The organism is Acuticoccus yangtzensis (assembly GCF_001927245.1).
GTDB lineage: Bacteria > Pseudomonadota > Alphaproteobacteria > Rhizobiales > Amorphaceae > Acuticoccus > Acuticoccus yangtzensis.
Genome location: NZ_MJUX01000008.1, coordinates 1 through 112895 on the forward strand (window position 1 = coordinate 1; position 112895 = coordinate 112895).

The 112895-nt window shown below is 69.0% G+C and carries 106 protein-coding genes (1 of these 106 running past the window's edge); 47 read left to right on the plus strand and 59 right to left on the minus strand.

All coding sequences use genetic code 11. From position 1 onward, the window contains the following. Window positions 1–395: 395 nt before the first annotated feature. The 3 genes from BIX52_RS17295 to BIX52_RS17305 all read right to left on the minus strand — a co-directional run bounded on the left by BIX52_RS17295 (window position 396) and on the right by BIX52_RS17305 (window position 3927). Window positions 396–3008, minus strand: coding sequence for a calcium-binding protein (locus BIX52_RS17295; RefSeq protein WP_075222363.1), 2613 nt, complete (start codon window positions 3006–3008; stop codon window positions 396–398). Window positions 3009–3187: 179 nt separating this feature from the next. Continuing rightward, entirely contained in the window at window positions 3188–3640 is a 453-nt protein-coding gene (locus tag BIX52_RS17300) for a DUF3775 domain-containing protein (RefSeq protein ID WP_075222364.1), read from the minus strand. Beyond that, complete coding sequence (locus BIX52_RS17305) at window positions 3637–3927, minus strand: hypothetical protein (protein WP_075222365.1); 291 nt, start codon at window positions 3925–3927, stop codon at window positions 3637–3639. The genes BIX52_RS17300 and BIX52_RS17305 overlap by 4 nt, the downstream gene beginning before the upstream one ends. A gap of 186 nt (window positions 3928–4113) precedes the next feature. Between BIX52_RS17305 and BIX52_RS22960 the strand changes: the two genes are divergently transcribed. The 6 genes from BIX52_RS22960 (at window position 4114) to trmD (ending at window position 9204) form a co-directional block, all read left to right on the plus strand. After that, a complete protein-coding gene (locus tag BIX52_RS22960) occupies window positions 4114–4293 on the plus strand; it encodes a hypothetical protein (protein WP_083550978.1) in 180 nt (59 codons plus the stop codon). Window positions 4294–4745: 452 nt separating this feature from the next. Then, window positions 4746–6341: a signal recognition particle protein gene (ffh, locus tag BIX52_RS17310; RefSeq protein ID WP_075222366.1), complete on the plus strand. Its 1596-nt coding sequence runs from the start codon at window positions 4746–4748 to the stop codon at window positions 6339–6341. Beyond that, a complete protein-coding gene (locus BIX52_RS22530; RefSeq protein ID WP_083660439.1) occupies window positions 6338–7489 on the plus strand; it encodes a GNAT family N-acetyltransferase in 1152 nt (383 codons plus the stop codon). Before ffh ends, BIX52_RS22530 begins: the two co-directional genes overlap by 4 nt. A 32-nt stretch (window positions 7490–7521) precedes the next feature. After that, on the plus strand, window positions 7522–7887 hold the full coding sequence (rpsP, locus tag BIX52_RS17325; protein WP_170126433.1) for a 30S ribosomal protein S16: 366 nt from the start codon (window positions 7522–7524) through the stop codon (window positions 7885–7887). 16 nt (window positions 7888–7903) lie between these two features. Further along, window positions 7904–8521 carry a ribosome maturation factor RimM gene (gene rimM / locus BIX52_RS17330; protein ID WP_075222367.1) on the plus strand — a complete coding sequence of 206 codons (618 nt, stop codon included), beginning with the start codon at window positions 7904–7906 and terminating at the stop codon, window positions 8519–8521. Next, window positions 8518–9204, plus strand: coding sequence for a tRNA (guanosine(37)-N1)-methyltransferase TrmD (gene trmD, locus BIX52_RS17335; RefSeq protein WP_075222368.1), 687 nt, complete (start codon window positions 8518–8520; stop codon window positions 9202–9204). The genes rimM and trmD overlap by 4 nt, the downstream gene beginning before the upstream one ends. Window positions 9205–9225: 21 nt before the next feature. Here trmD and BIX52_RS17340 read toward each other — a convergent pair whose 3' ends face one another. Together BIX52_RS17340 and BIX52_RS17345 are read right to left on the minus strand one after the other, a co-directional pair. Next, window positions 9226–9654 carry an acyl-CoA thioesterase gene (locus BIX52_RS17340; protein WP_083550968.1) on the minus strand — a complete coding sequence of 143 codons (429 nt, stop codon included), beginning with the start codon at window positions 9652–9654 and terminating at the stop codon, window positions 9226–9228. Between the two features lie 65 nt (window positions 9655–9719). Continuing rightward, window positions 9720–10655 carry an acetamidase/formamidase family protein gene (locus tag BIX52_RS17345; protein ID WP_075222369.1) on the minus strand — a complete coding sequence of 312 codons (936 nt, stop codon included), beginning with the start codon at window positions 10653–10655 and terminating at the stop codon, window positions 9720–9722. 285 nt (window positions 10656–10940) lie between these two features. Between BIX52_RS17345 and BIX52_RS17350 the strand changes: the two genes are divergently transcribed. From BIX52_RS17350 to hisG, 4 genes are all read left to right on the plus strand, one after another. After that, the gene (locus BIX52_RS17350) at window positions 10941–12092 is read left to right on the plus strand and encodes an acyltransferase family protein (protein ID WP_075222370.1); all 1152 of its coding nucleotides are present in this window, start codon (window positions 10941–10943) and stop codon (window positions 12090–12092) included. A 156-nt stretch (window positions 12093–12248) separates the two neighbouring features. Then, window positions 12249–13823 carry a histidine--tRNA ligase gene (hisS, locus tag BIX52_RS17355; RefSeq protein WP_075222371.1) on the plus strand — a complete coding sequence of 525 codons (1575 nt, stop codon included), beginning with the start codon at window positions 12249–12251 and terminating at the stop codon, window positions 13821–13823. After that, window positions 13820–14899, plus strand: coding sequence for an ATP phosphoribosyltransferase regulatory subunit (locus BIX52_RS17360; RefSeq protein ID WP_075222372.1), 1080 nt, complete (start codon window positions 13820–13822; stop codon window positions 14897–14899). Before hisS ends, BIX52_RS17360 begins: the two co-directional genes overlap by 4 nt. After that, complete coding sequence (hisG, locus tag BIX52_RS17365) at window positions 14896–15864, plus strand: ATP phosphoribosyltransferase (RefSeq protein ID WP_075222373.1); 969 nt, start codon at window positions 14896–14898, stop codon at window positions 15862–15864. The genes BIX52_RS17360 and hisG overlap by 4 nt, the downstream gene beginning before the upstream one ends. A gap of 27 nt (window positions 15865–15891) precedes the next feature. On the opposite strand, the gene BIX52_RS17370 is transcribed toward hisG, so the two are convergent. Together BIX52_RS17370 and ggt are read right to left on the minus strand one after the other, a co-directional pair. Next, window positions 15892–16626 carry a protein tyrosine phosphatase family protein gene (locus tag BIX52_RS17370; RefSeq protein ID WP_205647847.1) on the minus strand — a complete coding sequence of 245 codons (735 nt, stop codon included), beginning with the start codon at window positions 16624–16626 and terminating at the stop codon, window positions 15892–15894. Window positions 16627–16817: 191 nt separating this feature from the next. Next, entirely contained in the window at window positions 16818–18590 is a 1773-nt protein-coding gene (gene ggt / locus BIX52_RS17375; RefSeq protein ID WP_075222374.1) for a gamma-glutamyltransferase, read from the minus strand. A 205-nt stretch (window positions 18591–18795) separates the two neighbouring features. Between ggt and BIX52_RS17380 the strand changes: the two genes are divergently transcribed. Beyond that, window positions 18796–19821: a PAS domain-containing protein gene (locus BIX52_RS17380; protein WP_075222375.1), complete on the plus strand. Its 1026-nt coding sequence runs from the start codon at window positions 18796–18798 to the stop codon at window positions 19819–19821. Between the two features lie 77 nt (window positions 19822–19898). Here the strand turns inward: BIX52_RS17380 and BIX52_RS17385 are convergent, their stop codons facing one another. Both BIX52_RS17385 and BIX52_RS17390 read right to left on the minus strand, forming a co-directional pair. Next, window positions 19899–20843 (minus strand): formate/nitrite transporter family protein, encoded by a 945-nt coding sequence (locus BIX52_RS17385; protein ID WP_075222376.1) that lies wholly within the window; start codon window positions 20841–20843, stop codon window positions 19899–19901. Window positions 20844–21030: 187 nt separating this feature from the next. Beyond that, window positions 21031–21804, minus strand: coding sequence for an alpha/beta fold hydrolase (locus BIX52_RS17390; protein ID WP_075222377.1), 774 nt, complete (start codon window positions 21802–21804; stop codon window positions 21031–21033). Between the two features lie 75 nt (window positions 21805–21879). Here BIX52_RS17390 and BIX52_RS17395 point away from each other — a divergent pair, with 75 nt between their 5' ends. Beyond that, on the plus strand, window positions 21880–22608 hold the full coding sequence (locus BIX52_RS17395; protein WP_075222378.1) for a L,D-transpeptidase: 729 nt from the start codon (window positions 21880–21882) through the stop codon (window positions 22606–22608). A gap of 253 nt (window positions 22609–22861) precedes the next feature. Here the strand turns inward: BIX52_RS17395 and BIX52_RS17400 are convergent, their stop codons facing one another. From BIX52_RS17400 to BIX52_RS17415, 4 genes are all read right to left on the minus strand, one after another. Further along, a complete protein-coding gene (locus tag BIX52_RS17400; protein WP_205647848.1) occupies window positions 22862–23746 on the minus strand; it encodes a universal stress protein in 885 nt (294 codons plus the stop codon). Between the two features lie 55 nt (window positions 23747–23801). Further along, entirely contained in the window at window positions 23802–25286 is a 1485-nt protein-coding gene (locus tag BIX52_RS17405; protein WP_075222380.1) for a SulP family inorganic anion transporter, read from the minus strand. A gap of 263 nt (window positions 25287–25549) precedes the next feature. Beyond that, on the minus strand, window positions 25550–26518 hold the full coding sequence (locus tag BIX52_RS17410) for a pirin family protein (protein ID WP_075222381.1): 969 nt from the start codon (window positions 26516–26518) through the stop codon (window positions 25550–25552). Window positions 26519–26633: 115 nt separating this feature from the next. Beyond that, a complete protein-coding gene (locus BIX52_RS17415; RefSeq protein ID WP_075222382.1) occupies window positions 26634–27836 on the minus strand; it encodes a sensor domain-containing diguanylate cyclase in 1203 nt (400 codons plus the stop codon). Window positions 27837–28141: 305 nt separating this feature from the next. Between BIX52_RS17415 and BIX52_RS17420 the strand changes: the two genes are divergently transcribed. From BIX52_RS17420 to BIX52_RS17430, 3 genes are all read left to right on the plus strand, one after another. Further along, window positions 28142–29311 (plus strand): phosphoserine transaminase, encoded by a 1170-nt coding sequence (locus BIX52_RS17420; RefSeq protein ID WP_075222383.1) that lies wholly within the window; start codon window positions 28142–28144, stop codon window positions 29309–29311. Between the two features lie 308 nt (window positions 29312–29619). Next, window positions 29620–31251: a phosphoglycerate dehydrogenase gene (serA, locus tag BIX52_RS17425; RefSeq protein ID WP_075222384.1), complete on the plus strand. Its 1632-nt coding sequence runs from the start codon at window positions 29620–29622 to the stop codon at window positions 31249–31251. Between the two features lie 107 nt (window positions 31252–31358). Further along, window positions 31359–31706 (plus strand): TM2 domain-containing protein, encoded by a 348-nt coding sequence (locus BIX52_RS17430; protein ID WP_205647849.1) that lies wholly within the window; start codon window positions 31359–31361, stop codon window positions 31704–31706. A gap of 160 nt (window positions 31707–31866) precedes the next feature. On the opposite strand, the gene BIX52_RS17435 is transcribed toward BIX52_RS17430, so the two are convergent. Then, window positions 31867–33390 carry a coiled-coil domain-containing protein gene (locus tag BIX52_RS17435; protein ID WP_139312801.1) on the minus strand — a complete coding sequence of 508 codons (1524 nt, stop codon included), beginning with the start codon at window positions 33388–33390 and terminating at the stop codon, window positions 31867–31869. Between the two features lie 92 nt (window positions 33391–33482). Continuing rightward, the gene (locus BIX52_RS17440) at window positions 33483–34421 is read right to left on the minus strand and encodes a DMT family transporter (RefSeq protein WP_083550939.1); all 939 of its coding nucleotides are present in this window, start codon (window positions 34419–34421) and stop codon (window positions 33483–33485) included. 196 nt (window positions 34422–34617) lie between these two features. Between BIX52_RS17440 and BIX52_RS17445 the strand changes: the two genes are divergently transcribed. From BIX52_RS17445 to BIX52_RS17485, 9 genes are all read left to right on the plus strand, one after another. Next, window positions 34618–35907, plus strand: coding sequence for an adenylosuccinate synthase (locus tag BIX52_RS17445; protein ID WP_075222387.1), 1290 nt, complete (start codon window positions 34618–34620; stop codon window positions 35905–35907). A gap of 27 nt (window positions 35908–35934) precedes the next feature. Then, a complete protein-coding gene (locus BIX52_RS23295) occupies window positions 35935–37833 on the plus strand; it encodes a hypothetical protein (RefSeq protein WP_075222388.1) in 1899 nt (632 codons plus the stop codon). Window positions 37834–38001: 168 nt separating this feature from the next. Beyond that, complete coding sequence (locus BIX52_RS17455) at window positions 38002–38856, plus strand: ABC transporter permease (RefSeq protein WP_083660441.1); 855 nt, start codon at window positions 38002–38004, stop codon at window positions 38854–38856. A 66-nt stretch (window positions 38857–38922) separates the two neighbouring features. Then, window positions 38923–39855 carry an ABC transporter substrate-binding protein gene (locus BIX52_RS17460; protein WP_075222389.1) on the plus strand — a complete coding sequence of 311 codons (933 nt, stop codon included), beginning with the start codon at window positions 38923–38925 and terminating at the stop codon, window positions 39853–39855. Between the two features lie 194 nt (window positions 39856–40049). Beyond that, complete coding sequence (locus BIX52_RS17465) at window positions 40050–41330, plus strand: imelysin family protein (protein WP_075222390.1); 1281 nt, start codon at window positions 40050–40052, stop codon at window positions 41328–41330. Window positions 41331–41421: 91 nt separating this feature from the next. Continuing rightward, window positions 41422–42942 (plus strand): di-heme oxidoreductase family protein, encoded by a 1521-nt coding sequence (locus BIX52_RS17470; RefSeq protein WP_075222391.1) that lies wholly within the window; start codon window positions 41422–41424, stop codon window positions 42940–42942. Then, entirely contained in the window at window positions 42939–44021 is a 1083-nt protein-coding gene (locus BIX52_RS17475) for an imelysin family protein (RefSeq protein ID WP_075222392.1), read from the plus strand. The genes BIX52_RS17470 and BIX52_RS17475 overlap by 4 nt, the downstream gene beginning before the upstream one ends. Before the next feature lies 1 nt (window position 44022). Continuing rightward, on the plus strand, window positions 44023–45126 hold the full coding sequence (locus tag BIX52_RS17480) for a DUF1513 domain-containing protein (protein WP_075222393.1): 1104 nt from the start codon (window positions 44023–44025) through the stop codon (window positions 45124–45126). Window positions 45127–45211: 85 nt separating this feature from the next. Beyond that, window positions 45212–45844: a peroxiredoxin gene (locus BIX52_RS17485; protein ID WP_075222394.1), complete on the plus strand. Its 633-nt coding sequence runs from the start codon at window positions 45212–45214 to the stop codon at window positions 45842–45844. A 16-nt stretch (window positions 45845–45860) separates the two neighbouring features. Here BIX52_RS17485 and BIX52_RS17490 read toward each other — a convergent pair whose 3' ends face one another. Continuing rightward, complete coding sequence (locus BIX52_RS17490) at window positions 45861–46673, minus strand: class I SAM-dependent methyltransferase (RefSeq protein WP_075222395.1); 813 nt, start codon at window positions 46671–46673, stop codon at window positions 45861–45863. Window positions 46674–46707: 34 nt separating this feature from the next. Between BIX52_RS17490 and BIX52_RS17495 the strand changes: the two genes are divergently transcribed. Beyond that, the gene (locus tag BIX52_RS17495) at window positions 46708–46998 is read left to right on the plus strand and encodes a hypothetical protein (protein ID WP_170126432.1); all 291 of its coding nucleotides are present in this window, start codon (window positions 46708–46710) and stop codon (window positions 46996–46998) included. Window positions 46999–47013: 15 nt separating this feature from the next. Here BIX52_RS17495 and rpoH read toward each other — a convergent pair whose 3' ends face one another. Then, the gene (rpoH, locus tag BIX52_RS17500; RefSeq protein ID WP_075222581.1) at window positions 47014–47916 is read right to left on the minus strand and encodes an RNA polymerase sigma factor RpoH; all 903 of its coding nucleotides are present in this window, start codon (window positions 47914–47916) and stop codon (window positions 47014–47016) included. Between the two features lie 472 nt (window positions 47917–48388). On the opposite strand from rpoH, the gene BIX52_RS17505 reads away from it, so the two are divergent. After that, entirely contained in the window at window positions 48389–49783 is a 1395-nt protein-coding gene (locus BIX52_RS17505; protein ID WP_075222397.1) for an FAD-binding oxidoreductase, read from the plus strand. Window positions 49784–49847: 64 nt separating this feature from the next. On the opposite strand, the gene BIX52_RS17510 is transcribed toward BIX52_RS17505, so the two are convergent. After that, window positions 49848–50222, minus strand: a complete 375-nt coding sequence (locus BIX52_RS17510) for a response regulator (RefSeq protein WP_075222398.1) — start codon at window positions 50220–50222, stop codon at window positions 49848–49850. A 429-nt stretch (window positions 50223–50651) separates the two neighbouring features. Here BIX52_RS17510 and BIX52_RS17515 point away from each other — a divergent pair, with 429 nt between their 5' ends. Continuing rightward, complete coding sequence (locus tag BIX52_RS17515; RefSeq protein ID WP_075222399.1) at window positions 50652–52553, plus strand: bifunctional sugar phosphate isomerase/epimerase/4-hydroxyphenylpyruvate dioxygenase family protein; 1902 nt, start codon at window positions 50652–50654, stop codon at window positions 52551–52553. A gap of 56 nt (window positions 52554–52609) precedes the next feature. Here BIX52_RS17515 and BIX52_RS17520 read toward each other — a convergent pair whose 3' ends face one another. After that, complete coding sequence (locus BIX52_RS17520) at window positions 52610–53500, minus strand: alpha/beta fold hydrolase (RefSeq protein WP_075222400.1); 891 nt, start codon at window positions 53498–53500, stop codon at window positions 52610–52612. Window positions 53501–53615: 115 nt separating this feature from the next. After that, window positions 53616–54983, minus strand: coding sequence for a glutamine synthetase family protein (locus tag BIX52_RS17525; RefSeq protein WP_075222401.1), 1368 nt, complete (start codon window positions 54981–54983; stop codon window positions 53616–53618). A gap of 258 nt (window positions 54984–55241) precedes the next feature. On the opposite strand from BIX52_RS17525, the gene BIX52_RS17530 reads away from it, so the two are divergent. The 3 genes from BIX52_RS17530 to BIX52_RS17540 all read left to right on the plus strand — a co-directional run bounded on the left by BIX52_RS17530 (window position 55242) and on the right by BIX52_RS17540 (window position 60452). Then, window positions 55242–56399 carry a calcium-binding protein gene (locus BIX52_RS17530; RefSeq protein WP_108676610.1) on the plus strand — a complete coding sequence of 386 codons (1158 nt, stop codon included), beginning with the start codon at window positions 55242–55244 and terminating at the stop codon, window positions 56397–56399. Between the two features lie 219 nt (window positions 56400–56618). Next, on the plus strand, window positions 56619–58946 hold the full coding sequence (locus BIX52_RS17535; RefSeq protein ID WP_205647850.1) for an ATP-dependent helicase: 2328 nt from the start codon (window positions 56619–56621) through the stop codon (window positions 58944–58946). A 162-nt stretch (window positions 58947–59108) separates the two neighbouring features. Continuing rightward, window positions 59109–60452 (plus strand): adenylate/guanylate cyclase domain-containing protein, encoded by a 1344-nt coding sequence (locus tag BIX52_RS17540; protein WP_075222403.1) that lies wholly within the window; start codon window positions 59109–59111, stop codon window positions 60450–60452. A gap of 494 nt (window positions 60453–60946) precedes the next feature. Here the strand turns inward: BIX52_RS17540 and BIX52_RS17545 are convergent, their stop codons facing one another. From BIX52_RS17545 to BIX52_RS17555, 3 genes are read right to left on the minus strand one after another with little or no spacing between them, the layout of a single operon-like run. Continuing rightward, the gene (locus BIX52_RS17545; RefSeq protein WP_157956272.1) at window positions 60947–63064 is read right to left on the minus strand and encodes a PP2C family protein-serine/threonine phosphatase; all 2118 of its coding nucleotides are present in this window, start codon (window positions 63062–63064) and stop codon (window positions 60947–60949) included. Beyond that, a complete protein-coding gene (locus tag BIX52_RS17550) occupies window positions 63064–64998 on the minus strand; it encodes a hypothetical protein (protein ID WP_139312802.1) in 1935 nt (644 codons plus the stop codon). The genes BIX52_RS17545 and BIX52_RS17550 overlap by 1 nt, the downstream gene beginning before the upstream one ends. Window positions 64999–65026: 28 nt before the next feature. Then, window positions 65027–65773, minus strand: a complete 747-nt coding sequence (locus BIX52_RS17555; protein WP_075222406.1) for a hypothetical protein — start codon at window positions 65771–65773, stop codon at window positions 65027–65029. Between the two features lie 158 nt (window positions 65774–65931). On the opposite strand from BIX52_RS17555, the gene BIX52_RS17560 reads away from it, so the two are divergent. Genes BIX52_RS17560 through BIX52_RS17575 form a run of 4 tightly spaced genes read left to right on the plus strand, consistent with a single transcriptional unit; the run spans window position 65932 to window position 70429 of the window. Continuing rightward, window positions 65932–66627 (plus strand): hypothetical protein, encoded by a 696-nt coding sequence (locus BIX52_RS17560; protein WP_075222407.1) that lies wholly within the window; start codon window positions 65932–65934, stop codon window positions 66625–66627. Between the two features lie 3 nt (window positions 66628–66630). Further along, window positions 66631–68622 carry an MFS transporter gene (locus tag BIX52_RS17565; RefSeq protein ID WP_075222408.1) on the plus strand — a complete coding sequence of 664 codons (1992 nt, stop codon included), beginning with the start codon at window positions 66631–66633 and terminating at the stop codon, window positions 68620–68622. A gap of 5 nt (window positions 68623–68627) precedes the next feature. Beyond that, window positions 68628–69647 carry an ABC transporter substrate-binding protein gene (locus tag BIX52_RS17570; RefSeq protein WP_075222409.1) on the plus strand — a complete coding sequence of 340 codons (1020 nt, stop codon included), beginning with the start codon at window positions 68628–68630 and terminating at the stop codon, window positions 69645–69647. Continuing rightward, entirely contained in the window at window positions 69644–70429 is a 786-nt protein-coding gene (locus BIX52_RS17575) for a GNAT family N-acetyltransferase (RefSeq protein ID WP_075222410.1), read from the plus strand. Before BIX52_RS17570 ends, BIX52_RS17575 begins: the two co-directional genes overlap by 4 nt. On the opposite strand, the gene BIX52_RS17580 is transcribed toward BIX52_RS17575, so the two are convergent. The 17 genes from BIX52_RS17580 to BIX52_RS17660 form a co-directional block, all read right to left on the minus strand. Further along, a complete protein-coding gene (locus tag BIX52_RS17580) occupies window positions 70413–70757 on the minus strand; it encodes an STAS domain-containing protein (protein ID WP_083660449.1) in 345 nt (114 codons plus the stop codon). The genes BIX52_RS17575 and BIX52_RS17580 overlap by 17 nt on opposite strands. A gap of 4 nt (window positions 70758–70761) precedes the next feature. Beyond that, window positions 70762–71178, minus strand: coding sequence for an ATP-binding protein (locus BIX52_RS17585; protein WP_075222411.1), 417 nt, complete (start codon window positions 71176–71178; stop codon window positions 70762–70764). 52 nt (window positions 71179–71230) lie between these two features. Then, complete coding sequence (gene yacG, locus BIX52_RS17590; protein ID WP_075222412.1) at window positions 71231–71428, minus strand: DNA gyrase inhibitor YacG; 198 nt, start codon at window positions 71426–71428, stop codon at window positions 71231–71233. After that, window positions 71425–72072 carry a Maf family nucleotide pyrophosphatase gene (locus BIX52_RS17595; RefSeq protein WP_075222413.1) on the minus strand — a complete coding sequence of 216 codons (648 nt, stop codon included), beginning with the start codon at window positions 72070–72072 and terminating at the stop codon, window positions 71425–71427. Before BIX52_RS17595 ends, yacG begins: the two co-directional genes overlap by 4 nt. Before the next feature lie 4 nt (window positions 72073–72076). Beyond that, window positions 72077–72295, minus strand: a complete 219-nt coding sequence (infA, locus tag BIX52_RS17600) for a translation initiation factor IF-1 (protein ID WP_075222414.1) — start codon at window positions 72293–72295, stop codon at window positions 72077–72079. Between the two features lie 112 nt (window positions 72296–72407). Beyond that, a complete protein-coding gene (locus tag BIX52_RS17605; protein WP_342743846.1) occupies window positions 72408–72830 on the minus strand; it encodes an arsenate reductase/protein-tyrosine-phosphatase family protein in 423 nt (140 codons plus the stop codon). A gap of 5 nt (window positions 72831–72835) precedes the next feature. Continuing rightward, window positions 72836–73318 carry a UPF0262 family protein gene (locus BIX52_RS17610; protein ID WP_075222416.1) on the minus strand — a complete coding sequence of 161 codons (483 nt, stop codon included), beginning with the start codon at window positions 73316–73318 and terminating at the stop codon, window positions 72836–72838. 10 nt (window positions 73319–73328) lie between these two features. Then, on the minus strand, window positions 73329–74621 hold the full coding sequence (gene hisD, locus BIX52_RS17615; protein WP_075222417.1) for a histidinol dehydrogenase: 1293 nt from the start codon (window positions 74619–74621) through the stop codon (window positions 73329–73331). Continuing rightward, window positions 74621–75082, minus strand: a complete 462-nt coding sequence (locus tag BIX52_RS17620; RefSeq protein ID WP_075222418.1) for a DUF2948 family protein — start codon at window positions 75080–75082, stop codon at window positions 74621–74623. The genes hisD and BIX52_RS17620 overlap by 1 nt, the downstream gene beginning before the upstream one ends. Window positions 75083–75201: 119 nt before the next feature. After that, window positions 75202–76491, minus strand: coding sequence for a UDP-N-acetylglucosamine 1-carboxyvinyltransferase (murA, locus tag BIX52_RS17625; RefSeq protein ID WP_075222419.1), 1290 nt, complete (start codon window positions 76489–76491; stop codon window positions 75202–75204). A 184-nt stretch (window positions 76492–76675) separates the two neighbouring features. Then, complete coding sequence (locus BIX52_RS17630; protein WP_170126434.1) at window positions 76676–78598, minus strand: putative bifunctional diguanylate cyclase/phosphodiesterase; 1923 nt, start codon at window positions 78596–78598, stop codon at window positions 76676–76678. 177 nt (window positions 78599–78775) lie between these two features. Continuing rightward, the gene (locus tag BIX52_RS17635) at window positions 78776–79378 is read right to left on the minus strand and encodes a GNAT family N-acetyltransferase (RefSeq protein WP_108676611.1); all 603 of its coding nucleotides are present in this window, start codon (window positions 79376–79378) and stop codon (window positions 78776–78778) included. Beyond that, the gene (locus BIX52_RS17640) at window positions 79375–79683 is read right to left on the minus strand and encodes an HPr family phosphocarrier protein (protein ID WP_075222421.1); all 309 of its coding nucleotides are present in this window, start codon (window positions 79681–79683) and stop codon (window positions 79375–79377) included. Before BIX52_RS17640 ends, BIX52_RS17635 begins: the two co-directional genes overlap by 4 nt. Beyond that, window positions 79680–80081 (minus strand): PTS sugar transporter subunit IIA, encoded by a 402-nt coding sequence (locus BIX52_RS17645; protein WP_075222422.1) that lies wholly within the window; start codon window positions 80079–80081, stop codon window positions 79680–79682. The genes BIX52_RS17640 and BIX52_RS17645 overlap by 4 nt, the downstream gene beginning before the upstream one ends. A gap of 39 nt (window positions 80082–80120) precedes the next feature. After that, entirely contained in the window at window positions 80121–80687 is a 567-nt protein-coding gene (locus BIX52_RS17650; RefSeq protein WP_083660451.1) for an HPr kinase/phosphorylase, read from the minus strand. Beyond that, entirely contained in the window at window positions 80684–82357 is a 1674-nt protein-coding gene (locus tag BIX52_RS17655) for a sensor histidine kinase (protein ID WP_075222586.1), read from the minus strand. Before BIX52_RS17655 ends, BIX52_RS17650 begins: the two co-directional genes overlap by 4 nt. Before the next feature lie 61 nt (window positions 82358–82418). Continuing rightward, window positions 82419–83114: a response regulator transcription factor gene (locus BIX52_RS17660; protein ID WP_075222423.1), complete on the minus strand. Its 696-nt coding sequence runs from the start codon at window positions 83112–83114 to the stop codon at window positions 82419–82421. Between the two features lie 141 nt (window positions 83115–83255). On the opposite strand from BIX52_RS17660, the gene BIX52_RS17665 reads away from it, so the two are divergent. After that, window positions 83256–84014, plus strand: a complete 759-nt coding sequence (locus BIX52_RS17665; RefSeq protein ID WP_075222424.1) for a HugZ family pyridoxamine 5'-phosphate oxidase — start codon at window positions 83256–83258, stop codon at window positions 84012–84014. A gap of 69 nt (window positions 84015–84083) precedes the next feature. Here the strand turns inward: BIX52_RS17665 and BIX52_RS17670 are convergent, their stop codons facing one another. Continuing rightward, window positions 84084–84674, minus strand: coding sequence for an exopolysaccharide biosynthesis protein (locus tag BIX52_RS17670; protein ID WP_075222425.1), 591 nt, complete (start codon window positions 84672–84674; stop codon window positions 84084–84086). A 102-nt stretch (window positions 84675–84776) separates the two neighbouring features. Here BIX52_RS17670 and BIX52_RS17675 point away from each other — a divergent pair, with 102 nt between their 5' ends. Genes BIX52_RS17675 through BIX52_RS17685 form a run of 3 tightly spaced genes read left to right on the plus strand, consistent with a single transcriptional unit; the run spans window position 84777 to window position 87399 of the window. Further along, the gene (locus BIX52_RS17675) at window positions 84777–85112 is read left to right on the plus strand and encodes an XdhC family protein (RefSeq protein WP_075222426.1); all 336 of its coding nucleotides are present in this window, start codon (window positions 84777–84779) and stop codon (window positions 85110–85112) included. After that, window positions 85109–85810: an XdhC family protein gene (locus BIX52_RS17680; protein WP_075222427.1), complete on the plus strand. Its 702-nt coding sequence runs from the start codon at window positions 85109–85111 to the stop codon at window positions 85808–85810. Before BIX52_RS17675 ends, BIX52_RS17680 begins: the two co-directional genes overlap by 4 nt. Continuing rightward, window positions 85807–87399, plus strand: a complete 1593-nt coding sequence (locus BIX52_RS17685) for an NTP transferase domain-containing protein (protein WP_075222428.1) — start codon at window positions 85807–85809, stop codon at window positions 87397–87399. The genes BIX52_RS17680 and BIX52_RS17685 overlap by 4 nt, the downstream gene beginning before the upstream one ends. Window positions 87400–87436: 37 nt before the next feature. Here BIX52_RS17685 and BIX52_RS17690 read toward each other — a convergent pair whose 3' ends face one another. Next, complete coding sequence (locus BIX52_RS17690; protein WP_083551094.1) at window positions 87437–88162, minus strand: phosphatase PAP2 family protein; 726 nt, start codon at window positions 88160–88162, stop codon at window positions 87437–87439. A gap of 184 nt (window positions 88163–88346) precedes the next feature. Here BIX52_RS17690 and gyrB point away from each other — a divergent pair, with 184 nt between their 5' ends. The 3 genes from gyrB (at window position 88347) to BIX52_RS17705 (ending at window position 92117) form a co-directional block, all read left to right on the plus strand. Next, window positions 88347–90776, plus strand: a complete 2430-nt coding sequence (gene gyrB, locus BIX52_RS17695) for a DNA topoisomerase (ATP-hydrolyzing) subunit B (protein WP_075222430.1) — start codon at window positions 88347–88349, stop codon at window positions 90774–90776. Window positions 90777–91099: 323 nt separating this feature from the next. Next, window positions 91100–91546 (plus strand): BA14K family protein, encoded by a 447-nt coding sequence (locus BIX52_RS17700; protein WP_157956273.1) that lies wholly within the window; start codon window positions 91100–91102, stop codon window positions 91544–91546. Window positions 91547–91667: 121 nt separating this feature from the next. After that, window positions 91668–92117 (plus strand): ArsR/SmtB family transcription factor, encoded by a 450-nt coding sequence (locus tag BIX52_RS17705; RefSeq protein ID WP_205647851.1) that lies wholly within the window; start codon window positions 91668–91670, stop codon window positions 92115–92117. 528 nt (window positions 92118–92645) lie between these two features. Here the strand turns inward: BIX52_RS17705 and fsa are convergent. After that, on the minus strand, window positions 92646–93302 hold the full coding sequence (gene fsa / locus BIX52_RS17710; protein ID WP_075222433.1) for a fructose-6-phosphate aldolase: 657 nt from the start codon (window positions 93300–93302) through the stop codon (window positions 92646–92648). A 53-nt stretch (window positions 93303–93355) separates the two neighbouring features. On the opposite strand from fsa, the gene BIX52_RS17715 reads away from it, so the two are divergent. Next, window positions 93356–95488, plus strand: a complete 2133-nt coding sequence (locus BIX52_RS17715) for a primosomal protein N' (protein WP_075222434.1) — start codon at window positions 93356–93358, stop codon at window positions 95486–95488. 6 nt (window positions 95489–95494) lie between these two features. Here the strand turns inward: BIX52_RS17715 and BIX52_RS17720 are convergent, their stop codons facing one another. Beyond that, a complete protein-coding gene (locus BIX52_RS17720; protein ID WP_075222435.1) occupies window positions 95495–96391 on the minus strand; it encodes an MBL fold metallo-hydrolase in 897 nt (298 codons plus the stop codon). A gap of 89 nt (window positions 96392–96480) precedes the next feature. After that, window positions 96481–97461, minus strand: coding sequence for an MBL fold metallo-hydrolase (locus tag BIX52_RS17725; RefSeq protein ID WP_075222436.1), 981 nt, complete (start codon window positions 97459–97461; stop codon window positions 96481–96483). 260 nt (window positions 97462–97721) lie between these two features. Here BIX52_RS17725 and BIX52_RS17730 point away from each other — a divergent pair, with 260 nt between their 5' ends. Further along, window positions 97722–97907, plus strand: coding sequence for a DUF1674 domain-containing protein (locus BIX52_RS17730; RefSeq protein ID WP_075222437.1), 186 nt, complete (start codon window positions 97722–97724; stop codon window positions 97905–97907). A 110-nt stretch (window positions 97908–98017) separates the two neighbouring features. On the opposite strand, the gene BIX52_RS17735 is transcribed toward BIX52_RS17730, so the two are convergent. The 6 genes from BIX52_RS17735 to BIX52_RS17760 all read right to left on the minus strand — a co-directional run bounded on the left by BIX52_RS17735 (window position 98018) and on the right by BIX52_RS17760 (window position 102147). After that, a complete protein-coding gene (locus tag BIX52_RS17735) occupies window positions 98018–98461 on the minus strand; it encodes a VOC family protein (protein WP_075222438.1) in 444 nt (147 codons plus the stop codon). An 86-nt stretch (window positions 98462–98547) separates the two neighbouring features. After that, the gene (locus BIX52_RS22970) at window positions 98548–99003 is read right to left on the minus strand and encodes a hypothetical protein (protein WP_139312803.1); all 456 of its coding nucleotides are present in this window, start codon (window positions 99001–99003) and stop codon (window positions 98548–98550) included. A 338-nt stretch (window positions 99004–99341) separates the two neighbouring features. Then, window positions 99342–100007 (minus strand): DUF1236 domain-containing protein, encoded by a 666-nt coding sequence (locus tag BIX52_RS17745; RefSeq protein ID WP_075222440.1) that lies wholly within the window; start codon window positions 100005–100007, stop codon window positions 99342–99344. Window positions 100008–100190: 183 nt separating this feature from the next. Then, complete coding sequence (locus BIX52_RS17750) at window positions 100191–100748, minus strand: HNH endonuclease (protein ID WP_075222441.1); 558 nt, start codon at window positions 100746–100748, stop codon at window positions 100191–100193. 98 nt (window positions 100749–100846) lie between these two features. Continuing rightward, window positions 100847–101488 carry an alpha/beta hydrolase gene (locus BIX52_RS17755; RefSeq protein WP_075222442.1) on the minus strand — a complete coding sequence of 214 codons (642 nt, stop codon included), beginning with the start codon at window positions 101486–101488 and terminating at the stop codon, window positions 100847–100849. Then, window positions 101485–102147 (minus strand): DNA-3-methyladenine glycosylase family protein, encoded by a 663-nt coding sequence (locus tag BIX52_RS17760; RefSeq protein WP_075222443.1) that lies wholly within the window; start codon window positions 102145–102147, stop codon window positions 101485–101487. Before BIX52_RS17760 ends, BIX52_RS17755 begins: the two co-directional genes overlap by 4 nt. 78 nt (window positions 102148–102225) lie before the next feature. Here BIX52_RS17760 and gluQRS point away from each other — a divergent pair, with 78 nt between their 5' ends. After that, window positions 102226–103125 (plus strand): tRNA glutamyl-Q(34) synthetase GluQRS, encoded by a 900-nt coding sequence (gene gluQRS, locus BIX52_RS17765; protein ID WP_075222444.1) that lies wholly within the window; start codon window positions 102226–102228, stop codon window positions 103123–103125. Between the two features lie 77 nt (window positions 103126–103202). On the opposite strand, the gene BIX52_RS17770 is transcribed toward gluQRS, so the two are convergent. The 7 genes from BIX52_RS17770 to pgsA all read right to left on the minus strand — a co-directional run bounded on the left by BIX52_RS17770 (window position 103203) and on the right by pgsA (window position 108462). Continuing rightward, the gene (locus BIX52_RS17770) at window positions 103203–104159 is read right to left on the minus strand and encodes an AEC family transporter (protein ID WP_075222445.1); all 957 of its coding nucleotides are present in this window, start codon (window positions 104157–104159) and stop codon (window positions 103203–103205) included. Window positions 104160–104384: 225 nt separating this feature from the next. Beyond that, on the minus strand, window positions 104385–105164 hold the full coding sequence (locus BIX52_RS17775) for a succinate dehydrogenase iron-sulfur subunit (protein WP_075222446.1): 780 nt from the start codon (window positions 105162–105164) through the stop codon (window positions 104385–104387). Between the two features lie 123 nt (window positions 105165–105287). Continuing rightward, a complete protein-coding gene (locus tag BIX52_RS17780; RefSeq protein WP_075222447.1) occupies window positions 105288–106028 on the minus strand; it encodes an FkbM family methyltransferase in 741 nt (246 codons plus the stop codon). Between the two features lie 55 nt (window positions 106029–106083). After that, complete coding sequence (locus BIX52_RS17785; protein WP_075222448.1) at window positions 106084–106986, minus strand: tyrosine recombinase XerC; 903 nt, start codon at window positions 106984–106986, stop codon at window positions 106084–106086. Between the two features lie 174 nt (window positions 106987–107160). Then, on the minus strand, window positions 107161–107661 hold the full coding sequence (locus tag BIX52_RS17790) for a molybdenum cofactor biosynthesis protein MoaE (RefSeq protein WP_245803226.1): 501 nt from the start codon (window positions 107659–107661) through the stop codon (window positions 107161–107163). Between the two features lie 2 nt (window positions 107662–107663). Further along, a complete protein-coding gene (gene moaD / locus BIX52_RS17795) occupies window positions 107664–107915 on the minus strand; it encodes a molybdopterin converting factor subunit 1 (protein WP_075222449.1) in 252 nt (83 codons plus the stop codon). Further along, window positions 107905–108462: a CDP-diacylglycerol--glycerol-3-phosphate 3-phosphatidyltransferase gene (gene pgsA / locus BIX52_RS17800; protein WP_075222450.1), complete on the minus strand. Its 558-nt coding sequence runs from the start codon at window positions 108460–108462 to the stop codon at window positions 107905–107907. Before pgsA ends, moaD begins: the two co-directional genes overlap by 11 nt. A gap of 345 nt (window positions 108463–108807) precedes the next feature. On the opposite strand from pgsA, the gene BIX52_RS17805 reads away from it, so the two are divergent. From BIX52_RS17805 to BIX52_RS17815, 3 genes are read left to right on the plus strand one after another with little or no spacing between them, the layout of a single operon-like run. Further along, window positions 108808–109302 carry a (2Fe-2S)-binding protein gene (locus BIX52_RS17805; RefSeq protein ID WP_075222451.1) on the plus strand — a complete coding sequence of 165 codons (495 nt, stop codon included), beginning with the start codon at window positions 108808–108810 and terminating at the stop codon, window positions 109300–109302. 14 nt (window positions 109303–109316) lie between these two features. Continuing rightward, a complete protein-coding gene (locus tag BIX52_RS17810) occupies window positions 109317–111677 on the plus strand; it encodes a xanthine dehydrogenase family protein molybdopterin-binding subunit (RefSeq protein ID WP_075222452.1) in 2361 nt (786 codons plus the stop codon). 12 nt (window positions 111678–111689) lie between these two features. Beyond that, window positions 111690–112487, plus strand: a complete 798-nt coding sequence (locus tag BIX52_RS17815) for an FAD binding domain-containing protein (protein ID WP_075222453.1) — start codon at window positions 111690–111692, stop codon at window positions 112485–112487. Window positions 112488–112752: 265 nt separating this feature from the next. Here BIX52_RS17815 and BIX52_RS17820 read toward each other — a convergent pair whose 3' ends face one another. Next, a protein-coding gene (locus BIX52_RS17820) for a GAF domain-containing protein (RefSeq protein ID WP_075222454.1) crosses the window boundary here: on the minus strand, window positions 112753–112895 show its final stretch. The gene runs 841 nt beyond the window's last position; the window shows 143 of its 984 coding nt (coding positions 842–984); its start codon lies beyond the right edge, outside the window — the gene reads right to left on this strand; it ends in the stop codon at window positions 112753–112755.

Sequence of the window (112895 nt, forward strand, 5' to 3'; positions counted from 1 at the left end):
TCCGGCCTCCCATCCGGTCTCATGGGGGCCTGCGTCCCTTCGATCCGTCCCCTCCCGCGGCCGGCGGTTGTCGCCGCCGGCCGCGGCCCCATCCTGACGGCGGGGCCCGTCAACAGCAAAACACAAGCGGCCCTTGCGCTCCGCCGCGGCCTGGGGGCAGGGCACAGTCAGCGGCGGCCGGGTTCAGGGGACAGACACGCCCTGTCCTTTGGTGAGCGCCCGAGCTTGCGGCGCCTCGTCCACGCGAAAACGGGCCGGATGGAGCACCACCCGGCCCGTCTCTCGCTTCGCCTCCGTCTCTCGCTTCACCTCCGTCCCCGGCGAGGCCCCCGGCAGGACGACCGCGGCACGGTGCCGGCGGACGGCCGATGAAGCGGATCAGGTGGTGAAGCGGATCAGGCGATGAAGAGCACGTCGTCCGCCCCGAAGTCGGTGGCGGTGGTGTTCAGCACCGTCAGGGTGTCGCCGCCGAAGAAGGTGAGCACCGTGTCGACGCCGACCTGGGTGAAGGCGGCATCCTGGAAGGCGGTGGCGTCGATCACGTCCTCGCCGAACTCGAAGTCGGTGATGATATCGTCGCCGCCGGTGAAGACGAAGACGTCCTCGCCCGCGCCGCCGGTCATGATGTCGTCGCCTTCGCGGCTGTCGAGGATGTCGTTGCCGTCGCCGCCGTCCAGCACGTCGTCGCCCTGGCTGCCGACGATGGCGTCGTCCCCGGCCCCGCCGAAGGCCTGGAACAGAGTGCTCCCGGCCTGAAGGCCGCCGGCGTCGATGGTATCGTCGCCCTCCAGTCCGTTGACGACGAAGGTCTCGGTGGCTGTGGCGTCGACGGTGAAGTTGCCGAAGTTGACGCGCTCCAGGTTCACCTCGCCGCCGGCCCCGGTGATGACGAATTGATCGCCCGCGGTCGTGGAGCCGTTGACGACGGCGGTGTCGTCGCCGGCGCCGCCGTCCATGACGTCGGACCCGTCACCGTTGTTCCAGACCATCGTGTCGTCGCCGTCACCGCCCTCCATGGTATCGTCGCCGCGGTCGCCGATCAGCGTGTCGTCGCCCGCCGAGCCGATGAGCAGGTCGTTGCCGTCGCCGCCGCGCTGCACCACTTCGGCGAGGCCGGCACCGAGGCCGCTCGCGTCGATGGTGTCGTCGCCGCCGCCACCGTTCAGCTCCAGCCGCTCGGCGTCGCGGATGTCGAGCGAGAAGTTGCCGAAATTGGTGCGCTCGAACTGGATGGTGCCGAGGACGTCGCGCACCTCGAACACGTCGCCGGCATCGTCGGAGCCGTTGACCTCGACCGTGTCGAAGCCGTCGCCGCCTTCCATGCGGTCGGACCCGTCACCGTTGTTCCAGATCATCCGGTCGTCGCCGTCGCCGCCCTGCATGGTGTCGTCGCCGCGGTCGCCGACCAGGGTGTCGTCACCGGCCGAGCCGATCAGGAGGTCGTCCCCGTCGCCGCCGGACAGGATGATGTCGACGGTGTTGCCGGTGACGGCGCTGGCGTCGATCGTATCGTCACCGCCGAGGCCGTTCAGCTCCAGCCGCTCGGTCTCGCGGATGTCGATGGAGAATTGGCCGAAGTTGGTGCGCTCGAACAGGATGCCGCCGCCGTTGGTCGAGACCTCGAACAGGTCGCCCGCGTCGTCCGACCCGTTCACCTCGGCGGTGTCCTCGCCGGCGCCGCCGTTCATGGTGTCGGATCCGTCGCCGTTGTTCCAGATCATGCGGTCGTCACCGTCGCCGCCGCGCATCATGTCGTTGCCGCGGTCGCCGACGAGGGTGTCGTCGCCCTGGCTGCCCATCAGCTTGTCGTTGCCGTCGCCGCCGTTGAGGGTGAGCTTCGTGAGCCCGGCCGTCAGACCCGAGGCGTTGATCTTGTCGTTGCCGCCGAGGCCGTTCACCACCAGCTCGTCGACGTAGAACATGTCGAGGTGGAACTGGCCGAGATTGGTGCGCGACAGGAGGACGTGGTCGCCATCGGCGGCGATGGTCACCATGTCGTTGCGGTCAGGATCGCCGTTGACGACGACCTGGTCGTAGCCGTGGCCGCCGTTGATCTTGTCCGAGCCGTCGCCGTTGTTCCAGATGATGAGGTCGTTGCCGTCGCCGGCGCGGATGTAGTCGTTGCCCTTGCCGCCTTCGATGCGGTCCGAGCCCTGGCTGCCGATCAGCTTGTCGTTGCCGTCGCCGCCGAACATCTGCAGGCGGATATCGCCCGCCTCCAGCGCCGAGGCGTCGATGATGTCGTTGCCGCCGAGACCGTCGACGATCAGCGTCTCGGTGTTGACGATGTCGATGGTGAAGGGCCCGGCATTGGTGCGCTCGAAGAAGACGCCGTTCGGGGCGGAGGAGACCTCGAACTTGTCGTTCTTGGCGTCGCCGCCTTCGACCACGGCGTTGTCGTCACCCTCGCCACCGTCCATGAGGTCGTTGCCGTCGCCGTCGTCCCATTCCATGACGTCGTTGCCGGCACCGCCTTCCATGGTGTCGTCGCCGAACTCGCCCGCCAGGGTGTCGTCGCCTTGCGAGCCGATGAGGCGATCGTCGCCGTCGCCGCCATCCATCGTCAGGGCGAAGCGCCCGGCGGCGACGTTGGAGGCGTCCAGCGTGTCGTTGCCGCCGAGGCCGTTGAAGGCGACCACTTCGACGTTGCGCATCGTCACGGTGTCGCGGCCGGCGTTGAGGAAGAGGCTGTTGCGGTTGGTGAAGAGTTCGGCGAATTGGTTGCCGGTGTCGGCGGTGTTCAGCTCCACCGTGTCGGTGCCGCCGCCGCCGTTGATGAGGTCGCTGCCGTCGCCGTCGTTCCAGATGGCGGTGTCGTTGCCGCCGCCGCCGTTGACGACGTCGTCGCCTCCCTCGCCGGCCATCGTGTCGTCGCCGTTGCCGCCCTGGATGGTGTCGTCGCCGTTGCGGGCGTTGACGATGTCGTCACCGCCGCGGGCCTTGATGATGTCGGCGGCGTTGGAGCCGGTGAGGTCGTCGTCCGCCTGGGTTCCGAAAATGCGTGCCATTGGTGTGTTCCCTGCTGTCCGGCGCCGCTCTGGCGCGTCGGTGGAGGGGAACTAAAGGTCGGCATGAGGGCACGCTGTGCTGGCCAGCACGGGCCCGGCCACATGCCGCCCGCCGCACGCATGGTTGAGGCACGGCCGGAGCCGTGCCTTCTGGCATTGCCGAGAGCGGAGCCGCTGTTTCAGGCCGGCTGCTTGGCGACCCATTCCTCGTAGGCGTCGAGCCCAGCGGCGAGGTGATCGGGGAAGATCTCGATCTCGAACAATGTGGTGCTGGCGGGGCCGCTGGCGGCGGCCTTCGCCTCGCGCACCGCCGTTTCCAGCTCGGCGGGCTCATAGTCGCCGCGGCCGATATAGGTGAGCGCCAGGATTTCGGCCTGCTCGTCGACGTTGAGGGTGTCGATCATCGCCGCCGCCTCTTCGCGGGTGGCGTCCGGCAGGCGCTCGTCGGACAGCGCATCGCCGTCCGGCTCGGTGAAGCTGGTGGCGGCGTCGATTTCGATCTCGCGCTCCGGCTCGTCAGCCTCGGCGTCGGGCACCTCGAAGAGGGCCGCGCGCGATTTCGCGACGATGAGGCGGATCATGTCGGCGTCGACGTTGAGTTCACGGGCGCCGCTCGTTTCGCGCAGGCTCATTTTTCCGCCTCCGGTTGGGCGGCGCCGGGATGCACCCCCCCGCCTTTGTTCAGCTCGGCCTCGGCGCGAGCATCCTTGTCTTGCATTCTGGCACTTTCCACCGGGTCGGCGTCCGGCTCCAGCTTCACATCGGGCACGGCCTGGCGCTGGTTCTGGACGCGCTCCTGGTCTTCGCCCTGCAGGCTGTTCTTGCCCATGACATCGGACGCGAAGTCGGTTTGGCCCAGCGTCGTGGCGTCTTCGCTGGCGGGCCGGTCTCCGGTGAGGGTCCTGTCGGCCTTGTCCATGGTTCAACTCCTTTGTCTTTCAGGGGGTGAACCGCGCCAAGCCTTGAAAGTTTCGCGTAGCAGAATTGCGGAGGCGGGGATTGTGACAATTGGAGCGATACGGTTCTGCCAGCGTTCATCTGGCGAGGCCCAAATGGAACGACCGAAACAGCGGGCCGCTTTGTGTCAGTAGGAGAGTTCGAGACGATGGCCAGCCTGACCCCCACCACCGCATCCGCGCCCCGTTCCGCGGCCCAGCCTTCTTCTGTGGCGCAGCCGCCGCGTTCGCCCTGGGCCTTCGGCGGGCCGTCGTCCCACCAGCACCCGCAGCCCTCGGTCTCCTCGTCGGCCACGCTCGGCGATCTCGACAAGCTCGCCCGCCTCTGAGGGTTTCCGCGGCACCGTCGGGCGCCCCGGTGCGGCGCCCGTCCGACGCCGCCCCGCCGGACTGAGCCCATTATTTCCCTCACGGAGGGGGGTCGATGGGGCTTCCTCGCCTCGCCGCACTCCGAGCGCCCTACCCCGCGAAGGTGACGTAGGCCCGGCAGCGGCTCCGGTCCTCGCTCCCACGCTCAACGGCGGGCCGCTTCATTCCCAATGACCGACGTTTGAGATGCGGACAGCGTCCGTCGCACCTCGGGAGGATGGCCGAGAGCGATCGGGCTTGACGGACGCGCTCCCACCCCGTAACTGAACCGGACGCGGTCTGTGGCCGCGCCACCGCCCGACAGCGCGTTGCGCCCTCGGGCGCGTTTTGCGTTGCTTGATGGGCTGGACGGGTGCAACCCTCCATCCTTCATCGCGGGATCATCCTGCGAACACGTCACCGGGAGCCGCCCATGTTCGACAGCCTTTCCGATCGCCTTTCCGGCATCTTCGACAAGCTGACCGGCCGTGGCGCGCTGTCCGAAGCCGACGTCGACGCGGCGATGCGCGAAATTCGCCGCGCTCTTCTGGAGGCCGACGTCGCGCTGCCCGTGGTGCGCCAGTTCGTCGACGAGGTGCGCCAGGAAGCCGTCGGCGCCACGGTGGTGAAATCCGTCACGCCAGGCCAGATGGTCGTCAAGATCGTCCACGACGCGCTGATCCGCATGCTGGGCGAAACCGCCGAGCCGATCTCGCTCGCCGCCGCGGCCCCCGTCCCGATCATGATGGTCGGCCTTCAGGGCTCGGGTAAGACCACCACGTCGGCCAAGATCGGCCTGCGGCTGCAGAAGCGCGAGAAGAAGCGCGTCTTGATGGCCTCGCTCGACACGCAGCGCCCCGCCGCGCAGGAGCAGCTCCGCGTCCTCGGCGAAGAAAACGGCATCGAGACGCTGAAGATCGTGCCGGGCCAGAACCCGCGCCAGATCGCCGAACGCGCCATGACTGCCGCCCGCCTCGGCGGTTACGACATCGTCATCCTCGACACCGCCGGCCGCCTCTCCATCGACGAAGCCTTGATGACCGAGATCGCGGACATCAAGCGCGCCACCAACCCGCACGAAATCCTGCTGGTCGCCGACTCGCTGACCGGCCAGGACGCGGTCGCCACCGCGAAAGCATTCGACGAGCGGATGGACGTCACCGGCATCGTGCTGACCCGCGTCGACGGTGACGGGCGCGGCGGCGCGGCGCTCTCGATGCGCGCCACCACCGGCAAGCCGATCAAGCTCATCGGCACCGGCGAAAAGGCCGACGCGCTGGACGAGTTCCACCCGCGCCGCATCGCCGACCGCATTCTCGGCATGGGCGACATCGTCTCCCTGGTCGAGAAGGCGGCCGAGCATGTCGACGCGGAAAAAGCCGCGGCCATGGCCAAGAAGATGGCCAAGGGCGGCTTCGACCTCAACGACCTGAAAGACCAGCTCGGCCAGATGGAGAAGATGGGCGGGCTCGGCGGGCTGATGGGCATGATGCCCGGCATCGGCAAGATGAAGAAGGAAATGGCCGCCGCCGGCCTCGACGACCGGATCATCAAGCGCCAGGTCGCCATCATCAACTCGATGACCAAGGACGAGCGCAAGAAGCCCGACCTCCTGAAGGCGAGCCGCAAGAAGCGCATCGCGTCCGGCTCCGGCACCGATGTCGCCGACGTCAACAAGCTTCTGAAGATGCACCGCCAGATGGCGGACATGATGAAGATGATGGGCAAGAAGAAGGGCGGCATGATGGGCGGCCTCGGCCAGATGCTCGGCATGGGCGGGGGCGGAATCCCCGACATGCCGGAAGGGCTGAAGGGCATGAACCCCGCCGACCTCGAAAAGCTCGCCAAGCAGATGCCGGGCGGAATGCCGGGCGGAATGCCGGGCGCCGGTGGTGGCCTGCCGGGCCTCGGCGGTCCGGGCGGTGGTCTGCCCGGCCTCGGCGGCCCCGGCATGCCCGGCCTTCCGGGGCTTCCCGGCCTCGGCGGCGGTCACGGCCAGGGCAAACGGCAAAAGGGCAAACGCAAGTGACGGCGCACGCCCCGTTCCTCTCGGCCATGCCGGCCGGGCGCGGCGCCGTGGAAGCCGCGCTCGACGGGATCCAGATGCCGCGCGAAATCCGCACGGAACGGCTGATCCTGAGCCCGTTCGAGATGCACCACCTGAACGGGTTCGCCGAGTTCTGGGCCGATCCGGACACCACCCGCTTCATCGGCGGCCCCACGGACCGCGCCGGCGCGCTGCTGCGTATGGCCCGCTTCTCCGGCCTGTGGCGCCTCTACGGCTTCGGCACCTACGCGCTCAGCGACGAGCACGGCCGCCTTCACGGCTATGCCGGCCTCTGGTTCCCGCACGATTGGGCCGAGCCGGAGATCGCCTACGGCCTGCTTCCGGCGGCCCGCGGCAAGGGGATCGCCCAGGAGGCGGTGCGCGCCATCCGCTCCATCGCCGAGGCGGTGGGCGTGCCCTCTCTCGTCTCCACCATCGCGCCCGACAACCACGGATCGCGCCGGGTGGCGGGCAGCGTCGGCGCGACGATCTCCCACCGCCACATGATCGACCTGCACGAGGTCGACATCTGGCGCTATCCGATGAACCCGGCCGAGCCGGAGCGTGAGCCGTTGATGCTCGACTCGCGGGTGATGCCGCTCACCATCACCACCGAGCGCCTGCGTCTGCGCCAATGGCATCCGGCGGACTTCCCGCGTTATGCGGGCATGCTCGCCACCACGCGCCTCGCCGGGGTGAAGCGCCCGGCCGCCGCACTGTTCGAGGCGAGCCGCAGCTTCATGGGCCTTGCCGGAACGTGGCACCTGCGCGGCTACGGCCTTTATGCCGTGGAGCATGACGGGCGCTTCATCGGCTCGGTCGGGCTCGGCCATCCGGGCGACTGGCCGGGGCCGGAGATCGCCTACAGCCTGACCACCGACGCGCGGGGCCAGGGCTTCGCCACGGAGGCCGTCGCCGCCGTCCGCGCCGTCGCCGCCGAACAGGGGCTGAACCGGCTGGTCAGCTTCATCGACCCGGCCAACGCCCGCTCGCGCGCTCTGGCGCGGCGCGTCGGCGCCACGGCCGACGGCACCATTTCGCTCGCCGGAACTCAGTTGGAGATCTGGCGGCACCAACCCGAGGGCGCCGCGGATCATGCGCGCATCCTCGAACTCGAACCCGCGCTTTGACGCAACGTTTGAATCAACCTCAGGAGACTTGAATGCCCACGAAGATCCGGCTCGCCCGCGGCGGCTCCAAGAAGCGTCCCTACTACCGCATCGTCATCGCCGACGTGCGCGCCCCGCGTGACGGCCGCTTCATCGAGAAGGTCGGCACCTACAACCCGATGCTCGCCAAGGACAACCCGGAGCGCGTGACGCTCGTCCAGGAGCGCATCGAGCACTGGCTGAAGCAGGGCGCCCAGCCGACCGACCGCGTGCTGCGCTTCCTCGACCAGGCCGGCATCGCCACCCGTCCGTCGCGCAACAACCCGAACAAGGGCGAGCCCGGCAAGAAGGCCAAGGAGCGCGCCGAGGAGCGTGCCGCCAAGGCCGCCGAGGCTGCCGAAGCCCCCGCCGAGGCCTGAGCCGCGGACGGTCGTCATGGGTGAACGCACGAACGAGGGTGCCGCAGAGGCGCCTATCCTCATGGCGACCATCGGCGCGCCGCACGGGATCCGCGGCGGGGTGAAGCTCAACGTCTTCGCCGAGGATCCGTTGGGGCTGCGCCGCTACAACCCGTTTCAGACGGAGGACGGGCGCACGCTCAAGCTCGCCTCCGTCAAGCGGATCGGCAAGGCGATCGTCGCCACCATCGACGGTGTGGCCGACCGCAATGCCGCAGAAACCCTGCGCGGCACCGACCTTTTCGTGCCCCGCGCCCGCCTCCCCCGGCCCGCCGAGGACGAGTTCTACTACGTCGACCTCATCGGCCTGGAGGCGCGCCTCGAGGATGGCACGCTGCTGGGCACCATCCGCGGCGTGTTCGATTTCGGCGCGGGCGACATGCTCGACGTCGCCGGCCCCAAGGCCGTGCTGATCCCCTTCACCGACGCCGTGGTCCCCACCGTCGACATCGCCGGCGGCGTCGTCACCGTTGTCGCGATCCCCGGCCTGCTGGACGACGAAGCTCCGCCGGAGGACGCCGACACCGGCGACGCGGGCGACACCAGCGGCGCGAGCGAGGACGAGGGCGGCGCGGACGAAGGCGAGCGCCCGTGAGCTTCGCCGCCACCATCCTCACGCTCTATCCCGAAATGTTTCCCGGTCCGCTGGGCCACGCCCTCGCCGGCCGCGCGCTCGGCGACAAGTGGACGCTGACCGCCCGCAACATCCGCGACGCGGCCACCGACCGTCACCGCACCGTGGACGACACGCCCGCAGGCGGCGGCCCCGGCATGGTCATGCGCGCCGACATCCTCGCCCGCGCGATCGACGAGAGCGGCGGCACCGGCCCCCTCCTCCTCATGAGCCCGCGCGGCGTCCCGTTCAGCCAGGCCATGGCGCGCGACATCGCCGCCGGGGACGGGGTCACCATCGTCTGCGGCCGCTTCGAGGGGGTGGACGAACGGGTGATCGAGCGGCGTGGCCTCACCGAAGTGTCGATCGGCGACTACATCCTGTCGGGCGGCGAGATCGGCGCGCTGGCGGTGCTGGACGCCGTCGTGCGCCTGCTGCCGGGCGTCATGGGCAACAGCGCCTCCGCCGACGAGGAGAGCTTTGCCGACGGCCTGCTCGAGCATCCCCAATATACCCGCCCGGCCGAATGGGAGGGGGCGGCGATCCCACCGGTCCTCACCTCCGGCGACCACGCCAAGGTGGCCGCCTGGCGCCGCGATGCGCGCCGCCGCCTCACCGCCCGGCGCCGGCCGGACCTCTTCGCGAAGTACCTGTCCGACGCCTGACGCGGCCCGTCCCGCCCGCGCCTAGAGCGCGTCCTCCAGATGCTCGGCCAGCCGCTCGCGCACGCTGTCCGGCATCGCCGCCGAGGAGCGCGTCTTGGGGTCGAAGAACACCTCCACCAGATCGTAGGTCGCGTGCAGCTCACCGGTGTCTGCGTGCATCATGCGCAGGTGGAAGGTGGTGCTCTTGGTGCCGAGCCGCGTCACGATCCCGTCGATGACGATGAGATCACCCGCCACCAGCTCCTTGATGAACGACGTCGTCGCCTGCGCGGTGACGGTGTGGATGCCGTGCTCGGGCGTCATCGTCGAGTAAGGCAGGCCGAGGCGGGTCCACATGTGATAGGCCGCATCGTCGAAGAAGGGGGCGTAGTGGCGCACGTTCATGTGGCCGAAGTGGTCGTGATGCCAGGGGTGCACCACGCCGCGAAAGAGTTCCAGGCGGTCGGCCATGCGGTCTCCGATAGCTTCTATTTTGCGTGAACCTAAAGCAGGTCTCGCGCCCGAGGAAACCCCGCTCAGGCCAGGACGACGCGCGGGAAGTAGAACGACACCACCCAGTTGGGCGCGTCGACGATCTCCGAAATCCTGAGGTCGCCGCAGGTGGAGGCGAGCATGTAGGCCTCCACGGGGGGAAGGCCGTGGCGGGCGGCGAGAAGCTCCACCATCTCGGCCACCGCCATGCGCGCCCCCTCCATCAGGTCCGGGCCGACGCCTGTCGTCACCTCGTAACCCGCGGCGTCCAGATGCCGGGTGACGGGCCCCGGCGTGGTGAAACGCGGCATCTTCAGGTTCGCGCCCTTCACGAGGTCCAACGTCAGCACCACGTCCATCGCGTTTTCGATGGCGGTGCCGCAGATCTCCCCGTCGCCCTGCGCGGCGTGGGTGTCGCCGACCGAGAAGAGCGCGCCCGCCACCTCCACCGGCAGGTAGAGCACGGAGCCTTCCGACAGGTCGCGGATGTCGAGGTTGCCGCCGACACGGCGCGGCGGAACGATCGAGTGCGGCCCCGGCTCCGCGGGGGCGAGGCCGATGGTACCGGTGAAGGGCTTCAAGGGCACCTTGGCCATGCCCCACAAAGCAGGCGTTCCGGGGGTATAGGACCACATCTTCAGCGCGGGGTCGGGGAACTGGTCGGCGAGGAGGCCGAACCCTGGAATGTTCGCCGTCCAGCCGAGGCCGGACGGTGTGAAGCCGCCGAACGTCACCTTCACCGCGTCCCCCGGCTCGGCCCCGTCGATGGCGATCGGCCCTGTCACCGGGTTCGTCTTGGAGAAGTCGAGCGTCGCCACGTCCTCCGCGGTCGACCCTGCGTGGAAGTGCCCGCCGGCGGCGTCGTTGCACTGGAAGAGGAGGGTCGTTCCGGGGGCGATGGTCTGAACAGGCCGGAAGGCGTTGTCCCAACCGTAATGCATCTGATGGTTATGGATCGTGTAATGGGGGGCGTCGCACATCGGTTCGCGCTCCGGGCTCGAGTTCGCACGCCCTGCGGCGCCGTGTGTCATGATGGGCCCCGTCGCCGCAGCGTCAACAGCGCGGCCGCCTGCGGGCGCGGCGTCCCGCGCGTCGAGACGTTAACCAACCCATCCATGGTTGATCTTGCGCGCGCGTCGCAACTCGTATTCACTCGCCCTTGAAAAGCCGCAATAGGAACGATTTCGCCCGCCGGGCCGCGGGTAGGCGGCGGCCGGGACGGGGTGCGTGCGTGCCCGCCGGGCATCCAACGGGGACGCCGCGCGATGGGATTGAGAGAGCTTCGGCGCATCGGCCACTGGACCGGATCCGGCGCCGCCCTGCGCGCCGGGAAGATCGAGCCGATCGAGGCGCTGCGCTTCGTCGCCGCGCTGCTCGTCGCCTGCTACCACCTGCAGATCTCGACCAGCGCGACGACCGGCACCAGCAGCATCTTCTCGGTGTTCGACCATGGCGGCGGCGGGGTGGACATCTTCTTCGTCATCTCCGGCCTCGTCATCGGCATCTCGGCCTCGCGCGCGCCGGTGTTCGACGTGCGGACCTTCGCCATCCGCCGCTTCTGGCGCATCGTGCCGTTCTACTGGGGCGTTCTGGCGGCGACGATCGGGATCGAGCTTCTGAGCGCGCGCGTGGGCGTCGGCAAGCCGATGCTGGAGGCGGGCAACCCCTACTACATCCTCGCCTCCGCCCTGCTGCTGCCGATCCCCTACCAGATCATGCACATCGCCTGGACGTTGACGTTGGAGCTCGTCTTCTACGCCGTCTTCGCCGTCGCCTTCGCCCGGTCCGGCCTCAAGGGGGCGATGCTCGCCGTCCTCGCCTGGTATCTCGTCTCGGTCGCCTACGTGTCGACGCCGCTGTCGCAGATCTCGGCGCTGTTCTATCTCGGCTACCCGGTGGTGGTGGAGTTCGGCTTCGGCCTCGCCCTCGCCTGGGTGTTCCTCAACCGCCGCCTGCCGTTCGGCCCGGTGGCGCTGGTGCTCGGCACGGCGGCGACCTTGGGCGCCATCTTCTCGCCAGAGCAGGCGGGGCTGTCCGCCCTTCTCCGCCTCGCCGACCTCGGACGCGAATTCCAGTTCGGCCTCCCCGCGGCACTGCTCGTCTACGGCGCGATGGCGACGCCGATGCGGGTTCCGGGGCCGGTCATGCTGCTCGGCAAGGCGTCCTACATGCTCTACCTCGTCCATAGCATGGTCTATGGCCTCGCTCTCGCGGCGGCCAAGATCCTGCTGGGCGTCGACATCGGCGCCACCGACGCCGGGCGCCTCGCCCTCCTCACCGCCGCCGTGGTGGGGTCGGTCGTCCTGTGCGTCGTCGTCGAGCAGCCGGTCCTGCGCTGGTCGCGCCGCTTCTCGGCGCATCCGCCCTCGCCGCAGGCTGCCGCCGCGCCGGTTCGCCCGGCCATCCCGGCCGAGTAGCGCCCGCCCCTTCGGCCTCCTCCGCCCCCGCCGTTCCGCCGCCCGCCGCGTCCCCCACCCGTCCCGCACCCGGCTGCCGCCGCACATCGACCACGGCGGCGTGTTGTCGCCGCGCGCCCCTCCTGCTAAGCGGACGGCCTCACACGGAGAGGGAAGATGGCGAAGGACAAGGCGAACCGCCCGAAGGCACGCCTGCCGCGCGGGTTCGCTGACCGGACGCCTGGCGAGATCCGCCGCGTGGCCCGCATGATGGAAACGATCCGCCAGGTGTACGAACGCTGGGGGTTCGAGCCGGTGGAGACACCGCTGATCGAGTTCGCGGACGCGCTGGGCAAGTTTTTGCCGGACGCGGATCGGCCGAACGAGGGCGTCTTCGCCTTCCAGGACGACGACGAGCAGTGGCTGTCGCTGCGTTACGACCTGACGGCACCGCTCGCCCGCATGGTGGCGGAAAACTTCCAGAACGTGCCGCGGCCCTACAAGAGTTACCGCGCCGGCTGGGTGTTCCGCAACGAGAAGCCCGGCCCCGGCCGCTTCCGCCAGTTCATGCAGTTCGATGCCGATATCGTCGGCGCCGCCTCCCCCTTGGCGGACGCCGAAATCTGCATGATGGCGGCCGACACCATGGAGGCGCTGGGCTTCGCGCGAGGCGAGTACGTAATTCGCGTGAATTCGCGAAAAATTCTCGATGCTGTTTTGGATAAGGTGCTCGGCATCGAGGGCCCATCCGAGAAGCACCTTGGGGTCCTTCGTGCAATCGACAAACTCGATCGCCTCGGCCGAGATGGCGTGTATGAGTTACTGACCGACGGTCGAAAAGATGAGAGCGGAGCGTTCACTGATGGCGTCGGTTTAACTGACCTTCAGGCACGGGCAGTTCAATCCCTTTTTGGCATCGAAGTTCGTGTCAGCGACAATTCTGAATCGTTCGAAGATGACCAACAAATAACCCTCGAAATGGAGGACGGATCCGCGCAAACCGGCAGCATATCCAATTCTGACATCCTCGCGCAGATGTTTAGAGTGGTCACGTTGACCGGAGCGGATCCCGATTGCCTCAGAGATTTGTTTAGTATCTCGGACCACTTGCAGGCGTCAGGCTATGGGACGAGTCGGGTTCGGATCGACCCCTCCGTCGTGCGCGGGCTGGAATACTACACCGGCGCCGTGTTCGAGGCGGAACTCCGCTTCGAGGTGCAGGACGAGAAGGGGCGCCCGGTGCGCTTCGGCTCGGTCGGCGGCGGCGGACGGTATGACGGTCTCGTCGGCCGCTTCATCAGCCAGGACGTTCCGGCGACGGGCTTCTCGGTCGGCGTCTCCCGCCTCGCCGCGGCGCTCGCCGCGCGCGAGACGGCCTCTGCGGACGACCGCGGCCCCGTCATCGTCACCGTGATGGACCGCGATGCGGTGCCCGCCTACCAGGCCCTGACGGCCCAGCTCAGGCGGGCGCTCGGCGACGTGCCGGTCGAAATGTACATCGGCGACAGCGGCTTCAAGGCGCAGATGAAGTACGCCGACCGCCGCAACGCGCCGTGCGTCATCATCCAGGGCGCGGACGAGCGGGCGGCCGGCATCGTGCAGATCAAGGACCTCGCGGCGGGCAAGGAAGCGGCCGAAGCCATCGAGGACCGGGCCGAATGGGTCGCGGCCCGCCCCGCCCAGGTCGAGGTGGCCTATGACGGGGCCGACGTCTCCGCCATCGCCGCCAAGGTGCGCGAGATCCTGTCGTGAGCGAAGCCGTCTGGTCCGTCCTCGAGGCGGCGAGCGAGATGGTCGTCTCCGTCCCGCTGCTGCAGCCCGCCGACATTTTCGTCGACCTCGCCGGTGAAGAGTTCCGCAAGCGCCTCTTCACCACAGACGACGGCGACAAGACGCTGTGTCTGCGGCCCGATTTTACCATCCCGGTCTGTTACGAGCATCTGGCCGCCCACCGCGACGCGCCGAAGACCTACGCCTATCAGGGCAAGATCTTCCGCAAGCGCCGCATGTCCGGCGACCCGGAATTCACGCAGATGGGCACCGAGTGGATCGGCCACGGCGACGAGATGGGCACGGATGCCCGCCTCTTCGCGCTGGCCATGGAGTGCGCCAAGGCGGCGGGCCTCGCCGACACCACCGTGCGTGTCGGCGATGCGCACGTGTTCGACGCGCTGACCAAGGCGCTCGGCCTCTCGCCCGGCTGGCGCGCGCGGCTGAACGCGGCCTTCGGTGACGAGCTGCGCATGACCGGCGCGCTGTCGCGGCTCGGCAGCCCGTCCGCCTCGGGCGGGCTCGCGTCGCGGCTGGCGCCTGCGCTGGCGCGGGTCAACGCCAAGGAGGCGCGGGCGATCGTCGACGCGGTCATCGGCCTTCCCGGCGCGCCGCCCCCCGGCGGGCGGACCGACGAGGACATCGCCCTGCGCCTCCTGGAGCAGGCCTCCACCGCCGACGCCTCCCACGCCGCCGACGTCATCGCCCGATTCCTGCCGCTGACGGCGCCCTTGTCCGGCGCCGCGGACCAGTTGCGCGCCTTCGCCGCCGCCGAGAAGCTCGACCTCGACTCCGTGATCGCCGACTTCCAGCGCCGCACCGATGCGCTCACCGCCATCGGCGTCGACACCGCGCGCCTCACCTTCGACGCCGCCTTCGGCCGCCGCATCGGCTACTATACCGGCTTCGTGTTCGAGATGATCGGCATCGACGGCGTCAACGAGGCCATCGCGGGCGGGCGCTACGACAAGCTCGTCGCCCTGCTCGACCCGTCCACATCGCTGCCCGGTATCGGCTTTTCCGTGTGGCTCGACCGTCTGCCGGAGGCTCGCGCGTGAGCGAACTGATCCTCGCCGTCCCCTCCAAGGGCCGCTTGCAGGAGCAGGCGCTGGAATTTCTCACCCGCTCCGGCCTGAAGGTCAGCCGCGCGCGCGGCGGGCGGGACTACCGCGGCACCGTGTCCGGCATGCCGGAGGTGGAGATCGCCTTCCTCTCGGCGTCAGAGATCGCGCGGGAGCTGGCCAGCGGCAACGCCCATCTCGGCATCACCGGGCTCGACCTCGTGCACGAGACGGTGGACGACCCGGCCGAGCGGGACGAGAAGCTGCACCGCGTGACCCCGCTCGGCTTCGGCCCGGCGGACGTGGTGGTGGCGGTGCCCGAACGCTGGATCGACGTCGACACCATGGCCGACCTCGCGGACGCTGCCGAGATGCACCGTGCCCGCCACGGCCGCACCCTGCGCGTCGCCACCAAGTTCGTGAACGTCACGCGGCGCTTCTTCGCCGGGGCGGGGCTGGCGGATTACCGGATCGTCGAGAGTCTCGGCGCCACGGAGGGCGCACCCGCGGCGGGACAGGCCGACCTCATCGTCGACATCACCACCACCGGGTCCACCCTCGCGGCCAACCAGCTCAAGATCCTGTCGGACGGGGTGATCCTGTCGAGCCAGGCCTTCTTCGTCGCCGCGCGCACCGCGAACTGGACCGACCTCACACGCAGCCTGGCCGCCACGGTGGTGGACCGCATCGCGGCCGAGATGCGCGCCCAGTCGGTGCTGGAACTGCGCGCCGTGGTGCCGGACCCGGCGCGGGCGCTGGCGGAGACGGCCGAGCGGTTCGGCGCCGTCGCCCCGTTCGGCTTCGAGCCTGTGCCGCTGACGCTCCACGTGCCGCGGCGCCGCGCGTCGGAATGCGCGGCCTTCCTGCGGCTCGTCGGCGCGTCGTCAGTGGTTCTGGTGCAGGTGGCCGACGTCTATGGCGACAACCCGATGACCGACGCCCTCCTCGCCGCCACCGCCTGACGCGGCGCGGGCGCGGCGGCGCGCGGCCTACTCGCGCGCCATGAGGTTCAGCACCGCGTCGGCGAGGCCGTTGGCCTTCACGCGTGCCGGCAGCGCCTTCGGGTCGTAGACGTTCTCCACCCAGTCGGCAAAGGAATGGCCCGCGGCCTCGCCCTCCTCCCAGGCGTCCATGAACACATCGAGGATGCCGGTTTTGGCCCGCGCGATGTGGCCGAACCGCAGGGAGAGTTGGCGCTTGGCCTCCGTGGCGCTCGCCCCCTCCACCAGGATCAGCCACAGCGCCGAGCCGAGGCCCGCCCGGTCCGCGCCGGACTTGCAGTGGAGGAGCACCGGCGTCTGCAGGCGCGGGAAGGTCTCCATCGCCTGCCGCAGCACCGCCTTGGGCGGCGCCGAGCGTGACTGCAGCACCACCCGCTCGAAGGCGATGCCGTGAGCGGCGCACGCCTCGCGCTCCAATGGGTCGCCGCCGAACCCGTCCGCCCGCAGCGAAACGATGGTCTTCACCCCGTCCCGCGCGATGGCGGCGATGTCACGCGGGCTCGGCTGCGACGAGCGCCACAGCTTGTCCGTCACCTGGTGGCGGTTGCGGTAGACGAGGCGCAGCACGCCGTGGTCGGCGAAGAGCAGGCTGTTCCACGCCTCGCGCCGGTCGCGCCGGGTGGCGAGGGGGCGGCGCCAGCGCTCGGCGCGCGCACGGCGGCGGGCCTTGCGGGCGGGTGTGCGTCCCTTCGCCCGGTCCAGTATCGCCGCCAGATCAATCACACCTCGGCCTTTCTCGCGCGCCCCGCAGCGGGACACTTGTGCCGCGCCCTCATCGAACGCGGCGGGCGAACACCGATGATCGGAGCCGCCCGGAAAATCAACCCGCGCGGACAGATGGGGGCCGGCAAACCGCTTTACCACCCGCACCCGTCGCGCCGCGCGCGCCCTCGGTCGCCGCCTCAGTCGCCCCTTCAGTCACCGAGCGCGGCGCCGCCGGGACGGCGCGGATCGGTCGCGCCATAGAGGGTGCCGTCATAGCCGACCTGGATCGACTGCGCCGCGCCCATCGCGTCCTGGATGCGCACATCGTGGCCCTTCTCTTCCAGCAGGCGGATCGTGTCGAAGCTGATCCCCTCCTCGATGCGGATATAGTCCGGCTGCCACTGGTGGTGGATGCGCGGCGCATTGGTCGCCCCGGCGATGTTGCGCTCGTGCACGGTGGCGTTGAGGATCACCTGCAGCACCGTGGTGATGATGCGGCTGCCGCCCGGCGATCCCGTCACCAGCGACACCTTGCCGTCCTTCAGGAGGATCGTCGGCGTCATCGACGACAGCGGGCGCTTCACCGGGCCGACCGCGTTCGCCTCGCCGCCGACGAGACCGTAGGCGTTGGCCGCGCCCGGCTTGGCGGAAAAATCGTCCAGCTCGTTGTTGAGCAGGAACCCGCCCGCCGTGCCGAAGCCGACGCCGAAGGAGAAGTTCAGCGTCGTCGTCATCGACACAGCGTTGCCCGCCCCGTCGAGCACCGAGAAATGCGTCGTCTCGTTGCTCTCATAAGGCAGCGTCCCGGGATCGGCGGCAATCTCGGACGAGGGCACCGCGCGGTCCATGTCGATCTTCGCCTCCAAGGTGGCGGCATAGTCCTTCGAGATCAGCGCCTTCACCGGCACGTCCACGAAGTCCGGGTCGCCGAGATAGACCGCGCGGTCGGCATAGGCATACTTCGCCGCCTCGGCCATCACGTGGATCATGTCGGCGCTGTTGAGGCCGTAGGTGCCGAAGGGCTGGTGCTCCAGCGTGTTCAACATCTGGATGAGATGCACACCGCCGGAGCTGGGCGGCGGCATGGAGACCACCTCCCACTCCTTGAAGGTGCCGCGCACCGGCTCCCTCACCTTCGCCTCGTAGGCGGCGAGGTCCTCCAGCGTCATTCGCCCGCCGCGCTCCGTCACCGCGTCGACGATTCCTTGCGCGACCGGTCCCTCATAGAAGGCGGACGGCCCCTCGTCGGCGATGGCCTGAAGCGTTTGCGCCAGCGCGGGCAGGACCAGCGTGTCGCCTCCCTTGGGCGCCGCGCCTCCCGGATAATAGGCCGCCATGTTGGGGTCGGTCTGCAGCCGCACCGTGGTATCGGGGTGGGCGAGCGCCATTGCAGTGTCCGGCGTCACCTCGAACCCGTCACGCGCCAGGGCGACGGCCGGGGCGACGAGGTCGGCGAAGGTGAGCGTGCCGGAGCCGTAGCGCTCATGCGCCAGAGCGAGGCCCGCGACCGAGCCGGGAACGCCGACCGCCAGGCCGGAGCGGCGGGAGAGGTCCGCGTCCGCCTCGCCGTCGGGGCCGAGGAACATGTCGCGGTCCGCCGCCGCCGGGGCGGTCTCGCGCGAGTCTATCGCCACCGTCTCGCCGGTGTCGGCGCTGTGGACGATCATGAAGCCGCCGCCGCCGAGGTTGCCGGCCCGCGGCAGCGTCACCGCGAGGGCGAAGGCCGTGGCGACGGCGGCGTCCACCGCGTTGCCGCCGCGGCGCAAAATGTCACGCCCGACCGCGGCCGCTTGGCCCTCCTGGGCAACGACCATGTGCTTCTCGGCCGCGACGGGAATGAACCGCTGCCCGTCCACCGCGATCTGCGCACCGGCCGGCGCGGCGCCGATGCCGAGGAAGAGAGCGAGACTTAAGGCAACGGCTCGAGCACCGGCGGCGCGTGCGGGACCGGCCGTCGCGCTGCAAAAGTGCGTCCATTTCATCGGCCCACCTTTCACTTGGTTGAATGCGCCCAATATCGAATTTTTGTATCAGTTCAGCGCCACAATCTCTCGACCTGCCGCATGGATTGACGATCCGATTCACGGTTCTTATGTCGCAACCATCGTCAGAGATGAACTATGATTGATCGTGCTGGCAGGCGCGCGGGTGCAAACCCATCGCATCCGCGGAAGAAAGGACTGAGCGATGTCGGACGGCTTCAAGATGCACCAACTTGCATTGGAGCGAGTCCCTTTTGCCATCGTGATCACGAACCCGCACATCGAGGACAACCCGATCGTGTTCGTGAATTCGGCGTTCACACGCCTGACCGGCTACTCGCCCGAGGTTTCGGTCGGCCGCAACTGCCGCTTCCTTCAGGGTAAGGACACCGATCCCGAATCCGTCGAGAAGATCCGCGCGGGGCTGAAAGAGAAGGGTGAGTTCGCGGTCGAGCTTCTCAACTACAAGGCCGATGGGACGCCCTTCCGCAACCGCCTCTTCGTGTCGCCGCTGCTCGATACCGAGGGCGAGCTGCAATATTTCATCGGCCTGCAACGCGCGTTGGGGGACGGGTCGAGCGACCAGGTCACCGGCGGCATCGACGAAGCGCTGCGAGAAATTCACCACCGGGTGAAGAACCACCTGTCCATGGTGGTGGGCATGATCCGGATGCAGGCGCGCTCGCAGAACCCGACGTCGCTCGACAATTATACCGCCCTCGCCCGGCGCATCGAGACGCTGCAATTCCTCTATCACGAGATGACCGGCAGCATGCAGACCGGGGCCGACGACGACATCGCGCTCAGCGCCTACGTGTCGCGCATCGCATCGGCCATCGCCTATCTGGACGGGCGCGAGAGCCTGCAGCTCAACCTCGACCTCGGCCCCATGCGCGCCCCTGTCGATACCGCCGCGCGCGTCGGTCTCCTCGTCTCCGAATTGCTCACGAACGCCTACCAGCACGCCTTCGACGGACTCGCGGAGGGCTTGATCGAGGTGCATCTCCACGGCAGCGACGGGATGATCGACCTCGTGGTCGAGGACAACGGGCTCGGCCTTCCGGCCGACAGTGCCTGGCCGGACCGCGGCAATCTCGGCGGTAAGATCGTACGGTCCCTTGTGACGGGGCTGAATGCGCGACTGTCGATCCGCGACACCGGGAGAGGGACGCGGATCGAAATCCGCATCCCCGCCGACGTCACGCTCCTGGACCAGGCCGAACCGGCGTAACGAACCGGCTCCTTTCGAAGCCGGCCCGTACCACCTTACCCGTCACGCGGCGATGGCGCCGTCCTCGGCCGCTGGGCTCAGGCGCGGAAGCCGCGCGGGCGCTGCTCTTCGATGATGCGCCCCTCGTTGGAGCGGCGGGCCTGCGAAATCTCCTCCATCACCTGCACGTAGGCGAGCGAGGCGAAGAGCAGCGTACCGCCCAAAACGTTGCCGATGAAGGCGGGAAGGATCAGACCGAAGATCACCCAGCCGATCCCCGCCTCGCCTTCCAAGAGCAGCAGGAACCCCTCGCCCGCCCCGGCGATGACGTGGGTGAAATCGCCGAGCGCGATGAGGTAGGTCACAGTGAGGACGAGGAAGAACTCGCCGCCGCGCGCCGTCGGAATGCACCACACCAAGGCGGCGATCAGGAAGCCCGCGATCACACCGTAGCGCAGCGTCTCGAACGGCGTGTGCTCCGTGACCTTGCGGGCCACCTCCATGATGGAGGCAAGTTGCGGGTCGGTGATGATATCGCCCCACGACAATAGGATCGCGGCCGCCATCACGCCGACCATGTTGGCCGTGAAGACGATCAGCCACAGCCGCCCGCACCGCATGAAGGCCCGCTTCGTCGGGTTGGCGAGCAACGGCAGGACGGGCGTGATCGTGTTCTCGGTGAAGAGCTGCAAGCGACCCATGATGACGATGAGGAAGCCGAAGGTGTAGCCGATGTCTCCGATCAGGACCGCCCCCTCGAACTCGGGCAGGTGCATCATGAAGAGCCCTTCGGCAATCACCGACATCATCAGGATGAGGCCCGCCGCGACACCGGAGCCGGCCAGCGAGATCGCCGGGCGGTTGAGTTCGTCGAGGCCGCGCGAGGAGATCGATGCGTAGACCACCTGCGCGCGCGGTCCGGCCCGTTTGATGGCCTCCCGTTCCTCACCGCGCGACAGGTTTTCGATGGCGGGTTCCTGGTCCTTGCCGCTGTCCGGTTCGCTGCGGGCGCGGCCGGCATCGGCCTTCTTGTGAATGTCCATTCATGGTTCCTTGGCGGCGCGAGTGCGTGGGATCACGCAGAGGGCGTCGTCGAAGGAAAATGGCTGGCGCGCCCCGCGGTTCCGGGAGCGGCATGCGGACCAGCGATGCGCCCATCCGGCCGGCCTGCACCCCCCGCACGCCTTGCCGGGGTGGGAAACCGCCGGATTTGACCGCGGGTCCGCCCCGTCAGGCGCGCTCGCCCAGCGCGTTGGCGATGATCCTCACGACGAGCTCCGGCGCCTCGATGTGCGGCATATGGCCCACTCCGGGGAGGATGTGCCGCGCCATCTCCGCGGGCGCCGCGATCGACTGGGCGACGGGCAGAACCTCGTCCTGCGTCCCCCAGATCAGCGTGATGGGAAAGCCCGCCGCCGCAAGGTCGGCCAACGGCAGAACCCCCTGGCCCTCGCCCTTGGAGATCGTCGTGACGATGCGCTTCAGCATGTCCCTCACGCCGGGCTGATTGCGCTGCTCGGCCGTCTGCCGCGGCAGGGCGGGCGGCATGCGCGAGGCCGGCCCGAAGAAGCTCTTCAGCACGTCCGACGCCTCCGCCTCGGTGGAGATCGCGGCGTAGCGGCGCAGCAGCGCGGCGTTCATCTGCGGCCCGAACCCGCCCGGCGCCAAGAGAACCAGACGCTCGACGAGGTCCGGGCGGCGCATGGCGGCAAGGCTCGCCACCGCCCCGCCCAGCGAGTGGCCGGTGATCACCGCGCGGCCGATGCCCATCGCGTCGAGGCTGGCGAGCATCGCCTTGGCGCAGACCACCGCATTCGGCGTCTCGTCCCACTCCACCGCCGCGCCGTGGCCGGGAAGGTCGAAGGCGATCACCTCGCGCCGCGCCGACAGCGCACGTGCAAGGCTCCCCATGCTGAGCCGGTCCGCCCCGAAGCCGTGGATGAGGACGAGCGGCGGCCCTCCCGCTCCGTAGCGGCGGTGGGGCAAGGGGTTGGGGTTAGGCATCGCTTGGCTCCGGTTGGTTAACGCGTCGCTAACCATTTTTGGACACGGTTTCACCACCCCAAAGGGAGGCGCACCATGAAAGACGTGACGGGCCGGATCGGCCTTGCGCTGGCCGTTCTGGCGGCGACGGCTGTCCCGGCATTTGGCAACATGGTCGAGATCGTCGACCCCAATACGGGCGAAATCATTCGCTATCGCCCCTCCTTCGCCAAGGAGGCGGCCCCGGAGCGGCCCACCTACCGCTACTTCGACCCCAGCACCGGCGGTTATGGGACCTACCAGGCCTCCCGCGAGGAGATGGCCGAGCGGCACCGCATGAAATATGCGCGCGCCCATGTGCGCTTCGTCTCCGGCGAGCCTGCGGGAACCATCGTGGTGGATACGCTGTCGCGCTACCTCTACCACCTCAACGCGGATGGGACGGCGACGCGCTACGGCATCGGCGTCGGCCGCGAAGGCTTCACGTGGACGGGCATCGAGACGGTGTCGCGCAAGCGTGAGTGGCCGGACTGGACGCCGCCCGCCGAGATGCTGGAGCGCCGGTCCGACATCCCGGAATACATGCCCGGCGGGCCGAACAATCCGCTGGGTGCGCGCGCACTTTACCTGGGGTCGACGCTCTACCGCATCCACGGGACCAACGAGGACGAGTCGATCGGCTACGCGGTGTCCTCCGGCTGTATCCGCATGCTGAACGAGGACGTGGTGGACCTATATAACCGCACCGAGATCGGCACGCGGGTGATCGTGTTGGGTCCGCAGGCGGACAGGTCCGGGCTGCTGGCGGCCATCAGCGGGTTCTGAGCGGGCGGCGGGTAGCAGGGGCCTCCGGCGGGCTCCACCTCACCAACGATCAGGGCCCGCCTGATCGCCGTAACCGCCATCGCCCCTGCACCGCATGGCAGACCCGGCGGCACCTCGCCAAGGACAAGCGGCTGAAGCCGGCCTTCGGCTCCTTGGCAAGGCACCACCGGGCCCGCCAAGGGATTGGTGCGACGCCGGCTCCAGCGATCAGGCTCCGACAGGCCGATACGCGGCGAATGCGTAACTGGACCGCTCAGCGATAGATCATGATCGGCACCAGACACGAGCGCACCAGCGCCGTGGTGGCCGAGCCGATGAGAAGATGGCGCACGCGCGAATGGCCGTGGCTGCCCATCACCAGAAGGTCGGCCGCCCCGTCGTCGACCGCCGCGGCGATCACCGCCTCCGGCTCGCCGGGTTCGATGTCCGCGGTGGCGCTGAGGCCGGAGGCCAGCAGCGTGTCACGCGCCCGCTCCAGCCTTTCGCGGGCGGCGGGCGTGCCGTCGCCCACCGTCAGAAGGCGGACGGCGAGACCCTTGTAGAGCGGGTCGGCGGCGACGGCCTTCACCGCACGGCCGCTCGACGCGCTGCCGTCGAACGCGAGCACCACCTTCTCCACCGGACGGAAAGCGCGCGAGGCGACGAGAACGGGCGTCTCCGCCGCGCGCAGCACGCGCTCGATGTTGGAGCCGAGGTGCATGGTGGCGAAATCCGCCGCCTCGCCGCGCTTGCCGATCACGAGGAGGTCGAAGTCGCCCTGCACGGTGCCGACCTCGCCCAGAAGATCGCCGATGCGCATGCGGGTGTTTGCACTCACCCCGGCGGCCGCCAGATGTTCCGCCGCCGCCTCCAGGATAGCGCGGCCGCGGCTCTGGGCGAGCTTGCCGCGCGCCTCGTCCATCGCCGCCAGTTCGGAAAGGAGGGTCGAGCGGGCGCCGAGCGACAGGCTGCCGGAAAGGTTCGCCGGGGTGCTTCCCGTCTCGCGCCGGCCGATGACGTGCATCAGCTCCAGCGCGGCGCCGGTGCGGCCGGCGGCCCAGGCGGCGTGATCGCACACGCTCGCGGTGTAGATCGAACCGTCGATCAGCGCCATGATGCGCATGGTCCCTCCCGCGGGGTTCTTCTTGTCATTGGGCATAATGGTCGGCCCTCCGGGGCGTCTGTGCAAGCGGCACGGTCGTCGGGTGCCCGGCTCAGTGGCCCAGCATCTCGTCCATCGCGCCCGGCTTGTCGTGGATGGCGAGCTTGTCGACGATGGTGGTCGAGGCTTCGTTGAGGCCGATGATCTCGACGTCCGTCCCCTCGCGGCGGAACTTCAGCACCACCATGTCGAGCGCCTGCACCGAGGAAATGTCCCAGATGTGCGCGCGGCTGACGTCGATCACCACACGCTCGCGCGCCTCGCGGAAATCGAACGCCTTCGAGAAACGCCCGGCCGAGGCGAAGAAGACCTGCCCCTCGATGACGTAGGTGCGCGTCTTGCCGTCGGGCGACAGGGTGGAGGTGACGCGGAAGATCTGCGCGATCTTGTAGGCGAAGAAGAGCGCCGAGAGCAGCACGCCGACGAGGACGCCGAGCGCCAGATTGTGGGTCAGCACCACCACGAAGACCGTCGACAGCATGACGATGGAGGACGAGCGCGGGTGCGTCTTCAGCGTCTTGATGGACGACCAGGAGAAGGTGCCGATCGACACCATGATCATGATGGCGACCAGCGCCGGCATCGGGATCTGGCTGACGAGGTCGCCCAGGGCGACGCACAGGATGATGAGGAAGATGCCCGCGCAGAAGGTCGACAGGCGCCCGCGCCCGCCGGACTTCACGTTGATCATCGACTGGCCGATCATCGCGCAGCCCGCCATGCCGCCGATGAAGCCGGTGCAGAAGTTGGCGATGCCCTGGCCGACGCATTCCTGGTTCTTGTCGGAATCGGTGTCGGTCAGCTCGTCGACGATGGTGGCCGTCATCAGGCTTTCCAGGAGGCCCACCGCGGCGATGGCGACCGAGTAGGGCAGGATGATGAACAGCGTTTCCAGGGTAAGCGGGATCTGCGGGATCAGGAAGACGGGCAGCGTCGCCGGAAGCTCGCCCATATCGCCGACGGTGCGCACGTCGAGCCCCAGCGCCATGGAGATGATGGTGAGGACGACGATGGCGACCAGCGGCGAGGGCACGGCGGTCGTCAGACGCGGGAAGAGATAGATGATGGCCAGCGCCGCGGCGACCATCGGATAGGTGAGCCACGGCACGCCGATGAGTTCGGGAAGCTGCGCCATGAAGATGAGGATGGCGAGCGCGTTGACGAAGCCCGTCAGCACGGAGCGCGAGACGAACTGCATGAGCTGGCCGAGCTTCAGCATCCCGGCGATCACCTGGATCACCCCGGCGAGGATGGTGGCGGCGAAGAGGTATTGCAGGCCGTGGTCGGCGACCAGCGTCACCATCAAGACGGCGGTGGCGGCCGTGGCGGCGGAGATCATGCCGGGGCGCCCGCCGGTGATCGCGGTGATGACGGCGATCGAGAAGGAGGCGTAGAGGCCGACCTTCGGGTCGACCCCGGCGATGATGGAGAAGGCGATCGCTTCGGGGATCAGGGCCAGGGCGACGACGAGGCCGGAGAGCAGATCACGGCGGATATTGCCGAACCATTCGGCGCGGTAGGTGGCGATGGAAGGCATCGTCTCTCGCTCAGCGGCGCACGCACCGTGGCGCGAGGGGCCCCCGATGGCGCTGCGGTTTCAAGTGACCTGCGGCGAGCGCGCGGGAGCGCACCGGGGCCGCGGGCGGATCCAGGGCCTTTCTGGCTAGCTCCACCTCTGGGTGAGGGCAACCGGAACGGGCGGGAAGCGGCTATGCAGCGTGGGGCGACACGTCGCGGGTGTGGCCTGCGGGGCGCGCTGGCGAGGCGCCGCGCCGTGCGCCCTCACCACGCCGAGCGGCCTCAATCGGTCTCGAAGGCGCGGCCGCCGACGGCGCGGCGGGGCCGCCCGCCCGATGTCGGCAACGGGATGAACTCGGCCTCGTCGCCGGGGACGGTGTCGAAGCGGCCGGCCGCCCACTCCGCCTTCGCCGCTTCGATGCGCTCGCGCCGGGAGGAGACGAAGTTCCACCAGATGTAGCGCGGCCCCTCCATCGGCGCGCCTCCGAACAGCATGAAGCGGCTGTCGGCCTGGGCGGTTACGGTGATCGCAGCGCCCGTGCGCAGGATGAGCAGCGTCCCCTGCTCGCACCGTGCACCGTCGACGGCGAGTGCGCCGGTGAGGAGATAGAGGGCGCGCTCCTCCTGCGTGGCCTCGACCTCGAACCGCGCTCCGGCGGCAAGGGCGATGTCGGCGTAAAGCGTCTCGGACGCGGTCTTCAGCGGCGAGGTGACGCCGTGGATCGATCCGGCGACGAGGCGCATGGTGAGGCCGCCGTCGCGCACCAGCGGCAGCTCGGCCTCGGCGTGATGGATGAAGGCCGGATCGCTCTCCTCCACCGCTTCGGGCAGCGCGACCCACGTTTGCAGGCCGAACAGCGTCTGGCCTTTCTTCTTGCGCTCGTCCCCGGTGCGCTCGGAATGGACGATACCTTTGCCTGCACGCATCCAATTCACGTCGCCGGGGCGGATCGTCATCTGCGTTCCGAGACTGTCGCGGTGGAGGATTTCGCCCTCCAACAGGTAGGTGACGGTGGCCAGATTGATGTGCGGGTGGGGCCGCACGTCGATCCCCTGGTCGGTGAGGAATTCTGCGGGTCCCATCTGGTCGAAGAAGATGAAGGGGCCGACCATCTGCCGCTCGACCGTCGGGAGGGCGCGGCGGACGGTCATCTCGCCGAGGTCGACGGCACGCGGGACGATGACGGTCTCGATCGCGGCGACGGACGCCGGGTCGCCGAGCACCGGATCGGGGCACGGGCTGAAGCTCATCGTGTTCACCTCCTCACCGGGCGCGATGGGTGCGCCCTCGCTCAGCGAGACTATGCACACCTCGCCCGGCGAAGGCGAGCGCCCGGACCGGGTCGCGATCGTCGATCTTTGGCCGTCAGGCGAAGAGATCCGTTCTTTTGTTGAGCAGCCGAAAATCGCGCAGGCGCGCCTTGATGGCGCTGCTGGTGTCGCGCGACGAGAGGCGCGAGAGGATTTCGCCCGCTTCCTGCGAGGCGTCGATCTCGCCCGGCCGAGAGCGGATCGGGCGCACGCGCGGCAAGGCGAGGGCCTCTTCGGGAGGCGCCGAGCCGCGCTCCGCCGGGGTTCGCCCTGCGATGATGACGCAGTCGCGTCCCGCTTGCTTGGCCTGGTAGAGGGCGACGTCGGCGCACTTCAGCGTCTCGGTGATGACGGCGCCGGGTGCGGCCGGATCGTCCCCCGCGGGCGGCAGTTGGGCGACACCGGCGCTGGCGGTGACACGCAGACCGGGCGCCTCGGCAAAGACGGCGGCGCCGAGGGCGTCACGGTAGCGGTCGATCGCGGTTGCGGCTTCGTCCACCGTGCGGCCGGGGAAGAGGAGGGCGAATTCCTCTCCGCCCAAGCGCCCGGCGTGGGCGGAGGGACCGAAGGTCTCGCCGAACAAGCGGGCCGCCGTCTTCAGCACGTCGTCTCCGGCGACGTGACCGAAGGTGTCGTTGACGGATTTGAAGTGATCGAGGTCGAGGATGGCGAGGCTGACCGGGGCGCCGCTGTCCGTTTTGGTCTGCAACGAGGCGGCGAGGTCGATGAACGCGGTGCGGCTGAGGAGGCGGGTCAGTCCGTCCAGCATGGCCGTCATCTTCAGCTCGAGCTCGTTCTCCACGCAGCGGGCGAGCTCGCCCAGCAAGCGCAGCTCGGCGGTCGAGAAGTCGCGCGGCCTCACGTCCATGCCGCACAGCGTGCCGACCTGGTAGCCCTCCATCGTGACGAGCGGCACACCGACATAGGCGCGGATATGAGGCTCGCCGAGCACGTAGACATTGTTGGTGAAGGGCGGCTCCAACCGCGCGTCGTTCACCACGGTCGGCTCGCGCCGCTGGATGGTGGTGGTGCAGAAGGAATCGGCACGCCGGGTCGAGGCGACGTCCATGCCTTCGGGCGCCTTGAACCACTGGGTGTCCGCGTCGATCAGGCTGACGGCGGCCATCGGCAGGTCGAGAGCGGTGCGCACGACTTGGGTAATGTGACGGAAGTTCGTCTCTTCCTTGCTGTTGACGACGGCGAGCCGGGACAGGCAGGCGAGGCGTCCGGCCTCATCATTCAGCTTGCTGTCACGCATGGGCAACTCCTTTGGCGGCCCGTCGCGCTGGGGGCCACCGCCTCTACTCGATCTTTATATATCAAAACTAAGGCCGCACGATGATCCTGAAGTTGTTTCAACCTGCCCAGCGGTGAGCGCATGGACGATGAGCGGTGGACGGTGCGCGCTGCCTTCCGCCCGACAGACCCGCGGATCCCGGCGACGGAGCACCGGCACACGCTTTGTCCCAAAGTGAGGCTTGCGCGAACTCCGAACCAGGCGTATGTGCGGCGGCGGGACACCCTTCCCCAACGAAGGGCGCCTATCTGAGAGGATAGCTACAAATGAGCACCGCTGCCATGCCCGCGCGCAAGCCGGGCAATCCCTGTTTCTCGTCCGGTCCCTGCGCCAAGCGCCCCGGTTGGACCGTCGACGCTCTGGCCGACGCCGCCCTCGGGCGCTCGCACCGCTCCAAGATCGGCAAAGCCAAGCTGGCCGACGTGATCGACCGCACCCGCGCCCTCCTCGGCGTGCCGGCGGACTACCGCATCGGCATCGTCCCCGCGTCCGACACAGGCGCCGTGGAGATGGCGATGTGGTCGCTGCTCGGCGCCCGCCCGGTCACCATGCTCGCCTGGGAATCCTTCGGCGAAGGCTGGGTGACGGACGTCAACAAGCAGCTCAAGCTGGGTGCCACCGTCATCACCGCCCCCTATGGCGAGCTGCCGGACCTGACGAAGGTCGACTTCGACACCGACGTCGTCTTCACCTGGAACGGCACCACCTCCGGCGTGCGCGTCCCGAACGGTGACGTGATCCCGGCGGACCGAGCCGGCCTCACCATCTGCGACGCCACCTCCGCCGCCTTCGCCCAGGCCCTCCCCTGGGACAAGCTCGACGTCGTCACCTTCTCCTGGCAGAAGGCGCTCGGCGGCGAGGCGGCACACGGCATCCTGATCCTGTCGCCCCGCGCGGTGGAGCGGCTGGAGAGCTACACCCCCGCCTGGCCGCTGCCGAAGCTCTTCCGCATGACCAAGGGCGGCAAGCTCAACGAAGGCATCTTCAAGGGCGAGACGATCAACACGCCCTCCATGCTCGCCGTGGAAGACGCGCTGGATGCGCTGAAGTGGGCCGGTTCGCTGCCGGAGACCCTGGCCGACCGCTCCGACCGCAACCTCGCCGCGCTGACGGCGTGGGTCGAGCGCACGCAGTGGGTGGACTTCCTCGCCGTCGACCCCGCCACCCGCTCCAACACCTCGGTGTGCCTGAAGATCGTCGACCCCGCGGTCGCCGGTGCGCCGGAGGCCGAGCAGGCCGCCTTCGCCAAGGCGCTTGCGGCCAAGCTGGAGAAAGAGGGCGTCGCGCTCGACATCGGCGCGTACCGCGATGCGCCTCCGGGTCTGCGCATCTGGGCCGGCGGCACGGTGGAGACGGCCGACCTCGAAGCGCTGACCGAATGGCTCGACTGGGCCTTCGCCGGCCTCGACAAGCCGGTCGCCGAGGCCGCCGAGTAAGAGCCGCCGAATAAGCCGTCTCGCCTCGGCCTGCCGGATCATGGCCGGGTCAAGGGCGGCGCGCAGCGCCGGGCGAAGCCTTCACCCTTGATGCGGACAGGATCCGGCCACGCTGAGCATGGGGATTGAGGACAGACGGAGCGCGCAGCGCGCAGACTGACCTCAACCCCTGCCAGGTGGCGAACCGGAGAGGAGCGCGAGGAGGGGAACCCCTCCTCGCCCGCGCACCGCGCGCCCAGACATCATTTTCGGCGCACCGCGCCGTCCGAACCTTCACACCGCAGCGCACCCGCGCGGGAGACATCGTCATGCAGCAGACCGTCGCCAACACCGACACCGCCACCCCGGCCAAGACGAAGCCGGTCGTCCTCATCTCCGACGCCTTGTCGGACGCCGCCGTGCAGATCTTCAGGGATCGCGGCGTGGACGTGATCTTCGAGCCCGACCTCGGCAAGGACAAAGAGGCGCTGCTGAAGCGCGTCGCCACGGTGGACGGCCTCGCCATCCGCTCGGCCACCAAGGTCACCGACAAGGTCCTCGAGGCCGCCAAGAACCTGAAGGTCATCGGCCGCGCGGGCATCGGCGTCGACAATGTCGACATCCCGGCCGCCAGCCGCGCCGGCGTCATCGTGATGAACACGCCCTTCGGCAACTCCATCACCACCGCCGAGCACGCGATCGCGATGATGTTCGCCGTCGCCCGCCAAATCCCCGCCGCCGACGCCTCCACCCAGGCCGGCAAGTGGGAGAAGAACCGCTTCATGGGCACCGAGCTGACGGGCAAGACGCTCGGCATCATCGGCTGCGGCAACATCGGCTCGATCGTGGCGGCCCGCGGCATCGGCCTTCGCATGCGGGTCATCGCCTTCGACCCGTTCCTGACCACCGAGCGGGCGGCCGAGATCGGCGTCGAGAAGGTGGAGCTCGACGAGCTTTTCGCGCGTGCCGACGTTCTGACGCTGCACACCCCGCTCACCGAGAAGACCAAGAACGTCGTGTCGCGCGAGCGCATCTTCGCCATGAAGAAGGGCGCGATCATCATCAACTGCGCCCGCGGCGGGCTGGTCGACGAGGCGGCGCTGCGCGAGGCGCTGGACGCCGGGCACCTCGCGGGAGCCGGTGTCGACGTCTTCTCCGAGGAGCCGGCGAAGGAGAACGTCCTCTTCGGCGCGCCCAACCTCGTGTGCACGCCGCATCTCGGCGCCGCGACGTCGGAGGCGCAGGAGAACGTGGCGCTCCAGGTGGCCGAGCAGATGGCCGACTACCTGTTGCGCGGCGCGGTCTCCAACGCGCTCAACATGCCGTCGATCACCGCCGAAGAGGCGCCGATCCTCACCCCCTTCGTGACGCTCGCCGAGCGGCTCGGCTCGTTCGCGGGCCAGCTCACCCAGTCGGGCATCAAGGGCGTGAAGATCGAGTATGAGGGCGAGGTCGCCGAGCTGAACCTGAAGGCGTTGACCGCCGCGGCGGTGACAGGGCTGATGCGCCCGTTGCTGCAGGACGTGAACATGGTGTCCGCGCCGACGATCGCGAAGGACCGCGGCATCACGGTGGAGGAGACCCGCCGGGCGCAGCAGGGCGCGTACGAGAACTATATCCGCCTCACCGTCACCACCGAGAACCAGACGCGTTCGGTGGCGGGCACGGTCTTCTCGGACGGCAAGCCGCGCATCATCCAGGTGAAGGGCATCAACCTCGACGCCGACTTCGCGCCGCACATGATCTACGTGACGAACGAGGACAAGCCGGGCTTCATCGGCTCCATCGGTATGGCGCTGGGCGAGGCTGGCGTGAACATCGCCAACTTCACGCTGGGCCGCAAGGAGCAGGGCGGCGAGGCGATCTGCCTGATCGAGGTGGACGGCGCGCCGTCGGCGGAGGTGCTCGCCAAGGTGCAGGCGTTGCCGCTGGTGACGCAGGCCAAGGGCCTCAACTTCTGACCATTACCGCTGCGGTGTGACGTGAAAGGGTCGGCATTGCCGGCCCTTTTTTCATCCGCGGACCGCTGCATTGCAGCGCGAGCGGCGCGCCCCATATCTCGCGCATCATGAACGATCACACCGCCATCACCCTGACGCCCGAGGACCGCGCCGCCATCGAGCGCTATTTGGACGAGAAGGGCCCCAGTCTGCCGGTCGCCTACCTGTTCTGGTTCTTCATCGGCATCCTGTCGGCGCACCGCTTCTATCTGAACCGCAAGGCGTCGGCGATCGTGCAGATCCTGCTGATCCTCGTCGTCGTCGGGATCGTGTGGTGGGTGATCGACGCCTTTTTGATCCCCGGCATGGTCGCCTCGGAGCGGGCGGCGCTGCGGCGCCATCTCACCGGCGCTGCGATCGAGGCGCGCGGGCGCGGCCGGGCCTTCGATCCCGCCCGCGCCGCCCGGAACCGCTGAGCCCCCGGAAACGCTAAGGCCCCGGACCCGGTCAGGCCATGGACTTGGCGAGGCCCTGGACTCGGTAAGCCCCTGATCCCGCTGACCCCGGAGCCGGCAGGCATGAAAAAGGCGGCGGGTCGCCCCGCCGCCTCGTTTCGTGCGCGGTGTCGCCGCCGCGTCAGCGACGGTCCAGCGTCTGCCCATTCAGTGCGGCGCACGACCCTTGATAGGTGGACAGCGTGAGCTTGCCCTCGGCCAGGTCGGCGCGGCAGGTCATGGGGAAGCTCGCCGCCGCCTCCCCTTCCACGCCGGACAGACGCAGGCGCGCCCCGTCATAGGAGAAGGCGCCCTCGACGGTGAGCCCGTTCGTCACCGCGAGCTCGAAGCGCTCGCCGTCGAAGGTCGCGGCCATCTGGTCGTTGGAGAAGGCGCCCGCCAGCTTGATGTCGTCGCCGCTCGCGTCGGCGGTCCCTGCCGCAGCCGTGTCGGTCTCCGCCTCGGTCTCGACCGCGGTCCGCTCCTGCGTGGCAGGCTCGGTGGTTTCGGGGGCGGTCTGCGCCGGCGCGGCTTCCGCCGGGGCGGGAGCGGCTTCGGTCGCGGCCTCTGCGGCCTCGCGGGCCGATTCCAGCTCGCTCGCCAGCGCGGCGATCTCTGCTTCCAGCTCGGCCTGGCGGCTGGCGGCGGCGTCGGCCGCCTCGCGCAGGCGCTGGTTCTCGGCGCCCAGCGCGTCGTTGTCGGCGGCCAGGCGGTCGTTCTCGCCCGCCAGGGTCTCCACCTCGGCGCTCAGCGCGTCACGGCGCTCGCTCAGGGTCGCGACTTCACCCTCCAGGCTCTGCTGGCGGGCCTGGGCGGCGGCCGCCTCTTCCTGCAGCGAGGCGTTCTGGGCGCGCAGATCCTCCACAGCGGCGTTGAGGCTGTCTCGCGTCTCGGTCAGCGCGGCGACGTCCTCGGTCAGGCGCGCCTGACGGCCTTCGGCGGCCTCCACTTCGGCCTGGGCCGCGCTCAGCGCCTCGCGGGTCGCCTCGACGTCGGCGCTCAGCGCCTCGTTCTGCTCGGTCAGTCCGGCGACGGCGGCTTCCAGGTCGCTGCGCGCCGCCGTCAGCTCTTCCACGTCGCCGCGGATCGTCTCCAGGCTGGCGCGCACGTCCTCGGCCTCCACCTGGCGGCTCGACAACAACTCCTCGGCCTCGGCCACACTGGCGGTCAGCGCGTCGTTGCGGGTGCGCAGCTCGCCGACATTGCCCTCCAGGTTGGTGCGGCTCTCCTCCAGCGCGGCCAGCTCCTCGCGGGTGGCCTCGGCGCGGGCGCGGGCGGCTTCGGCGGCCTCCGTGGCGGCGGCGAGCTCGTTGTTCACCGATTCGACGCGGGCCGCGGCCGCCTCCTGCTCCTCGGTCAGTTGGGCGATCTCGCCGGCGATGGCGTCACGCTCGGCCGCGGCTTCGGCGGCGGCCTGCTCGGCGGCCTGCTGTGCGGCCCGCGCCTCCTCGAGCCCGGCATTCACGTCTTCCAGCGACCCGCTGGCCGTGGACAGGGCGTTGAACTGGTCGCGCAGGGCCGCCTCGGCGCCGGCCACCTGGTCGAGCTGGGTGCGCAACTCGGCCTGCCGCCGCGTCTTTTGCAAGTAGAAGGTCGACGCCGCGGCCACGGCGATGATTGCGATCACCGATACGACGATGAACAGCGGTTGGCGCAAGACGTTCATGGTGCTCTCCGATGCGGGCGTGCGGCCCATTGAGGGGGAACCTAACGGATCGGCCCCCCGTGTCAGCCCGATTCTTCACAGCCGCGTGACATTTAACCAGCCCCCCTCGCCGCGGCGGGCCTGCGGCCGAGCTGCGCCGCCGCGATTCCGGCGATGATGATGGACCATCCGACGACGTGGTAGAGCTCGATCCTCTCGCCCAGCACGACGACGGCCATGAGCGAGGCGAACACCGGGATGAGATGAAAGAAGGGGCTCGCCCGGTTGGCGCCGATCTGCGCCACCGCCTTGTTGAAAAACAGGTACGCGATCACCGCGGCGAAGACCGACACATAAAGCGTCGCGCCCACCACGCCGGGCGTCACGCGGATCGTCGCCCCGAGGCCGAGCTCCAACGCCGTCGCCGGCATCAGCGGGACGAGGCCGATCGCCACGGTGCCGATGAGGAAGGACATCGGGTGCACCGCAGGGCGCTCGCGCAGGTAGATGGTGTAGAGCGCCCAGATGAGTTGCGACGCCATGATCCACAGGTCGCCCGCGTTGAAGTGAAAGCTGGCGAGCAGCGAGAGGTCGCCGCGCGTCATCACCACGAGCGCGCCGACGGACGCGAGGACGATGCCTCCCGCCTGCGGCAGGGTCAGTCGGTCGCGGTAGACGATATAGGCCGTGACGGCGATGGTGACGGGGAATGTCGAGGAGAGCAGCGTCGCGTTGATGACGGACGTGAAGGACAGTCCGACATAGACACAGATATTGTAGAAGCCGATCGACAGACAGCCGAGCACGATCATGATGCGCCAGCGCGCGCGCAGCTCCGGCCAGTCCTCGACGACGTGTCGCCAGCCTATGGCGAGGAGGACCGCGAAGGCGATCAGCCAGCGCAGGGCGGTGAAGGTGACTGGCGGAACGTCCCCCGCGACGTAGCGTCCCGCCACCCAGTTGCCGGACCAGAAGAGCATCGTGAGCGTCATCAGGACGTAGGGCTGGTTGGCGACGGGGCTCATCCACCCCTTGTTGACGTCCTGTTTCACTGTGCTGGCGGTCCTATACGATACGAACTTGTTTGGCCCACACGCGGGAAGTGGCGTGAAGCGTCTTGCCGACACGCTGCCTTCTGGGCCACAAGCCCTAGGCCGCGCGTTGTGTCGCCCCGTGTCTGTGGCACGGGGACAAGCGTATCGCCAGTGCGGCACCTCCAGCCATAGGCGAAGGGAATGAGGGAGATCGATGGGTAGCGTCGTGGTTGTCGGCTCCCAATGGGGCGACGAAGGCAAGGGCAAGATCGTTGATTGGCTGTCCGAGCGGGCCGAGGTGATCGTCCGCTATCAGGGCGGCCACAATGCCGGCCACACCCTCGTCATCGACGGGGTGAAATACAAACTGTCCCTGCTGCCGTCCGGCGTCGTGCGGCCGGGCAAGACGTCGATCATCGGCAACGGTGTGGTGCTCGACCCGCAGGCGCTCCTGTCCGAGATCGAGAAGATGCGCGGCCAGGGCGTCGAAGTGTCGCCGGACACGCTGAAGGTGGCGGAGAATGTGCCGCTGATCCTGTCCGTCCACCGCGACCTCGACGGCTTGCGCGAAAAGGCGGCCGGCGCGTCGGCGATCGGCACCACGGGTCGCGGCATCGGCCCGGCCTACGAGGACAAGGTGGGCCGCCGCGCGGTGCGCCTCGCCGACCTCAACGACACGGACACCATCGAAAGCCGCATCGACCGGCTGCTGGCGCACCACAATGCGCTGCGCACGGGCCTCGGGGCCGATCCGGTGTCGGCCGAGACCATCCGCGCCGAGCTCGAAGCCGCGCGCCCGGTCCTCGCCTACACCGCGCCGACCTGGCGGCTCCTGCGCGAGGCGCGCGGGGCGGGCAAGAACATCCTGTTCGAGGGCGCCCAGGGGGCGATGCTCGACATCGACCACGGCACCTACCCCTTCGTCACCTCGTCCAACACGGTGGCGGGTTCGGCGGCGGCGGGGTCCGGCGTCGGCCCGTCCTCGCTCGACATGACGCTGGGCATCACCAAGGCCTATACGACGCGCGTCGGCAACGGCCCCTTCCCGACCGAGCAGACCAACGAAATCGGCCAGTTGCTGGGCGAGCGCGGCGCCGAATTCGGCACCGTGACCGGGCGCAAGCGCCGCTGCGGCTGGTTCGACGCGGTGATGGTGCGCCAGGCGGTGGAGACCGGCGGCATCGACCGCCTCGCCCTCACCAAGCTCGACGTTCTGGACGGCCTGGACGAATTGAAGATCTGCGTCGCGTACGAGGTGGACGGGGAGCGGATGGACCGTCTCCCTGTGGAAACTGCGCGTCAATCTCGGGTTCAGCCTATATACGAGACGATAAAGGGCTGGTCGGGATCGACCTATGGCGCCCGGTCGTGGGGTGAACTTCCGGCCGAGGCGGTCAAGTATGTTCGTCATGTGGAAGAGTTGGTGGGGGCGCCTGTCGCCATGTTGTCGACGAGCCCGGAACGAGACGATACAATACTTGTTGAAGATCCCTTTCATATTTAATTCCATGCCGATGGGCAGGAAGGGCACGTGGTCTCGATGACCGACTTCTACTCTGTGCTGCAGCGAGCGGTTCAGTCGCTCCCGGATGGGAGCGGCCCGCAGCGGCGTCAGGTGTATGAGAAGGCGCGGAAGGCGCTCATCAAGCAGCTGCAAAGTTTCGATCCGCCGTTGTCCTCGGCGGATGTGACGGCGCAGCGGCTGGCGCTCGAAGACGCGATCCGCAAGATCGAGAACGAGATCGCGCGCCAGAACCGCACGCGCCGCGCCGTGCAGGGCGCTCTTCCGGCGGGGTCCTCCTCCGCCGCCGCGCGTCCGGGCGCCGAGCCGCGCGAGAGCGAGGCCGAGCGCGAGGCACGCCGCCGGGCCGAGGCCGAACGCGCTCGCCAGGAGCGCGAGCAGATGCTGCGCAGCGCCGTCTCCGAGGCGATGTTGTCGCCCGATGAGGACATGCATGCCCCGGCCGGGCGTCAGGCACCGGCCCAGCTTCCCGCCCCTGTCGATCTGACGCACGAGGCGATCGAGCCGGCGGAAGCCCACGTCGTCGGCGACGATTTCCTCGAGCAGGACTACGACGACACGGTGCCGATCGTGCCCGCGCGCCGCCGTGGCCGGGGTGCACCCCTGCCGCCTCCGGAAGACGAGCACATCGCCGAAGCCGAGTTCGAGGCGGTCGACGACGAGGGCGAGGTCTACGAAGCCGTCCACGAGGACGACGCGGCGGACGCCGACCCGGTCGACCCGAAGGAAGAGAAGCGCCGCCGCCGCGAGGAAGAGCGGCAACTGAAGGCCGAGCGCCGGGCCGAACGATCGTCGAGCCGCGGCAAGGCCAAACGCCAGAAAGAGAAGAAGCCGAAGAAGGGCCGCGCCGCCGCCCCGACCGCCGACGATGGCGCGCCGCGCCGCTCGCTCGCCGGGCGCATTCTCCTGCCGCTGGTCGTGTTCTGCCTTCTGATCGGCGCGTCTTACGCTGTCTTCACCCAGCACGAGCGCCTGCTGGCCGTCATCCAGAACCTCAATACCGACACGCCGGCCCCCGGTCAGGAGCGCGCCCCTGTGCGGGCCGCCGAGACCCCGGTGGTCAACAAGAGCCAGGCGCGCCTTTCCGGCGACGACGAGCCGCGCGCCGTGGTGGCGGAGTCCTTCACCGTCGACCAGCCCGGCGACGGCGAAGACGGCTCGGGCGACGACATTACCGACCCCGCCGCCGACGAAGGCGCCGCCCGCACGCCGGACGGTGCGCCGCAATTCGCGCCGGACTCCGCCCCCAACGCCGCCGCCGAGCAGGCCGAGGGCGTGGGTAACGGGCCGCCGGAGACCGACGTCGCAGCGGTGCAGGAGGCTGCGCCCGCCGTCGCCTCCACCGCCGCAGCGTCTGGCGACGCCGGTGAGCAGCAGGCCGTCCTCTACGAAGAAGCCGCCAGCGGGGGGCAGACGGGGTCCGCCGTCGCCGGAACGGTGAACTGGGAGATGGTGCGCCAGTCCTTCGGGGGCGGCGAAGAAGAGCCGGTGATCCGCGCGGCGGCCGTGATCGGCGAGCGCGGCGTCAGCCTCACGATGACGGTGCGCGAGAACAACGACGCGCAGCTTCCCGCCAGCCACCTGATCGAGCTGGAATTCGACGTGCCCGCCTCCTTCGAGGGCGGCGGTGTGCGCAACGTGCCCGGCATCATCATGAAGGCGCAGGAGCAGGCGCGGGGCGATGCGCTTCGCGGCCAGGCGGCGCGCGTGTCGTCGGGCCTCTTCTGGGTGGCGCTGAACAACGATTCCGCCGACCGGAGCTACAACCTGGACCTTCTCGCCAATCGCGATTGGATCGACATCCCGATCCTCTACGAGTCCGGCCGCCGCGCCATCCTGACCCTGCGCAAGGGTCAGCAGGGCCGCGACGCGGTGAGCGCCGCGCTCGAGGCCTGGTCGGACGGCTAGGCGAACACCCGGTGTGCCGCCGCGGCCGGCGGTTGCCGACCACCGCCGCCCGGCGCGCTTCGGCACAGCGGTCCCCTTCGGCGCAAAGGCCGCCTGCTGCGCCACACTCCTCCGTGGCGGCATCGCCCGCGATCCGGCGAAGGCTCCGTGTCTCTTCGGCGACCCCGAATGACCACGAATTGCTCTGAACCCGCCCGCAAGGCGCAGGATCGCCCGCTTCCCGCGGCATCGAGGACCGGCCGTGCCCCTCTAGGCGGGCCGCCGTCGTTTCTTGGCCGCGTTGCCCGTTGGGTCCTGCGCCCTGCCCTCACGGTCCTCGTCCTCGTCGGGCTGTGGTGGGGGCTCGTCCTCCTTCTCCAGCCGCCACGCTACGTCTTTCCCGCCCCGCCCGACGTGTGGGACGCCTACGTCACGCGCTGGGACATGCTCTTGAGGAACGCCGCCATCACCGCGGCGGAGATCGTCATCGGCCTTGCCGCCGGTCTGGGCGCCGGGGCGGCGACGGCGCTAGTGGTGGCCGCCACCCCCCTCACCCGCCGCCTCGTCCTGCCGGTTGTGGTGGCGACGCAGGCCCTTCCCGTCTTCGCCATCGCCCCGCTCCTCGTCGTCTGGCTCGGCTACGGCATGGCCTCCAAGGTGGCGATGGCCGGGCTCATCATCTACTTCCCCGTCGCCACCGCCTATGCCGAGGCGATGGGGCGGGTGGACCCGCGCCTCGTCGACCTGGCACGCATCGCAGGGGCCACGCGCTGGCAGGTGCTGTGGCTGATCCGCGCGCCGGGCGGACTGCCGGGCCTCGCCGCGGGCGCCAAGGTGGCGGCCACCGTCGCCCCCATCGGCGCCGTGGTGGGCGAGTGGGTCGGCGCCTCCGCCGGGCTCGGTTTCGTCATGGTCAACGCCAACGCCCGCTCGCAGACGGGCATGGTGTTCGCCGCCCTCGGCCTCCTCGCGGTGCTGGCCCTCGCCACCCGCGCCGCCGCCGACGCGCTGATCGACCGCTTTCTCTGGCGGCCCGATCATTGACCCTCACCCTGTAGCGGCACGGCGCCAACCCCTTATAAAGACGGCAACGACCCGAGGAGACTCCCCATGTTTCGATATGCGATCGCCGTCGCCCTGGCGCTCGGCGCCGGGCCAGCCGCCGCTCAGGACCACATCCGCGTCCTCGCAGACTGGTTCATCAACCCCGACCACGCCCCCATCATCCTGGCCGAGGCGCGCGGCGAGTTCGCCTCCCGCAACCTTGAGGTGGAGCTGATCGCCCCGGCCGATCCCGCCGCGCCGCCGCGCCTCGTCGCCGCCGGTGAGGGCGACATCGCGATCACCTATCAGCCGAGCCTCTATCAGCAGGCGGCCGAGGGGCTGCCGGTCACGCGCATCGGCACGCTGGTCGGCTCGCCGCTCAACTCGCTGGTGGCGCTGGAAGGTGGGCCGATCGCCAAGCTGGAAGACCTGAAGGGCAAGACGGTCGGCTACTCCGTCGGCGGGTTCGAGGACGCCCTCCTCGGCCGCATGCTCCACTCGGTCGGCCTCAGTCTCGACGATGTGAGCCTCGTCAACGTCAACTTCGCGCTCACCCCGGCGCTGTTGTCCGGCCGGGTGGACGCCGTCATCGGCGCCTTCCGCAACTTCGAGCTGACGCAGATCGCCATCGAGGGCAAGACCGGCACCGCCTTCTTTCCCGAAGAGCACGGCGTTCCGTCTTACGAAGAGCTGATCTTCATCGCCCACCGCGAGCGGGCGCAGGAGCCCGCCTTCGGCCGCTTCCTCGACGCGCTGGCGGCGGCGACCGAATGGGCCCAGGCGAACCCGGACGACGCCAAGGCGCTGTTCTTCGCGAACCAGCCGGACCTGGACGACCGCCTGAACAACGCCGCCTTCAGCGACACGCTGCCGAAGTTCCACGCCCATCCGAAGGTGCTGGACCGCGAAGGCTACGCCGCATTCGCCGCGTTCATGACGACGGCGGGGCTGGTGAAGGACCTGCCCGCGCTGGACAGCTACACGACCGAGCTGCCGTGACGGCGGGGGGCCGCGCCATGCGGCCCCATCGACTTACAATAATTCCAGAATAAAACGCTTATAATTCAAGCTGAACTGGGCAATTTGACACACCGATACCTGACCTGTACTTCGGTTCACCCATGCACCCGAAGATGATATTGCCGGTTCTGCGGGACATCGACCGCCCGAACCCGCACAGGAAAGGACACCGGATGACGAGATGGTTCGCCATTACCGGCGCCGCAACCGCCCTGGCCCTGACGGCCAGCGCCACGGCCCCCACCGCCAACGCCGCTGACGCCCCGGCCATCGAGGACGTGCTGGCCACCTATGCCGACATCGCCGAGGCCGGCTACGCGGACGCCCTCGCCACCGCCAAGGCGCTGGATGCCGCGATCGACACGCTGATCGCCTCGCCGACCGAGGCGAGCCTCCTCGCCGCGCGCGCCGCCTGGGTCGCCGCCCGCGTGCCTTATCAGCAGACCGAGGCCTTCCGCTTCGGCAACGCCATCGTCGACGATTGGGAAGGCCGCGTGAACGCCTGGCCGCTCGACGAAGGGCTGATCGACTACGTGTCGACGAGCTACGGCACAGAGTCCGACGCCAACCGGCTCTACACCTCCAACGTCATCGCCAATGCCGAGATCATGGTGAACGGCGAGACGGTGGACGCCTCCACCATCGACGCCGCGCTGCTGCAGGACACGCTGCAGGAGGCCGAGGGTGTCGAGGCGAATGTCGCCACCGGCTACCACGCCGTCGAATTCCTGCTGTGGGGTCAGGACCTCAACGGCACGGACGCGGGCGCAGGCACCCGCCCCGCGACCGATTTCGACACCGCGAACTGCACCGGCGACAATTGCGACCGCCGCGCCGAGTATCTGAAGGCCGCGTCCACCCTCCTCATCGCCGACCTCGAAGAGATGGTCGCCGCGTGGGGTGAGGGCGGCGAGGCGCGCACCGGCCTGTCGGGCGAAGCCGGCATCTCCACCATCCTCACCGGCATGGGCTCGCTCTCCTATGGCGAGCTGGCGGGTGAGCGCATGAAGCTCGGCCTTCTGCTGCACGACCCGGAGGAAGAGCACGACTGCTTCTCCGACAACACGCACAACTCCCACTATTTCGACCAGATCGGCATCCGCAACGTCTACACCGGCCACTATCGCCGGATCGACGGGTCCGTGGTCGACGGGCCGTCCGTGGCCGATCTCGTCGCCGCGGCCGACGAGGCGCTCGCCGCCGAGCTCGCCGACAAGCTGGACGCGACCGTGACCGCCATGGCGGTGATGAAGGCGCGCGCGGAGAGCATCGAGGCCTATGACCAGATGATCGGCGAAGGCAACGCGGAGGGCAACGCGGTGGTGCAGGCCGCGATCGACGGGCTCGTCGACCAGACCCGCTCGATCGAGCGTGCCGTGGCCGCGCTGAACCTCGGCGCGATCGAGATCGAAGGCTCCGACAGCCTCGACTCGCCGGACGCGGTGTTCCAGTAAGCCCCTGGTGGGTCGACGCTCCGGCCCACGCCGGAGCGTCACCCATGCCCGTTTCGCCGTCGCGTCCCACCTCCAACCCTGTACTTGCGTCATGTTGAACCGCCTTGCCGTCCCCTTCGCCGTCGCAGCGGGCCTCGGCTTTGTCGGGGGTGCCGCCGTCCTGGCCGGATCCGGCCGGGTCGACCTGACGCCGGATGACCGCGCCCGCGTGGCCGCCGTCACCGCCCCCGCCACGACCTTCACCGCCGCCGAGCGGTTCGAGACCATGTCCGGCGGTGCCGCCACCACGACCCGCACGCCCGACACCAACGCCTTCTCCCACGCCTCCGCCAACCTCGGCTTCGAGGGCGAAGAGACGTTCAAGCTCGGCAATGGCATCTTCAAGAAGGTGTGGGTGTCCTCCCCCTCCTCCACCCAGGCGTCGGACGGGCTGGGGCCGCTTTTCAACGCCAGATCCTGCCAGCGCTGCCACCTGAAGGACGGGCGCGGCCGACCGCCGCTCGCCACCGGCGACCTTCCCGGCGGGCTGCTGCTGCGCCTCTCCGTGCCGCCCTCCACCAACGAGGACCACGCCCGCCTCGCCGCCAAGGAAATCCTGCGCGTGCCCGAGCCGACCTATGGAGGGCAGCTCCAGACCTTCGCCGTCCCCGGCCTGCCGGGCGAAGGCGACATCACCGTGGACTGGGAGCGCCACGACGTGACGCTGCAGGGCGGCGAGACGGTTACGCTGTCGAAGCCCGTCTACGGCATCGCGAACCTCGGCTACGGTCCGCTCGATCCCGAAACGATGATCTCGCCGCGCCTCGCCAACCCGATGATCGGGCTCGGCCTGCTGGAGGCGATCCACCCCGCCGACATCCTCGCGCTGGCCGACCCTGACGATGCGGACGGGGACGGCATCTCCGGCCGCGCCTCGATGGTGCGCGACCCCGAGACGGGCGCGATGGTGCTGGGCCGCTTCGGCTGGAAGGCGACGGCCCCGTCGATCCGCGTGCAGAGCGCCGAGGCGTTCGGCGGTGACATCGGCATCTCCACGCCGCTGGTGACCGATGCGTTCGGCGAATGCTCCATCGCCCAGCAGGCGTGCCGCGACATGCCGAGCGGCGTGCAGCCCCACCTCGGCGACGTGGAAGCGCCCGATCCGGTGCTGGAGCTCGTGACGTTCTATGCCAAGAACCTCGCCGTGCCGGCGCGGCGGGGTGTCGATGATCCGGCGGTGCTGGAGGGCAAGGCGCTGTTCTACGGCGCCGGCTGCGCGTCCTGCCACACGCCGAAATTCGTCACCCGGCGCGATGCCGACAATCCCGAGCACCGCTTTCAGCTCATCTGGCCCTATACGGACATGCTGCTGCACGACATGGGCGAGGGACTGGCGGACGGCCGCCCTGTCGGCGATGCATCCGGCAGCGAGTGGCGCACGGCGCCTCTGTGGGGCATCGGCCTGACAGAGACGGTCAACGGCAACACCTTCTACCTTCACGACGGGCGCGCGCGAACGCTGCTGGAGGCGATCCTGTGGCATGGTGGCGAGGCCGAAGCCGCCCGCGATGCCGTCGCCGCCATGTCGCCGGACGAGCGCACCGCCCTCCTCACCTTCCTGGGGTCGCTATGAACCGCCTGACCGCCATCCTTGCCGCCCTCCCGGCCCTCGCCGTTGTCTCGCTCGCCGCGCCGGCGTCGGCACAGGTCGCCTTCCGCCCGGCTGTCGAGCGGGCGGTGGACGGCGTCATCGTTCCGGGCTACGCCGCGCTGGCCGAAGCCGCGGGCGCCGAAGCAACGGCGATGAACGCCCTCTGCCGCGCCCCCTCCCCGCCCGAGGCGCTGACCCGCGCCCGCGCGGGCTTCGCCGACCTCGTCACCGCCTTCGGGCGCGTGGAGGTCTATCGCTTCGGCCCGGCGCGCGAGAACAACCGCTTCGAGCGCCTGTTCTTCTGGCCCGACCGGCGCGGCCGCGGGCTTGCCCAGGTGCAGGGGATCCTCGCTGAGGAGGACGAGACCGCCACCAACCTCGACACGCTGAGGGACAAGAGCGTCGCGGTGCAGGGCCTCCTCGCGCTCGACTTCATCCTGTCCGGCGACGGCAACGAGACGCTGATGGACGCTGGAAGCTTCCGCTGCCGCTACGGCGCCGCCGTCGCCGCCGCCATCGCGCTCCACGCCGACGAGATCCTGGCCGGCTGGCAGGAACCGGACGGGTTCGCCGCGGTGATGAAGGCGGCGGACGGCAACCTCTATCGCAGCCACGGCGAAGTGGTGCAGGAGCTTGTGAAGGCCGCCGCCGAGCAGCTCCAGATCACCGGAGATTTCAAGCTCGGCAACGTGGTCGGCGAAACGCCGGCCGATGCGCGGCCGCGTCTCGCCCCCTTCTGGCGCTCGGGCCTGGCGCTTCAGGCGATGGAAGCCAACATCGACGGTGTCGCCGCATTGGGCGAGGCGCTTTCCGCAGCGCTTCCCGCCGACGAGGCCGAGATGGGCGGCGCCTTCGCGTTCGAGCTGCGCCAGGCCCGTGCCGCCCTCGCCTACGCCGCGGCGGACGGCCGGCCGCTTGCCGACCTCCTCGCCGACCCCGCCATGCACAAGCGCCTTGCCTATGCGGCAAGCCCCATCAGCGGTGCCTTCCGCGTGCTGGACGACCGCATGCCCGGCGCCATGGGATTGACGCTCGGCTTCAACTCCCTCGACGGAGACTGAAATGAAGACACGCCGCGATATCCTCGCCCTCATCGGCGCCGCAGGCCTGACCCCCGTCGCCGCCTTCGCCGCGCCGATGCTGGGCGATCCCGCTCTTGCCGATCCCGAGCGCGCCCCCGCCTTCGTCGCCGCCCGCCAGAACGCGGATGGGCGCCATGCCGCGGTTGTGCTGAACGCCGCCGGCGAGGACCTCTTCACCGAGGAGCTGGCCGGGCGCGGCCACGACGCCGCCATCGCCCCGGACGGACGGCTCGCGGTGATGTTCGCCCGCCGCCCCGGCACCTTCGCCGTTGTGCTGGACCTGCGTGCGGGCCGCCGCGCCGCGGCGTTCTCGGCGCCCGAGGGCCGGCACTTCTACGGCCACGGCTTCTTCACCCCGGACGGCCGCCTGCTCTACGCCACCGAGAACGACTATGACGGCGAGCGCGGCGTGATCGGCATCTACGACACCGCCACCTGGGGGCGCATCGGCGAAGTGGAGACCGGAGGGATCGGCCCGCACGAGGCGATTTTGATGGCGGACGGGCGCACCGTCGCCATCGCCAACGGCGGCATCCTCACCCATCCCGACTATCCACGCATGAAGCTCAACCTGGCCGACATGGCGCCCTCGCTGAGCTATCTCGACCTCGTCACCGGCGACATTCTGGAGACCGCCGCCCTCCCCGCCGCCTATCACCAGCTCTCCATCCGCCATCTGACGGCGGCGGGCGACGGCTCCATCTGGTTCGGCGGCCAATATGAGGGCGCGGCGAGCGACGTGGTGCCCTTGATCGGCCGCCACCAGCCGGGCCGCGCGATCGAGATCATCGCCGCGCCCGACCACTATGCCGGGATGAACAACTATATCGGCTCGGTCGCGACGAGTGCGGACGGTGCGCTGATCGCAGCCTCCAGCCCGCGCGGAGGGCAGGTCATGGTGTTCGACGCCGCCACCCGCGCCCTCGTCGCTACCCGCCGCGCGCCGGACGTGTGCGGCCTTGCCCCCGCCGGGCGCGATTTCGTGGCGTCGGACGGGGCGGGCCATGTGTGGGACGCGAACGGCCACCGCGCCACGTCACCGGGCGCATGGGACAATCACATCGCCGCGATCCGCAGCGTTTGAGACCGCGGTCCGCCGAAGGGGTTGAACAGAGGGGAAGCGGCTGCGATCTAAAGTGCAAACAAACCTCCCGTTAAGGAGAGAGATCATGGCACTGCAAATCGGCGACATCGCCCCCGACTTCGAGGCCGACACCACCGAGGGACGCCTCCGTTTCCACGATTATATCGACGGGTCGTGGGCGGTTCTGTTCTCGCACCCCAAGAACTATACGCCCGTTTGCACCACCGAACTCGGCGCCACCGCCAAGCTCGGCGACGAGTTCGCCAAGCGCGGTGTGAAGGTGATGGGCCTGTCGGTCGACGCCATCGACAATCACGACCGCTGGCTGAAGGACATCGAGGAGACGCAAGGGGCGGCGCTGAACTTCCCGCTCATCGCCGACTTCGACCGCAAGGTGGCGACCCTTTACGGCATGATCCACCCGAACGCGTCCGATTCCATGACGGTCCGTTCCGTCTTCGTCATCGGCCCGGACAAGAAGATCAAGCTGACGATGAACTATCCCGCCTCCACCGGGCGCAATTTCGACGAGATCCTGCGCGTCATCGACTCGCTTCAACTGACCGCCAAGCACCAGGTGGCGACGCCGGTGAACTGGAAGCGCGGCGAGGACGTGATCATCGTCCCCGCGGTGACCAACGAAGAGGCGAAGACGAAATTCCCGGACGGGTGGAAGGAAGTCCGCCCCTATCTGCGCATCGTGCCGCAGCCGAAATAAGGCTGCGGGCCGCGCCTCAGGTGAGGCGCATCACGATGAGACTTTCGCGGGCGCCATCCTTCAGGGGTTGGCGCCCGATCCATGTCTGGGCCAGCTCCTGCGCCATGTCGGCCACCACGTAGGCGGAGGCCCAGACGAGCTCGGCGCGCCCCTGCAGCAGCGGGGCGATGGCGTTCTGCTCATTATAGGCGGTAAAGGGCCAGGTTGGCGGATAGGGCGCCGGCAGGAAGATGTCGTGGAAGGCCACCAGCACTCCCGCGGGCAGCCCCGGCAGGACGTGGTTGAGGATGTGGTCGACGTCCGTGCCCGGCATCATCACGTGGCTGGAGTCCACGAACAGGAGATCGCCCGCCGAGAGCGCCGCGAAGGGGGCCGGGTCCGCCTGCTGCACCATCGTCTTCAGAAGCGTGATGGGCAGGCCCTCGAGGTCGGCGCGCGGCTCGGGGTCGATGGCGGTGATCGCCGTTGTCAGCCCCTCGTCACGCACCGCGCGGGCGAGGAAGCGGGTGGAGTGGCCGGAACCGACCTCGACGATGCGGGCCGGTCGGCGGGTTCGCACCAAGGTGTATAGCGCCGCCGCGTCGAGCCGCGGGCACCAGATCTGACCGAAGCGCGGCTCCGGCGGGGCCCCGGTGATGGCGGCGAGGGCGCCGGACTGCGCCTCGATCTCCGCGAGGAAATCGGTGAGCGCCGGGCGCGCCGCGGCGAAGACGGGGGCGAGCGCGGCGAAGGGGCGCGACGCGGCGGCGAGCGCCGTCGGAGCGCCGCGCATCGGGATGAAGTAGCCCTTGGGGGCGATCCCGAGCACCGTCTGCAGTCCGAACGACAAGGTGCGGCGCCAGGCGCGCGAGAACAGGGGCGCCGTGCCCGTCGACGGTGAAGGCTGGCCCGCTGACGGCGGGGTCGGCGACGAGCTGGACGGCGAAGACATGGGCGGCGAAGACATGGGCGGCGAAGACATGGGCGGGCTCCTCGCGGGGGATGTCGCCCATGTCGTCAGGGAGCGCAAGGCGTTGGCGGAGCGTGCTGCCCCGCCGAGCCGCGTCAGGGCACGCGCGGAGGACCGCGCCCGCGAAACTCTCGTCGCGGGTGACCGTCCGCGTGCGCCCAGCAGAGGCGAGCCCGATGAGGCCGGGATCGTGCTGGACCCCTGACCTCGCCCCGCGCCGTTACGCCGGAGCGGACAGCTCCGCCGGGGTGCGTTCCATGTCGCGGGCGGCCTTCACGACGGCCTTCTGCACCTTCTCGAAGGCGCGGACCTCGATCTGGCGGACACGCTCGCGCGAGACGCCGAACTCTTCGGACAGCGCCTCCAGCGTCATCGGCTCTTCGGCCAGGCGGCGCTGCTCGAAGATGCGTTTTTCGCGGTCGTTCAGCACACCCATCGCGTTCTTCAGGAGACCGCGGCGGTTGTCCATCTCCTCGTTCTCGGCCAGCACCTCTTCGGCGTTGACCGATTCGTCCACCAGCCAGTCCTGCCACTCGCCCGAGTCCGCCTCCTGGCGGATCGGCGCGTTCAGCGAGGAATCGCCGGACAGACGGCGGTTCATCGAGATGACGTCCGCCTCGGGCACGTTCAGCTTGGTGGCGATCTGCGTCACCTGATCGGGCCGAAGATCGCCGTCGTCGAGCGCCTGGATGGAGCTCTTCACCTTGCGCAGGTTGAAGAAGAGCCGCTTCTGGTTGGCGGTGGTGCCGAGCTTCACGAGGCTCCACGACCGAAGAATATATTCTTGAATGGCCGCTTTGATCCACCACATGGCGTAGGTCGCGAGGCGGAAGCCCTTCTCCGGGTCGAACCGCTTCACCGCCTGCATCAGGCCCACGTTACCTTCCGAGATCACCTCGGAGATCGGCAGGCCATAGCCGCGGTAGCCCATCGCAATCTTGGCGACCAGGCGCAGATGGCTGGTGACGAGCTTGTGGGCCGCATCCGAATCGTCATGCTCAAGGTAAGCCTTGGCGAGCATGTATTCCTGCTGCGGCTCCAGCATCGGGAATTTGCGGATTTCGTCCAGATAGCGTGACAGTCCGGCTTCGCCGGATGCGATCGCAGGTAACGATTGGGCCATCATGTCCCCCTTCCAAAAAAGCCACCCGCCCGTGCGGCGTGGCTCTCCGCGGTCCGAAGCACCGCGGGACCGCCTGATGTGGGTCGTCTCAGGTCGAATTCAAGGTCTCGCACCGCGCGGATGCGTGCAAGTGACCATCCGTTCACGTGGCCGAGCGTCGATGCATTCGTCGCGGTCGGCCAGCGCGTTCTTCTTGCCACCCGATCGGGCTCTAGCCGGCGAACCTTGGGCCGACCTGCCCGACGGGCCCGGCTCAGCCCCCGCGCGCAGCACTCTTACGTGCAGCATCATCCCCGAGCCGCCACACCTTTCTATCTGCCGCGCTTAATGTCGTCTGTCTGAAATGAACGACGGCTGACCGCCCCTTTGCCCTTCGCCCCGGGCGCGCGATGCGTCTATCATGCGCCCCGGCGATGCGGGCGTCCGGCCAGCCTGCTGCCATCGACAGAAGAGGCCGACGGACGGAGGACGTGTGGGCGAGGAGTTGATCGGCCGGCTGATCGAACGGCTCGGCGAAGGATCGGTGCGGACGGGAGCCGACATTCCGCCGAACAATTGCGTGGATGCCTCTCATCTGACGCCGGTGACACCGCGCGCGGTGGTCTTCCCGCGCACCACCGAAGAGGTGTCCGCGGTCCTCGCCTTGTGCCACGCGGCCGACCAGCCCGTCGTCACCCAAGGCGGCATGACGGGACTTGCCGCAGGCGCCCACCCCGGCGAGGGCGAGGTCGCCCTGTCGCTGGAGAAGATGCGCGGCGTGGAAGAAGTCGACCCCGTCGCAGGCACCCTCACCGCCCTCGCCGGTACGCCGCTCGCCGAAGTGCAGGCCGCGGCCGAGGAGGCAGGCTTCCTGTGCGGCATCGACCTCGGCGCCCGCGGGACGGCGACCATCGGCGGCAACGTCGCCACCAATGCCGGCGGCAACCAGGTGGTGCGCTACGGGATGACCCGCCGCAACGTGCTCGGCCTCGAGGCGGTGCAGGCGGACGGCACCATCCTCACGTCCCTCAACAAGATGATGAAGAACAACACCGGCTACGACTGGACGCAGCTCTTCATCGGCTCGGAAGGCACGCTCGGCGTCGTCACGCGCGTGGTCATTGGCCTTCATCCCAAGCCCGCCGCGGTGGAGACCGCACTCCTCGCCGCGCCCGATGCGAACGCCGCCCTTGCCGTCCTCGCCCGGCTTCAAGCCCGCTTCGGCGGCGAGCTTCTGACGTTCGAGGCGATGTGGTCGGAGTTCATCGCCGTCGCGGTCACGCGCATCAAGCTGCCCGAACCGTTCGCCGAGAGGCACGACGTCACCCTTCTGGTGGAGCTCGGCACCACCGACAAGGAGCGCATGACGGACGTTCTAGGCGAACTCATGGAAGAGGGCCTCGTCGCCGACGCCTTCCTCGCCCAGTCGGGCCAGGATGCGGCGCGCATGTGGGCCTACCGCGAGAGCGTCTACGAATACGGCCAGTTCCAGGGCAACCAGATCAACCTCGACATCAGCCTGCCGCGCGGCCAGATCGGCCAGGCGGTGGAGGATCTGCGCCAGCTCGGCGCCTCGGCCTGGCCGGCGGCGGTGCAGGTGATCTTCGGCCACGTCGCCGACAGCAACCTGCACGTGGTCATCGGCCCGCTGGACGGCGGTGCGGGTTACGTCACCCCCGCGGACAAGAAGACCGTGGACGCTGGAGTTTACGAGGTGGTGCGCCGGCACAAGGGGTCGGTGTCGGCCGAACACGGCATCGGCCGGCTGAAGCGGGCCTATCTCGGCTACAGCCGCAGCCCGGCGGAGCTTGCCCTGATGCGCACGTTGAAGACCGCGCTGGACCCGAAGGGCATTCTCAATCCCGGCCGAGTGCTGGAAGAGGCCTGACGTCCTATCCGGCGCGCCTCACAAAAGGGGCGCGCCGCCGGAGCTCCGCCTCGGTCGCGCCGTGTCAGGCGACGAGGCGCGGCCCGACGGAGCGGGCGATCGCATTCAAGAGGTCCTGCGGCTCCCACGGCTTGGAAATGCGCCCGGCAGCAGGGAAGCGGCGGATCAGCTCGCTCCCCTGATAATTATAGCCGGACACGAAGACGAAGGGTGTTCCAGAGGCTTCGAGCCACTCGGCCACAGGTTCGCTGGTCGACCCGTCTCCCAGGTCGACATCGAGGATCGCAAGCGCCACACCGGCTTCGGACAGCGCGGCCAGCGCTTCGGCGGCCGTCGCATAGGGACCGTTAATGCGGTACCCCGCCTCTTGCAGAAAATCGGCAAGATCGAAGCTGATCATGGGCTCGTCCTCGAGGATCATGATCTCGGTTTGCGTCATATGTGCCGGTTACTCCTTCACGATAGGTTGCAAGGGACCGCACAAATGCCCGCGGCACTCCAATTCGGGACACCGCCATCCAGCGGCTGGGGCAGGAGCGGAGCATTTCCGGCCACTACCCACAGATACGAGGGGTCGCACCTCCGCCCTATCCATCCGGCAGCTTGCATGCGTGAAGCATGCTGCAGTCCTCGGAACTTATTCCTCCACCCACTCCAACGCAAGCCGAATTGATGGGCAGTGATGCGCCATAGGTTGGATCGATGACCCGATCCGCCGGCATCGTCGCCGCCGCACGGCCCTCCCTCGCACCATCCTTCGCCCCGATCACGGCGGATTTGAGGCTGCCCCACAGCCTCTCACCACGAAGCCTTTGCACCGCCGGAAGCGATGATTATGGATGAAGGCAAAGACTTATGAGGGGCCGGCATGAAGACCTCGATCGCCACCGTCTCCATCGCGGGTGAGCTGCCTGAAAAGCTCGCCGCGATCGCCAGCGCAGGCTTTTCCGGCATCGAAATCTTCGAGCAGGATTTCATCGCGTTCGACGGCACGCCCCGCGACGTGGGCGCAATGGTGCGCGACCACGGCCTCGACATCACCCTGTTCCAGCCCTTCCGCGACTTCGAGGGCCTTCCCGAACCGCTGCGCACCCGCGCCTTCGACCGCGCCGAGCGCAAGTTCGACCTGATGTGCGAACTCGGCGTCGACCTCATCCTGATCTGCTCCAGCCTGCACCCGGAGGCGATCGGCGGGATCGACCGTGCCGCCGCCGACCTCGCCGAACTCGGCGAACGGGCGGCCAAGCGGGGCCTTCGCATCGGCTACGAGGCGCTCGCATGGGGCCGCCATGTCAGCGACCACCGCGACGCATGGGAGATCGTGCGCCGCGCCGACCACCCGGCCGTCGGCCTCATCCTCGACAGCTTCCACACCTTGGCGCGCAAGATCGACCCGAACACTATCCGCTCAATCCCCGGCGACCGCATCGCCTTCGTCCAGCTCGCCGACGCGCCGAAGATCGACATGGACCTCTTCTACTGGTCGCGCCATTTCCGCGTGATGCCGGGGGAAGGCGACCTCGCCGTCACCGATTTCATGCGCGCGGTGATGGCGACGGGCTATAGCGGGCCGCTCTCCCTCGAAATCTTCAACGACCAGTTCCGCGGCGGCAGCCCGCGCGCGATCGCCGTCGACGGGCACCGTTCCCTTCTCTACCTGATGGATCAGGTGCGCCGCGTCGAACCGGCCGTGGCCGAAGCCGTCCCGCCGATGCCGCCGCGGGTGCCGGTGGAGGGCGTGGAGTTCATCGAATTCGCCGCCGACGACAGCGAGGCCGCCGCCCTCGGCCAGATCCTCACGACGATGGGCTTCTCCAAAGTCGCGCGACACATCGCGCGCGATGTCACGCTCTGGCGCCAGGGCGGCATCAACATCGTCGTCAACACGGAGCTGGAGGGGTTCGCCCACGCCGCCTACCTGACCCACGGCGTCTCGGTGTGCGACATCGGCCTGCGCGTAAAGGACGCGGCCGCGACCGTGGAGCGGGCGCGCGCTCTCGGCGCCACGTCGTTCAGCCAGCCGCGCTTCGAGGGTGAGCTCGACATTCCCGCCATTCGCGGCGTCGGGGGCGGCGTGATGCATTTCATCGACAATGAGAGCGAGCTGGCGCGTGTCTGGGAGATCGAATTTCAGCCGCTGGAGCATGGCGCGGCGCTTGGCAATTCGGGTGCCGGGCTGACCCGCGTCGACCACATCGCCCAGACGATGAATTACGAGGAAATGCTCACCTGGACGCTGTTCTACACCGCCATCTTCGACGTGACGAAGGCGCCGATGGTGGACGTCGTCGATCCCGGCGGCCTCGTCCGCAGCCAGGCCATCGAAAGCGCTGACGCAGGGCTTCGACTCACCTTGAACGGGGCTGAAACGCACCGCACCCTTGCCGGGCGCTTCATCGCCGAAAGCTTCGGCTCGTCGGTGCAGCACCTGGCGTTTGCCTGCAGCGACATCTTCGCCACCGCCGAGGCGCTGCTGTCGGGCGGCTTTCAGGTGCTGCCGATCTCGCCGAATTATTATGACGACCTGGCCGCCCGTTTCGATCTGCCGGGCGACCTGCTCAGCCGCCTCAAGGCCGCGAACATCATGTTCGACGCGGACGGGCGCGGCCAGTTCTTCCAGTTCTACAGCCGCACCTATGGCGAGGGCATGTTCTTCGAGATCGTCCAGCGGCGGGGCGACTATCGCGGCTATGGCGCGCCCAACGCGCCGCACCGGATCGCCGCGCAGAAACGCATGCTGCGCAACACCTCACACACCCGCTGGACCTGACGAGCCGGCCGCCCGCGTCACCCCTCCCGCGCGGCCATCGCGCGATCTTGTCCGCACTATCCTGCGCGCGCGGCGGTCCGCGCGATGGCATCGGCGACCATCTCCTCCAGCGCCTCGAGGAGATCGTGACCCATGCCGTGGATCTCCAGAAGCTCGGCGCCGGGGATCGCCTCGGCCGTGGCACGCCCCCCTTCGGGCGGGATCAAAGGATCGTCCGCCCCGTGGATCGCCATCGCCGGAAGGGAGAGGCCAGCAAGGCGGGTGTCGCGCGGCCCGCTGCCGATGATTGCCGCATATTGCCGGGCGACACCGTCAGCCCGGAAGGCGCGGTCCAGGTCCGCCTCCATGCGCGCGCGCAGCACCGCATCGGGCGTCGGAAATCCGGGACTGCCGAGAATGCGCGCATGCGCCACCGCGACGTCCAGGAAGGCGGCCCGCTCCGTCAACGGGTCCGGGCGGCGCGCATTGAGGACAGCCTGCGCCGCCTCCGTTGGGCCGGGCAGCCCGTCCGCCCCCGTGGTCGACATGATGGAGACCAGCGACATCACCCGCTCCGGATGCCGCACCGCCAGAAGCTGGCCGATCATCCCGCCCATGGAGGCGCCCGCCACATGTGCCTCATCGATGCCGAGCGCGGCGAGCACGCCCGCCGCATCGTCGGCCATCTCCTCCAGCCGGTAGGGAACCTCGGGGATCCGGCCCTCCCGCCGCGCCTCCACCAGCGGGCCGATCGGCGGGGGCGGCACGTCCGGCCCCCACGAAAGGCCGGCGTCGCGGTTGTCCATCCGCACCACGCGCAAGCCGCGCGCGGCGACGAGATCCACGAACCGCGGCGACCAGCGCGTCAACTGCATGCCGAGGCCGGACAGGAGCAGCACGGGTGCACCATCGACCGGTCCGTCGACCTCCACGCAGAAGGCCCGCCCGTCCAGGTCAACTGTCGGCATAGGTTCAAAACTCCGCGTCGTCTGAAGGCAATGAAGGCCGGGTTACACGATCACCGCGCCCACCGTTAACCCCCAGTCCGGCATTTGACCGTCCGGCGCCGCCCGCGCCGGTCCCTCAAGCGTGCTCGAAACCGCGCATCAGGTCCCAGTCGGTCACCGTGCGGTCGCTGACCTCGATCTCCCATCGCGCGGCGCGCACATAATGGTCGATCACGTCGTCCCCCATCGCCGCGCGCAGCATGGCCGAGCCGTCCAGCGCGTCGGCAGCCTCGCGCAACGTGCGCGGCACCTCCTTGGCCGGCTCACCGCGATAGATGTCGCCATGCCGCGGCGCACCGGGGTCGATGCCCTTCTCGATGCCGTCCAGCCCGGCCGCGAGCTGCGCCGCCAGCGCCAGATGCGGGTTGAGGTCCGCCCCGCCGATGCGGCACTCCACCCGCACCCCCTTGGTGCCCGCCCCGCAGACGCGGAAGGCCGCGGTGCGGTTGTCGGTGGACCAGACGGCCTTGGTGGGCGCGAACAGACCCTCGGTGAACCGCTTGTAGCTGTTCACATAAGGCGCCATGAACGCGGTGATCTCCGACGAATGGGCGATGAGCCCGCCGAGATAGGCCCGCATGGTGGCCGACATGCCGAACGCGCCCGCCGGGTCGTAGAACGCCGGCCCGCCCTCCCCCAGCAGCGACTGGTGCACGTGTGACGAGGACCCCGCCTTGTCCGTCGCATATTTGGCGATGAAGGTGATCGCCCGTCCGTGGGCGTGGGCGATCTCCTTGCAGGCGTTCTTCACGATCGCATGGTTGTCCGCCGTCTCCAGCGCAGGGGCGTAGCGGATGTTGATCTCGCTCTGCCCCACCTCCGCCTCGCCCTTGGTGCATTCGATCGGGATGCCCGCGCCGTAGAGGCCGTTGCGGATCGCCCGCATCACGTCGTCCTCCTTCGTGGTCCCGAAGATCTGGTAGTCGATGTTGTACCGCGCGCGGGGGGTGAGAGTGGCGTAGCGCCCGTCACGCAAGGCGTCGTAACCGGCCTCGAAGAGAAAGAATTCGAGCTCGGTCGCCATCATCGGGTCGAAGCCCATGGCGCGGGCCCGCGCGATCTGCCGCTGCAGCATGGTCCGCGGCGCATGCGGCGCCGGCGCGCCCGTAGCGGGGTCGACGATGTCGCAGATGACGAGTGCCGTCGCCGGAAGCCATGGGACGCGGCGCAGCGTCGCAAGGTCGGGCCGGTGGGCGTAGTCGCCATAGCCCTTGTCCCAGGACGAGAAGGCGTAGCCCGGCACCGTGTACATCTCGAGGTCTGTCGCGAGGAGGTAATCGCACCCGTGCGTTTCGCCCTCGGCGACATGCTCGACGAAGTGGGCGGCGTGGAAGCGCTTGCCCATCAGCCGCCCCTGCATGTCGATCACGCCGGTCAGAACCGTGTCGATGGTGCCCGCGGCCACCTCGGCCTTCAGAGTGTCGAGCGTCAGATTGGCGGGCATTGTGTCGAGTCCAGGTCAGGCGGAAGCGCTAGCGCGGGAGGGGCCGGGCGGCCAGCGCTATCGTGCCGGGGCGGGCAGCGCATCTCAAGCGGACAATGATCGGCACGCCTCCGGCGTTAACCACGACCTCCGATTGCCGACCTTGAGTGCGGCTGCAATATAGCTTTAGGTTTTGCAACAGATAAGTTTTACAATTATTGTAGGAGCTACGCGCAAAGAAATTAATTATGTCACCCGCGCCCGTTCGTGAGGAAGCATATGAGAATTATCCGCAACAACAGGGTTTCAACCGTTAATTTTGGGATCGACGAGTTGTCGGTCATCACCAACCCCACCACCGTGAGTACGACAGACGACTCGCCGGCGGTCCGGGTGGTGGCAGGCAACCCGCTGGTGATGGTCAACGGCGAGGCGATTTCAGGCGACGGCAACGGCGTGGAATTGAACGGCGGTGATAGGCTGATCGTCACCGGAACCGTGCAGGGCGGGGAAGCCGGTGTCGCCGCGGGCCGCCACGCCAACACGGTCTTCAACACCCTCAACGGGACGATCATCGGCGACGAAGTCGGCGTCCGGTTCGACACCAGGCCCGGAGGCGACAACCTTCTTCTCAATGCCGGCAACATCGTCACCGGCACCGCAAACGGCGTCATCGACGGCGCCGAGGGCAGCAACCAGACCCTGAGGATCGTGAACTCGGGGACGATCGGCGGAACGACCGCGCTCAACGCAGGCGACGATGTCTATGTCGGCCTCGCCCGCGGGACGGCGACGGTGGAGGGCGGCGCCGGCGCCGACCTTCTCGTCGGATCGCTGGCGGGCGACAGTCTCGCCGGGGGTGACGGGGCGGACCGCCTGTTCGGCCGCTTCGGCGCCGACGCCATTGCCGACGGCGAGACGGGGGACCAGAGCAACGACCTCCTGAACGGCGGAAGCGGCAACGACACGCTGACCGCCGGAACCGGCATCGACACGTTGAACGGCGGGCTCGGCGACGACCTTCTGCTGGGCTCCTCACCCGAGGCGCCGGGCATCGCGCTGGCCGATGGCGGTGCGGGTGCCGACACCTTCCACTTCACCGCCGGGATCAGCGAGCTTTATGGCCGCAGCGGCGCGGACACGTTCACGCTCGGCAGCGGCATCCACCGGGTGGATACGGGCGGCGGGGCGGACACGGTGATCATCGAAGGGCCGGACGCGCTCACCGGCACCGCGGCCATCACTCTGACGGGCCTCAGCCGTTTCGACACGGTGGATATCAGCAATTACGCCGTGGCCAACCTCGCCGCGCTGCTGGCGCAGAACGGCACGCAGGCCGGGGGCGACTTCGTGCTCGACCTCACCGGCGACGGATCGGCGGTGCTGACCTTCGAGGACATGGACATCGGCGACGTGGCCGAAACATTGATCGCCTGACCCGCGGCAGGGTCGCCCCGCCCGCCCGGCGCGGTAGACCTGAGCTGCGGGCCACATCCGCCGGCCGGAGCGTTTCGCATGACGCTGTGGCCGGTGCGGGTGCGGCATGGGCCGCGCCGCCGTGGACAGCGGGGACGGGCGCGGCAAAATGCTGCCGGAGGGGTGCCCACCGTTTCCAGAATGTTCTATGTAGAGTTTCATGCGAATCGGATTGCTGTCATGGTGAACACCGTCCGCCAGAGTGCGCCCCCCGTGTCGATCTCGGAGCGTGCGGCGCGGGCGTCGCGCCCTCAACCCACCTACCTCGCCGCGCTCAATCCCGAGCAGCGCCGCGCGGTCGAGGCGATCGACGGTCCCGTTCTGGTGCTCGCCGGCGCCGGAACCGGGAAGACGCGCGTCCTCACCACGCGCATCGCCCACATTCTGGCGCTGGGCCGCGCGCGTCCGTCCGAAATCCTCGCAGTCACCTTCACCAACAAGGCCGCGCGGGAGATGAAGCAGCGCATCGCCGCGGTGATCGGCGGGCAGGCCGAGGGTATGCCCTGGCTCGGCACCTTCCACGCCATCGGCACCCGCATCCTGCGCCGCCATGCCGAACTCGTCGGCCTCAATCCGGACTTCACAATTCTCGACACGGACGATCAGATCCGCCTCGCCAAGCAGATCCTGTCGGCCGAGAACATCGACGAGAAGCGCTGGCCGCCGCGCCAGATGCTGAACATGATCGACGGGTGGAAGAACCGCGGCCTGACCCCGGCCGAGGTGCCGAAGGGCGAAGGCTCGTGGTTCGCGAACGGCAAGGGCGAAAAGCTCTACGGCCTCTATCAGGAGAGGCTGAAGTCGCTCAACGCGGCCGATTTCGGCGATCTGCTGCTCGAACCCATCCGCCTCTTCCGCGCCAATCCGGACGTTCTGGAAAGCTATCAGGCCCGCTGGCGCTTCATGCTGGTGGACGAGTATCAGGACACCAACGTCGCGCAATATCTGTGGCTGCGGCTTCTGGCGCAGAACAACAAGAACCTGTGCGTGGTGGGCGACGACGATCAGTCGATCTACGGCTGGCGCGGCGCCGAGGTGGACAACATCCTGCGCTTCGAGACCGATTTTCCCGGTGCCGTGGTGGTGCGGCTGGAACGCAATTACCGCTCCACCAGCCACATCCTGGCCGCCGCCTCGCACCTCATCGCCCACAACGAGGGACGGCTCGGCAAGACACTCTTCACCGATCTAGTCCACCCGGACGAGACGCCGATCACCGTCGCCTCCTCCTGGGATAGCGAGGAAGAGGCGCGCGCCATCAACGGCGAGATCGAGAGCCTCCACAAAAAGGGCGTGTCGCTGGACGAGATCGCGATCCTGTCGCGCACCACGGCGCAGATGCGCGCCTTCGAGGACCGGTTCGTGACCGCCGGAACGCCCTACCGCGTCATCGGCGGGCCGAAATTCTACGAGCGCAAGGAGATCCGCGACGCGCTGGCCTTCTTCCGCTGCGTCGTCCAGCCGTCCTTCGACCTCGCCTTCGAGCGGATCGTCAACGTTCCGGCCCGCGGCGTCGGCCAGCAGAGCGTGCAGCGGATCATGACCACGGCGCGCGACCGCGAGGTTCCGCTGATGGTCGCCGTCGCCGACATGCTGACGACGGACGAGCTGAAGGGCAAGGCGCGCACGGGCCTCATGCAACTGATGGCCTCGTTCGCGCGCTGGCGCTCCCAGCTCGGCACGCTGCCTCACACGGAGCTTTGCGAGATCATCCTCGAGGAATCCGGCTACACCGACATGCTGAAGGCCGACCGTTCGGCCGACGCGCCGGGGCGGCTCGAAAACCTCAAGGAGCTGATCCGCTCCATGGAGGATTTCGACGACCTCCCCGCCTTCCTCGAGCACGTCTCCCTGGTGACCGACGCGCAGGGCGAGACCGAGGGCGAGGCCGTCACCTTGATGACCCTTCACGCCGCGAAAGGCCTGGAATTCGACGTCGTCTTCCTGCCCGGCTGGGAGGAAGGGCTCTTCCCGTCGATGCGGGCGATGGACGAGAGCGGCCAGGCGGGCTTGGAGGAAGAGCGGCGCCTCGCCTATGTCGGCATTACGCGGGCGCGCAAGGAGTGCTTCATCTGGTTCGCGCTCAACCGGCGCATCCACGGCATGTGGCAGGCCGGCTCACCGTCCCGCTTCATCGACGAGCTTCCGGCGGACAACGTCGCGGTGCGCGAGGAGGCCGGGTATGGCGGCATCGGCGGCTACGGCGCCTCGCGGTTCGACAAGGTGGAGACCTTCAACTCCACCTACCACACGCCCGGCTGGGAACGGGCGCAGCGCCGCCGCGAGGACGTGCCCCGCCGCGAGCGCCGCCTGCCGCTGACGATCGAGGGCGAACTCGTCGCCAAGTCGGTGTCGGACGGTCCGGCCGCCTACGCGGTGGGCGACAGGGTCTTCCACCAGAAGTTCGGCAACGGCGACGTCGCCTATGTCGAGGGCAACAAGCTGACCGTGAATTTCGACAAGGCGGGGCAGAAGCGGGTGATCGATTCCTTCGTGAGCCGCGCTTGAGGCGGGCGGCATCGTATGAACGCCGGAGAGAAGTCTTCCCCGGAGGCTGTGCGGCGATCCAAAGTGGCGCTACGAACGACGCATGACACGCGACGTGACCATTCCCTTCCCTGACGGCGAGGATCGCCCGGCCCTCCGGCACGACGACGCGGGCGCAGCGCGATGACCGACAGCGTGACCGCGTCCGACGTCGCATCGCTGGCGAGCGGCCATGACGATCCGCTGATCTTCCAGCGCATCCTGTCCTCGATGCGCGACGGCGTCATCTCCATCGGGCTCGAGGGTGAGATCATCACCTTCAACGAGGCGGCCGGGCGCATTCTCGGCAAGGACCCGGCGGAGGTTCTGGGCCAGCCATTCGCCGAGGTTTTCCTGCTGGACGAAGCGTTCGACGCCTTCAACGAGGTCGTCTTCAAGGCGGTCTACGAGGCGGAGCTGACCCATTCGGTCGAGGTCATGCTGGAGCGGGACGGCGAGGTGCTGGACCTCATGGTGTCGTCCAGCCTTCTGACGCGCGAGGACGGGGGCGAGAAGCGGCGGCTCGGCGTCGTCGTGGTGGTGACCGACATCACCGAGGAGCGCAAGCGGCGCAAAATCAAGGCGCTGTTCGGCGCCTACGTGGACCCGCGCATCGTCGAGCGCATCCTGACGAGTTCGGAGGCCGAGCGGTCGCGGCGCGAGGACATGACGATCTCGTTCGTCGACATGCGCGACTTCACCGGCTGGTCGGAACGTCTGGCGCCGCGCCAGCTCGTCGACCTGCTCAACCGCTTCCTGGGCGCGGTGACGGAGCCGGTGGCGGCGTCCGGCGGGATCACCGACAAATATATCGGCGATTCGGCGATGGCGGTGTGGGGTGCGCCGTTCACCGACCCGGCAACGCAGGCGCGCGACGCGTGCAACGCTGCGCTCGGCCAGATCGCCGCGCTGGCCCCGCTGCGGGCGGCGCTGGCGACGGACGGCATCCCCGGCGCCGAGCGGCTGGACGCGGTGGTGGGGATCGCCACGGGCGACGTGTTGTCGGGCGACATCGGCCCGCTGGCGAGCCGCAACTACACCGTCATCGGCAATGCGGTGAACTTCGCGGCGCGTCTGCAGGAGGCGGCGAAGATGTACGGCCAGCCGATCCTCCTCACGGCGGAGACGGCGGCGCTGGCGGGCGAGGCGATGGTGACGCGCGAGATCGACCGCATCACGGTCCGCGGGAGCGACACGCCGGTGACGGTGCACGCCCTTCTCGGCCGCGCCGGCGAGGTGGATGCGCAGCGGATCGACTTCGCGGCGCGTTATCAGGACGCCATCGCCGCGCTCAGGCTGCGGGACTGGGACCGTGCCGAGGCGGGGCTCACCGCGCTCATCACCGAAGCGCCGGACGACATTCCGGTGCGGCTGATGCTGGCGCGTCTCACAGCGCTCGCAGCCGACCCTCCCGGCGAGGACTGGGACGGCGTGTGGCGCGGCGCCTCCCGCGCCTCCGCCGCCGGCCCCGCCAAGTCGATGCGCTGAGGGGGGCGCGGCGCCCATCACGACGGCCCCTTGCCCGCCCCGCCCGCTCCGCTTCACGCTCGACCCGTCAACCACTCACGCCACTTGCCGCCAGCCCGTGCACCCTTGCGAGACACCCACGCCTGATTGCGAGGCGCCCGCGCCCGGCTGCAAAGCGCCTACGCCCCGCAGCGACAGGCCATGCGCCCCATCCGCGACCCGCACACGCCGCGTTACCACCCGCATACGCCCCATTGCGCCCCTCCCACGCCCTGTTGCGAGGCGCTCACGCATCTCGGGCCCGCGCTGCCTGATCGCTGGAGCCGTCCGTCGCGCAAATTCTGGGGCCGGGCCGTGGTGCGCCGTCAAGGAGCCGGAGGCCCGCTTTAGCGGCTTGTCCTTGACGGGGCGCCGCGGCTCGGCCACGGGATGCAGCGTGACGGGCGGAACCGGCGATCAGGCCATCCCCCCTGATCGCTGGTGGGTCCCGAGCCCGCCGGAGGCTGCAGCGGTCCCTACCCGCGACCCGTGAACCGGAGCGTGACGCAGGTGAGGTCGTCGGCGCGTTCGGCCTCGCCCTCGAAGGCGATGACGGCGTCGCGCACCACGGCGTTGAGGTCCTGGTTGTGCCCGGCCCCGGCGGCGACGGCCTGGAGGCGCGCGTCGCCGAAGGCTTCCTCCGAGGCGTTGAAGGCCTCGGTCACGCCGTCGGTGAACATGAAGAGCCGCGTTCCGGGAGCGAGGCGGCAGGTCATCTCCTCGAACTCCAGCCCCTCGATGACGGCGAGGGCGGGGTCGCGCGCGGCGGGAAGCTCGGCCACGGTTCCGGGCTCGGGGCCGAGAAGCAGCGGCGGATTATGGCCCGCATTGGCGTAGCGCATCTCGGACGTTTCGAGGTCGATGATGCCGTGGAACAGCGTCACGAACATCATCTGGTCGTTCTCTGCGGCGAGGAAGTCGTTGACGTCGCGCAGGGTTTCGGCGGGCGCGGTCCCGGTGAGGGCCGTCGCCTTGATGAGCGTGCGGGTGATCGCCATGAAGAGCGCGGCGGCGACACCCTTGCCCGACACGTCGGCGACGACGACTCCGAGGTGGCGCTCGTCGACCATGAAGAAGTCGAAGAAGTCGCCGCCGACCTCCTTGGCGGGCTCCATGAAGCCTTCGACGGTGAAGGCGGGGTGCGGCGGCAGAGGCTTGGGCAGGAAGGAGAGCTGCAATTCGCGCGCGATCTCCAGCTCCTGCTCCAGACCGGCGAGGCGGGCACGGGTGATGATCGCGGCCTGAAGCTCGGCGATCAGCTCCGTCAGGCGCTGGTGCTGGGCGGAGATGCGGTGCGACATGCGCGACAGCACCTCGGTGAGCATCTGCAGCTCTTCGTTGGGGCGGGCGGCGGCCCCGGCGGCGGGGACGGGCTCCACCGCGGCGGGCGCGTCGGGGTCGGAGATGATGGCGCGCAGGTCCGCCTGGATCGCTTGTTGGCCTTCGGGGTCGAGCGTCCCGGCGAGGCGTTCGAGCTGGCGTTTGATGACGCGCTCCTGGCGGCGGCGCTGGCGGGCGATGCGCTCCTCCTGCTCCACCAGGCGCAGCGCGTTGCCGCGGAACACCAGAAGCGCCTCGCCGATGCGGCGGATCTCGCCCGACCCGCCGATGGTGGGGAGTTCGTTGAGGTCGCCTTTGGACAGCGCGCTGAGGGTGCCGATCGCAGTCTCGAGCGGGGCGAAGGCGCGGCGCAGGAAGACGTAGAGCGCGCCGATGAGCACGAGACCGGCGACGGCGATGGCGGCGATACCGGTCTGCTCCAGGCCGCGGCTCGCCGACAGGCTCAGCGTCGCGTCCCGCAGGGTGACGAGCTGCCCGGCGGGCGGGCCGCCGAGGTCGGGCACGGGGACGCCCGCGGCGAAATAGAGCCGGTCACCGAGGGCGATGATCTCGGCATCGGCGGTGCGGTGCGGCAGAGCGGGGTCGGCGGCGTCGTAGAGGGCGGGGTCGGTGCCGGTCACCATGCGGCCGCGCAGGGAGACGAGGTAGCTCGGCTCGCCGAGGCGGGTGCTGAGGTCTTCCAGCACGGTCAAAGCATCGACCATCAGCGCGACGATGACGGGCGGGCCGCTGCCGCGCGCGGCGACGCTGCTGCCGACGACGACGTAGCGCGTGGACGTCTCCTGCCGCAGTCCGCCGGGTGCGCCGGCTTCGGCGGGATCGGTCCCGGCGGTGCCAGAGGCCACCGCGTCGCCCAGTTCCTGCATCGCGGCGAGTTCGGTCGGGCCGAAGATGGGGCGCGTGCGGAAGGTCGGCACGTTGGAGGCGAGGATGTCGCCGTCGATGGAGAGGAGCTGCACCGTTTCGCCGCCGGTGAGGAGGTCGGCGGATTCGGCGACCACCTTCTCCATCGCGTCGGCGGCGGCGGAGGGGGCGCTGCTGACGCGCAAGGCGAAGAGGTCGGCCTGAGCGCTGAGATCCTCGGCACGGTCGGCGACGAGACTTTCCCAAAGCGATTGCTGCCCGGCGATGGCGATGTCGGCGAGCTGCGCCTCGGTCTGGCGGGTGCGCAGGGATCCGAGGGCGATGAGGGCGGCCACCATCAGCACCAGCGCCAAGGAGAGGAGAAGGGTGATGCGGTTGCGCAGGAGCATCAGCGGGCCCATCCCAGCGCGTGGGTGACGGCGGCCAGGACGGCGAGGCCCGCCAGCGCGGTTGCCGCGATGGCGGCGAGGGCGAGGCCCGCCCCCGGCTGAACCATGTCGGCCGCATGGAGGGCGCCCGCCGCCACCCCGCCGACGCCGATGGCGATGGCCGAAGACGGCACGAAGGCGCGTGCGCCGAGCGCGAAGGCGACGATCCCGAACCCCAGCCCGGCGAGCACGCTGACCGCCGGTTGCAGCACATCGACGCCGACTGCCGCGGCGGCGGGAACGAGCCCGGCCCCGGCGAGAACGGCGGCCGCGGCGACGAGGCCCCCGGCCGGCGCGGGCAGCCGCCAGCGCAGCAGCACCGGCACGAAGGAGGCCGCCCCGGCGAGGCCGAAGTTCAGCGCCATCTCGGCATAGCGTTCGCGCAGGACGGTGCCCGCCAGGGAGACATCGGCCCAGGCGAAGAGGGCGAGGCTGGCGGCAAGAAGGGCCAGAACGTCGGCAGGGGAGAGGCGCAGGGCGGGCGGCACCGGCCTGCGGCGCTGTGGCAAACGCGGCGCCCCCGCGGTGGACGCGACGGCGAGCAGCGCGGCCAGCACCCCCAGCGTGGCGAAGGCGGCCCGGCGCCCTTCCGCCTCGGCGAGCAGGCCGCCGATCATCGGCCCCGCGGCGGCGGCGCCGAGCAGCACGATGGCCCCGCGCCACGGCAGGCGCCGTCCGGCCCCCTCAGTCGCCAGCACCGACCACACCGCGAACCAGCCGCAGAAGGCTGCGAAGGTGACGGTGGCGGTGAACACCCGGTAGTCGCGGATGACGTAGACGGCGGCGTAGGCGGCCGCGGCCATCAGCATGGCGGCGAAGGTCGCGGGCTTGGACCAGCGCCCCGCCAGGAGCGCGGCGAGGATCACGCCGAGGATCGCGCCAATCGTCTCGGCGGTGACGGCGAAGGCAACGGCGACCTCGGCGAAGGGGTCGTTGCCGATCCGGTCGTAAGCGAAGTTGGCGATGAGCGGGCGGGTGGCGGCGATGACGGTGAGCGCGGCCGCCGGCCACCAGACGAGGCCGATATGGCGCAGCCGCCCGCGCCGGGTTTCGAGGCGCAGGCCCTCAAGCGCGCCCAGCGCATCGCCGACGCGCTGGCGCACGGCGGCCGACCCGTCCACCGCCTTGATCTCCTCCACCAGCGCCTGAATGCGCCGGTAGGTGAGCTGGATCGGCGTCACCGCACGGGCGAGCGCGTCGGCCACCGGCGGCAGAACACCGGCCGGCGTCAGGCCGCGGATGACGAAATGGCCGCGCGCTGCGGCATGGAGCATGGCGGCGGTGCGCACGGTGGGAAGGTCGACCCGCTCCAGCCGGACGATGCGCACCGCGAGCCCGACGAGGATGCCGGCGAGCAGGGCGACGGCCGCGGCGGAGGCGGCGATTGCCCGCATCACCCCCGCGTGGGTGGCGCTGGATGCCTGGGCGATGACGCTGCCGATCGCCGCGCCCTCCCCGTCTCCGGTCCCGCCCTCTCCTTCGCCGGTCCCGCCCGCAGGCGCCATGATCGGCGCGCGGGCGTGCGGCCGGTCGAGCAGCGCATCGCCGGAGCGGGACGAGAAGAGCAGCCGCTCCTGTCGGTCGAGGATGGCGATGCCGTCCACCTCGGGCGCGAAGCCGAGGATTTCGGACAGGTAGTCGTCCACCCCCCGCATCGCGCCGAGGGGAATGCCGAGGCCGACGGCGCGCGACAGGTCGGCGGCGACGGACTGGGCGACGGTGGCGGCGACGTCGGACGATTTGACGTCGAGGTCGGCGAGGACGGGCGGCATCGCGACGATGACGGCCACATAGGACGCGAGGCCGACGAAGAGCGCCGTCAGCAGCCCGGCGAGCGCCGCGATGCGGTCTGACGCCACGGATCCGCTGACATAGCGGCCGCGGCGGAGGGTCACGCGCGGGCCCGCCACCGGAGGGCGGGGATCAAAGCTCTGCATCGAGCCGCCTGAGGTCACGCTGCACGCGCTCCACCCGCGCTTCGGTGTCGCCCATGCCGGAGATGGCGGCGTTGGCGGCGATGCCGAGCGCACCGCGCGGCGGCTCGATCGGCGCACGGGCGCGCACGCTGGCACCCGTCGCGGCGATCCAGCGGTTGGTGCGGCTATAGATGACGAGGCCGAGACCGAGGCCCGCCGCCGCAACCGCCACCAGAACCAGCGCGGCACCGCTGATCAACGTTCCCATGCGCGACAAAGGCGGAGCCAGCCGCTCGGCGTCGACGATGATGGCGACCCATCCTTCGCGCTGGCCGAAGTCGTTGCTGAGCGGTTCGCCGAAGGTCACCGTCTCGCGCTCGCTGGCGCGCCACATGCCGCGGGAGGTCGCCGCCGCATCGGCCCAGGCGGGCGGCACGGGCTCGCCCACGGCGCCGCGGTCGGTGGAAAAGAGCGTCACGCCGGTGAGGCTGATGACGTCGGCGGCGAGAACGTCGGGCGCCGAGGCGACGGCGCTTTCCAGGATGGTATCGACCTGCTGCAGTTCGGCGAGTGGCAGGCCGAGTTGCAGGTTCAGCTCCACTGTGCGGGTGATGCCGGACAGCAGGAACTCGAGCTCCGCGGCGCTGAGGCCCGCGTCGGCCCGCTCGACCACGCGGGCGGAGACGAGCAAAAAGCCGAGTGCCGCCAGGACGGGCACGATCGCACACAAGAGAAGGCCGCCGGTCCGTCCCATGAGTCTAACAAATGTGGCAGAATGGCGTGAAGTTCGGCGGCGGGACCTTGGCGTGTGGCGCGTCAGTCTTCAAAGTTGCCTCGCCCATAAGCATTGACAGTGATCGGTCCTTCGACGATGCGACACCATGTTCCGCCATTTCGACTGCGAAGGACGTCATGCGAAAGCTCAGTCTGACGTTGCTGGCCGCGCTGATCCCTCTGGTTGCGGCGTCGCTCGCACTCGGAAGCTACCTGAACTATGCTGGGGTCCGCCACAATTACCTTGAACTCGTTGGCGCGCGCATGTCCACCGTCGCACGGCGCATGGCGAACGATGCGGAGGTTGCGATGTCGCTCGGCGTGCCGCTCGCCAGCCAGGACGTGATGAACACCGCGCTGGAACGCGAGGCCGAGGCGGACCCGATGATTCTCTCGGTCGACGTGGTGGCGGACGGGGGGCGCGTGCTCTTCTCCAGCGACCCCGCCCGGCGCGACACGGCCGAACCCGCCGCCGACCCTGCGGCCATCCGCCACGAGGTGCCGATCGCCAGCGCGTTCGGCACGCGCGAGGGGGCCGCGGTCGTGCGGACCTCAAACGCGGCGGTCGAGGGCGCGCTGGGCGACATGGGCCGCAGCATCCTGTGGCTGTCGCTCGCGGCGACGCTTCTCGGCATTCTCGTCGTCGCCGGTGCGGTGGCGATGAGCGTGCGCGCCTTGTGGCAACGGCTGACGGCGCGCGGCCCCACCGTGTCCGGCGCCATGGTGCCGGAGGAGACCCGCGCCGCCTTCGCTTCGATCGACGCCGAACACAGCGCCATCGCCCTGCGGCTCGGCCAGAAACGCGGCGCCGCAATCCCCGGCCGGGGGGCCTGAGCGATGCGGCGTTTCGACGGTGTTCTTCTCGTCTTCGTCACCGGGGTGCTCATCCTGGGGCTGGCGGCGATCTCGTGGCAGACCATCCGCAGTGCCGAGCGACTGCTGCTTCCCGCGCTCGACCAGAACGCGCGCACCCTCGCTCGCTCCGTCTCCGGCCTCGTCGGCCAGGCGGGCGATTACGGCATCCCGCTCGACCGCCTCGTGCGCGCCGAGGACGTGCTCGACGCGGGGCTCGCCGAGAACCCCGAATTCGCCTTCATCGAGATCGTCGACGGCGCGGGGCTGGTGGTCGCCAGCGCAACCAACCACGAGTTCGACCTCGACGGGATCGACCCGGAGCGGATCGAGACGGTGCGCGCGCCGATCCTCATCGGCGGCGCGGAGGTGGGCGCCGTCATCGTCGGCACGCCCGACCTCGTCGCCCGGTTGATGGTGCGCGAATTGTGGCTCGACGTGGCTGTTCTCCTCATCGTCGCCGTCCTGGTGGCGTTGGAGCTCGTCTCCTTCGCCTTCTCGCAGGCGTCGGCGTTGATGCTGCGGGGCCTCGCCCAACGGCTTTCGGCGCTGTGGCGGGGGGATTTCCGGCCGCATCTGCCGCTGAAGGGGTCCGGCACCATCGCCCAGGAGGTCGAGGCGGTGGACAGCGAGATCGACCGCGTGCGGGCCGAACACGAGACGCTGCGCCTCGCCGCCGAGGCGAAGGGCGACCACGAGGCGCTGGCCCAGCTCGCGCGGATCGACAAGACCCACAAGCTGAGCGGCCGGCGCTACGAAACGCCGGTCGGACTGGTGGCGGTGCGTGCCCCGGTCTTCCTCTTCTACTTCGCCGAGGAGCTGACGCGCCCCTTCCTGCCGAGCTACATCGAGCGCATGGCGGTGCCGGTCGCCGGCCTCTCGGTCGAGTTCCTGATCGCGCTGCCGATCACCATCTTCATGGCCATCATGGCGCTCGGCCAGCCGGTGCTGAACGTGTGGACGGAGCGGTTCGGGCGCTCGCGGTCGATCCGGCTCGGCGCGCTGGCGGCCGTGCTCGGCTTCCTCGCCACCGCCTTCGCGGGGACGATGGAGACGCTGATCGCGGCGCGTGCGCTCACCGCTGTCGGATTCGCGGTGGTGTTCGTGGCGGCGCAGGGCTTCATCGTCGACCGTACGGGCGCCGACAACAGGGCGCGCGGGATGAGCCTCTTCGTCTCCGCCATCATGGCGGCGATGCTGTGCGGCCCGCCCATCGGCGGCATCATCGCCGACCGGCTCGGCCCCAGCCCCACCTTCCTCGTCTCTGCGGCGATGGCGCTCATCGCCTACATCTGCGCCGTCGTCGCCCTTCCGGCGGACGCGGGACGGGGCACGGTGGCCGCCAAGCCCGCAGCGCGCCTCAGGGACTGCGCCATCGTCCTCACCAAGCCGGCCATCTTCCTCCTGATGGTCGCCTGCGCCTTCCCGGCCAAGATGATCCTCATCGGCATCGCCTTCTATTACATCCCGCTCGAGATGTCGGCGACGTTCGAGCCGTCCACCATCGGCCGCGTCTTGATGCTCTACGGCCTCGTCATGCTGCTCGTCGTCCCGGCCATCTCCGCCTTCTCGGACACGAAGGGCAAACGGGTGCCCTACGTCGTCCTCGGCGGGGTGATGTCGGGCCTTGCGGTGGCACACCTCTTCCTGTGGCCGGCGCCGTGGGGCGCGGCGTTGTTCGTAATCCAGACCGGCATCGCGCAGGGGCTGTCGACCACGCCGCAATCGGCGCTCGTCGGCGAGCTCGGCCGGCGATACTTCCCGCAGCTTTCCGAAGGCGGCGTCTACGGCGTTTTCCGGCTGGTGGAGCGGTCGGGCAACGCGGCCGGGCCGGCGATCTTCGCGGCCGTGTGGGCCGCCACATCGGCCGAGGTCGCGATCCTCTTCATGGGCTTCGTGCTCATCGCCGGGGCGCTCCTCTTCGGCATCGCCATGTTGGCGGCGCCGCCGCGCCCCGCCCTCCTGCCCAGCGAGTGAGTGCCATGACGCTGACACGACGCAACGCCCTCATCCTCGGCGCAGGCGCACTCGGCGCAAGCGCCCTTGCCGCCCCTTTCGTGGGCCGCGCCCGGGCGCAGGGCCGCTACCGCATCGCGCAGATCCTCTATCGCGGCGAGACGCAGGTGGAGGCCGGCTTTCGCGACTATCTGGAACAACGCGGCGTCGACGCCGAACTGATCGTCTTCAACGCGGAGCTCGACCCGTCGCGGGTGCCGGGCATCGTCGAAGAGGTGAAGGCGCTGGCGCCGGACCTCGTCTATTCCTGGGGAACGCCCAACACGATCGCCACCTTCGGGCGCGCGGCGGACGTCGACCCCGCCGTCAACATCACCGAGCTGCCGGGCGTCTTCACCATGGTGTCGGCCCCGGTGGAGTCGGGCCTCGTCCCCTCCCTCGCCTCGTCGGGCCGCAACATCACCGGCACCAGCCACGTGGTCCCGCCCGAGCCGCAGCTGAGGGCGATGCAGTCCTACAAGCCCTTCACCCGGCTCGGCGTGCTCTACACGCCGAACGAGCCGAACTCAGCCGCCATCGTCGGCCGGGTGAAGGAGGTGGGTGAGGAGATGGGCTTCACCGTCGCCGAGCGGCTCTTCCCCATCGGCGCGGACGGCAAGCCGGACGGCTCCGTCGCCGCCGAGCTGGTGGAGGAATTGGGCGCGGAGGGCTCGGAATGGCTCTATTACCTGCCCGACACGTTCCTCCTCCTCCAGATGGAGCGGGTCACGCCGACGGCGACGCGCCTCGGCATCCCCGGCTTCTCGGCGGTGGAGACGATGCAGACGGATGCGCTCATCAGCCTCGTCAGCCGGTACTACTCGGTGGGCCAGCTCACGGGCTACAAGGCGGAGCAGATCCTCGTCGAAGGCCGCGACCCGGCCTCGATCCCGATCGAAACGCTGCAACGCTTCGCCCTCATCATCAACATGAAGATGGCCAAAGCGATGGAACTCTACCCCCCGCTCGCCATGCTGAACTACGCCAACATCTTGAGGGACGAGTGAAGGTCCGGGTCGATCTGCCGCCGCCCATCGCCCCCGCCCTCAGGATGCTGACGGCGGCGGACGTGCCGGAGATCTACGACGTGCACTGCCGCGTGCTGGCGGCGCTGCCGGCGCTGAACCTCGTGCGGCGGGACACGCCGGACGTGTTCCACGCGATGCTGGAAACCGGAGGGGCGATCACCGGGCTGATGCACGAGGGCGAGATCATCGCCTACGGCATGGTGCGGCCGGAGATGGACGCGCATGGCGAGGACGACGGAGACCGTCCCGGCTTCGGCGACCACATCGCGCCGGACGAAAGCCTCTTCGTGCTCGACGGGTCGGCGGTGCGGCCGGACCACTGGTCGCGCGGCCTGCAGCGCACTTTGATCACGGCGCGGATCGCCCATGCCCGGCGGCGCGGCGCGGACCATACGGTGTGCACCGCGGCGCCGAACAACGTGCCGTCGATGCGCAACCTCACCAAGGAGGGGTTTCGCATCGTGCGCGCCACCAAGAAGGCGTACGGGATGCGCTATCTCTTGTGGCGCCCTGTCGCGGACCCGGCGCCGCCGCGACCTGAGGACGGGGAATGGCGCCCCGCGCGCGACACCGGCGGGGCCAATGCGCTGTTCGCGCGGGGGTCGTTCGCGTTCGATGCCATCCGCGGCGGGGATCAGGCCGAGGCCTTCCTGCGCTTCACCCCGCCGGCCGACGGCGCGGCCTGGGACATTGCCAAGCAGGACGACGCGGCGGAGCTATTAGGCGAAGCGGCCGAGCCGGAACTCAGCGCGCCGAGCTGACCGCCTCGTCGCGGCTGTCGCGGACCTCGAACAGGCGCAGGAATCCCGTCACCTCGAACACGTCGCGCACCGAGGGCTGCATGCCGCACAGCACGAACTCGCCCTTGGCGGCCTTGATCTGCTTGCCGGCCATCAGGATCACGCGCAGGCCCGCGCTCGAAATATAGTGGGTGTCGGTCAGGTCCATCACGACGCGGGTCGCACCGTCCTGGATCCGCCCGATGACGGTCGACTGCAGCGTCTTCGCCGTGTTGGAATCCACCCGCCCGGTGCACACGAAGACGGTGACGCCCTCCGCACTCTCGAGCTCGATCGTCAGATCGCTCACACGCTCAGCCTTCCTCTATCGTCAGTTCGAATGTGAGGACGTTCTCCGTCCCCTGGCGTTCATAAACGGGGTTCTGCGCCATCTGGCGTACGATGTGGAGGCCGAGCCCGCCGATCGGCCTGTCGTCGATGGAGGCGTCGAGGTCCGGCGCCTCGTGCAGCAGCGGGTTGAAGGCTGAGCCGTTGTCGCGCACGGCGGCGTGCACGGCCCCGCCGCGCAGTTCGGCGCGCACGGACACCTTCGCGCCGTCGGGTCCGGCGCCGTATTGGATGGCGTTGGTCACCAGCTCTTCCAGGAGAAGGTTGAGCGTCATCACCGTTTTCATGGGAAGGCCCTCAGCGTCGCCGAAGGCCTCCACCGCATCGAGCAGGCCGGTCAGGTCGTCGGCATCGGTGAGGGTGAAGGCGACGGCGGCGACCATGGCGGCTCAGCCTTGCCGCGCAGAGACGGGCGCACGGGGCCGGGCGGAGCGCTCAGTCGTCATTCGGCGTCTCGTCGCGCCCGCCGTCTTCCTCGACGACGGGAACGCGGTAGTGGCCGCCGAGCCAGCGATGAAGGTCGACGTCGGCGCAGCGTTTGGAGCAGAAGGGCCGCGCCTCGATGGTGGCGGGCTTGCCGCAGACGGGGCACGGCTTTGCCGGGCGTGGGCCGAACGGGTCGTGCGCGGTCATGACACGGCCTCGCCGGGTGCGGTCGCGGCGATCGTCTCGGCCTCGCGGCTGAAGCCGGTGCCGGTCAAAAGCTGCTGCGTTTCGTAGAGCGGGAGGCCGACGACGCCGCTATAGGAGCCGACCACGTGCGACACGAAGGCGGCCGCGCGGCCCTGGATGGCATAGCCGCCCGCCTTTCCGTCCCACTCGCCGCTGGTGAGATAGTCGGCGATCTCGCGGTCGGACAGGCGCTTCATGGCGACGCGGGTTTCCACCAGCCGCTCGCGCATCTTGCCGCGGGCGATGACCACGACGGCGGTATAGACCTTGTGATTGCGGCCCGACAGCGCCTTCAGGCACGCCTCGGCCACATCATAGGATTCGGCTTTGGGCAGGATGCGCCGCCCCACGGCGACGACCGTGTCGGCCGCCAGCACGTAGGTTTCACGCGGGTTCAGCGTGGCGCGCGCCCGATCGAACGCCACTTCCGCCTTCTCGCGGGCGAGGCGCAGGGCATAGGTGTTCGGCCGCTCCTTCTTCAGCGGCGTCTCGTCCACGTCCGCCGGCGAGATGTGGTCCGGCACGATGCCGATCTGCTCCAGAAGCGCCAGGCGGCGCGGAGAGCCGGAAGCCAGGACCAGAACAGACTTGCGCGTGCGCGCCATCAGATCACTTATAGCGATATGTGATGCGACCTTTGGTCAGGTCGTACGGCGTCATCTCGACCAGCACGCGGTCGCCCGCCAGGACACGAATGCGGTTCTTGCGCATCCGCCCCGCGGTGTGGGCAATGATCTCGTGGTCGTTCTCAAGTTTGACGCGAAACGTCGCGTTCGGCAGGAGCTCGGTCACTTGACCCGGAAACTCCAACACTTCCTCTTTCGCCATTGAGGCCCTTTAACGTTGTTCAACATTGGCCCGGTGCGCGGCACCAGGCTCCGGTGAGTGGTGATACAGCCATTTTTGGTCCCTGTCCCCTCCTATAGCCGCATCGGAGAGGTCAAGGGTTCGCAAACAGTTCGTTGACTTGCCGATTTAGTGCATCACGCACCGATCGGTAGCTGTCCATGATCTGCTCGCGCGATCCGGTCGCGCCGGAGGGATCGAGCGTCGGCCAGTAGACGACCTCGAAGCTCTGCGTGCGCGCCATCTCGAGGACGTGGTGATGCGCCTCGGGCGCCAGGGTGACCACGAGATCGAAGGAGGTGTCGTGCAACTCCTCCAGCGAACGCGGCTTGCGCTTGGAGATGTCGAGCCCGGACTCGGCCATGACGGCCACCGCGAAGGGGTCCGCCTGCCCGGTCTCCAGTCCCGCCGACCTGATATATGTGGTCGGCGCGGCGCGGCGTGCAAGCGCGGCCGCCATCGGTGAGCGGATCGCGTTGTGGCGGCACACGAACAGGACGGCGGTGGGCGACAGCACCCCGCTCACCCTTTGAAGTGCAGCGCGCAGATCAGCGTGAACAGCCGGCGTGCGGTGTCGTGGTCGACCTCGATCTTTCCCGCGAGCCGCTCGGCGAGGAGGCGGGAGCCTTCGTCGTGTACGCCGCGGCGGCCCATGTCGATTGCCTCGATCTGCGCCGGGGCGGCGGTGCGGATCGCCGAGAAGTAGCTCTCGCAGATCAGGAAATAGTCCTTCACCACCTTCCGCAGCGGGGTGAGCGAGAGGAGATGGGACATGAGATGGTCCCCCGCCTCGCTCTGGATGGTGAAGACGAGGCGGTTCTCCTGGATCGACAGAACGAGCCGATACGGCCCCTCTCCCACCCCGGCCGGGCGGAAGACGTTGTCCTCGAGCAGATCGTAGACCGCGACCGCGCGCTCGTGCTCCACGTCGGGCGAGCCGCGGTCGATCGACGCCTCGTCCAGCGTGATGGCGATGAGGCGGCCGGTATCGGCGGGATCGCTCATCGGCCGCGGGTCATGTGTTGCCGAGCCGGCGGGCGATCGACAGGCGGTGCGCGTCGAGCCCTTCGGAGGCGGCGAGCGTCATCGCCGGGCCGGCCAGCCGGTCCAGCGCCTCGCGGGTGAGGCCGAGAAGCGTCGTGCGCTTCAGGAAGTCGAACACCGAGAGGCCGGAGGAGAACCGCGCCGAGCGGCTCGTCGGCAGGACGTGGTTCGGCCCGGCCACATAGTCGCCGATCGCTTCGGGCGTCATGGTGCCGAGGAAGATGGCGCCGGCATGGGTCACCTTGTCCGCCAGCGCATCGGGGTCGGCGACGGCGAGTTCCAGGTGTTCGGGCGCCAGACGGTCGACCAGGCGCGCCGCCTCGTCGAGGTCCGCGACGAGGATGATGGCGCCGTGGTCGCGCCAGCTCGCCGTGGCGACGGCCTGGCGCGGCAGCTCTTTCAGCTGGGCCTCGACCGCCTCGGCGACCTCCGCCGCAAGCTCGCGGTCGGCGGTGATGAGGATCGACTGGGCCACCTCGTCGTGCTCCGCCTGGGCGAGCAGGTCGGCGGCGATCACGTCCGGCCGCGCGGTCGCGTCCGCGACGACGACGACCTCAGACGGCCCGGCCACCATGTCGATGCCGACGGCACCGAACACCTGCCGCTTGGCCGCGGCCACATAGGCGTTGCCGGGGCCGACGATCTTGTCGACCGGGGCGATGGTCTCGGTGCCGTAGGCGAGCGCGGCGACCGCCTGCGCCCCGCCGACGCGGTAGATCTCGGTCACGCCGGCGATGTCGGCGGCGGCGAGAACCACCGGCTCGAGGTGCCCGTCCGGCGCCGGAACGGTCATGACGAGGCGCGAGACGCCCGCGACCTTGGCCGGAACCGCGTTCATGAGGAGCGAGGACGGATAGGCCGCGCGCCCGCCCGGAACATAGAGCCCGGCCGAGGAGAGAGGCGACCAGCGCCAGCCGAGCGTCGCCCCTGCTTCGTCGGTGTAGCGCTCGTCGTCCGGCATCTGCCGGGCGTGGAAGGTGGCGATGCGGTCGGCGGCGAACTTCAGCGCGTCGATCACGTCCGGCGCGACCTTCGCCTTCGCGGCGGCGACCTCCTCGGCGGTGACGGCCATCGGCGTGCGGGTGACGTCCACCCGGTCGAACTTCGCGGTGTATTCGGCCACGGCGGCGTCGCCACGGGCGCGCACGTCGGCGATCACGGCGTCGACCACGGCGGTGACGTCGGCGGAGAATTCGCGCTGGTCGGCCATGAGGGCGGCGAAATCGTCCGCGAAGGTGGGGGCGGTGGTATCGAGCGTGCGCATCAGCGGCCGATCACGTGCTTGGGCCGCATGGAGGCGCCCCAGGCGCCGCCGAGGTCGGCGAGTTGGGCCTCGATGCACTCCACATCGAGACGGATGGTGACGTCGCCCGCGCAGGCGATGGTGATGGTGCCGGCCGCCTCCCCCTCGCCCGCGGGCTGGAAGACCACGGCCAGCAGCGACAGCACGCTTTCCTGATCCGTCGGCGCGACGCCGGAGACCTGGGCGCGGTTGACACGCGCGAAGGACAGCACCGCACGGCGCCGCTCGTCGCTGCCGCGGGTCTTGCGGTCGGCGGTCACCTCCCAGGCGAAGCGGTTCATGGGGATGGCGAAATGGCCGTCCGCCGACGACCACCGGATGTCCGCCACCTTCGCCACGGCGTCCTGCACGTGTGCCGACACGACAGCGAGGTCCTCATCGTCGAGCGCGAACATCTTCACGGGGCGCGGGAGCGTCGTCATCTATGGCAATGTCTTCAAATGGTGGACGTCACGCCACCCTATAGCGGCGTTCGCGCGGCGGCGCGACCCTTGGCATCGACGCCGCGGGCCTCTCCTGCGCCGCGCGCTCCTCCGGCGGCTCAGCTCGAGACGCGCTCGATCTGTGCGCCGCAGCGGGACAGCTTCTGCTCCAGCCGCTCGAACCCGCGGTCGAGGTGGTAGATGCGGCTCACCTCGGTCTCGCCCTCGGCCGCGAGCCCGGCGATCACCAGCGACACCGACGCGCGTAGGTCCGTCGCCATCACCGGCGCGCCCTTCAGCTTCGGCACGCCCTTGATGGTCGCGGTCTGGCCGTTCAGCGAGATGTCGGCGCCGAGGCGGGCCAGCTCCTGCACGTGCATGAAGCGGTTCTCGAAGATCGTCTCTGTGACGTGGCTCGTCCCCTTGCCCGCACACATGACGGCCATGAACTGGGCCTGCAGGTCGGTCGGGAAACCGGGATAGGGCTCGGTCTCGGCGTCCACCGCGACGATGCCGTGGCCGTTGCGGCGCACGCGCAGGCCGCGGTTGGTCACGTCGATCTCGGCACCTGCGGCGCGCATCAGCTCGATCGGCCGTTCAAGATGGTCGGCGGTGGCGCCCTCGAGCGTCACGTCGCCGCCCGCCATGGCGGTCGCCAGCGCGTAGGTGCCGGTCTCGATGCGGTCCGGCAGCACCTTGTGGCGGGCACCATAAAGGCGCGGCACACCCTCGATGTGGATGGTCCCGTTGCCCTCGCCCTCGATCTTCGCGCCCATCTGCTTCAGGCACTCGGCGAGGTCGACGATCTCCGGCTCGCGCGCGGCGTTCTCGATCACCGTTTCGCCGCGTGCCAGCGTCGCGGCCATCAGCAGCGTGTGGGTGGCGCCGACGGACGGCTTCGGCAGACGCACGCGGCCGCCGACGAGCCCCGCCTTGGCGCGGGCGACGACGTAGCCGCGGTCGATGTCGATCTCCGCGCCGAGCTGACGCAGACCGTCGATGAAGAAGTCGACCGGGCGGGTGCCGATGGCGCAGCCCCCCGGCAGCGACACGCGCGCCTCACCCATGCGGGCGAGCAGCGGGCCGATGACCCAGAACGAGGCACGCATGGTCGACACCAGCTCGTAAGGCGCGGTGGTATCGACGATGGCGCGGGCGGTGAGGTCGACGGTCTGGCCGGTGAGCTGATCCTCGCCGACGCGCTTGCCCTGGAAGGCGGTGTCCACGCCGTGGTTGGCGAGGATGTGGAACAGCTTCTGCACGTCCGCCAGGCGCGGGACGTTCTGCAGGGTCAGCGTCTCGTCGGTCAGGAGCGAGGCGATCATGAGGGGAAGGGCGGCGTTTTTCGCGCCGGAAATGGGGATAGACCCCTCCAGCGGTGCGCCCCCGGTGATGCGGATGCGGTCCATACGTCACTCCCTTACGCCACGCCGAATCGAAACAATGCACCGGATTAAACCGGTCGACGATTAACCTTGGCTAAGGGAGGGCAAAGAGCCGATCAACCGGCATTCCGGAGCCGCACGCGAGGCGCATCGTGATCGCACAATCTCTGCGACATTTGCGCCACAGCGCCCGTTCCGGTTGCCGGCATCAGTTCAACAGCGCCGGACGCATCATCGGCACGTCCTCGTGCTCCTCCCGCTCGGCGGAGGGCGCGCTTTGGATATAAGAGCCGACATTGTCGAGCGGCATGGGCCGGCCGCACAGGAAGCCCTGCAGCTCGTCATAACCGGCTTGGCAGGCGAAGGTGCGCTGCATCTCCGTCTCGATCCCCTCGGCGGTGACGCGCAGGTTCATCGCCCCGCTCATGGCACTGATGGTGCGCAGGACCTCGCCCACCTGCTCGCTCTCCTCCAGCGACATGAAGCAGGAGCGGTCCACCTTCAGCTTGTCGAACGGGAACTTCCAGAGGTAGCTGAGGCTGGAATAGCCGGTGCCGAAATCGTCCATCACGATGCGCACGCCGAGGTCTTTCAGCCGGTGAAGCTGCTCGGCCACGGGGCCCGGCTCGGCGATGAAGAGGCTCTCGGTGATCTCCAGCTCCAGCCGCTCCGCCGCGAGGCCGGAGAGAGCGAGTGCGCTTTCCACAACGGTGACGAGATCCTCGCGGAACTGCTGCGGCGACAGATTGACGGCGACGGACAGGCTCTGCGGCCAGGCGGCGGCGGTGCGGCAGGCCTCGTTCAGCACCCATTGGCCGAGGCGCGGGGTGAGGCCCATCTCCTCGGCGATGGGGATGAACTTGCCGGGCGAGATGTAGCCGCTGTCCCCGTCTTTCAGCCGCAGCAGCGCCTCGAAGCCCAGCAGCGCACCGGAATCGGCGGCATGAAGGGGCTGATAGTGCAGCTCGAACTCCTCGTTCTCCAGCGCGCGGCGCAGCATCACGCGCAAGGTGTTGCGGGTCTTCAGCTCGCCGTCCATGCCGACCTCGAAGACCACGCTCTGATTCCGGCCGGCGCTCTTGGCGCGGTAGACGGCGGCATCGGCGCAATTTTGGAGTTCGGACGGCATCGTCGCGTGTTCGGGTGCGAGAGCAACGCCGATGCTGAGCGTCACCGAAACCGGAACCTCGCCGAGATCGCGCACCGCGCGGGCGGCCTCCAGCATGCGCTCGGACAGGAAGGCCGCGTCCTCGCGCGTTTCGACGTTGCGTTGGATCACCGCGAACTCGTCGCCGCCGAGCCGGGCGACCAGGTCGTCATCCCCCGCACAGTCGGCGATGCGGGCGGCGATGACCCGCAGAAGCTGATCGCCCGCGTCGTGGCCGAGACTGTCGTTGACCGACTTGAAGCCGTCGAGGTCGATCATGTGAAGGGCGATGCCGCTGGTGCCCTGCGGCGCGGCCAGATCGCGGTCGAGCGCGGCCAGAAAGCGGTTGCGGTTGGCGATGCCGGTCAGCGCGTCGTTGTGGGCGAGGTGATGGATGCGGTCCGAGTCGCGGCGCTGACGGGTGATGAGGAAGGCGTTGACCCCCGTCGCGGTGAGCCCGACGATGCCGAGGAAGGCGAGGAGCGCCACCGCGGTGCGCATGGTGGACAGGAAATCCGCCCGCGCGGCGGTGATGTCGAGCTCCATCCGCAGCGCCCCCACCAGCGTGCCGCCGCGCATGACGGGGGCGAACAGGTCGGCGAGGTAGCGCCCGCCATCGTCCGCCGCGTGGTGGGAATGAAGGCGCCATTCACCCGCCGACAAAGGTTCCAGATAGGTGCGGTCGAACGGCGCCGCCGGTGCCGCCCCGGCGATGGCGTGGACGAAGCGGCCGTCCGGCGTGAAGAGGTCGATGCGGGTAATGCCGTTTCGGGTGAAGCTCTGCGACAGCGACGCGAGTATCTCCCGCTCGACGGGCCGCCCGGCCAGCAGCGCGTCGATGATGGGTGCTTCGGCGAGAGCCGGCGCCCAGCGCTCGCTGGAATTCAGAACGATCCGGTCCAGCCCGTCGCCGAGGAAGACGAGCGCGCGATAGGCGCCGAACCCGAAGGCGCAGGCGATGAGAACGGCCGCAACGCTGTTCAAGATGAAGATCTTGCGGAAGCCCCGCTCGGCTCGGGAAGACCCGGACAGTGGCATCGACGCCTCGCACCCTTTGTGACGGATGCAGGAAAAGCCAAGTCGCTGGGGTGACGCTTGCCGGACCGTCGCAGGTGGTCCCGCTACGGCCGAAGGCGGGCGGACGCACCGAGGCGGGACGGCTCAGCGGGCGGCCGCAGGTGTGAGGCAGGCGGCGACGCTGTCCGCGCCGATCGCCTGCAGCGTCCGCGGCGGTTCCGGCGCGTCGCCGAGCGGATTGAAGGCGAAGGCGAAGTTGCCGACGTCCCACCAGCGGCCGAACTTGTGGCCTGCGCGCGGGTCAGTCCCGCTGAGGCGGAACCCCACCGCCTCGTGCAGCGCGACGCTGGCCGCGTTGGGCAGCGTGATGCCGGCGAAGGCGCTCTGGTAGCCTTGGCGCGTGAGGATCGCGAAGAGGGCGCGGTAGAGTGCCGCACCCGTCCCGCGGCGTCGCCCCGCCTCGCCGACATAGACGCTGACGGCCACCGACCAGCGATAGGCCGCACGCGGACGATAGGCCGACGCGTAGGCGTAGCCTGCAACGCCCGCCTCCCCCACCGCGACGAGATAGGGGAAAGGCCCCAGCGTTGCTTCGATACGGCGCCCGATTTCGGCAGCGTCCGGCGCGACCTCCTCGAACGAGATCGCGGTCGTCTCGACGATGGGGGCGTAGATCGCGGCGATTGCGGCCGCATCGTCCGGCGCGGCGAGGCGGATGGTGCAAGCCGGCGCGGCCGCGGTGCTCAATCGCGCTCCCCGAAGCCGTCCGTGATCAGCGCGGTGAGGGCGTCGGCCGCCGCGTCCGCCTCCGGCCCGGTGACGATCAGCGAGATGGCGCTGCCGCACGGGGCGCCCAGCATGAGGAGGCCCATGATGGACCGCCCGTCGACGCTTTGGCCGTCGCGCGACACCGCCACGTCGGCGCGGAAGAATTCCAGCTCGCGCACGAACTTGGCGGCGGCGCGCGCATGGAGGCCGCGCCGATTGACGAGCGTCAATGTCAGGCGGCGCGGCTCGGCGGCCCCGCCACCCGCCGCGTCATCCCCGCTCATTGGCCCGAGAGGACGTGGGAGGCGACGCTGATATATTTGATGCCCGCGTCCCGCGCGGCGTCCACCGCCTCTTTCAGCGGCATCGTCGCGCGGGCGGAGGACAGTTTGACCAGCATCGGCAGGTTCACGCCGGCGATCACTTCGATCGAGCCCTGCGGCATCACCGAGATGGCGAGGTTGGAGGGGGTGCCGCCGAACATGTCGGTCAGGATGACGACGCCTTGGCCGCGATCGACGCGGGCCACCGCCTCGACGATGTCGGCACGGCGCTGCTCGATGTCGTCGTCGGGCTCGATCGAGATCGGCTCCACAGCGTCCTGGACGCCAACGACATGCTCCAAAGCCGAACGCAGCTCTTGAGCCAGCCGGCCATGCGTGACGAGCACCAATCCGATCAAAACGCTCCCTCCCCCGGCACACGGCCCGCCAGGTCCGCTTTATGAAGGCGGACGTTGTGGCGCTCGTGTGGGGTCCGTCAAGCCATCGGCGGCGAGTTGGGATGCCACCGCGAGCACCGACAGGGGCGTCGTGCGCTGCGAAAGGCACAGTGCGGGCAGGGTGATGCCCTCCAAGGTGCGCCGTTCCGCACCGATTTCTGGCATGCGCGGCGGATCGACCGCGAGGTCGACGAGGAGGCTGAGGCGCACCGCCGCAAGGTGGCGCACCGGGACGATGCCGACCTCGCGCACCTCGACGAGGCCGGCGATCCTGCGGGGCGTGCGGGCGATGAGGCGGCCGTTCAGCGCGGCGAGGCGGACGCGGTCGTCGGCGACGAGGCGGGCGAAGAGGCCGCGCCCGGTGAAGTGGGCGACGAGGGCGCGCGCGAGGGCACTCTTTCCGGCGCCGGACGCCCCGGTGATGAGGACGCCGTCGCCGCCGAGGGCGACCGCCGAGGCGTGGACGGTCGGTCCCTCCCAGACCGGCTCGTGCCCCGCTTGGGCGTGCGGGTGCGCCGCCGCTGCAGCCGGGTGCGCCGCCGGCCGCGGCGAGGACGTTGCGCTCACGGGGCGATGGGCAGGCGCACCGTGAAGCGGGCCCCTTCGGTCACCCGGCGCGGGTCCAGCGTCGTCTGGTAGCGGTTCTCGGCGAAGATCTCGCCGCCGTGCGCCTCGACGATCTGGCGGCAGATGGCGAGGCCGAGGCCGGAATTGTTGCCGAACCCCTTGTCGGCGGGACGATCCGTATAGAACCGCTCGAAGATCCGCTCGATGGCCGATTCGTCGATCCCCGGCCCCTCGTCCTCCACGGTGATCTCGGCAAAGTCGGAGAAGTTGCGCGCGTTGACCATCACGACCCCGCCCTCGGGCGAGAAGGAGCGCGCATTCTCCACGAGGTTGGTGAAGACCTGGCCGAGGCGGCTGTCGTTGCCCTGAATGGAGACCGTCGCATCCCGGCTCGCCCAGTTGAGCTTCACCGTGATGTCCTGCGGCGCGGCGATCTCGTTCTGCGTGTCGACGATGGTGCGCAGCAGCGTGTGAAGGTCCACCATCTCGAAGCGGTAACGGTTCAGTTCGGCGTCGAGCTTGGAGGCGGCGGAGATGTCGGTGATGAGCCGGTCGAGCCGGTTCACGTCGTGGGCGATGACGGCGAGCAGGCGGTCGCGCGCCGACTCGGTGCGGGCCTGTGGCAGGACTTCGATGGCGCTGCGCAGCGAGGTGAGCGGGTTCTTCAGCTCGTGCGCGACCTCCGCGGCGAAGGCGTCGATGGCGTCGATCCGGTTATAGAGGGCGAGCGTCATCTCGTGCAGGACGCGGGACAGGTCGCCGATCTCGCCCGGCTGGTTGAGGGCGGGAATGGGTGTGTTGACGCTGCCGCGCTTGATGTACTCGGCGGCTCTGGCGAGGCGGGTGAGCGGCCGGGCGATGGTGGCCGCCAGGATCAGGGACAGGACGATGGCGATGATGCCGGCGATGAGGAAGCCGAGCACGATGGCCGCCTCCTGCTCCATGACCGGCCCGGCGATCTGCCCGCGGGCGCTGACGAGCCGCAGTGCGCCGATGACCTGGCCCGTATCGGCGAGCACCGGAACGGCGATGGCGACCACGTCGTCACCATCGGCCCGCACGCCGTAGCGCACCGTCTTCACCCCGCCGAGGGCGGCCAGCACTTCGCGCAGCGTGCCCTGGCTGCCGAGGCTGGCGGGGCGCTGGGTTCGGCCGCCGCCGACCACGTCGCGCCAGCGCGCGGCGAATCCGGCGGCCGGCTCGAGCACACGCACAAGGTCGTTGCGGCTCTCGCGCCCGGTGCGGTCGGCGTCGGCGCTGTCGGCGATCAGCATGCCGTTGAGGCCGAAGAGCTGGGCTCTCGTCGGTGCGCCCTGGAGCGCGCGGGCGATCAGGATATCGACGTTGGGGCCGGTTTCGGGCGCGCCGGCTTCGGGCGAGACCCCGGTAAGGATCGGCGCGACGATCGCCGGCTCGCTGTCCAAGGTGCTGATGACGCTGTCGGCCTGGACGATGAGGCCGTCGAGCACGGATCCGGCGATCCGCGTCGACATATCGGCCTGATGAAGGGTCGCATAGAGGAGCAGGGCGAGGCCGGCGATCTTGAGCACCGCCACCTTGAGAGCGAGGCGGGTGACGCCGATGGTCTTCCACGAGAAGCTGCGCGCGCGTGGAGGCAGGGAGATCCCCTCTGCCCCGGACACGCCCGGAAACCTCTCGCTGATGTTCATGTCACCCTCGGCGATGGCCTCGGCTTGATAATGGAACCCCATTCGCAGAAGGGAAGACGACTTATTCGTCTTTCAGGCGATAGCCTGCGCCGTAGAGGGTCTCGATCCTGTCGAAGTTGTCGTCGACCTGGCGGAATTTCTTGCGCAGGCGCTTGATGTGACTGTCGATGGTGCGGTCGTCGACATAGACGTGGTCGCCATAGGCGGCGTCCATCAGCGCGTTGCGGCTCTTGACGACGCCGGGGCGCTGGGCGAGCGACAGGAGGATCATGAACTCCGTCACCGTCAGCACGATGGACTGGCCCTGCCAGGTCGTGGTGTGGCGCTCGGTATCCATGACGAGGGGGCCGCGCTCCAGCACGGTGTGCGTCGCCCGCTCGCCCTCCGACCGGAGGGCGTTGGTGCGGCGCAGGACCGCACGGATCCGCTCCACGAGGAGGCGCTGCGAGAACGGCTTGGTGATGAAGTCGTCGGCCCCCATGCGCAGGCCGAACAGCTCGTCGATCTCATCATCCTTCGAGGTCAGGATGATGACGGGGAGGTCGGATTCGCGGCGCAGGCAGCGCAGCAGCTCGAGCCCGTCGAGACGGGGCATCTTCACGTCGAGCACCGCAAGGTCCGGCGGCGACTTGGTCAGACCGTCGAGACCACTTGCGCCGTCGGTATAGGTCGTTACGTCAAATCCCTCGTTCTCCAGCGCGATGGACACGCTGGTCAGAATGTTCCGATCATCGTCGATGAGGGCGATCTGCGTCATATCGTACCGAGCTTTCTCCTTGCCACGATACTGGCTCATTCGTGCTTAACGCAACTTGCGAGGGAATTGTGGCAACATTGGTGTGAATGACAAAAGTTTGAGGAACAATAGCAAAATCGCAATGTCCGACAGGGGCTGACCATGTTCGATCCGACCGCCGCCGCACGCATGGCGCGCAGACTCATCCACACATCGCGCGATGCGGCCTTGGGCACGCTCGATGCGGAAGGATATCCTCACACGTCGCATGTCGCCGTGGCAACATTAACCGACGGCTCAACAGTCATTCTGATCTCCAATCTTGCATTACATACGCAAAATCTGAAGAACGACAAGCGCGCATCGCTCCTGTTCGTCAGTCCCGACGTCGACGGGGACACGAATACGCGAGCCCGCGTGACGGTAACCGGCACGATCGTTCCGGTGGACGACCCTAAAGAGGCAAAGGACCGCTTCCTTCGCCGCCACCCTGACGCCACAATGTATGCCGATTTCGCGGACTTCGGGTTCTACAAATGCAACCCCGAGACGGCCCATATCGTGGCCGGATTTGGCCGCATCACGGACCTTGAGGCGGCGGACCTCCTCTCACCGGCCGATGCGGTGCCGGCGATCGCGGCGATGGATTCCGGCGCCTGCGAGCACATGAACGAGGACCATCGCGACGCGCTGAAGCTGATGGCCGAGGTCCTGGAAGGCGGCCCCGAGGGGGATTGGACGGCGGTCGCCGTCGACCCGCTGGGCATCGACATCGTCCGCCCCGCCGACGCGGCGATGACCGAGCGCGCGGTGCGGGTTGAATTCGACGCACCCGCTGCGACCAGCACCGCGGTGCGGATGGCGCTGGTGGCGCTCACCAAGCGCGCCCGTGCGCAATCCGGCACGGCCGCCCCCGCCTGAAACGGACGCGATGCCCTTCCGACCGCCGCCGAGCATGACCGATCAGAAGGGGCGGATCAGAAGGGCCGGTCAGAAGGGAAAGACGAGGTAGACGACCAGCAGGCCGACGAACCCGGTGGCGATGCCGAGCGCGATGAGAAGACCGTCGCGCACCGCGAGGCCGAGGCCGATGACGAGCAGCGACAAGCCGGCCGGGAACGCCCCGAACGGCACCACCGCCAGCGGATACATCGACAGCGACACCACGACACCGGAGAGCGCGACCAGCTGAAGGAAGGGCGGACGGAGGAAAAACTTCATCCGCGGTCCTACATAGCGGGAGATGCGCTCTGCCCGCGGGCGGATCGAATCGAGGGACGAGACCAGCTTGTCGCGCGGCATCGCCTGGCGGCCGATGATGTTCGGGATCCAGATCCGCTGCGAGGCGAAGAGGAGCTGGACCGAGAGGATCAGCATGATGGTGCCCGTGAGGACGCTCATGCCGGGGATTGCGCCGGTCGGGAGGATCGCGATCAGGGAGACGATGATGAAGAGCGGTCCGAAGGCCCGGCGGCCGATCGCCTCCACCAATTCGTCGACGGACACCTCGTCTCCGTCGGTCTTCTCCTTGATCCGGTCGATCAGGCCCACGAGATCTTCCGTGCTATCGTTGTTCGCCATGTTGCCCGTGCGTTGCAAAATGTTGCGGCAGGGGAATAACCGACAAGTGCCATGGTCGTTCGGGCCGACCGAAGGAGTTTTTGGCGACATGAGGAGAATCCGATGACCGATGATCCGCTTGACGTGGCGGAGCGCTGGGCCAAGGAAGGCCGGCGCGTCGCCCTCGCGACCGTGGTCGACACCTGGGGATCGGCGCCGCGCCCCGTCGGCAGCCACCTCGTCATCGACGGGGAAGGCGCGTTCGAGGGCTCGGTGTCCGGCGGCTGCGTGGAAGGCGCCGTGATCGCCGAGGCGGTGGAGATCGCCGCCGGTGCGCCGGCCAAGTTGCTGGAATTCGGCGTGGCCGACGAGACCGCGTGGGAGGTGGGCCTCTCCTGCGGCGGCACCATCCGCATCTTCGTCGAGCCTCTGGCGGCAGGTGAAGGAGCGGCGGCATGAAGCTGTCCGACCTGAAGGCCGTCAACGCTGCACGCACGGAGCGGCGGCTTTGCGCCGTCATCACCCCGCTCGACGGGTCCGAGGGGCGGGTCGTCTTCGCCGCCGATGCCGCGTCCGACCCGCTCGCCGGCGTACTCGCGCGGCGCTTCGCCTCCGGCACCTCGGGGCGCGAGGCGGAGGCGGGCGTCTTCGTGCGCATCCACCGCCCGTCGCCGCGGCTCGTCGTCATCGGCGCCGTGCATGTCACACAGGCCCTCGCGCCGATGGCCGAGGCGGTGGGGTTCGAGGTGACGATCATCGACCCGCGCGGCGCCTTCGCCACCGAGGAGCGCTTCGGCGCCTTCGACTTCCACGCCGAGTGGCCGGACGACGCGCTGATGAAGCTCGACGCGGAGACCGCCGTCGTCACGTTGACGCACGATCCGAAGATCGACGACATCGCGCTTCTGGCGGCGATGAAGGCGGATTGCTTCTATATCGGCGCGCTGGGGAGCCGGAAGACCCACGCGAAACGGATCGACCGGATGACCGCCGCCGGGGTGTCCGAGGCGGACATGTCGCGCATTCACGCGCCGATCGGCCTTGCGATCGGCGCCGCCTCGCCGCCGGAAATCGCCGTTTCGGTGCTGGCCGAGGTGATCGCCGCGCTGCGCGGGGCCGAGACGAAGGCCGCCGCGCCGGAAAGACGCGCCGCATGAAGTTCGGGCCCGTTCCGGTGAGCGAGGCGGAGGGGGCGATCCTCGCCCACTCGCAGCGCCTCGCGGACCGCGTGTTCAAGAAGGGCCGCCGCCTCAGCGCCGACGACGCCGCCGCACTGGCCGCCTCCGGCCTCACCGAGGTGACGGTGGCGCGCCTTGCGCCGGACGACGTCCACGAGGACGCGGCGGCGGCGGCGCTGGCGGGCGCTGTCGGCGGGCCCGGGGTTCGCGTCGACGCGGCCGACACGGGGCGAGCCAACATCTTCGCCGAGGAGGGCGGGCTGGTTCAGGTCGATGCCGCCGCCGTCAATGCGCTGAACGCCGTCGACCCGGCGCTGACGCTGGCCACCCTCCCCCGCTTCGAGCGCGTGGCGGCGGGGCGCATGGTGGGCACGGTGAAGGTGATCCCCTTCGCCGTCCGCCAGGGCAGCCTGGACGCGGCGATGGGCCATGTTCCGGCGCCGATCCTTTCCGTCGCGCCGTGGCGGGTGAAGCGGGTGGCGGCGCTCTCCACCATCCTGCCGACGTTGAAGGACAGCGTGGTGGAGAAGACGATCCGCACCTTCGAGGCGCGGCTGGCCGGAACCGGCGCCGATGTCGTCGGCCACACACGCGCCCCGCACGAGCCGGCGGCGCTCGCCAAGGCGCTCTCCGCCGCCGTGGAAGGGGCCGAGCTCGCCGTGGTCTTCGCCGCGTCGGCGGTGGTGGACGAGGACGACGTGATCCCCGATGCGATCCGCCGCGCGGGCGGCCGGGTGGAGCGGTTCGGCATGCCCGTCGACCCCGGCAACCTCCTCGTGCTGGGCGAGGTGGCGGGGCGGCCCGTCATCGGCGCGCCGGGTTGCGCGCGCTCGCCCAAGGCGAACGGTTTCGACTGGGTGCTGGAGCGCCTGGTGGCCGGGCTGAAGGTGACCGGCGAGGAGATCGCCGCGATGGGCGTCGGGGGATTGCTGATGGAAACGGCGGCACGCCCGCATCCGCGCCGCGGGCGCGGCACGGCGGGCAAGACGGCGGCGGTGGTTCTGGCGGCCGGCCGGTCCTCGCGCATGGGGTCCAACAAGCTGGTGGCCGATGTCGCCGGGGTGCCGATGGTGCGGCGCGTCGCCGCGACGGCGGTCGCCTCGCGCGCCGATGCGGTCGTGGTGGTCACCGGGCACGAGCCGGACCGTGTCGCCGCCGCGCTGGACGGCCTGCCGGTGACGATCGTCCACAACCCGCACTTCGCCGAGGGTCTGTCCACGTCGCTGCGCGTCGGTCTCGGCGCGCTGGCGGACGATGTGGAGGCGGCGCTGATCCTGCTCGGCGACATGCCGCTGGTTACGCCGGAGGCCTGCGACAAGGTGCTGGCGGGGCTTGCCGAGCCGGACGCCTGGGTGGCGATCGCGACCGCGGGCGGGGCGCGCGGCAATCCCGTCGCCTGGTCGCGCCGCCTGTTTCCCGAGCTGCGCGCCACCGAGGGCGACGCCGGCGGCCGAGCTCTCCTGTCGCGCTACGCCGAGCACGTGACGATGGTCGAGATCGGCGCAGCCGGCGCCATGGACGCCGACACCCCCGAAGCGCTCGAGGCGGTGCGCGGCGCCGCCACCTGAGGGCGCCGGCCGCCCGCCGCAGAGAGACGAGCGCCCCCTACCCAACCTCACGCGGGGCGGGTTCGATCCCGCCGCGGTGCTGCAGGTAGCGCGCAACGGTCCAGCAGCCGATCGCCCAGGCGGCGCCGGCGGTCCAGCCGGCCGCCACGTCCGTCGGCCAGTGGACGCCGAGATAGACGCGGCTCATCCCGACCGCGATGGCCACGAAGGCCGCCAGCGCCATGACGTAGATCTTCACCGGCCGCTCGGCCTGGGTGCTGGCGAAGACGGTGGCGAGGGTGAGGTAGGTCACCGCCGACAGCATCGAGTGGCCGGAGGGAAAGCTCGCCGAGAAGACCTCCACACCGTGCGGCACGAGGTCGGGGCGCGGCCGGTCGAACAGCGCCTTGAAGGAGGAGGAGACGATCGCCCCGCCGATCACCGCGGCGGCGACGAACAGCATCGTGCGGCCCTTCTTCATCAGCCACAGAAGGCCGCACACCGCCAGCGTGACGAAGGTGACGATGGCGATGCCCCCGAGGGCGGTGAAGTCCCGCGCCATCTCCTCCACCCAGAGCGGGCCGACCGGGTCGGCGAGGTCGCCGGAGTTGCGCAGCGACAGGAGGACGAAGGAGTCGAAGGCGTGGGTCTCGCCCTCCAGCATCTCGCCCGCGAGGCCGAAGAAGGCCCACACGCAGCCGACCACCACCAGCGCCCCGGCCAGCACCTTCAGCTCCACATAGCGCCTCAGCGCATCCACCCGCCGCACCGCCTCCGCGATCATCCGTCCCTCCATCCGGCTTTCCTGAACCCAAGATTAGGGCTGCCGGCGGCGTGCAACAGGGGATGAGGGCGCACGCGAGACCGCCTCGCCTTTCAAACCGCGCGTCGCCCCTATATATAGAGTGTTCCCATCAGTGTTCGTTGTGTGCGCCCGTTCCGCGGCGCGCTGGAGTCGTTCGGTCCCCATGCAAGACGTCCCTTCCGCCCAGCCTTCAGACGAATATGGCGCCGAGTCCATCAAGGTCCTGAAGGGCCTCGAGGCGGTGCGTAAGCGCCCCGGCATGTATATCGGCGACACCGACGACGGGTCCGGGCTGCACCACATGGTCTACGAGGTCGTCGACAATGCGATCGACGAGGCGCTGGCCGGCCACAACGACAGCGTGACCGTGCGTCTGAACGCCGACGGCTCCGTCACCGTGACCGACAACGGGCGCGGCATTCCGACCGACATGCACCCGGAAGAAGGCGTTTCGGCGGCCGAGGTCATCATGACCCAGCTCCACGCCGGCGGAAAGTTCGACCAGAATTCCTACAAGGTGTCCGGCGGTCTGCACGGCGTCGGCGTGTCGGTGGTGAACGCGCTGTCGTCCGAGCTCGACCTCACCGTCTGGCGCAAGGGCAAGAAGCACTTCATGCGCTTCCGCCACGGCGTCGCCGAAGGGCCGCTGGAAGTCGTTGGCGACGCGGACGGCCGCCACGGCACCGAAGTGCGTTTCCTGCCCTCGACCGACACCTTCACCAAGGTGGAGTTCGATTTCGCCACGCTGGAGAAGCGGCTGCGCGAGCTCGCCTTCCTCAATTCCGGCGTTCTGGTGCGGCTGATCGACGATCGCGGCGTGGAGAGCCGCGAGGAGCAGATGATCTATGACGGCGGGCTGGAAGCCTTCGTCCAGTGGCTCGACCGGCAGAAGACCGCCCTCTTCGACAAGCCGATCGTCTTCTCCGACGAGCGCGACGGCATCACCGTCGAGGTCGCGATGTGGTGGAACGACACCTACCACGAGAACGTGCTCTGCTTCACCAACAACATCCCGCAGCGGGACGGCGGCACCCACCTCGCCGGCTTCCGCGCGGCGCTGACGCGGCAGATCACCTCCTATGCGGACCAGAACGGCCAGACGAAGAAGGAGAAGGTCACCCCCACCGGCGACGACTGCCGCGAGGGGCTGACCTGCGTGTTGTCGGTCAAGGTGCCGGACCCGAAATTCTCGTCCCAGACCAAGGACAAGCTCGTCTCGTCCGAGGTGCGGCCCGCGGTGGAAAGCCTCGTCAATCAGGGCCTCGCCACGTGGCTGGAGGAGCACTCGGCCGAGGCGCGCACGATCGTCTCCAAGGTGATCGAGGCGGCGTCGGCACGCGAGGCGGCCCGCAAGGCGCGCGAGTTGACTCGCCGCAAGGGCGCGCTCGACGTGGCGTCCCTCCCCGGCAAGCTCGCCGATTGTCAGGAGCGCGACCCCTCCAAGGCCGAACTCTTCCTGGTCGAGGGTGACTCGGCCGGCGGCTCGGCCAAACAGGGCCGCCACCGCGCCAACCAGGCCGTTCTGCCCCTGCGCGGCAAGATCCTCAACGTCGAGCGTGCCCGCTTCGACCGGATGCTGTCGTCCAACGAAATCGGCACGCTGATCACCGCGCTCGGCACCGGCATCGGCAAGGACGAGTTCAACGCCGACAAGCTGCGCTACCACAAGATCATCATCATGACGGACGCCGACGTCGACGGCGCCCACATCCGCACGCTGCTCCTCACCTTCTTCTATCGGCAGATGCCGGAGCTGATCGAGCGCGGCCACCTCTTCATCGCCCAGCCACCGCTCTACAAGGTGCGACGCGGCCAGTCCGAGCAATACCTTCACGACGATGCGGCGCTGGAGGACTACCTCACCGCCTCAGGGCTCGAGGACACCGCCTTCACGCTGGCCTCAGGCGAGGTTCTGGTGGGGCACGACCTCGCCGACGTGGTGCTGAAGGCGCGCAACGTGGCGCAGCATCTGCGCGGGCTCCATTCGCGCTACAACCGCAGCGTCGTGGAGCAGGCGGCGATTGCCGGTGCGCTCGACGCCGAGGCCCTGTCCGACGCCGGCCGCGCCGCCGAGATCGCCGCCACCGTGGCCCAGAGGCTCGACGACATCGCCGAGGACTTCGAGGCCGGGTGGACCGGTATTCAGACCGAGGACGGCGGCCTCGCCTTCGAGCGCACCGTGCGCGGCGTGAAGGAGCATGCCGTGATCGACCCGGCCCTTCTCGCCTCGGTCGACGCCAAGCGCCTCGCCGCCTACGGGCCGCATCTGGCCGAGACCTACGGCGGCAGCGCCGTCCTGCGCCGCAAGGACAAGGACATGCGCATCCACGGCCCGTCCGGGCTCGCCGACAACGTGTTCGCCGCTGGCCGCCGCGGCATTTCCATCCAGCGTTACAAGGGGCTGGGTGAAATGAACGCCGATCAGCTCTGGGAGACGACGCTGGACCCCAATGCGCGCACGCTCCTTCAGGTGCGCATTTCCGAGGCGGACGACGCGGACGGTGTCTTCACCCGCCTGATGGGCGACGCCGTCGATCCGCGCCGCGAGTTCATCCAGGACAACGCCCTCCAGGTGGAGAACCTGGACGTCTGAGGCGTTCATTCGCACGATGCGGATGAACGAAAACGTCCTCGTGAACATTGATGATGGCTGTGATCGTTCAAACCGCGTTCAGAACGGTCACGTTAGGGTCTATGCATAGATCACCGGTCCGGTTGTGTTGACCGCTCCGGGTCATACAGTCAGGAGGGAGTGTAATGATCCTTCAGAAAATTCAACGGACCGGTGCAATTGCCGGCCTCTGTGCTGCGATGGCGATGACGGTTCCGACCGTGGCCTCCGCAGCTCAACTGCCGGATGCGGCGACGACGTGGACCGGAGGCCCGAAGCTTGCGGCGCCGATGGAAACGGCCGCGATGGCTTTGCCGGAAGGGACGATCGAGGTCGCGCAGACCCCGGCCCAGCTTCAGCGGCGCAATCGCGAGCTGCGCCAGAACAACCGCAAACTGCGCAACCGCAACCAGACGCAGCGGCGCGCGGCCTACAATGCCGGCCGCCGTCACGGCTATCCGCCGCGCGTCTACCACAACAACCGCTGGTATTATCGCCGTGGCGACCGCTACTACGACAACACCGGCGCGATCCTGGCGACGGGTGTGATCGCCGGTGCGGCGGGTCTGATCGCCGGCAGCGCGATCGCCGGGGCTTCGCAGCCGACGGTGGTGTATCAGCAGCCGGCCTACGCGCAGCCGTACACCGCAGAGTGGTACCGCCAGTGCGATCTAAAGTATAACTCCTTCCGGGCGAGCGACGGCACCTACCTCGGATATGACGGGTATCGGCACACCTGCCGCCTTCCCTGAACCCACTAATTTTCGCGTCTCAAGGTCGGCTTTCGAGCCGGCCTTTTTCTTTTGCGCAGCGTTTAGAAGTTTGCAATTGCAGCTACATTTAAATCTATCCACGGTTGCTGTGGATTAACCGTTGAAACCTAAGCTCAATCAAAGTACGGTAAAAACAATCAAAAGTGGATTGAGCCCATTGCACGGAAACGCCGTATATACTAAAACGTGCATATCGCAACCGAAGCGAGAGGATGAAGTTGCAATGTCCGGTACGAATGAACTGCTCGCGGTGTTTGCCGCCCTGTCAGACGAGACCCGTTTTGCCATCGTCAACCGCCTTCTGGATGATGGCGAGCTTCCGGTCGGTGCCATCGCCGCACCGTTCAGCGTCACCCCTCCGGCCATCTCGCGTCACCTGCGTGTGCTCGAGACCGCCGGCCTGGTCGAACGGCGGATCGACCGTCAACGCCGCATGATCCGCGTCCGCCCCGAGGCCCTCGACATTATCGGGGACTGGCTCGGCCAGCGCATCACCATTCTTCCGGAGCGTCCGGCGACCGGCGCCCGTCCCCTGGCGATGCATGCCTGACGGCGCCCGGCGCTGACCGGTTCCGCCCGCGGCGGGTTGGTCATCAGGAGCGTCTCCCACCAGCGCACCGTGGGTGACCTTTTCTGAACCCCAACCCGACGGAAGGACAAAAGCGGAACTCACGTCATCGCCGGGATCGTCGACCCATCGTCGATGCTAGGCTCTCACGTCCCCGGTCATGTCCCGGCCTCGCCGGACAGGCTGACGGACCGACGCTTCCAAGCCGAATGCCGCGTCCGCGCGAATGCCGTGTCCGCGCGAGTGCCGTGTCCTCGCGAATGCCGTGCCCTCGCGAATGTCGTGCCCTCGCGAATGTGGTGTCCTCGCGAATGGCGTGCGCTCGCGGCGAGCACGCCGCGACCAACAGCCGCTGCGCCACCCCACGCAAGCCGCTCTATTCGCCAACTCAGCCGCGGCGCAGGACGAAACCGCTGCATATTGCGCAGCGCAGGTCCCGCGCCGTAGCCACCCGGCCCGACTTCGGACAGCCGAAGCCGGAGCCGCACCTCGTGGTCCAGGTTTAGTGCCTCAGAGGATCGACTGCCCCGTCGCCTTCCAGTCCGCCAGGAACTGCTCGAGCCCCTTGTCCGTCAGCGGATGGTGGATCAGCTTCGACAGGATCGCCGGCGGGATGGTCGCCACGTCCGCCCCCGCGATCGCCGCCATCTGCACATGGTTCGTCGTGCGGATCGACGCGGCGAGGATCTCCGTCGAAAGATCGTCGTAGTTGTCGTAGATCGCGCGGATCTCCTCGATCAGCTTCATGCCGTCGAGGCCCATATCATCCAGCCGGCCGATGAAGGGCGAAATGAACGTCGCCCCCGCCTTCGCCGCCAGCAGCGCCTGGGCGGACGAGAAACAAAGCGTCACATTCACCATGTGGCCGTCGCCCGTCAGCGCGCGGCACGCCTTCAGCCCGTCCCACGTCAGCGGCAGCTTGATGGCGATGTTCGGCGCGATCTCGGCGAGCTTGCGCCCCTCGGCGATCATCCCGTCCTTGTCCACCGCCGTCACCTCGGCGCTCACGGGGCCGTCCACGATGGCGGCGATCTCGGCGATCACGTCCAGCATCGGCCGCCCCGCCTTCTTGATCAGCGAGGGATTGGTTGTCACACCGTCCAGCATGCCGGTTTCGGCGAGGGTCTCGATCTCGCTGACATCGGCTGTGTCGACAAAGAATTGCATCTGCGCTTCTCCCAAGGCACGTCTTGACGCCTCTCTACAGGATCGCGCCCGCAATGACAGCCGCACGGATCTCGGTGCTGCTCCCCCATCGCCTCGGTCTGCTCACCTATGTTGCAGACGAACCCTACGCCCCCGGCGATGTCGTCGCGGTGCCCCTCGGCGCGCGCACCGTGGTGGGCGTGGTGTGGGACGACGCGCCGGACGCCACGATCGACGCCGCGCGCCTCAAACCCGTGAAGGGCCTCGCCAGCCGCATTCGCCTGACGCACGAGATGCGCGCCTTCGTCGACTTCCTCGCCCGCTACACCATGAGCGAGCGCGGCGCGGTGCTGAAGATGGTGCTCAGGAACGGCGAGGGCCTCGCCGACCCTCCCCCCCTCACCGCCCTCGCCCTCACCGGCACGGAGCCCGACCGCTGGACCCCCGCGCGCCAGAAGGTTCGCGACGCGCTCGGCGAGGGCCCCCTGCCGCGGCGCGACCTCACCGCCCGCTCAGGCGCGTCGGCCGCCGTCATCACCGGGCTTCTGAAGGCCGGCATCCTCGCCGAGATCGAGGTGGCGCCGCCGCCCCACCCCCGCCCCGTCCCGGAGGTGCCCACCCTCTCCGCCGACCAGGCCGCCGCCGCCGCCGAGCTCACCGGCGACGGCTTCAAGGTCACGCTGCTGGAGGGCGTCACCGGGTCCGGCAAGACCGAGGTCTATTTCGAGGCGATCGCCGCCGCGCTGAAAGCCGGGCGCCAGGTGCTGGTGATGATGCCTGAGATCGCCCTCACGCCGATGGTGACGGCCCGCCTCACCCGCCGCTTCGGCGAGGTGCCGGAGGAGTGGCACTCCGAGCGCCCGGTCGCCGCCCGCGTCGCCCTGTGGCGCGATGCGGCGCGCGGCGAGGCGAAGATCGTCGTCGGCGCGCGATCGGCACTGTTCCTGCCCTTCGCCGATCTCGGCCTCATCGTGGTGGACGAGGAGCACGACCCGAGCTTCAAGCAGGAGGACGGAGTGATCTACAACGCGCGCGACATGGCGGTGGCGCGCGCCCATGCGGCCGGGATCCCGGTGGTGCTCGCCTCCGCCACACCGTCGGTGGAAACGCGCATCAACGTCGAGCAGGGGCGCTACCACCGCGTCCTTCTGCCGGCGCGCCACAGCGGCACGGAGCTTCCCGCAATCGGCGCGGTGGACCTGCGCCGGGCGGCGCCGCCGCGGGGCGAATGGCTGTCGCCGCCGGTGCGCCGCGCGGTCACCGAGGCGCTGGAGGCGGGCGAGCAGGCGCTCCTCTTCCTCAACCGGCGCGGCTATGCCCCGCTCACCGTCTGCCGCAATTGCGGCCACCGCTTCCACTGCCCCAACTGCTCCGCCTCGCTGGTCGACCACCGCTTTCGCGCCCGCCTCGTCTGCCACCATTGCGGCCACGACGAGCCGCGCCCCACCGGCTGCCCCGCCTGCAACGCCACCGACAGCCTCGTGCCCTGCGGCCCCGGCGTGGAGCGTGTCGAGGAGGAGGCGCGCACGCTGTGGCCGCACGCACGGGTGGAGGTGCTCTCCTCCGACCTCTCCGGCGGCGCGGCGGCCCTCGCCGAGGCGCTCGGCCGGGTGGAGCGGGGCGAGCGCGACATCATCGTCGGCACCCAGCTCGTCGCCAAAGGGTTCACCTTCCCGCGCCTGCAATTCGTCGCGGTGGTGGACGCCGATCTCGGCCTCGAGAACGGCGACCCGCGCGCCGCCGAGCGCACGTTTCAGCTTCTGACGCAGGTGACGGGGCGCGCCGGCCGCGTCCACGCCGGCGGGCGCGCCCTGCTGCAGACCCACGCGCCGGACCACCCGGTCATCCGCGCCATGGTGTTGGGCGACGGCGAGGCCTTCTACCGCGAGGAAACCGAGGCGCGGCGTGACGGCGGCCTGCCCCCGTTCCAGCGGCTCGCCTCGGTGATCGTCTCCGCGCCGGACCGGGCGGAGGCGCACGCCCACGCCGTCGCCCTCGCCCGTACGGCGCCGATGGACGGCGTGGAAGTTCTCGGTCCCGCCGAGGCGCCGCTCGCGATCCTGCGCGGGCGGCACAGGTTTCGGCTGCTCGTGCGTGCACCGCGCACTGCGCCGCTGCAGTCGATCATGGCCGACTGGCTCGCCAAGGTGCCGGTTCAGGGGCCGCTGCGCCGCGCGGTCGACATCGACCCCCAGTCTTTCCTTTAGCCGCCCTCACCCCACGGGGAAGGCGTGGTCCCAGGCGATCGGCACGAAGCGATAGGCCGCGCCCTCGGCGGCGATGTGGCCGATGCCGGGGAACGGCAGATGCATACCGGCCACCAATGTTCCCGCACCGGCGACCTCCGCCAAGATCTTGCGCCGGGTGGCCACGGCCTGCGCACCGTCGATGTCGAACAGCACTTGGGCGTCGGGAAAGGCGAGCTGCACCGGGCCGATGTGAACGATATCGCCCCAGATGAGGAGTTCCGCCTCCCCGTCCGTCACGCGAAATCCGGTGTGACCGGGCGTGTGTCCGGGAAGGCTCACGGCCGCGACCCCCTCCTCCACCGGACCATCGGCGGTGATCGGCGACATCCGGCCCTCGTAGGCCGCGATCGACGCGGTGATGAGGTCGACGGTCTCGCGCCGCGAGTCGGGCACGTCGCTCGATCCGGTCCAGAAGGCGAGCTCGGCGTCCGCCACCTTCAGCGTGGCCCGCGGGAAGCGCGCCTCGCCCGAAGGCAGCGTCAAGGCGCCGATATGGTCGCGGTGCAGATGCGTGATCAAAATGGTGTCGACGTCGCCGGGCGTGACGCCGGCGGCCTCCATCACCTGCGGCATGCGGCCGATCAGCGGCCCCATGGACGGCGTTCCCCCGGCGTCCACGAGGATGGTCCGCCCGCCGCGCTGCAGCAGATAGGTGTTGACCGAGCCCGGATAGCGATCTGTCGGCAGAAAATTCGCACGGAGGATCCCGGTGAAGTCGGCCTCGGCGACATCGGGAACGAGGCCGGGGCCCATTCCCATGCCGCCGTCCGCCAACGCGGTGACGGTCCACCCGCCGACGGCGATGCGGTGGAAGCCGGGAGACTGCTGCAAGGGCGCGGTGGTCTGAGCGTCGGTCGGCATGGGGCCTCACGTAGGTTGCAGGGCGGCCGCGAAACCGCCCTGCGTCTGAGCTGAAATTCGGCGTTGACCCGCCGATAACACGGCAGCCGTCAGATGGTGTACTGCCAGGGGGCGGGGACCAGGCGATACCCGTCGCCGTCGCGGGACAAGTGGCCGAAGCCCGGGAACGGCAGGTGCATGCCGGCCACCATGATCCGCTCCTCGGCCACCTCTTCCATGATGCGCTGGCGCGTGGCGACGGCCTCCTCCGGCGTCACGTCGAAGCCGATATAGACCTCCGGCGAGGGGAGCTGCAGCGGCGCGGCGTGGATGATGTCGCCCCAGATGAGGAGCTCCTCCCCGCCGCCGGAAATGCGGAAGCCGGTGTGGCCGGGCGTGTGGCCGTAGAGCGCCACAGGCTCCACTCCGTCGATCACCGCGCCACCCTCGGCGAAGGTCGTGAGGCGCCCCTCGTATGCGGCTTGAACGCCCTGAACCGCGGCGACCGTGCCCCGCTGCGGCTCCGGGATCGCATCGGCTTGGGCGGGATCGGTCCAGAACGACAGCTCACGCTCGGCGACGATCACCTGCGCGTTGGGGAAGACGGCCGCGCCGTCCGGAGCGACGAGACCGCCGATGTGGTCGCCATGCATGTGCGTCAGAAGAACCGTCTCGACGTCCTCCGGCGCCACGCCGGCCGCCGCCATGTTCTCCGGCAGCTTACCCAGCGACGGGCCCATTCCGCCGGCCGCGCCGGTGTCGATGAGGATGGTGCGCCCGCCCTGCTGCAGCATGAAGGCGTTGACCGCGGCGGGCACGGCCTCCGGCGGCAGGAAGGCATCCTCCAGAAGGGCGGCGAAATCCTCCTCGCTGAGTTCGGGGAAGAGGCGCGCGGGCATCGGGAAGCCGCCGTCGGACAGCGCGGTGACGACCCAGTCGCCGAGCGTGAATCTACGGAAGGCGGGGGCCTGGGCGATGGCCGCGGCGCCGCCGGTGGCGGACGTCTGTGCGCGCGCCAGGGAGAGCGGGAACGCGGCGGCGGTGCCCGCGAGCGCGGCGCCCCCCAAGAGATGGCGGCGATTGATGGTCATGGGGATGCTCCTCATGTGCGGCCCGCCGGTCGGGATGGGGGCCTCGTTCGCAAGCGAGTTAGGCCGCGCATGCGCGAACGCAACCTTTGGAGAGGTGATGTTGCGCAAAAGATCGCGCGCCCCTGCCCGGCCGGCGAACCGGGTCCCGCGCGGCACACCGGGTCCGCTCGCCCGTCCGGTCCTGCGCCCCCGTGGGCGGCCGGGCCCCCATGCGCGCGGATCCGTTGAAGTTTGCGGCCTCGTTGTCCACATCCTGGGGCATGACAGACGATGCTCCCCCCCTGAGCGAGGCCGCCAAGCGCGCCCTCGCCGAGGCCGAGGCGCGGCGCAAGGCCGCGGCCGAGGCCGACGCCGACCCGCGCCCGCCCGAGGAAGGCGGCCGCGCCGGGCCAGAACCAGTGCGCTATGGCGATTGGGAGGTGAAAGGCATCGCCACCGACTTTTGACGCGGTGGCGCGCGGCTGATCCGCTGGCGCGCGGCGCATCGAGTGTCGCGCGAGCCGCCTGCCTGCGCACGGCGCGGTGCGGCGAGCGATGCCGCCGCACCGGCCAACGGTTACCAGGAGCCGGTATTTTCCATCGACGACCACGGCTCGGCCGGGGCGAGGCTGTCGCCCTTCTGCAGAAGCTCGATGGAAATCTCGTCCGGCGATTTGACGAAGGCCATGCGCCCGTCGCGCGGCGGACGGTTGATCGTCACCCCGCCGTCCATCAGCCGCTGACACGTTGCGTAGATGTCGTCGACCCGGAAGGCGAGATGGCCGAAATTGCGGCCGCCCGCATAGGCTTCGGGATCCCAGTTATAAGTCAGTTCGAGCATCGGCGCTTTGTCGTCGCTCGAAGCGCGGCCGACATCATCGGGCGCGGCGAGGAAGATCAGCGTATAGCGGCCTTGTTCGCTGTCCATCCGGCGGATTTCGCGCAGGCCGAGCTTGTTACAATAAAAATCGAGGGACGCGTCGACGTCCGTGATCCGAACCATGGTGTGGAGGTATTGCATGGGGACTCCGCTAGAATCGTTCCCCTCATTCTAGTCCACTCTTCCCCGAGACCAACGCCTAACCGGCCGGGGATGCGCCGTTCGCCTTAACGAACGACGCAGGTCTGGGTGCGGCAGGTGGGCGACACGGTGCCCCGCGCCGGCGCGACGGTGGCGCGCGACCAATACCGCTCTTTCACCGGGTGATGGCCGAGCGTTCCGCGCACGGTGTGGCCGCAGCGAACGCCGCACTCGCGGCCGACGCGGATGGTCTCGGCCGCCACGATTCCATCGCTGTACACGACATCCTGGCGCACGAAGGTGGCCTGCGCCACCTCGTAGGACTGGTCGAGGGGCATCACGTCGCTGCGCAATTGCGGCATATTGTATTCAGGCAGCGCGGGTTGCATCGCGGCCTGCGCCTGGCGGTCCGGATCAGCGGAGGCTCCGGACAAAGTCGTGATCACAATTGCAGCAGCAATAGTTAACGCGGTCGAGGCAACTCCCACCAGTTTGTGAAGAAACTCAAGATGACGGCTACGTTGATAACTCACTTTCAGCAACCCATGCTCCATCACACTACGCGCCCTGAGGCGCACGTACGTTCGCTCAATCCGGTTTCGTGACGATGCAGCCAATTCCGACATTTGAAACGTTCGCACCTGGGAAGGTATACGATCGCGGCTTGGCAACGGTTGAGACCGTTATTTGGTTTATTTCGCCCCAATTGCAACGGGGTCGTTTTTATAAGCTGGATTAAGGCATTTTTAAGTCTGCCGCCTGCCACAATCCTAGGATTATTTGCCGGGCGGCAGAGACGAAAAAGCGGCCGGACTCGGTGAAAGTCGGCCGCTTTCAGCCTCTTGCGGAGCCGGCGGCTCCGCATCGATGGCGCGTTCGATCAGTTCATAACGTAGACGACATGCCGGTTTTCCGGCTCCACCAGCACAGGCGTGCCGTTGATGTTGACATAACGGTAAGGCGAGTCCGGGACCTCGTAGAGGACAACGTCGGCCGGGACGCCGACACCGACCATGACCTCACCGTCCAGATAAACCGGCTCAACGGGGTGTTCGGTCACGTAAACAACCGTACTATCAGCCACATGGAACGTGTCGGAGCCGCGCACGGCACCCTGTTCCACACCCTCGGCCAGGCCGCCGACGCCGCCCGAGACGACACCGACCGTTCCGCCGATCAGAGCGCCGGTCACCGCACCCGCGGTGTTGCCGATCGCATCCACCGTCTCCGCAGCGATCTCCGGCAGCAGGCCGCGCCGCTCGGTCACGACGACGGTGTCACCGGTATCCGCAGCGACCGTCAAATATTGGGCGAAGGAATAGCCGGTTTTCCCAGCATACTCGACCTGGCACCACGTCGTATCGGCGACGCAACCGTCGATCGCCACACTGGAGCCAGCAGGGATCGTGTCGATCACAGCGTAGTTGCTGCCCGGGCCGGCGCGCATGTTGAGATCCGTGGTGACGGATCCTGCGGACTGAGCAAATGCGGCGGCGGGGATCAGCGCCGCGCCGGTCAGGGCGGCGCGCAATGCTGCTTTCTTCATGGTATCCTCCTGTGGACGCCCAACCAACACGGGGAAGCCGGCGGCAGTTCCACCGGAGTCAGGAATTTGTGCAAGCGTGAAGCGCCACGATTCCGTTCGGTTACGCCACGAGTTTGCATCTGTTATGCGCAAAATGTAGAGCGTTGTGCGGGGACGTCGGCCCCCGGGACGGTCACTGCTCGGTCACGGCTCGAGCTCGGTGTCCCAATAGAGGAAGTCGAGCCAGCTTTCATGCAGGTAGTTGGGCGGGAAGAGGCGCCCGTTGTTGTGCAGGTCCTGCACCGTCGGCCGGAAGGGGTCCTGACGTGGGAACATCTCGGCCGCGCGGCAGCTCTTGTTGCCTTTGCGCAGATTGCAGGGCGAGCAGGCGGTGATCACGTTGTCCCACGTCGTCAGCCCGCCGCGTGAGCGGGGGACGAGGTGGTCGAAGGTCAGATCCTCGATCGACCCGCAATATTGACACTCGAACCGGTCCCGCAGGAAGACGTTGAAGCGGGTGAAGGCCGGGAAGCGTGCGGGCCGGATGTAGGTCTTGAGCGAGACCACCGAGGGAAGGCGCATCCGGAAGGACGGGCTGCGCACCTCGTGTGAATATTCGGAGACGATGTTCACCCGGTCCAGGAACACCGCCTTGATGGCGTCCTGCCAGGACCACAACGACAATGGATAATAGCTGAGCGGCCTGTAGTCCGCGTTGAGCACCAGTGTGGGGTGCGCATCGGGATGAACCGCTATGCCCATCCTATCTCGTCCGTCGTGATCGAGTGAGGTGTCTCATAACGCCCTTATCGTGCTCCAACGTGACGCCAATGTGAAGCCTATTCGCACGTCAGCGGCACTTATGAACCTTTCGACAGGTGGATCTTCAGATGCGCCGCCGCCATCGCCAATCCGTCCGGGTCGATGCCGTGGCCGACCCCCGGCCGGAAGTGCCATTCCACCGGGATTCCCGCCTCCCCCAGCGCCTGCGAGGCCTGAAGCGTGAAGGCCGCAGGAAGGACCTCGTCATGGGTTCCGTGCACCAGAAGCGTGGGCGCCGGCTTCAGCCCCTCCCCGTCCGCACCGGCGCACAGCCCCGAGAAGCCGACCACCGCCGCCAGCGCCCGCGGCCGCCTGTAGCCGACGTGGAGCGCCATCATCGTCCCCTGGCTGAAGCCGACCAGGGCGAGCCGGCCCTCGTCCAGATTGTAGCGGGCGAGCTCCGCGTCGATGAACCGGTCGAGGCTCGGCGCAGCGGCGACGACGCCGCGCTTATATTCGGTGGGGTCGCGCATCGTCAGCGGGAACCACTCGCGCCCGCCGTGCGGTGTGAGGCCGGGCGCGTCGGGCGAGAGGAAGAGCGTGTCCGGAAGCGGGCCGGCGAAATGGTCGGCGAGGCCGATGAGGTCGGACCCGTCCGCCCCGTAGCCGTGGACGAAGACGACGATGGACCGCGGCGGCTTGCCGGAACGCGGCGGCCTGCGGGGACCTGAGAGTGTCAAAGCGGTGCGCCCTCCGGGACGGTGGTGGGGCCCTGCGCCACCGGGCGCAGGGTACGGTAAAAGGCCCACATCAGCCGCGCCGCCACCGAGCGGTCGGGCGACCAGATGAGCGCCATCGCGTCGAGCGCGGCAGGCGCTGGCTCGGCCGGAAGGCCCAGCACGTGCGCCGCCGCCCGCCTCACGGCAAGGTCGCCGACGGGGAAGATGTCGGGATGGCCGGCGCAGAACATCAAGTAGAGGTCCGCGCTCCAGCGGCCGATGCCGCGAATGGATTCCAGCGCCGTGCGGGCCTCCTCCGCCGAGCGCTCGGCGAGGGTGTCGAGGTCGAGCCCCGCCGCCACCGCCTCCGCCACCGCGCGGAAGGTGGCCGCCTTCTGACGCGACAGCCCGGCCGCCCGCAGCGCCGCCTCGTCCGCCGCCAGCACGGTCGCCGCCGACAAGGGGTGGAAGGTCGCCGCGACGCGCGCATAGACCGCGGCCGCCGACTGGGTCGACAATTGCTGCCCGGCGACGATCCGGCACAGGCCAGCGAAGTCGCCAGGCAGGAGGCGCAGGGGAACGTGGTCCACCGTCGCCCACGCCGCGGCAAGACGCGGATCGCGCGCGGCAAGTCGCCTCAGCGCCGCCTCCACGTCTCTCTCGTTGCGGATCGGTTCCATACGTTTCGACGTTTACAGCGGGCGGCCGGAGGCGCAAGCCAGGGGCCGACGCGGACTTCAGATCGACACACCGGAACCATGCTGCGCTTTGCCCCCAGCCCCAACGGACCGCTCCACATGGGCCATGCGCTGAGCGCTCTTGCCAACGAGGCCATGAGCGCGGCGACGGGGCTCGGCGTGCAACTGCGCATGGAGGACATCGACCGGAGCCGCTGCCGCCCCGAGTTCGAGACGCAGATCCTGCAGGATATGGACTGGCTCGGCATCGAATGGGTCCCGCCGCTGCGCCGCCAGAGCGCGCGTTTTCCACGCTATATTGACGCACTGGACCGGCTGAAGTCCGACGGGGTCGTCTACCCCTCCTTCGCCACGCGGCGCGAGATCGCCGTCCACGCGCGCGCCGAACGCACCCCGCTCGACCCCGACGGGGCGCCCCGGTTCGCCGGCGACGCGGCCATCATCGGCGCCGCCGAAGCCAAGGAACGCGCCGCCACGGGCGCCCCGGCCGCCTGGCGGCTCGACATGGCGCGCGCCGTCGCCCTCGTCGGCCGGCCGGCCTGGTGCGAGACCGGCCCCGCTGGCGACGGACGCGCCCGCGCCCATGTCGACCCGGCGCTCTGGGGCGACGTGGTGCTCGCCCGCAAGGAGACGCCGACGAGCTACCACCTCTCCGTGGTGGTGGACGACGCTGCCGACGGGATCACCCGCATCGTGCGCGGGGCCGACCTCTTCGCGGCGACCGCCGTCCACCGCGTGCTGCAATGCCTGCTCGGCCTGCCGGAGCCGCTCTATCACCACCACGGCCTCGTGCTGGGCGAGGACGGGCGCAAATTGTCGAAGTCGAACGGTGCCCTCTCGCTGGGGGCGATGCGCCAGGCCGGATGGAGCGCCGACGCGCTGCGCCGCGAGGCACGCCGCCGCGAAACGCCGCCGGATCGGATCGTCGCCGCGTCTTTATGCGGCGCCGGCGAGGCGTGACGAGCGGCATCGGCGGGGCCGGCCGCCGGGCGCCCCCGTCAGCCGCGCCGTTTCGCCGCCGCCTCAGCCGGCCAGCCTCAGCCGACCAGCATCAGCCAGAACGAGAAGGTCGCGATGGACCCCGCCGTGGTCAGCGTGATGGTGTTGGCCGACAGGGCGAGCCCCGTCCGGAAGCGTGCGGCGATGAGGTAGGCGTTTACCCCCGTCGGACAGGCCGCCGCTACGACGAGAACCGCAACCGGCAGGGGCGGCAGACCGACGATGTAGGTCCCCGATAGATAGACGATCCCTGGCAGCAGCATCAGCTTGGCGAGGCCCAGCACCACCGCCGGGGCGACGTTGCCGCTGAGGCCGAAGCGCGGCAAGCTCATCCCCAGCGCGACGAGGGCGAGCGGAATGCCCGTCTCGGCCAGCCCGTCGACCAGGCGGCGCGGGATCCCGGTGACCGGCAGCCCCGTCAGGCGGATCGCCACGCCGATCAGGATGCCGATGATCAGCGGATTGCGCAGCAACTGCCGCACCACGCGGGCGATCGCGGGCAGGATGCGCACCCGCCCGGCCGCCGACCCGTCCCGCAGCTCGGCGATTTCGATCAGCGCAGCCGAGATGAACATCATGAACGGCAGGTGCACCGCGATCAGCATGAAGATCGTCACCAGCCCCTCCTCGCCGAAGGCCTGGGTGACCAGCGGCACACCGACCATCACGAGATTGGAGAAGGAGGAGGACATGCCGCCGATGACGCCCGCCCGCGCATCGCGCTTGAAGACGCGTTCGGTGAGGCCGATGCCGATGCCGATGTGCACGATGACGGCGGAAAAGTAGGTGCCCCAGAAGGGCCAGGGCGAGATCTGCGGAAACTCCATCGTCCCGATCGCCCGGATGAAGAGGAGCGGGATGCACAGCGTGAAGACGAAGTTCGACAGGTGGTCGGCGGTCTCGTCCTTCAGCCAGCCCAGCTTGATGGTGAGCGCACCGATGGCGATGAAGCCGAAGACCGGCAGGACCGTCGCAAGGAGGTCGGCAAAGGCCACGGCTACCGGCTAGCCGCGGGACGCGCCCGCCGGGACCGGCAGGGCGAAAGGGTCGGACAATGGCCGCCGCGGCCTGCGCCGTGACGGTGCGGCCCGGACGGCGGCCACGCGGGGCGCCGGGTCGTCGGCCGGCGCCACCGGACCGGCGGCCGCGCGGCCGGCCGGGAAGGCTGCGCCCGAAGTCGTGCGGCCCGCGGCCTCAACCATGGGGGCGCAGATCATGCCTCAGACGCGGCGCTCCACCATAAGCGCCTTGATCTCGGCGATCGCCTCGGCGGGGTTCAGCCCCTTTGGGCAGGCGTTGGCGCAGTTCATGATGGTGTGGCAGCGATAGAGGCGGAACGGATCTTCCAGATTGTCGAGCCGCTCGCCGGTCTTCTCGTCGCGGCTGTCGACGATCCAGCGGTGCGCCTGGAGCAGCGCGGCCGGGCCGAGATAGCGGTCGCCATTCCACCAGTAGGACGGGCAGGAGGTGGTGCAGCAGGCGCACAGGATGCACTCGTAGAGGCCGTTCAGCTTCTCACGGTCCTGGTGGCTTTGGCGCCATTCCTTCTGCGGCTGGGGGGTATCGGTCTGCAGCCAGGGCTGGATCTCGCGCAGCTGGGCGTAGAAGTTGGTGAGGTCCGGCACCAGGTCGCGCACCACCGGCATGTGCGGCAGCGGGTAGAGCACCACCGGCCCGTCGACCTCGTCCATACCCGTGGTGCAGGCGAGGTGGTTGCGGCCGTTGATGTTCATCGAGCACGAGCCGCAGATCCCCTCGCGGCAGGACCGACGGAAGACCAAAGTCGGATCGATCTTGTTCTTGATGTAAAGAAGCCCGTCGAGGATCATGGGGCCGCAATCATCGGTGTCGACGAAGTAGGTGTCGAGGCGGGGGTTCTCGTCCCCCTCCTCCTGCCAGCGATAGACGCGGAATTCGCGCACGTTCGCGGCGCCGTTCGGCTTGGGCCACGTCTTGCCGGTCTTGATGCGGGAATTCTGCGGAAGCGTTAGCTGGACCATGTTGTCACTCTCGTCGGGCTGCAAGCCACCTCGGCATAACCGATCGGAGCGCGGTCCGCGTTAGGGACCGAACCCAGGTCGGGCGGGAGCGCCGGGCCACCGCCGGACAGTACCGGCCGCCGGTCAGGCGCGGACGAGCATCGCGTTCTCGTCCGTTTCTCCAGCTAGCACATATCCTCTCTGGAACAACTCTGAAAGACAGTCCGTCGACCAGTTGTCGCGGTGCATCGTCTCAATCACCAGCGCCCGCGGCCACATCGCGGGGCTCGTCGATTCCAGGAACGGGATCAAGACCTCAGGCTCGAAGCCCTCGACATCGACCTTCATGCCCGCCGCCGGTCCCACGAGGAGGTCCACCAGAGGACGCACCTCCACCTCGGTCTTGTCTCGCGCATTCTCGATCTCGATCAGCGACGACGCGCCGGCATTGCGGCTTTCATAAAGCGTCATGCGCCCGCTCGGCCCGACCGCCTCGGGACACACCGTGACGCGGTCGCGCATGAAGTTGGCGGCGATGTTCGTCTCGAGGCGCGAGCGCAGCCGGTCGAGCGGCTCGAACGCCTGCGCTCGCAGTCCCGGAACGGCATCGAGGAGGGTGATCGTGAAAAGGCCGATATTTGCCCCGACATCCACGAAGAGATCGCCGCGCTTCAGGTGCTTGGCGAGGAAGTCGCGCTCCTCCGGCTCGTCCAGCCGGCGCTTGTACCAAATGTCGAAATCGACCTTGTTGTCCCGCGGGATGACATACCATGTCAGCCCCTCGATCCTCAGCGTGATGAGCCCCGTCGGCGCATTTTGCTTGAAGAACTTGCGCAGCGGCTCCTTGATGAGCGGCGCACGGCGGATGAAGCGCGGGATCACCACCGCCTCTCTCCTTGCGGTTGGGGTGACGGCCGCCGAGGCGGCGTGGGAGCGCCCATCAGCGGACGGCCCGCGGGTGGGCGTCCCGCCAGGCGGTGAGAAGCGCGCGATCGTCCACCGCCGTGTAGACCTGTGTGGTCGACAGGCGGGCATGACCGAGCAGCGTCTGGATCGCACGCAGGTCGCCCCCTTGGGCCAGGATGTGGCTGGCGAAGGCGTGGCGCAGCGCGTGCGGCGTCGCCGTGTCGGGCAGGCCGAGGGCGTGGCGCCAGCTCTCCACCGCGCGCTGCACCATGCGCGGTGACAGGCGCCCGCCCTTCTCGCCCCGGAAGAACGGACCCGTGGTGAGCGCGAAGGGCGCGGCCTCGCGGTATCGGGATACCATAGCAGCGACCTTCGGCACCACCGGAACGTCACGCTCCTTGCCGCCCTTGCCGCGGATCCTGAGCCGGGTCAGCGGCTCGCCGACGTCCTCCACGTCGAGCCCGGTCGCCTCGCCGACGCGCAGGCCGCAACCATAGAGGAGGGACAGAACCGCCGCGTCACGCACCGAGGTCCAGTCCGTGCCCGGCTCCAGCATGGCGAGCGCCTCACGCACCGGCACCGGGCGCGGCAGTCCCCGCGGCTTGGCCGGTGCCGACACCGCCCGCACCGCCGCCGCGTTGACGCCGTGGTGACGCTCGAAATGGCCCATCATCGTGCGTACCGCGGCGAGCGCCCGGCCGAGCGAGCGCGCCGACAGACCGTCCCGCCGCCGCGCCGCCAGAAAAGCCCGCACGTCCGCAGGGGTGAGCGCCGACAGCGCCGCGAGATCGGGCGCACCGCCGAGGTGAACGGCGAGGAAGGAGAGGAAGGCGCGCGTGTCGTGCTCGTAGGCCGTGGCGGTGTTGGAGGCGAGACCGCGCTCGGCAGTCAGCCCCGCCAGCCACGCCGCCCGCAGCTTCGCCACTCCCGGCTCCATGAAGCACGGCGCCCCCGCGGGTGCGGCAAGGCCGAGCGGATCCGCACTGGAATTATCGGGCGGTAAAATGTCCATGCGCGCACATAACACACAGCGCGTTGCGACAATCCCAGCGCGATCGGTAAATTTTACGTATGCGCACTGCGCCGAAACCGTCGCTCCGCTGCCGCCTCTTCAGGCCCAGCGGGCGCGGGCGGCATCGTCGGTTTCCTTGGCGTCCACCCAGTCGCCGACGGTACCGTCCACCAGGTGCTCGCGCTTCCAGAAGGGCGCGTCGGTCTTCAGGAAATCCATGACGAAGCGGACCGCGTCGAAGGCCGCGTCGCGGTGGTTCGATCCCGCGGCGACGAGGACGATCGGCTCGCCCACCGCGACGAGCCCCGTGCGGTGCACGACCATCAGCTCTGACAGCGGCCAGCGGGTCCGCGCCCGGTCCATGATGCGGCCGATCTCCGCCTCGGCCATTCCGGGATAATGTTCCAGCTCCAGCGCGTGAAGCCGGCCTTTCTCGCCCCGGCAGCGGCCGATGAAGACGGCGAGCGCGCCGGTGTCGTCCCCCGCCCCCATCGCGGCGAGCCACGCCTCGGTGTCGAGCGGTTCGGCGATGATGGTGACGGGCGCCGGGCGCGCGGGCACCGGATAGGCGGTCGCGGGGCGTGAGGGCGAGGCGTCCACGCTCAGCCGCCGGTCATCGGCGGGAACAGGGCAACTTCGCGCGCGGCGGTCACCGGCGCATCGTGCGTCGCGTGCTGCTGGTCTATGGCGACGCGGATGAAGCGGTCCCGCTCCAGCGCGTGGGCATATCCCTCTCCGCGGCCCTTCAGCCACACGATGAGGTCGCCCGCCGTCGCCACGCCGTCCGGCAGCGTGATCTCCTCCTCCGGCACGCCGATGCGTTCGCGCACCCAGGCGAAGTACTTAACCTTCATGCGTCCCCCAATTGTGACGCGTGCCCCACACATATTGGGCACCGCTGATCACCGTCATCGCCGTCGCGATCCACAAAACGACAAGCCCGGCCCAGTTCGCAACCACCGGGAAGGGCATCAACGGTCCAGCGATGAGAACGCCGAGCGCCACGAGCTGCACCGTGGTCTTCCATTTGGCGAGCATCGAGGCCGGAACAACCACCTCCTTGGAGGCCAGATGCTCGCGCAGCCCCGCGATCGCCGTCTCGCGCGTCAAAATGAGCGCCGCGGCGAAGGCGTGGAAGCCGAAGATGGCCCCGTTGGCGCACAGCATGACGAGGACGACGCTCACCAGCATCTTGTCGGCGATGGAATCCAGCATGCGCCCGAATGCGGTGGTCTGGTTCCACGCCCGGGCGAGGTAGCCGTCCAGAAAGTCGGTCAGGGCGGCGAGAATGAAGAGGATCAGCGCGAACGTCTGATAGGCCCCGAACGGCCAGACCAGCGCCCCGGCGATGATCAAGACGGCAAGGCATCGGAACGTGGTCAGGAGCGTCGGAATATTCATGCTGTGATCTAGGATGATTTGAGCCGCGGTTCAAAGACCCAAACGTTTCGCACGCCCCACCTGTTTCGCGGCGCGGTGTCCCGGCCCGGCTCGCCATCCCGTTCGCCGCCGCCCCGTCGGCCGCCGATCGGCCTCGATCCGCCCGCTCATTGTGGGCGCGAGGTGTTTCAATGCTGTTCCAATTCCGAAGAGGACGCGACAGGATGGACTTGTTGCGGGGCCGGAACCGGCCGCACTCTGGTCGGACGAGGTCCGCACCAGACGGCTCCACCTGACCGCGGACCAACAAGACGAAATCGCGCGCCGCGCGCCAAGAACGCGCCGTGATGACAGGGAGAATGACGCATGGCTGACGTGAAATTAACCGTCAACGGTCGCAAGATTGCCAAGACGGTGCCCGACCGCACCCTTCTCGTAACCCTTCTGCGTGACGAGATCGGCCTCACCGGCACCCACGTCGGGTGCGACACGTCGCAATGCGGCGCCTGCACCGTCCATATCGACGGCAACGCGGTGAAATCCTGCACCGTGCTCGCGGCGCAGGTGTCCGGCGCCGAGGTCGTCACCATCGAGGGCCTCGCCAAAGGCGACACGCTGCACCCGATGCAGGAGGCCTTCCGCACCCACCACGGCCTGCAGTGCGGCTTCTGCACGCCGGGCATGATCATGATGGGCGTCGACATCGTGAACCGTCACCCCGAGGGGCTCGACGAGGAGACGATCCGCAAGGAGCTCGAAGGCAACATCTGCCGCTGCACCGGCTACCACAACATCGTCAAAGCCATCGGCGCCGCCGCTGAGGAGATGTCCTCCGGCACGACCCAGATGGCCGCAGAATAATCGAGGGGGAAAGCATGTCGGCACAAGGCATCGGCGCGCGGGTCGCGCGCAAGGAAGACAAGCGCTTCATCACCGGCGCGGGGCAATATACGGACGACGTCTATGAGCGGCAGATGAGCGCCGCCGTCTTCGTCCGCTCCCCCCACGCCCACGCCAAGATCACCTCCGTCGACACCTCCGCCGCGCTGGAGATGCCGGGCGTGATCGACGTCATCCTGGGCCAGGACATCCAGGACGCGGGCATCGGCAACCTCATCTGCGGCTGGGGCATCCAGTCCAAGGACGGGACGCCGATGAAGATGGCGCCCTACAACGTCATGGATCCGGCCGTGGTGCGCTATGTCGGCCAGCCCGTCGCCATGGTGATCGCCGAGACGCGGGCCGAAGCGGTGGACGCCGCCGAGGCCGTCGTCGTCGAATACGAGGAGCAGCCGGCGCTGACGGACTTCGGCAACTATGCCGCCGGCCCCGTCGTCCACCCCGGCACCGCCGACGACAATCTCATCTGCGACTGGCAGCTCGGCGACGAGGCGGCCACCGACGCCGCCTTCGCGGGCGCGGCCCACGTGGTCGAGATGGACATCCGCAACAACCGCCTGATCCCCAACGCGATGGAGCCCCGCTCCGCGGTCGCCCACTACAACCGCGCCGAGGATCACACCACGCTCTGGACCACGTCGCAGAACCCGCACGTCGCCCGCCTGGTGATGAGCGCCTTCTACAACGTCGCGCCCGAGCACAAGCTGCGCGTCATCGCCCCCGACGTCGGCGGCGGCTTCGGCTCCAAGATCTACATCTACCCCGAGGAAATCGCCGCCTGCTACGCCGCCAAGCGCGTCGGCCGGCCGGTGAAGTGGACCGCCGACCGCACCGAAGCCTTCATGACCGACGCCCACGGGCGCGACCACATCACCAAGGCCAAGATGGCCTTCGACGCGGACCACAGGATCGTCGGCTTCAAGGTCGACACTATCGCCAATCTCGGCGCCTACATGTCGCTCTTCTCGTCCGCGACGCCGACCTACCTCTACGCCACGCTGCTGTCGGGCCAGTACAACATCGCCAACATCTACGCGAACGTGAAGCTGGTCTATTCCCACACCACACCGGTCGACGCCTATCGCGGTGCGGGGCGGCCGGAAGCGACCTACGTGGTCGAGCGGATGATGGAGACCGCCGCGCGCCAGTTCGGCCTTTCCCCGGTGGAGCTGCGCCGGAAGAACTTCATCAAGGACTTCCCGCACCAGACCCCGGTGCTGATGAACTACGACCCGTCCGACTTCCACGGCCTGATGGACACCGCGCTGAAGACCATCGACTTCGACGGCTATCCCGCGCGCAAGGCCGAGTCGGAGCGGCGCGGCATGCTGCGCGGCATCGGCTTCTCCTCCTACATCGAAGCGTGCGGCATCGCCCCGTCCCAGGCGGTCGGCTCGCTTGGCGCAGGCGTCGGCCTGTGGGAATCGGCGGAAATCCGCGTGAACCCGGTCGGCACCGTGGAGGTTCTCACCGGCACCCACAGCCACGGCCAGAGCCACGAGACCACCTTCGCGCAGATCGTCTCGGACCGCTTCGGCGTTCCCATCGACAACGTCTCCATCCTGCACGGCGACACCGACAAGGTGCAGTTCGGCATGGGAACCTACGGCTCGCGCTCCGGCCCGGTCGGCGGCTCCGCCATCTACAAGGCGCTCGACAAGGTGGAGGCGAAGGCGAAAGCGCTGGCCGCGCACCTGATGGAAGCCGATGCCGGCGACATCGAGATCGAAAACGGCGAGCTGAAGGTGGCGGGCACCGACAAGAAGCTCGCCTGGCACGAGGTGTGTCTGGCCGCCTACACCGCCCACAACCTGCCCGAAGGCATGGAGCCGGGCCTGAAGGAGACCTCCTTCTACGACCCCTCTAACTTCACCTTCCCCGCCGGCACCTTCATCTGCGAGGTCGAGGTCGACCCCGGCACGGGCGTGACGCGCATCGTCAACTTCGTCGCGGTGGACGATTTCGGCATCATCATCAACCCGATGGTGGTGGAAGGCCAGGTCCACGGCGGGCTCGCCCAGGGTATCGGCCAGGCGCTGCTGGAAGGCTGCGTCTACGACGACGAGGGCCAGCTCCTGACCGCCTCCTACATGGACTATGCGATGCCGCGGGCGGACGACCTCCCCTCCTTCGGCCTCGACCATCTGGAGATCCGCAACCCGTCCAACCCGCTCGGCGTGAAGGGCTGCGGCGAGGCGGGGGCGATCGGCGCGCCGCCGGCCGTCATCAACGCCATCACCGACGCGATCGGCACCAACGCGCTCGAAATGCCGGCGACCCCCGAGCGGGTGTGGCGCGCCATCCAGTCCACCCAGACGGCCATGGCCGCGGAATAAGGGGACCCGTCCATGTACAATACGACCTATTATGCCGCGACGAGCCTCGCCGACGCCGCCGCCAAGATCGCGGCCGACGGGGACGCCAAGTTCCTCTCCGGCGGGCAAACCCTGCTCGCCACGATGAAGCAGCGCCTCGCCGCGCCGACGATGCTGATCGACCTCACCAAGCTGCCGGAGCTGAAGGGGATTTCGGTCGAGGGTGACCGGCTCGTCATCGGCGCGGCCACCAAGCACGCTCAGGTGGCGTCCGACGCGACGGTGAAGGGGGCCATCCCCTCGCTGGCGGGACTGGCCGCCACCATCGGCGACCCCGCGGTGCGCAACATGGGCACCATGGGCGGGTCGCTCGCCAACAACGACCCGGCGGCGGACTATCCCGCGGCGGCGATGGCGCTGGACGCCATCATCACCACCAGCAAGGGCGAGTATAAGGCGACCGACTTCTTCACCGGCATCTTCGAGACGGCGCTCGACGAGGACGAGATCATCGTGAAGATCTCCTACGAGATCCCGAAGAAGGCGGCCTACGAGAAGTTCCGCAACCCGGCCTCGCGCTATTCCCTGTGCTCGGTGTTCGCGGCGGAGGTCTCGGGCGGACCGCGCATCGCCGTCACCGGATCGGGCAACGAGGGCGTCTTCCGCGTGCCCGCGATGGAAGAGGCGCTCACGCGTGGCTGGACGGCCGACGCCGTCACCTCGGTGAAGATCGACCCCGAGACGATGCTGTCCGACATGCATGGTTCGGCCGAGTATCGCGCTCATCTCGTCGCGGTGCTTGCCGGGCGCGCCGTCGCCAAGGCCGGCTGATCCGCGTGCGGACGGGGCTCGGCGCCCCGTCCGCCTTGCTCTTCTCGCTATGGTGCGGGCAGGTCGGGTAGGGCCGCGCCGCCCGGACCTCTCGTGGCCGAGCGCCGACGAAACGGGCGGCTCGCATCCGTCAGGCGGCGGCTTCGTCCGTCAAGCGCCGGGCGCCGGCAAGCGGTCGGCTCGCGGGCCATCAGGCGGCGTTCTCGTCCGTCAGGCAGCGGCTGCGGTCGACAGGGCGCCGGCGAAGCGGTCGGGCCGGGGGCCGTCAGGCGGCAGCTTCGTCCGTTTCCCACTCGGTCGCCGGCATGTCGTTTCGGGTGAGGCCGAGGCGCTTCATCTTGCGGTGAAGCGTTGCGCGGCTGGTGCCCAGAAGGCGTGCTGCGGCCGACACATTGCCCGACGTCTTCA

What these genes read in the sequence shown, in the direction of transcription:
- BIX52_RS17295 (WP_075222363.1), bottom strand. Translation starts at nt 3,008, where the DNA reads ATGGCACGCATTTTCGGAACCCAGGCGGACGACGACCTCACCGGCTCC.
- BIX52_RS17300 (WP_075222364.1), bottom strand. Translation starts at nt 3,640, where the DNA reads ATGAGCCTGCGCGAAACGAGCGGCGCCCGTGAACTCAACGTCGACGCC.
- BIX52_RS17305 (WP_075222365.1), bottom strand. Translation starts at nt 3,927, where the DNA reads ATGGACAAGGCCGACAGGACCCTCACCGGAGACCGGCCCGCCAGCGAA.
- BIX52_RS22960 (WP_083550978.1), top strand. Translation starts at nt 4,114, where the DNA reads ATGGCCAGCCTGACCCCCACCACCGCATCCGCGCCCCGTTCCGCGGCC.
- ffh (WP_075222366.1), top strand. Translation starts at nt 4,746, where the DNA reads ATGTTCGACAGCCTTTCCGATCGCCTTTCCGGCATCTTCGACAAGCTG.
- rpsP (WP_170126433.1), top strand. Translation starts at nt 7,522, where the DNA reads ATGCCCACGAAGATCCGGCTCGCCCGCGGCGGCTCCAAGAAGCGTCCC.
- rimM (WP_075222367.1), top strand. Translation starts at nt 7,904, where the DNA reads ATGGGTGAACGCACGAACGAGGGTGCCGCAGAGGCGCCTATCCTCATG.
- BIX52_RS17340 (WP_083550968.1), bottom strand. Translation starts at nt 9,654, where the DNA reads ATGGCCGACCGCCTGGAACTCTTTCGCGGCGTGGTGCACCCCTGGCAT.
- BIX52_RS17345 (WP_075222369.1), bottom strand. Translation starts at nt 10,655, where the DNA reads ATGTGCGACGCCCCCCATTACACGATCCATAACCATCAGATGCATTAC.
- BIX52_RS17350 (WP_075222370.1), top strand. Translation starts at nt 10,941, where the DNA reads ATGGGATTGAGAGAGCTTCGGCGCATCGGCCACTGGACCGGATCCGGC.
- hisS (WP_075222371.1), top strand. Translation starts at nt 12,249, where the DNA reads ATGGCGAAGGACAAGGCGAACCGCCCGAAGGCACGCCTGCCGCGCGGG.
- ggt (WP_075222374.1), bottom strand. Translation starts at nt 18,590, where the DNA reads ATGAAATGGACGCACTTTTGCAGCGCGACGGCCGGTCCCGCACGCGCC.
- BIX52_RS17380 (WP_075222375.1), top strand. Translation starts at nt 18,796, where the DNA reads ATGTCGGACGGCTTCAAGATGCACCAACTTGCATTGGAGCGAGTCCCT.
- BIX52_RS17385 (WP_075222376.1), bottom strand. Translation starts at nt 20,843, where the DNA reads ATGGACATTCACAAGAAGGCCGATGCCGGCCGCGCCCGCAGCGAACCG.
- BIX52_RS17390 (WP_075222377.1), bottom strand. Translation starts at nt 21,804, where the DNA reads ATGCCTAACCCCAACCCCTTGCCCCACCGCCGCTACGGAGCGGGAGGG.
- BIX52_RS17395 (WP_075222378.1), top strand. Translation starts at nt 21,880, where the DNA reads ATGAAAGACGTGACGGGCCGGATCGGCCTTGCGCTGGCCGTTCTGGCG.
- BIX52_RS17400 (WP_205647848.1), bottom strand. Translation starts at nt 23,746, where the DNA reads ATGCCCAATGACAAGAAGAACCCCGCGGGAGGGACCATGCGCATCATG.
- BIX52_RS17405 (WP_075222380.1), bottom strand. Translation starts at nt 25,286, where the DNA reads ATGCCTTCCATCGCCACCTACCGCGCCGAATGGTTCGGCAATATCCGC.
- BIX52_RS17410 (WP_075222381.1), bottom strand. Translation starts at nt 26,518, where the DNA reads ATGAGCTTCAGCCCGTGCCCCGATCCGGTGCTCGGCGACCCGGCGTCC.
- BIX52_RS17415 (WP_075222382.1), bottom strand. Translation starts at nt 27,836, where the DNA reads ATGCGTGACAGCAAGCTGAATGATGAGGCCGGACGCCTCGCCTGCCTG.
- BIX52_RS17420 (WP_075222383.1), top strand. Translation starts at nt 28,142, where the DNA reads ATGAGCACCGCTGCCATGCCCGCGCGCAAGCCGGGCAATCCCTGTTTC.
- serA (WP_075222384.1), top strand. Translation starts at nt 29,620, where the DNA reads ATGCAGCAGACCGTCGCCAACACCGACACCGCCACCCCGGCCAAGACG.
- BIX52_RS17430 (WP_205647849.1), top strand. Translation starts at nt 31,359, where the DNA reads ATGAACGATCACACCGCCATCACCCTGACGCCCGAGGACCGCGCCGCC.
- BIX52_RS17435 (WP_139312801.1), bottom strand. Translation starts at nt 33,390, where the DNA reads ATGAACGTCTTGCGCCAACCGCTGTTCATCGTCGTATCGGTGATCGCA.
- BIX52_RS17445 (WP_075222387.1), top strand. Translation starts at nt 34,618, where the DNA reads ATGGGTAGCGTCGTGGTTGTCGGCTCCCAATGGGGCGACGAAGGCAAG.
- BIX52_RS17455 (WP_083660441.1), top strand. Translation starts at nt 38,002, where the DNA reads ATGACCACGAATTGCTCTGAACCCGCCCGCAAGGCGCAGGATCGCCCG.
- BIX52_RS17460 (WP_075222389.1), top strand. Translation starts at nt 38,923, where the DNA reads ATGTTTCGATATGCGATCGCCGTCGCCCTGGCGCTCGGCGCCGGGCCA.
- BIX52_RS17465 (WP_075222390.1), top strand. Translation starts at nt 40,050, where the DNA reads ATGACGAGATGGTTCGCCATTACCGGCGCCGCAACCGCCCTGGCCCTG.
- BIX52_RS17470 (WP_075222391.1), top strand. Translation starts at nt 41,422, where the DNA reads ATGTTGAACCGCCTTGCCGTCCCCTTCGCCGTCGCAGCGGGCCTCGGC.
- BIX52_RS17475 (WP_075222392.1), top strand. Translation starts at nt 42,939, where the DNA reads ATGAACCGCCTGACCGCCATCCTTGCCGCCCTCCCGGCCCTCGCCGTT.
- BIX52_RS17480 (WP_075222393.1), top strand. Translation starts at nt 44,023, where the DNA reads ATGAAGACACGCCGCGATATCCTCGCCCTCATCGGCGCCGCAGGCCTG.
- BIX52_RS17485 (WP_075222394.1), top strand. Translation starts at nt 45,212, where the DNA reads ATGGCACTGCAAATCGGCGACATCGCCCCCGACTTCGAGGCCGACACC.
- rpoH (WP_075222581.1), bottom strand. Translation starts at nt 47,916, where the DNA reads ATGGCCCAATCGTTACCTGCGATCGCATCCGGCGAAGCCGGACTGTCA.
- BIX52_RS17510 (WP_075222398.1), bottom strand. Translation starts at nt 50,222, where the DNA reads ATGACGCAAACCGAGATCATGATCCTCGAGGACGAGCCCATGATCAGC.
- BIX52_RS17515 (WP_075222399.1), top strand. Translation starts at nt 50,652, where the DNA reads ATGAAGACCTCGATCGCCACCGTCTCCATCGCGGGTGAGCTGCCTGAA.
- BIX52_RS17520 (WP_075222400.1), bottom strand. Translation starts at nt 53,500, where the DNA reads ATGCCGACAGTTGACCTGGACGGGCGGGCCTTCTGCGTGGAGGTCGAC.
- BIX52_RS17525 (WP_075222401.1), bottom strand. Translation starts at nt 54,983, where the DNA reads ATGCCCGCCAATCTGACGCTCGACACTCTGAAGGCCGAGGTGGCCGCG.
- BIX52_RS17530 (WP_108676610.1), top strand. Translation starts at nt 55,242, where the DNA reads ATGAGAATTATCCGCAACAACAGGGTTTCAACCGTTAATTTTGGGATC.
- BIX52_RS17535 (WP_205647850.1), top strand. Translation starts at nt 56,619, where the DNA reads ATGGTGAACACCGTCCGCCAGAGTGCGCCCCCCGTGTCGATCTCGGAG.
- BIX52_RS17540 (WP_075222403.1), top strand. Translation starts at nt 59,109, where the DNA reads ATGACCGACAGCGTGACCGCGTCCGACGTCGCATCGCTGGCGAGCGGC.
- BIX52_RS17545 (WP_157956272.1), bottom strand. Translation starts at nt 63,064, where the DNA reads ATGCTCCTGCGCAACCGCATCACCCTTCTCCTCTCCTTGGCGCTGGTG.
- BIX52_RS17555 (WP_075222406.1), bottom strand. Translation starts at nt 65,773, where the DNA reads ATGGGACGGACCGGCGGCCTTCTCTTGTGTGCGATCGTGCCCGTCCTG.
- BIX52_RS17560 (WP_075222407.1), top strand. Translation starts at nt 65,932, where the DNA reads ATGCGAAAGCTCAGTCTGACGTTGCTGGCCGCGCTGATCCCTCTGGTT.
- BIX52_RS17565 (WP_075222408.1), top strand. Translation starts at nt 66,631, where the DNA reads ATGCGGCGTTTCGACGGTGTTCTTCTCGTCTTCGTCACCGGGGTGCTC.
- BIX52_RS17570 (WP_075222409.1), top strand. Translation starts at nt 68,628, where the DNA reads ATGACGCTGACACGACGCAACGCCCTCATCCTCGGCGCAGGCGCACTC.
- BIX52_RS17585 (WP_075222411.1), bottom strand. Translation starts at nt 71,178, where the DNA reads ATGGTCGCCGCCGTCGCCTTCACCCTCACCGATGCCGACGACCTGACC.
- yacG (WP_075222412.1), bottom strand. Translation starts at nt 71,428, where the DNA reads ATGACCGCGCACGACCCGTTCGGCCCACGCCCGGCAAAGCCGTGCCCC.
- BIX52_RS17595 (WP_075222413.1), bottom strand. Translation starts at nt 72,072, where the DNA reads ATGGCGCGCACGCGCAAGTCTGTTCTGGTCCTGGCTTCCGGCTCTCCG.
- infA (WP_075222414.1), bottom strand. Translation starts at nt 72,295, where the DNA reads ATGGCGAAAGAGGAAGTGTTGGAGTTTCCGGGTCAAGTGACCGAGCTC.
- BIX52_RS17610 (WP_075222416.1), bottom strand. Translation starts at nt 73,318, where the DNA reads ATGAGCGATCCCGCCGATACCGGCCGCCTCATCGCCATCACGCTGGAC.
- hisD (WP_075222417.1), bottom strand. Translation starts at nt 74,621, where the DNA reads ATGCGCACGCTCGATACCACCGCCCCCACCTTCGCGGACGATTTCGCC.
- BIX52_RS17620 (WP_075222418.1), bottom strand. Translation starts at nt 75,082, where the DNA reads ATGACGACGCTCCCGCGCCCCGTGAAGATGTTCGCGCTCGACGATGAG.
- murA (WP_075222419.1), bottom strand. Translation starts at nt 76,491, where the DNA reads ATGGACCGCATCCGCATCACCGGGGGCGCACCGCTGGAGGGGTCTATC.
- BIX52_RS17640 (WP_075222421.1), bottom strand. Translation starts at nt 79,683, where the DNA reads ATGAGCGGGGATGACGCGGCGGGTGGCGGGGCCGCCGAGCCGCGCCGC.
- BIX52_RS17655 (WP_075222586.1), bottom strand. Translation starts at nt 82,357, where the DNA reads ATGAACATCAGCGAGAGGTTTCCGGGCGTGTCCGGGGCAGAGGGGATC.
- BIX52_RS17660 (WP_075222423.1), bottom strand. Translation starts at nt 83,114, where the DNA reads ATGACGCAGATCGCCCTCATCGACGATGATCGGAACATTCTGACCAGC.
- BIX52_RS17665 (WP_075222424.1), top strand. Translation starts at nt 83,256, where the DNA reads ATGTTCGATCCGACCGCCGCCGCACGCATGGCGCGCAGACTCATCCAC.
- BIX52_RS17670 (WP_075222425.1), bottom strand. Translation starts at nt 84,674, where the DNA reads ATGGCGAACAACGATAGCACGGAAGATCTCGTGGGCCTGATCGACCGG.
- BIX52_RS17675 (WP_075222426.1), top strand. Translation starts at nt 84,777, where the DNA reads ATGACCGATGATCCGCTTGACGTGGCGGAGCGCTGGGCCAAGGAAGGC.
- BIX52_RS17680 (WP_075222427.1), top strand. Translation starts at nt 85,109, where the DNA reads ATGAAGCTGTCCGACCTGAAGGCCGTCAACGCTGCACGCACGGAGCGG.
- BIX52_RS17685 (WP_075222428.1), top strand. Translation starts at nt 85,807, where the DNA reads ATGAAGTTCGGGCCCGTTCCGGTGAGCGAGGCGGAGGGGGCGATCCTC.
- BIX52_RS17690 (WP_083551094.1), bottom strand. Translation starts at nt 88,162, where the DNA reads ATGATCGCGGAGGCGGTGCGGCGGGTGGATGCGCTGAGGCGCTATGTG.
- gyrB (WP_075222430.1), top strand. Translation starts at nt 88,347, where the DNA reads ATGCAAGACGTCCCTTCCGCCCAGCCTTCAGACGAATATGGCGCCGAG.
- BIX52_RS17700 (WP_157956273.1), top strand. Translation starts at nt 91,100, where the DNA reads ATGGCTTTGCCGGAAGGGACGATCGAGGTCGCGCAGACCCCGGCCCAG.
- fsa (WP_075222433.1), bottom strand. Translation starts at nt 93,302, where the DNA reads ATGCAATTCTTTGTCGACACAGCCGATGTCAGCGAGATCGAGACCCTC.
- BIX52_RS17715 (WP_075222434.1), top strand. Translation starts at nt 93,356, where the DNA reads ATGACAGCCGCACGGATCTCGGTGCTGCTCCCCCATCGCCTCGGTCTG.
- BIX52_RS17720 (WP_075222435.1), bottom strand. Translation starts at nt 96,391, where the DNA reads ATGCCGACCGACGCTCAGACCACCGCGCCCTTGCAGCAGTCTCCCGGC.
- BIX52_RS17725 (WP_075222436.1), bottom strand. Translation starts at nt 97,461, where the DNA reads ATGACCATCAATCGCCGCCATCTCTTGGGGGGCGCCGCGCTCGCGGGC.
- BIX52_RS17730 (WP_075222437.1), top strand. Translation starts at nt 97,722, where the DNA reads ATGACAGACGATGCTCCCCCCCTGAGCGAGGCCGCCAAGCGCGCCCTC.
- BIX52_RS17735 (WP_075222438.1), bottom strand. Translation starts at nt 98,461, where the DNA reads ATGCAATACCTCCACACCATGGTTCGGATCACGGACGTCGACGCGTCC.
- BIX52_RS17745 (WP_075222440.1), bottom strand. Translation starts at nt 100,007, where the DNA reads ATGAAGAAAGCAGCATTGCGCGCCGCCCTGACCGGCGCGGCGCTGATC.
- BIX52_RS17750 (WP_075222441.1), bottom strand. Translation starts at nt 100,748, where the DNA reads ATGGGCATAGCGGTTCATCCCGATGCGCACCCCACACTGGTGCTCAAC.
- BIX52_RS17760 (WP_075222443.1), bottom strand. Translation starts at nt 102,147, where the DNA reads ATGGAACCGATCCGCAACGAGAGAGACGTGGAGGCGGCGCTGAGGCGA.
- gluQRS (WP_075222444.1), top strand. Translation starts at nt 102,226, where the DNA reads ATGCTGCGCTTTGCCCCCAGCCCCAACGGACCGCTCCACATGGGCCAT.
- BIX52_RS17775 (WP_075222446.1), bottom strand. Translation starts at nt 105,164, where the DNA reads ATGGTCCAGCTAACGCTTCCGCAGAATTCCCGCATCAAGACCGGCAAG.
- BIX52_RS17785 (WP_075222448.1), bottom strand. Translation starts at nt 106,986, where the DNA reads ATGGAGCCGGGAGTGGCGAAGCTGCGGGCGGCGTGGCTGGCGGGGCTG.
- moaD (WP_075222449.1), bottom strand. Translation starts at nt 107,915, where the DNA reads ATGAAGGTTAAGTACTTCGCCTGGGTGCGCGAACGCATCGGCGTGCCG.
- pgsA (WP_075222450.1), bottom strand. Translation starts at nt 108,462, where the DNA reads ATGAATATTCCGACGCTCCTGACCACGTTCCGATGCCTTGCCGTCTTG.
- BIX52_RS17805 (WP_075222451.1), top strand. Translation starts at nt 108,808, where the DNA reads ATGGCTGACGTGAAATTAACCGTCAACGGTCGCAAGATTGCCAAGACG.
- BIX52_RS17810 (WP_075222452.1), top strand. Translation starts at nt 109,317, where the DNA reads ATGTCGGCACAAGGCATCGGCGCGCGGGTCGCGCGCAAGGAAGACAAG.
- BIX52_RS17815 (WP_075222453.1), top strand. Translation starts at nt 111,690, where the DNA reads ATGTACAATACGACCTATTATGCCGCGACGAGCCTCGCCGACGCCGCC.